Genomic DNA, 108,973 nt, shown 5'->3' on the forward strand with positions numbered 1-108,973 from the left:
ATAAGCATGGGATGCATCAACCCCTAAATGACGTCTTACCTCTTCAAACCAAATAGTTTTAATTCCCCGCAAATCATGACGTCTTACCTCTTCAAACCAAATAGTTTTAATTCCTCGCAAATCATCAAGCCAATTTTGAAACTTGAGATACCGCATTCCGCCACCTTCAAATCGCCCATTTTCGAACTTCACCACACCAGAGAATATTTGATCTGATTTGCGGACTGCAAAACCCATTTTAGAACCCAAATCTAAAGCCAATACACTCATCAACCACAAAATCCATTTTAAAGCCCACCAGTAATAATTTGTTGTATAGCATAGATAATCCCAAAGGCACACCCCTAAATATCAATTTTAAGATACTTTATGTTCGTTTTAAGGTAATTCACAAACCAATCCAAACCCCCAAATACACAAATCATCTCAAAATAATCCCTAAAAGACCAAAACCCAGCAAAGCGAAAAAATCCAAACGGCATTGTGGTAATTTTGTGGCGGTTTTTTGGACGACTGAAAAGGAAGGCGGGAAAAAAAGGGGAGGATTTATATATATAAACCCCCCTTTAGCCCCAAAACCACCATGCCTAGGGGGTTGTTTTACCAATTAGTATTATAGCACAAATAAACACCTAAGTCATTGATTTTACAATACTTTTTGACAATAAAAAAAACAAAAAAATATCACCCACTTAACCTAAAAAACAAAAACTCAATTTGATAGACAATTTGATAGACAAATGATAGACAAAATTATCCCTTAAATCAGTAACTTATGATTTTTTAGTTAATAGTCCGAACCGTATATGATAAACAATGATAGACAATTTGATAGACAATTTGATAGACAATATTTGATAGGCTTTAGACTAATCCTAAGACCTGAGTTATTGAACTGAAAAAAAATAGCTTTTGAAGTATTCAATTAGCTCACAAATGTGATTGTATTCTTTGATATTTTAGGGTAAAAATTGATCTATGAAGACCTACTGAATTGAGTTAATCGCTCAATATTTTCTGTCCTTGAATCGTTCTGAATAATCACTAATCTTAAGCTCCAGAGACTATGTTATTATGCCTTTGGGTTCATCTCAGTACTGAGAAAAAAGAATGATCCACCGCTGTTTGAAGAGACTATTGAGGCGTGGTTTCCTGGTTCAGTAATCCCAAAACTTTATGAGAGATTTAATAAATACGGGGATTCTGCCATTCCAGAAGAAGAGTGTTTATGCTCTGACGAATTCAATAAAATAGACAAATCCCCATAAGGGGTTTAAGGGGTGGGTTTAGGGCTGCATTATCCCCTCTCCGCCTACCCCCTTTTTTAAAGGATTATGAGATACTTGCGTTGAGAGCTTTTGAACATGGTTATATACCTTAACCTAAAAAGGGTGGGCGGTCATCCCCATCCTTAGTTCAAACAGTACTCCGCAAGTTACGGGGGTAGGTAAGCGTGGTTATTCCTTCCCGCACTTACCCCTACTAATACGAATAGATCAGGAAGGGTATTAAACCGTTTAATTTCGAAAGCAATACTGTTCGGACGTATAGATAAGGACAGGACGTATTGGTTTGTAGCTAAAGATGTAGCAGAAGCTTTGGGCTACTCATAGAGTGGCCACCTTTTAGATAGAGTACCCGAAGAGTGGAAGGGGTTGAAACTGTTTCACACCCTTTACTAGGTTTTAACGGCTCATCACAAATAACATAGTTAAGTATAACTAAGTATAGTATAGTATAGTATAAATAGATTACTTCAAATTTGAGATGGTCTTTAACAAACGCATATTTTGAAACTTTTAATTGAATAAGTGAGACCATTATTGTAACTTGTGGAAAAATGGGAAGAATAAATATGACAAATAGAACCAGAGAAACATACCCTGTTGAGCATAAAGATATACGAGAATACTTTATTAAAAATGCACTTAGAGAAAAAGAAGAACACATAAATTCTTATCGCCAACAGTGACTAATATAAAACCTTTTAACGCAGATATAATCCATACGGATCTGAACAAAATGGTGTCATAAAAACAGTTTTTATAGGATGGCTAAAAAATGACGCAAGAAATTTCCCATGATGGTTTCGGGATTGCTAACATCATATTAGAACAAGCACCCAACCATGGTATTAAAAAAATAACCCCAATGAAGCTTTTAAAACTTATCTATATCGCCCATGGATGGTCTTGTGCTTTTCATACTATACCACTTGTAAAAGAACTCCCTTACGCATGGAAATATGGACCAGTATATCCAAAAGTATACAACAAATTAGAGAAATATATAGGAGAACCTATACCAAACCTACTTTTTGATAAAAAAACTGGAGAAATATACACCCTGTCCCTTTCAGAATCCCAAAAAGAATTAATAGCATGTATACTAAAGTATTACGGAAAACTATACGCTTCTGAATTATCAAACCTTACCCATCAAGAGGGTTCGCCTTGGGATATAACAGTTAAAACAACAGGATATTATACACCGATACCACTTGAAATAATCAAGATGTACTATCAACAAAAGGTAAAAAATAATAATAGTGAGAAAATAAAATCCTATGTGTGAGAGAAATTACCTAGAAGAGAATATAAAACAAGATACCTACAATAATTATAACCCTCCCTCTAAAGAAGAATTACAACAAATATATGAAAAGATTGAGCAACTAGAAGAAAAAATACAAAAAAATGATTTCAAAAAAGACCTTTATGAACAAACAGGTACATATATAGAAAAAATGTCTAAAGATTTGAACCATAATTTATGGATAAAATATAGTACTTTGGTATGCTTAGCAGTCTACAGTGTAGTTTTACATGTATCCATCTTTTCACAATACAAAATATTATCCGAAATAAAAGAATTACCTATATATGCCCAATTCGCTTTTGTAAGCACAACTATATTTTCAACTTTTTTAGCTTTTTCCAAAATAATAGAAGGAACATTTCGAACACACAATGAAAGACATAAACATGATACCTTACCTCCAAATATACAACAAATAATACAAACACTAAAACCAAAAGATTAAGAACAAACCACAAGGAAAATCTATTTGTAGGATATAGAGAAGGAAGAATTTTCCATATTCTGTGCATTGATCACGATTATACAGCTTATAAACATGGACGTTAAAAAAGCCCCATTGAGAGAGCTTCTGCATAGATTTTTCAGATGAGTTGCTATTTATCCGTTTGAGACAGCATATGATTTGCATTCCAACGAATACGGACTTGTTTAGCTTCTTCAAGATTAGTTGAGCTGATAAAATCCCTTATGACACTTATATTCCCTAGATATTTTTCAACATCTTCAAGCGGTACATTACACGACAGAGGATCTATCCCGTAGGGTTTTAACACCTCTTCTATAAAGCCTATACCCTCTTTAATAACCTCTTCATCCAGATAGCTTCTTTTAGCCTTAAACACAGTGGAATAATAGAACGATTTCTTCAGCTTATCATGATATATGGTAACCTTATCCATATCCTGAAATCGCGTATCATTTTTCAACTTATTCAAGTCTTCTTGTTCCTTAGAAGCTGTTAAAATCGCCAATCCTAGTGATAAAAATAACCATGGAATAATTAGAAATATAATAATGCTATATGGTGGATATTCTCCACGATATAAACGATATAATACTACATATAAAAAACCAAAACCAGTGATACGTATAAACCAAGTCAAACCAGCAGGGACGAAATTGTTTATTACGCTTGCTTTCTTTTTATTGCCTCTCAAATGAGACACCATGCGAGACGTATTCTCGCCCTCTATGAATAGTTTTAATAGAGTTAGAGCCTCCTGTTTCCAATCCATCTCCTATCTCCTTAACCCGTTGATTAAAGGGGATGAAAAGCTTTCCAACCAGTTGTAGAAATCTGTGCACAACATCTACAACTTCCTTGACTTGCGTTTTGAGCCCACTGAGAGTTGAGTTGAGTTGAGTTGAGTTGAGTTGAGTTGAGTTGAGTTGAGTTGAGTTGCAGTCGCACGTTGCAGATACTTAGATCTCATCTTACCTTTTGGTATGATTGCTTCATCGCCAAAGTACAACCAGTCTAATGGCTTGTTTAAGGCTCTTTTAATCTTTAGTGCGGTCTTGAGTTCGGGTGTTCTGTGTCCGTTTTCTATATTGCTAACGGCGCCGTAGGATATACCTACCCATTCTCCAAATTCTTTTAAGGTCATTCCCTCTTCTTTTCTGACTTTTTTAAGTCTTTCGCCTATTTCCATAGGGCTTATAATTCTCTTCTCGAGCCTATCGGAACTTTTAATCTTGGTATCTATCCCGTCATACAACCAGTCGAAAGACGCACCAAATTCATTACGTAAAAACAAAGCGTAGTTGATGCTAGCGGGTTGCAAGCCTAGTTCAAGTCTCGACACTGCACTTCGCAATTGCTTAGACACTTCGCCTATTTGTGCTTGGGTGAGCTTGTTGCTCTCACGTAAAGTTTTAAAGCGTTGCCCTATTTCCTGCCAATTTAAGGTTTTTTTTGCATCTTCCTTCATACCACTATTTATACCCCAAATCAGAAACTTAGTAAAGGTTTGTAGAGGGCTTTATAGAAAATAATTTGTCAATATGTTACTTTTAAATGTTGACAATAGCGATTTATTGACAAATAATACCTCACAAGTAATAGCTTTCATTGGTATTCCAAACAGTGGCTTAGCTATTACTCTCGAGCCTTTTGAACCTTTAGGGTTTGCATATTTTTCCAAGGGTTCAATTGAGGTTTAAAAAGTGGAACGTAGCTTAATCTACGTCTGTCTTCCTTTTAAGGGGCAGTATAATTAAAGCACGGAGAATACAAATGGGACAATTAAAGCAACATTGCATGGAAGAGATTGAAGCCAACTACGAGTTTTCAAGCACTGTAAACCCTCGGATGAACGTTGAGCCTGACCCCGACTACGAAGTAGAGCTAGTCGAGAAGCTTGAAAGATCTTCGAAGACGGCTAAGAAACTAATTCAATTTCGGGATCGCTCAATTCGAACTTACGTATTAGCGGAGTTAATTGAGGAAGTTAAGCGGATTGTTATTTTAGCTGAGGCTCACAAACGGCGTTTAGAACTCAGGTTATCTGAAGTTGATGATCTTTGGAGTTTATTAGACGATAGCTGTGAAGACTGTGAGCATCCTGACGAGGAGCATAAACGGGATTATTACGCCAATTAGATTTAAGAGATACCCAAGCGATTGGGTTTTGGGGGTGGTTTTTTTATCTCCATATTTGTCCCACCCCCGTTTAAAAATCACTAGCATCTTTAGTGGTTTCTAGTCAGAAGGAGCATAGTAATGAAAGGGAAAAAGATAATGAACAACACTTATTTAGTAGCATCTGTAATGGTGGTCAGTGGTTTATTAGCAAGTTGTGATTTAAGTGATGAACCTAAGAAACTAACTCCTGAGCAACTTTGTGATGCGGTTTGCCAGCTATCCCACCAAGAACAGCAAGAGTTCCAAGCTAAGGTAGATCAGAAGTATGAAGAACACCTTAAAACGGGTTCGGAAGTATCAAAAGACTAAAGTTTTGTCTAGAAGGCCGCCCCCACTTCGGGGGCGTTCCTTTAACAACCAGAAGGAAACAACAATTATGACCACTATACCAGAAGTAATGCGGGGAATCAATAGGGTATCGGACGTGAAGACGATGAGCAGTAGAGAGATTGCCGAGTTAACGGGTAAAGAACATAAAAATGTTCTCCGTGATGTAGAAGTTATGCTCGAAAACTTAGAAGTTTCACAGCTCAAATTTGAGCTGTCAGATTTTAAAGGGAGCTATATAAAAAGGGGAAAAGAATATCCGTGCTATTATCTTCCTAAAAGGGAATGTCTCATTTTAGTTTCTGGTTACGATGTAAACTTGAGGGCTAGGATTATAGACCGTTGGGCGGAATTAGAAGTTGAGAAGAGGCAACGGGAGAAAGCACCAAAGCTTAGGTCCACTTCAGCGAGTACAGTTTTAAGGGTTCACAAGCATCTTGAATCATTAGCTAAGCAAGCGGGGCTTAAGGACAATCAGCTTTTACTGAGGGTTAACCGAGGTGTTACGAAGATAACGGGGGTTGACCAATTAGAGGCTATGGCTATTAAGCACCTACCCTCTGCGGGTAATGACGAGTATGTGTCTCCGACTGTAATAGGAGAAAAGCTTAATCCTGTAATGAGACCTAAATCATTAAACGTATGGCTGACTAGCTTAGGGCTTCAAATCAAAAGCATTAACCGTAAATTTGTGCCGACCCCTATGGGCGAGGATTTGGGGGGTCAAATGTGTGATGTGCAGATGCGACATGGTGATGGGTCAACTCAACATTTGAAGTGGAATTCGAGCATCCTCGTTCCGTATTTACAAGATCTTATAAATAGTGACCAATCAAAGAAAGGAGATACCGATGAGCGATAAACTGGATGAAGTACTAAGAGCCTCTAAATATTTCGAAAAGATCGTTGATGAAGCGGGCTTCGTTGGAATCCATAAGCTGGAAGCTATTAATAGAGGAGTAACGGCGCTTACAAATTTCAACCCGTTAAAATCTATGGGGATATATACAGGAACAAGCGGGGATGAAGACGGGGGTAGTGGCGACTTTATAACATATTTTGACCGTGGAGGAGTGTGGAAAGGAGATACTAATGCTTAATTTCATGTTCGGTTTCGTAGCGTGTTTCATACTGTTTTATGCGGGTTTCATTATTCTTGATGCTTTGTATAGGGAGGAGAAATAATGGATAGTGTTGATTATTTTATGTTTATATTTCCTATTCTTGTCTTTTTAGCTTGTGCGGGTTTGTTAATACACGAATATTTAAAAGCTAGACAGATCAAAAAAAAGCACCAAAAACTCCTTTAAAAACACCAAAAATCCAAGAAGTAAAAAGAGGAGGAGGTAGGAAATGACTTACAGACGATTAAGGCTTAAAGAGCGTTCCATATCATACGCTTGCATGACTCCTAAGTACGATATTCCTTGGGATATTAAAGACCCTACAACAATTCATGCGGAAGTAATCAAGGAGGGAAAATATTTCCCTTTAGAATATGGAGAAGATTTCACTGTTGACAGTTGTAAAAACAATCTCACTCTTTTGATTGAATATGATGAAGTTGATACTATACATATTTTTGAGGGAGAAGAGTTAAAGTATATCGCTCAATCCGTCAAAAAAAGCAATCCTGTACCCCCTACAAGGTTAATTGACGATTGCAAGCTGGAGTTAAACGAGATATCCCCTGTAGATACAATAGAAAAAGAACTTGCAGAAAAATTCAATAGTATCAAATCTTTAATAGATAAAGTAAAACAAGATCTTGAAGAAGGATTAAAAAGCACTGCGACTATCATACAAGCACATTCTTTATCTCTAATAGATAAGACCCAAACTCTAGAAGAACATGGAATAAGACTAACAGAGACAGCTACCAAAGATGATATTAGCAACCTAAAGGACATCTTTGTTACTCCAGATGAACTTCAGTCATTGCTTGAAAACACTATTACTCAAAACCAAGAAGCTATAAAGCGTTTAGAACAAGAGATCAAAGACCTAAAGAATGCGTCTCCTAGTGATATTGCATCACTCAAAAAAAAACTAGAGAATCTTGTAACGGCTCAAGAGAAACTGAAGAAGTTTGAAGCCGAGGTAGCTGAACAGATTACTCGTTTAGAAAACAAAACAGATAGTATAGAGACAGGGGCAAAAAATCTCACAGAAGTTGTTACAGCTCTGGGTAGCAAGGTTGATAACGTTGATGTTATCCAGCTGGATAAGGATGTTTCCTTCCTATCTGCTAAAATACTAGAATTAGATAAAGCTACACAGAAGATACAAGATCTAAACCAAAAGACAGATACTTTAGATGGGAATGTAAAAGATCTAAACCAAAAGACAAAGGATACTGTCGCTCAATTTGAGACTATTAATGGGGAAAACAAGTCCTTTGAAGACAAAATATCTTTATTGAAGCAGACTATTAATACACAAAAACTAGAAATAGCGGATTTGAAAAAATGCCTGTCTTCTTTTGTTGATTTAAAAACACTAGAAGCTCGCATAGAAGCATTACAACAACGCATAAAGAAAGAAAGCATAGAAGCATTACAACAACGCATAAAGAAAGAAATAAGCGGACGAACAGCGATACGATGTGCCCGGTTACAAGTGGATAGAAACTTCGGGGATGCACCACTTGGAACCGAGATTCAACGTTGGCAATACCCTTCTGAGAATTCTAGCGGATATTTGTCATTTTCGTGGGCTGACGGCGAATGCGATGCGCTTCCTAGTGCTGAAGATAAAGCCAAAAGATGGAGAGTTTTAGGGAGAACAATAGGCTATTACGGTAGATGGCACTATCTACAAGAGGTTATTGATTAATGGCTAGATAGCTTTAACAGTATCCCTATAGTAGACACTAGTACAGAGACTATTATACCCATAAACCACTTAGTTTGACTGTTAATAGCGTCTTTAAGTTCTGACTTAGTATTAGCTATATCTTCTTTAAGTTCTGTTCTAACGTTAGCTATATCTTCTTTAAGTTCTGTTCTAACGTTAGCAATATCAGCTCTAACGTTAGCTATTTCTTCTTTAAGTTCTGCCTTAGTCGCAAGATATGGTAGAGCCGTTTCTAACTTTGCGAAGCGGACATCGGTTCTATCTTTATGTGGCTTTTGTTTTACGGCTGTATTGGTCATGTCAGTAATTGTACATGTTTTTAGTTAATGAATCAATAGATTGTGATTTACTATTCCAATTTCTAATTAGTTTATTATCCGTATCATTTAGTGCTGATAGACGTTGCGACATAACAGCGTGGGAAGTGTTTTGATACATTTTACCTCTTAAAATCTATAACATTGTTAGGCTTGCCCTTAAGTACTTCAAAAGTGGATTTAAGCTTTAAGCCCATTCTGTGTACTGAGTTTAGCTTGTTCTTTCCAGCAGATATTCGGCATCACTTCCTCGCATAAAGGAGTTGTTCTTGGGGCATTGCTTTCAATCTTGCTATTTTAGCTTCTAGTGCCTCTTCTTCTTTTTTGCTTAGTTCTAGTGGCTCTAGGAGAGGTTCTATGTAATCTATGGAGCATGATTTACGCAGATACTCTTTTTGTTTTTCTTTGTTATTAAGACGGTATTGCCTTTGATACTCTGCTTCTTTTTCTCTGTTGTTTAGGCGATATCGCTTTTGTCTTTCTCTTCCTCTTTCCCGGTTGCTTAGGTAATATCGCTTTTGTCTTTCTGCTTCTTTTTCTTTGTTATTAAGACGGTATTGCCTTTGATACTCTTTGTTATTAAGACGGTATTGCCTTTGATACTCCGCTACTTTTTCTTTGTTATTAAGACGGTATTGCCTTTGATACTCGGCTGCTCCTTCTCTGTTATTAAGATAGTATTGCTTTCGTCTTTCTCTTAATTTTTCCCTGTTGTTTAGGTAATATTGCCTTTGTTTTTCTTTGTTATTAAGGTGGTATTGCCTTTGTTTTCCTTTGTTATTAAGACGGTATTGCCTTTGATACTCCGCTATTTCTTCTTTGTTATTAAGGCGGTATTGCCTTTGATACTCCGCTATTTCTTCTTTGTTATTAAGACAGTATTGCCTTTGATACTCTGCTATTTCTTCTTTATTGTTTAGGTAATATCGCTTTCGTTTTTCTCTTACTTCTTCTTTATTGTTTAGGTAATATCGCTTTTGTCTTTCCTTTTCCCTTTGCTTTAACTCTTCATCAGATGGAATTTCTCTTTTATTCATCGTCTTCATCCTTAAAAAACTCTCTGTAGATTAGCGTGTAACTCTCCATGACCTTACCCCTAATCTCCCGCTCTCTTTCCTTTGATATTTTCCCTTGTTCATCTAGTTTAACAAGGAGCTTCAAGCCATCATGCTTGCCAGTAGCCGTAATCGAGGTTATCAATCCTTTTTTCGTTTCATAAACATTAGAACTCACTTTAAATTTAGTCATTGACACGCCTCGCAAACGTCGTCCTCAGGATTGTAACTTCCATATCTCTGTTTATTTTCGTCTTTAGCCACAATCTCATCTATGATTTGTTTTAAGGGTGTCAAAAGCTCGTTAGCACTGTCTTTAGCCTCTAATTCAATATGTCTTAAGGTATCCTCCGACACTGTCCCCAGATTAAGACGGAGAATTAAGACGTTCTCTTTATCTGTAATACAGTGTGCTAAAACGCTGAATTTAGTTGTATCCAATAGTGGTTTTTCCATCAGTGGGTTTCCTTCTTCCACAGTGTTACGTTGATCCTCTTTATACCATAGGGTGTTGGGGGTGTCTAGAAAATAATTTGTCAATATGTTACTTTTAAATGTTGACAATAGCGATTTATTGACGAATAATACCCTCAAAGCAAACAGACATTCGCAGGAGATGACCATGTCGGAGAATAAGGAAAGCCACGAAAAGTTAATGGGGAAGAAATGTATTGGTAGGGATATGCTTCGGCACACATTACACACTTTATGGTCGGTTAGAAGTGAGATTAGAGCAGGAGTATTTTATCTAGTTTGCACTTGATCAAAAAACAAAGGTTACAAGGCAAGAAGATCCAGTAAATTTTTTAAATGAAAGAAGAAGCGGATAGAGGAGGAACATCATGCTGAATTTAATGGCAGGGACAGCCTTTGTTTTTGCGATCCTGTATCTGCTTTATCTCACTGTCTACGATGATCCAGACGATCAATTCCCCGCTTAATTTATAAGGATAACAATTATGAACCAAACAAAGAGCAATATTATTCCATTTCCAAACAAAAACGGTTTTCCAAATTTGGAATCACTCACCAATGAAGAATTGGCGGAAACCTACAAAGAATCCCTGGATCTTAAAGCCTGGTGTCTTGAGGTTGAAGAGGAAGTTAAAAGGAGACTTGCCAATGGCTCTAAAGTACAAAACTTGAAATTATCCATTAAAAGAAGAGGAGATAAACGGTGGGTTAAAGACACTACTTTATCTCGTAAAAAAATTCTTGGTGATCATTTCTATGAGAAAAAACCTATATCTCCAACAGGTATAGAAATGTTAGCGAAAAAAGGTCTTATCACAGCAGAACAGCTATTAGCTGTACAACAATATATCAAGAAATCCAACAAAGACATTTTAACTATAGAATTTGAGGAACAATCATCACCGACCACAACCCAAAAACCACTAGAAGAAGACTACGTATTTTAGGAGATGAAAGATGTTGCCGATCGTATCAATTGATCAAAGATTAAGTGAAAAAAAAGGAATAAAGGGGTGTATTTTTGGTGAAAGTGGTATCGGGAAAACCTCTCTTCTCTGGACACTTCCTGAGGAAAGTACACTCTTTGTTGATTTGGAAGCAGGAGATTTGCCTGTTAAGGAGTGGAAAGGAGATGTCTTGCGACCCACCACTTGGCAAGGCTTGCGAGATTTAGCCGTATTTTTTGCGGGAGCAAATCCATCTCTTGGAGACAAGGATGTCCCCTACTCCCAAAAACATTACGATGCGGTTTGTGCAAGATTTGGCGATGCAAAGCAATGCGAAAAGTACGAAACAATCTTCATTGATAGTATCACCTGTTCTGCAAGAATGTGTTTCCGTCATTGTGAACAACAGCCAGAAATGGTTTCTCGCGGTGGACAAATAGACATACGATCTGTTTATGGCTTGCATGCCAAAGAAATGCTCAATTGGATCTCTCATTTACAACGAGCAAGAACTAAAAATATTTGGCTTGTTGGTATCTTAGATCGCAAAACCGATGACTGCAATATTCCTTTCTATTCGTTCCAAATAGAGGGGCAAAAAACAAGTCTTGAATTGTCTGGTATCGTTGATGAAGTCTTGGTCATGGCAAAAGTTCCAGATCCTAAAGATCAATCAAAACAAACAAGGGCTTTTATTTGCCAAAACATTAATCATTATGGCTATCCCGCAAAAGATAGGTCGGGGGCATTGGATCTGCAAGAAATACCACACTTGGGTCAGATCATGGAAAAAATTAATAACTCTCCTCGCCCAACGGCCAGCAACTTTACACATAATTAATGAGGAAAATAAAAAATGCCAGTAATCGATCTTACAAATGATGAATATGTGGATAGCGGTAGTCCTATTCCAAACAAAACAATCGTTAAAGTCCAGCTCAATATTAAACAAGGGTCATGCAATCAATTAGACGACGGGACACGTTTAGATTTCTATGCCACAAAGTCAACAAACACAGGTGCTGTTTATTTAGACTGCGAATACACTGTAGTTGAAGGAGAATACTACAAGAGAAAAATCTTTGATATGATAGGTCTCTACAGCCCAAACAACGGCAACAAATGGGCAGATATGGGGCGTTCTCTCCTTAAAGGCATTTTGTCTTCAGCACGAAGAGTATCCCCTAAAGACAAATCTCCCCAAGCTCAAAAAGCTTTCATACTCAACAATTATCAAGAGCTTGAGGGTCTTGTATTCTTGGTTGAAGTGAAAGTTGAAGAACAAGGAAATTATGATCCACGCAACAAGATCGCAAAAATCATAACGCCAGATCACAAAGACTATCATAGGTTGATGGGGGATACACACAATCCCTACGGACACAGCTCTTCACCGCAATACCAACAACCGCAAGGATCGTATTCGAATGCGTTTGATAATACGTTAAATGATGATGTCCCATTTTAAACCATGTTATTACGAGAGAGACAAAAAGAACTGGTTGATAAAGCCATTGATGCCCTTAATACGCATGGGAACACCTTAGCGGTTGCTCCAACAGGAGCAGGAAAAACAATCATGTTATCTGCGGTGTTAGGGCATATGTTCCAGCGTGGATTAGTGAATAAGGCGTGTGTGATTGCTCATCGAGACGAATTAACAGATCAAAACGAAGCAAAGTTTAAAATGGTCAATCCAAATATTACCACATCACGATTTAATGCATCAGTGAAGAATTGGAACGGACAGGTATGTTTTGCTATGGTGCAAACTTTAAACAATCATTTTATGAGTATGCCGAAGATAGAGTTGTTGGTGATTGATGAGGCTCATCATGCAACGGCTAAAAGTTATCAGACAATTCTTAATCAGGTAAAAACAACCAATCCTCATTGTAAAATTCTTGGTATGACCGCTACTCCTAACAGGGGAGATGGCGAAGGGTTAAAAACAGCTTTTAGCAATGTTGCTGATCAAATTACCATGTCAGAATTAATTGCATCTGGTCATCTCGTTAAGCCCTGTTTCTTTGTCATTGATTTAGGCATCAAAGAAGAACTTTCTAAGATCCAACAAAAAGGTTCTGATTATGATATGGATCAAGTATCTCATATCATGAACACTGCCCCGATTAATTCTGAGATAATCCGTCATTGGCGAGAAAAAGCTGGTGATCGGCAAACTGTGGTATTTTGTTCCACTATTGAACATGCCTCTGATGTCACCGAAACTTTTACTGCAAGCGGTGTTAAGGCAAAAATGGTATGGGGAAATATGGGGGATGAGGAACGATTTAACGTTTTAAAAGATTTTGAACAAGGAAACATTCAAGTACTCGTCAATGTTGCTGTATTGACGGAAGGGTGGGATTGTCCCCCTGTCTCTTGTGTTGTTTTGCTTCGTCCTTCTTCTTACAAATCAACCGTTTTGCAAATGATCGGACGAGGATTACGTATTGTTGATCCAGAAATTTATCCGAACATTGTCAAAAAAGACTGTATTGTCATGGATTTTGGCATCTCCCTTATCAAACATGGTTTCTTAGAACAGAAAGTGAACTTAAAGGGAAGAAAAAAAGGAACAAGAAAAGAAGAAGAAGAAGGGATATTAATCCAAGAGGCAAAAAAAGATCCTATCGTTATTGCTGATTTCCAAATGAAGGAATGGGATGGGTTCAAAGGATCTCCGTTTGAATGGTACAACGTCTTAGGAAAAGGCGGAATATTTGTTGCAACGGGATTTGATGCGTGGGGATGTATCACCCATAAAAAAGGCATTTGGTTTTCTTTTGGGGGGAGTAAAGAAGACAAAAAAATTCGCCTTTTAATGAAAGGGGCAAAAGTTAATTGCTTAGCACGTGCTAATGATTGGATTAACATCAAAGAACTCACGGACAAAGCATATAAGAACAACAGATGGATTAACCAACCCGCTACCGTCAATCAACTCAATCTTTTACATCCCTCATTAGCTAAGGATTATAGTTTAACGAAGTACCAAGCATCCGCTTTAATCACTCTGCGAGCCAAACTTCCTGAAATTAAAAAAACTATTGAGGGAGCAAAATGATGGATTTAAATACGACATTGTCAAAGCAAATCAACACATTGATTGACGAGACAATACCCGAACGAGAGCCAAGAAAATATCTAGGGGCTTCCCTCATCGGGGATTCTTGTCCACGAAAACTTCAATACCATATGACAGGAACACCACCAGATCAAAAGCTCTCTGGGATAATCAGCCGTATATTTGATACGGGGCATGCATTGGAGAAGGTAGCGATAGAATGGATGCGACAAGCGGGATTTGAACTTCTCACTGAAGATGAGACGGGACAACAGTTTGGCTTTTCGCAAGGGGATGGGGCAATCCAAGGACATATCGACGGTATTATCACATCTGCTCCCGAAGAACTTAATTTGGCTACCCCTTGTCTTTGGGAATGCAAAACCATGAACAACAAATCATGGTTAACAACTTCTCAACAAGGTCTTGTCAAATCAAAACCAGTGTACGCTTCACAAATCGCTTTCTATCAAGCGTATATGGAATGCTACGAACACCCCGCCCTCTTCATGGCGATTAACAAGGATACTTCAGAACTCTATTTTGAACGTGTGCCGTTTGATGGCTTTCTTGCACAACAATTAACCGAAAGAGCCGTCAACATCATTGAAGACACAAAAGTAGATTACTCTTTACCCAGAATATCGGAAGATCCCGAATGTTTCTTTTGTCGTTTTTGTGAGTTCAAAAGGAAGTGTTGGAATGAACAGGCTTGATTTCAATGATGTTATCAGCGAAGAAACGCCTAAATTCACCAGAGAAGATGCTGAAAGACTATTGTTTGAACATCTTTATTCGGTTGTGCAACATTTGCTTCCTAACGGGACAAGGAAAAATGGCAAATACAGAACCGCTAATATTCAAGGGGGGAAAGGGAATAGTCTCAATGTTGAGTTGGACGGAAATAATCGTGGTCTTTGGCATGATTTTGCTACTGGAGATAAAGGAGATATTTTTGATCTTTGGGGAATATGCAACGGATTAGATACACGATCAGATTTTCCTAAGGTTTTGCAATCAATTGCTCGATGGTTTGGAAAAGATTTTAAACCTCCTCGCTCATCTGTCATCCATCGCAAAGAATGGATTTATACGGATAGACTCGGAAATTCTCTTGTCCGCATAACTCGTCAAGACATTAACGGCAAAAAAACGTATACTCCTTTCGATTTCACAACACAAACGACGAGCATGCCTCAAACGCATCGTCCTTTGTACAATCAGATAGGATTAGCAAAAGCAAAAAAGCTTGTTGTTGTTGAAGGGGAAAAGTGTGCTGAAGCTTTAATTCACAGTGGATTCACGGCCACAACAGCAATGCAAGGATCTTCTGCTGATCCTGCGAAAACCGATTGGACACCACTACGAGACAAACACATTTGTATTTGGGCGGATAACGATGAAGTAGGGTTAAAATACTCTCAAAGACTAACGCAGTTTCTCCTAGAGTCAAAACTCCCACAGTCAGTGACAACCCTCAACATCCCCAATGACAAACCTCCTAAATGGGATGCTTATGATGCCATCAACGAGGGGATTGATATCGTCGAATTCATTCGATCTTGTCCAAAGACAAGGAATGATTGCAAATCTGGCATTCCAGTTGCTCGACCGCGAGATGTTATTGCTGATGAAAGACCTGAACCCGCCGATATCATTTCTTCAGGTCTTTTGGTTCAAGGCGGTTTGATGGTGTTAGCGGGATCTCCCAAGGTCGGGAAAAGCCATGTTTTGCTTTCAATGTTAGTTCATTTGTCAGCAGGAATTCCTTTTTTAGGTTTGAACCCCACTCATCCTTTAAAAGTCTTTTATATCCAGTCGGAAAACAGCTTTCATACGATGCGTAATAGATTAAAACAAACCATCAAGAGCCTCACACCCGAGCAAAGAGATCTGAATGATGATAATATGATTTTTACCCCTAGCCGTCTTGAAGTTTCCCTTAACGAGCATGTCATCAATGATCTTTCTCAAAAAGCAAACGAACTTCAAAATGGACAAACAGAACTCATTGCTATTGATCCTTTATACGATGTCTTTGACACAGGCGATAAAAAAGGCGGAGAGAATGATAACGACGCCATGCGTTTTTTTCTTAAAGAACGTCTTGGATTGTTGAGAAGAAGCATTAACCCTAATGCAGGTTTAATCCTTGTCCACCACACAAAAAAGATGAGGAAAAAAGACGTTGAAGAAAACCCTTTTGAATCCTTAGCGGGTGCTAGTGGACTACGACGCTATTACAACTCATGCATGCTTTTGTTTAAGGAAGATGAAGATGTCAATGAAACGAAAATATTTTTTGAATCCAGAGACGGAGAAAAAATACCAACAAAACATGTCTACAGGGATGTGAACACGGGGGAATGGGAAGAAGAATCCGCTAACAGTATACGCCTAACAAATCATGATTACGGGAAATTGTTGGATGCCGAACGAGATCGCAAACGAGATGTAATTTTAAATATCATTCAATCGGAAGCATCCAAGGGGAACGTATACACTGCTAATCAATTTAGCAAAACTTTTGATAACAAAGCGAGTCTAGGCAGTGAGGCTTCTATTCAAAGAAGAGTGAGCGTTTTGATGTCTCAAGGACAAATCAAATTATTTAAAAACATCAAAGATTACGGGTTACCTGCTCGTCGTAATATCCAAAGAGGACTCATGTGTGTCAAGGACATGGAATTGCAGAGTTATAACGGAGAACTAAGGCGGGTTTTGCCAACGGATTACAAATGTCACAAAACAGGAGCGATTTTGCCCGTAGAAAATCCCAATGTTTGGGTGGAAATGTAAGAAAGGAGACACAAAAATGAACAGCACGTTAGATATTAAAAATGAATTTTTTGACTTAGAAGATTTAGAAAAAGGTGCAGAAGATCTTGAAAATTCAGCATCATTGTTTCTTGCAATTGGTCGTTATTATCACTCACGACATCAGGGTGATAAAGTTGCAAAGCGGAAAATTGCAAAGAAGTGGTTAGCTTATTCTGACTCATTGTGGGATCATGCTGTACTTTTACGTTTAACCCTCGCCCTATAAAATTGAATAGCGGAAAAGAAGAAATGGTAACCCTTACTAGTGCTGAAGAACTAAAAGACGCCCTTGGGTTGAAAAAGGAGGACAAATGAAAATTCCACAGCTAAAAGAAGAGCAAAAAGGATATCTAACGGTATTCACATTAACAGATTTTGAACGAAGCCACACGCATGAACAATTACGTGAGATTTTAGATTATGAGGCTCGATTCATCAGACCACCAGAACAATGGAAGTCCTTATTGGAATCGCTCACGCCGATTGAAGAGATAAGTAGAACAAAAGCAGAATTGGAATACCGCCATCTCTCTACGCTTTGGAGATTTGAGCGAATTCAAAGGCTTCTGTACGACTGGATGGTTTCAAAACGGAACGTATGGATCCCGAGAGAACACGCTATCGCCGTGGAAGAAAGACTCGCTGAATTGAAAACAAAATACCCAGATTTGAACCCGTAACAAGAAAGGACGAACGAAAATAGCGAGTTACAACAACATCATGGGAGATTTAGAGCTTGGTGGGCAAGAACTAGAAAAACTTCTAAATTATGAGGCTTTATTCCTCCCAAAGCCAAAGACACTCAGTGCCATACTCAAGAAACTAAGATCGATTGATGAAGTATCAGAGATTGAAGCTAGAATTGAATGCGAATATCTCATCAAGATCTGTCTCCATAATCAGAAGTGGTATTACCGTTTGAGCGATACTCCTATCGAAGATTGGCTATATGACCAAGTATTTGATAGAGTTGACGCTCTAATGCAGAAATACCCTCATATAGTTCCCAAGGACGATCCCATATATAAAGCAGGGTATTAAAAATGTCTCATATTTTTGTTCTCGTTGGTGCGTCAGGAGTGGGAAAAACCACTTTGGCAAAATCCGTCATACCATCTTCTAGAAAGCTCCTTATGCCCGTTGGTGTAACCACACGGAAACGCAGAAACGAGGAGAAAAACGGCATCGACTATCGCTTTATCTCCCACAAGACATTCCACCGGTGGGAAAAAGAAGGAAAGTTCATAGAAACTGCCATCTGCCGAAATGAGCATTATGGCTTGCTTAAAGGAGACATCCTTGATCCACTAGATAACGGATTTGATATATTAACTATCCTTACGCCAGAAGGACTAGAAGCGTTTGAGAAGTTGTTTAGTAAACAGGTAACCTCGATATTCATCATGCCTCCTTCAAAAGAAGTCTTAATCCAACGAAGACGCAAGCAGGATAACTGGAAAGTTATAACTCAAGAAGACGATATCTTCGGAATGAGGAGATCTTATGACTTCAAAATTACCAATGATCGGTTGAACACCGCTTGTCAGCAAATAGGTCGTATTAGAACTATAATTACGGAAGGGCAAGGGGGATGATCTTTAAGAAAAAAGAGCTGGATAAAATAGCGAATATATCTCGCAAAAGAAACGTGATGATTGAGTTAACAGAAGATGGAAAATGCATTCGGATATATCCCGAGTTTGATTCCAGAACAGATATAGAGCCACCTGAAGAATCTGAACCCTTTGATGATTTTGTGATTTAACTATGACAAAACACCGATACCCGTATTTATCCCATGAAACAACAAGGCATGGCAAAAAAGTATGGTATTTTAAAAAAGACGGCAAACGAATACGTCTACCTAACGTTTATGGGACTACAGAGTTCATGGAAGCGTACGCCGATGCTCTTGCGGGTCGCTTGCAACAAAAACACCTACAAGGAAATACAAAAACGTTCAAATGGCTTATTGAGCAGTACAGATTAAGCGGGCATTTCCAATCTTTAAATCCTACTACTAGAAGAGTAAGAGATAACCTTTTTTACCATATTATTAAAGACTCAGGTACTATTCCTTTTGCTAAAATAACACGCAGACATATACAAAATGCCGTGGATAGAAGATCAGAAAAACCCTCAGTAGCGATATCATTTTTAAAGGCGATTTCTCCAGTCTTTAAATGGGCAGAAACATGTGAATTAGTTACAAAGAATCCCATCATCGGGGTACGACGTCCACCTATCCGAACGATAGGAATGCATACATGGACAGTGGAGCAAGTAGAAATTTATCGTAAGCGTCATCCTATTAATACAATGGCAAGATTAGCATTAGAATTAATGTTGTTTCTAGGATTAAGACGATCCGATGTTATAAGAGTTGGGAAAAAACATGTGAAAGATAACGTTTTATCGATTCATACACAAAAAACAGGAAGACAAGTTCATGTTCCTATTTTTGAAGCTTTACAATCATGTTTAGAGGCGGTCGGAAAAGATGGTGAAACTTTTTTGATCACTGCTCATGGAAAACCTTTTTCCTCTTCAGGCTCTTTCGGGAACTGGTTTAGAGATAGATGTAAAGAATCAGGATTACCCGATGAATGTAGAGCTCACGGTTTAAGGAAAGCAGGAGCAACGATTGCAGCAAATGCAGGAGCTAGCCCTCATGAACTTATGGCTATGTACGGATGGTCAAAAACAGATATGGCTGACCTCTATACAAGAGAAGTTAATGCAAAGAAACTTGCTTATAAATCGGCTAAAATGATCGCAGATTGTATGTAAAAAAGGTAAGACTATACGGTTTGTAAGTCATTGATTCTTCATGATTCGGATTTGGTCTTACCTTTGCATAAGTTGTTGATTTTACTTCTCTCTGGCGAAACTGTCGGGTGCACCAGCAAACAAGTAACTATTCCATTTAACGGTATTTTTTTATTATTTGGTCTCATCTTTTATATAAAATATTGATTATACTATAGTTTGGCAGTACTGCAGTCACCAATAAAAATTTAACCATTTGATTTAACGGTTTTTTTATTATTTGGTCTTGCCTTCCGAAATACTGCGACCTGATTTTTGCTTTTCCACACCTTTTTTAGTTATAATAAACAAGGAGATCCTGCCATCGAATTTTCTCTCTTTAACAACTATTGACACAATCAAAAATATATTTTTATACGTATTACAACTTTTTTATTATGTTACTATAATAGATACAAGGGAGGGTTGCATTAGCCCTCTTTTTGCTTTAGACCTTATTTAAGTGAATGTTGTTGTAATATACAATCTTATGTTGAATTTACTGTATTGAGAATTGAGGATGAATAGTAAAAATATTAAATTAGTTGTATTGGGTACTGCTCTCACATCATCTGTATTCTTAGGTAGTTGTGATCTGCTTGGCGACAAGCCTGATACTAATGTAGATCTAACTGCTATTAATAATAAAAAAGCAGAAGATGCAAGACTAACTAAAATAGAAGCAGAACGTAAAGCTAAAGAAGCTGAAGATGCAAGACTAACTAAAATAGAAGCAGAACGTAAAGCTAAAGAAGCTGAAGATGCAAGACTAGCTGAAATAGAAGCAGAGCGTACAGCTAAAGAAGCTGAAGATATAAGGCTAGCCACAGAAAGAGAAAGAAAAAGAGAAGCAGAAATAAAAATATCTCTAGAACGCGGAAGCGGAGAAATGTATGGAGCATCGGAATGGGCGATGTATCGAAAAATGACGGCTAAAGAAAGAGAAGGAAGAGAATAGCGAGCTGAAAGAGCTGAAAGAGCTGAAAGAGATCACAACGCAAGAATGGAGCAATTTTACCGAGGAAGAGATGGAAAAATCTAAAATCGCCTACGCTTATGTTTACAAGGATGGTCAAGCATATTCGATTGAAATTCCAACTAAATGAAGTTCCCTGTTATAATTATATGATTAACTACACCGCCTCTTCTGCACTATTTGACGCTGTACCAAAAGCCACGAATACAAGCGATAATCTCTTGTTCAAACGGAGTAAGAACAGCAAGAGGACTTTGAATAACAAAGTTTTTTCCACGCTCCACCATACTAATAACGGATAAACAATAATCCAAAAAAACAGTTGTTAACGGTCTAATTAAAGCGTTAAAACCGTCTATCCACTTAATCCCACTTTTGTGTTTATGCTCATGAATCCTAGCTAATATCACTGGTTTATCTTTAATCCTTTCAAGAGCAACCAGGTTCTCGGCATTGATCTTCGCCAATTCAAGCTTCAACCTATCGTGTTCTATTGATTGCTTGTACTTCATATGTTCTACTATCGTTTCAAACACAGACGGAATAAAACGAAGCAAGAACCTAAATACCCCTCCAACAATAAAAGACTGTATCATGTTTGTAACTTGAAAATTATATACAATCGCTGCTAAGTCGCAGCAGTAGCCAATGGCCCCCAATAGTTTTGAAAAACGCACTCACTCCTTTGAGAGTAGTACGTATATTTAAAATCTCTCTAATATCCTATTGTTGTTTGATATATTGTTTTTCAAAATTCTCGAATCGTTTCTCAAAATTCTCGAATCTGGCACAAAGCTCATTAAATTTTTTCCTTGTAAATGCTTTCCTTGTGGTTGCTTTCTATGAGTTGGTTGGTCACTATTTTTTGTCATTTGGACATAACCTCTTGTACATAGTAATGGATTTCACCCATTTTAGAAGTTATTTTATCTGTAACTCTCCACCATGCACTTCTTTCAATCTCGGTTTCAATCTCGGTAGTAGAAGCTGAAGAACAAATCGTAGAAGAAAAACTAAGTAGCAGCAAATGTTGGGTCTTCCCAAGCTAGTATCTCATTTCATGATACAGCGTCTCCAACTGATTTTTCGGCCCCCTCTAATACTGCAACGCATTGCAGTACGACCTCTTATGAGTGATTTAACTCTAATGTCAACCGTGGAGGTGCACCATTAAAAAATGAGGTTGTTTGTTTTGCTAAATTTTTTCCTACAATTCAAAAAGTATAGTCATTAAAATCATAGCGGTATTGATTATACGATGTTTTTTATTATATACTTTATCTCGTCTCTGGGCTCAGATCTGCATAGATCACCAAAAACTGTACAAAGTATTTATTATGCGAATTATTTCTATCACAGATTCAAATGCACTCCAAAAAGCCTGTGAATTCTTGGATGCTGGACTACCCATAGCGATTCCAACCGAAACTGTTTATGGTTTAGCTGTAGATGCTAGGAATCCTTCGGCTATTCGTCGTCTTTATGAAATTAAAAAACGTCCAGCTATCAACCCTCTCATATGCCATGTAAGCAATATATCTATGGTAGATAAATATGCACATATCGACTGTCTATCTCTTCATTTAGCAAAATTATTCTGGCCAGGACCTCTAACTATTGTACTCAATCTTTTAGAAAAAAATGATATCCATCCATCAGCCACAGCAAACCTCAAAACAGCTTGTTTTCGTGTTCCTTGTGGATTTGCGCAAAAATTAATCAGTACTTATGGTTATCCTTTAGCAATGCCCTCTGCCAACATATCTGGACAAATAAGCATAACCAATATAGAACATCTTCTTTCTTCTCCTATTGCTCGAGAAATACCTCTTATAATTGATGGGGGAATCTCTACAATTGGCTTAGAATCAACCATTGTTAACGTGCAATTTGATAAAAAAATCCATATTTTACGTCCTGGAGGGCTAGAAATTGAAACAATCAAGAAAGCCATCTCCACGGAATTAGAGTATTCTATAGACGAAACGTCTAATCCTCAATCTCCAGGAACTTTAAAATCACACTATGCACCAAAAGCATGCGTAAGATTGGGAGCAACCCATGTCAATCATGGGGAAGCTTTGATACGTTTTGGCAATTGTCCTATTAAAAATATTGAAAACGCCATTATATCACTTAACTTAAGTAAAGACGGGAAGCTACAAGAAGCAGCATTTAATCTTTTCAATTACATGAAAATAGCCGATGATAGCGGGGCCACTTCTATTGCCTTTAGCCCTATACCAAACTATGGTTTAGGTATAGCTATTAATAATAGACTCGAGAAGGCATCTGCACCTCGCAATTAATCTATTAAGGATAGATCTATGAAAGCATTATCCCCTGATCTTGTCCAAAGATTTATATCAATAGTTGGATCCGAGGGAATATTAGATGATCAGGAGCTCATATATCCTTATCTTAAAGAAGAGCGAAATTTATATAACGGAACATCTCCTTTAGTTCTACTCCCATCTTGTACCAATGAAGTATCCCAAATTTTAAAGTTAGCTACAGAGACAAGTACATCTATTGTACCTCAAGGAGGGAATACAGGACTTGTCGGCGGACAAATACCACGTAAAGATAAAAAAGATGTCATTTTATCAATCAAGCGTATGAACAGCGTCCGAGATATCGATCTAATAAGCAATACCATTGCCGTTGACGCAGGCATCAATCTATTCAACGTTCGAAAAATCGCAGAAAAACATCATCGATTATTTCCTCTTTCTCTTCCATCAGAAAAATCATGTCAAATTGGGGGAAATCTTGCAACCAATGCAGGAGGAACTGCTGTATTATCCTATGGCAATATAAGAAATCTCTGTCTAGGAATAGAGGCCGTTCTTCCTAATGGCGATATTTGGAATGGCATGCATAAACTTATAAAAGATAATAGCTGTTATGATATACGTGATCTACTCATAGGATCAGAAGGTACGCTGGGTGTCATTACTGGTGCTGTACTTAAACTATTTGCTTATCCAACGGGAAAACAAATTGCGTTTATAGCAATAAGATCTCTTGAACAAGCTGTACAACTCTTACAAATCACTCAAAGAATTGCAGGCAGTATGCTCACGGCATTTGAATTAATGTCCGATTTCATCTTAGAATTAGTTATAAAACATATTCCGCATACTTACTGTCCTTTATCAAAGTCACATCCTTGGTATATATTATTAGAGATATCTTCCACAGAAACACACGAAAGAGCCAATCTTATAGCAGAGATCATATTAGAAGAAGGACTTAAAAAAAAGGTGATTACTCAAGGGAGTTTATCTGCTTCTGAAGAGGAAAGAAATGCACTCTGGCATCTAAGAAACAGTATCCCCTCAGCACAAAAAAAAGAAGCAAGATCTATCAAACATGATATTTCAGTTCCTGTAGGACAAATACCATCTTTTTTACAAGAAGTAAAAAAGTCTGTATTATCTATGTTCCCTAAAACACGTATAGGTTTATTTGGGCATATAGGAGATGGGAACATTCACTTTAATGTATTTCCTCCCTCTGATGAGGACCATGACGCATTCTTATCCCAGTATTGGTATGAAATAAATAATATCGTTTATTCCATCGTATTATCATATGGAGGATCAATCGCCTCTGAGCACGGTATTGGACAATTACATAAAAAAAGATTAGACACCATCCTCGAACCCACAAAAATAACGTTGATGAAAAAAATAAAAAAGACCTTTGATCCAGCTGGAATAATGAATCCAGGAAAGTTTCTATGAAACAAGATATGCCGTATTGTCAAAGGATAAGAGATGTTTACAAAGAAGTTCTAGAGCGAATAGCTTCAAAAATAGTCCCATCATCCAAATAATCTAATTCACTACCTATAGGAATACCATAAGCCAATCTGGTGATTTTAATATCTATTCCTTTAAGTTTATCCATAATATAATGAGCCGTTGTTTGCCCTTCAATTGTAGCACTAATAGCAAGAATCAATTCTCGAATTGCTTTATCTTTGACTCTCTCTATCAAAGAATTGATCCCAATATCTTCTGGACCAATTCTATCAAGTGGAGAAAGGGTTCCTCCAAGAACATGGTAAAAAGCACTCACTGCTTTAGAACGTTCTAAAGCCCATAAATCAGCAACATCTTCTACAACTATAATCACTGAAGAATCACGCCGCTCATCCGTGCAAATAATACAAGGATCTATAGTATCAATGTTCCCACAAATAGAACACACACAAACTTTGTCATATATTTTAACCATAGCTTCAGCTAATGGACCTAATAATTTATCCTTTTTTTTTACTAAATGTAAAGTCGCCCTCCTAGCAGAACGAGGACCAAGACCTGGAATACGTGCTAACATTTTAATGAGATTTTCAATTTCTATCCCCGTTATTTTTTTTGTCATATTGGATATCCATTTAAAAAATTTTTCTACATATGCTCTTTAAAACTTTTTACATCGCTTTTCCTATATCTTTTTAAAATCTATTTACATCACATTTAACACTAAAACATGCATACCATTAAATTGATTTACTATATAAATTTTAAAAATACTGATCATTAATATCTATTAAAAAGGGAATTTCATACCAGGAGGAATAGGCAATCCTGATGTTATTTCTTGAGTCTTTGCGGCAACCAGATCTTCTATTTTTTGGTGAGCATCACTATGCGCTGCGATGATTAGATCTTCTAACATTTCAGCGTTTTCCTGACATAACAACGAACTATCAATTTTCACCCCTGTAAGCATATGTTTCCCGTTCAAACGAACACTTATCAATCCACCTCCAGAATTGCCCTCTGCCTCTAAAAGAACGATGGATTCCTTCATTTCTTCTATTTTCCCTTGTATATCCTTAAATTGTCCCATCATTTTCAGTATATTATTCATTAGTACAATCCCTTTATTACTAATATATTTTATCTATTTTCTATCATTCTAAATGATCAATAGTGCGAATACAAACAACTTGAGCCTCTGGAAAAATAGCGCGAACAGATTGAATATTTGCATCAATTTCAAAATTTTCGCAGTATTCTCCTAAAGAAAATATTATTTCCCAATCTTTACCTGTCCAATTTTTAAGATTCACAACAAGATTCTCAATGAAATTCTCAGGAGATTCCTTGATAAAGGATACCTCTACTCTCCCTAGCTCCGGCTCAAAAGAAACAACATGCAGAAAATCCAGCAACATATCTTTCATTTTATAATCATTATTCTTCTCACATAATGCGATTAATCGACCTTTACAATCATTTGAAGCACAAGATCTATATTGTTTCGCCATAATATGATCCTCGGTTGTCGACAATTTTTTATCCGAGGATATATCCTTTTGAAGTAAGCTATCACCAATCGATAGCGAAGGATAATTCAATTCATCAAGTTTTTTTTTTTCTTTTCTGCCACAATATGGTGTGCAATCTCTTCTGGAGAAGGCAATTGAACAGAATGTGCTAAACGTATTAAAACCATTTCAACAGCTTCCATAGGATGCGAAAAACCTTCTATTTCAGCAATACCTTTCAAAATCATCTGCCAAAAACGAGAAAGAAAGGTAACTGATACTACCTTTGAATATTCCAACGCTCGTGAATTTTCCGCTTCACTATATAGCAAAGTATCTGCCATCTCTGGAATATATTTAATTCTCGTAACTAAATGAGTGAAATCAGCAAGATCATGAAGAACAACTGAAGGATTGACGCCAGAATCATATTGCGAAGAAAATTCTTGCAAAGCATTGACAACATCTCCTTTTATCAAATACTCGAACAAGTCCATTATTCTGTTGCGGTCAGCCAACGCAAGCATTAAACGAACGCTAGAAACAGCAATCTTATCCTCACATTGGGCAATAGCCTGATCCAACAAAGACAATCCATCACGTGCAGACCCCTCAGATGCTCGCGCTATCATGACAACAGCTTCATGATCGAATTTTATTGATTCCCTGTGCAAAATTTTTGTAAATAATTCAATAAGATCTTTGATAGATATACGATGCAAATCAAATCTCTGGCATCGCGAGAGTACTGTCATTGGAACTTTACGAATTTCTGTAGTAGCAAAAATGAATTTTACATGTGGAGGAGGCTCTTCAAGGGTTTTTAAAAGGCCATTAAAAGCAGATGTCGACAACATCTGTACTTCATCCATAATATAAACCTTAAAACGAGCCGAAAAAGGCTTATAATAAATTTGATCAATAATTTCACGAACATCATCTATACTTGTATGAGAAGCAGCATCCAATTCAACTACATCAACATGACTTCCCTGTATTATGGCCTGACAATGTTCTCCAAATCCACTAAATTTTACTGTAGGATAATCTATATGATCTGTTTTGTAATTCAAAGATCGCGCAATAATCCGAGCAGTAGTCGTTTTTCCAATACCTCTTGTACCAGACAGCATATAAGATTGCGCTATACGACCCAATTTAAAAGCATTGTTCAGAGTCTTAATCATGGGTTGCTGGCCCACCATATCCGCAAAACTCTGAGGACGGTATTTTCGCGCTAAAATACAATAATTATTTGCAAATGTAGACAGGGGGGAAATTCTCTCACATTTTTAACAAGCCAAAAACTTAATACGAGAGGCTGAAAAAAACAACCCACCATAACATTGCTAGAGCTGCTTCTTTCCAGACCTGACTCGATTCACAAAAATAGCGTCCATCTTCCAACCTCTCGACACAATTATCAGGGATATTAATATAAAAAACAAGTCAATATCTCCAACTATTGCATTAAATTTTTTAATTTTCATTCCCTGCGGGGGAAACATTCACTCTTTATATCTCACATTGATAATATCTCTGATTAAATATAATTTTTCTTGCTTTACATAATAACAAGAATAGATCATGATCCCTACTGATAAAAAAATACTCTGCAACTTAGATATGAGAAAATATATGCCTAAAATACTGCAAAATTTTCTTTTTTTTACACTAGCAATACATTTTTATTTAGCACTTACTCCTGATGTCTCCCATAGTGAACAAACATTTGATAAAAAAATCATACCACGTTTTGTAACAATTAAAGCTAACCGCGCTAATTCACGTATAGGACCTGGAATGATGTATTCTGTTGTTTGCACATACTTAACAAGAGGGCTTCCGGTTGAAGTTTTGAAAGAATATGAAAATTGGAGACAAATCCGTGATTTTGATGGCACCGTTGGTTGGATAAACAAAAGTTTACTTTCCAACAAACGTTCTGCTATCGTTTCTCCATGGGATCGTAAAACAAAAAATTTAATTTACGTTAATATATATAAAAACCCAGACATACAATCCTTGATCGTCGCTCAAGTAGAGCCTGGAGTTTTACTAACAATACGTGAGTGTTCGGGGGAATGGTGTTTCGGACACAATTCAGATATAGAGGGATGGATTAAGCAACAAAAGATTTGGGGAACATATCCCAGTGAAATATTTAAGTAGACAAAAAAATCCATGTAATGCAATCAATTTATTATTAATTATCATAATGTATGTGAGTAGATCATCTTAAGATTTCCCCCTATATCCTCATATTTAATATAATTCATTCTGAGGGAAAAAAGTACATGATAGATCCACAAGACAATAAAAACGTTCTTATTATCATTCCAGCTCGCATACAATCAACAAGACTTCCTAAAAAAATTCTTGCAGACATAAATGGGCTTCCTATGATATTGCATACTGCAATTCGTGCACGCAAAGCAAATATTGGACGTGTAATAATCGCTGTTGATGACAATAAGACAAATGAAATTGTATCACAGGCAGGATTCGAATCAGTGATGACAAATACATGTCATAAGTCAGGATCTGATCGCATATTTGAAGCATTAAATATTGTAGATCCAAAAAAAAACGCCCAAATTATTGTAAATATGCAAGCAGATATTCCAAATATAGAACCTGAAATTGTGGCGTCTGTACTCATTCCTCTACAAAATCCAACAGTTGATATAGGAACCATCGCGACAGAAATTCATGATGACAAAGATCAAGATGACCCTAATATTGTCAAAGTAGTATCTTCTCCTTCTGAAAATGAATGTTTGCGTGCGCTATATTTTACACGCACTAAAACTCCATATGGGATAGGACCGTTTTATCAACATATCGGCATGTATGCTTATAGACGTGAATCATTAGAACGTTTTACTAAACTCTCTCCTTCTATTCTAGAAAAAAGAGAATCCCTAGAACAATTACGTGCTTTAGAAGATAGTATGCGTATCGATGTGAAAATAGTGTGTTCGAATGCAATTAGTGTTGATACTGCAGATGATCTAGAAAAAGCACGTACTTTAATATCTTATGATTTTTACAAAGATTTTTTATAGAACAATATTTATAAAAATAGAACATCTACCATGAAACAGGCATTTCAACCATTAACACTCAAATATAAAATGCTTGATTATTATAAACACGCATAAATGTTGCTTTTTTATTGAGATAATCAAAACTGGATTTATCCGTTCCTGTCATGAAAATTTGACTTCCTATATCAGTAACAATGCGAAAAAGTGCGTTGCGCTTATCTTCATCAAGATGCGCAGAAATTTCATCTAACAATAAAATTGGAGCAAAACCAGTTGTATTAGATATTAAGCGTGCATGCGCTAAAAAAATACTTACTAAAACAACCTTTTGTTCTCCTGTTGAACCATGAACTATATTTATATCTTTACTACGATAATTAACAACCAAATCACTTCGGTGAGGCCCTATTAAAGTACGCCTCGCAATGGAATCCACCTTACGTCCATCAAAAAGTTTTTTTGCATACTCTTCCCTGAGTTCATCAAAAGATTGATTAAATGTTTTATCAAGAAATCCTGTTATATTTAATTCAATATGAGGAAATTGTTCTTTTTGTATATATTCCGTTATTAAAGAAGAAAGTGCATTGATCATTTTTACACGTGCAATATCTATTTCTACTCCTAATTCTGCCATTTTCGATTCAATACTACTACACCACGATGGATCAAAGCCCCCTTCAGATAACAAACTATTGCGTCCACGCATCAAATGCTCAAAATCAATCATACGACGCCTATGTCTTGGATCAATTGCAAAAACCATTCTATCAAGGAAACGACGTCTTTCTATAGAAACTCCACTAAAAATTCGATCCATTGAAGGAACAAGCCAACTAATCCTCAAGTGCTTATTTAATTCGTCTACAACACGTATTGTAACATCATTGATCTGCAAACATCGTATACTTCTATCATCTTTTGTCTCTAGTTTTATAGATATATCTGCTAACCCTTCCATCCCTTCTATACTTGAAAAAGTAGAAAACAGCGAAGAAGACCCCATCCGAGTTACATCTGAATACGATGCACGACGAAATCCTCGCCCAGGAGATAAGAATGATATCGCTTCTAAAATATTTGTTTTCCCCGCTCCATTATCTCCAATGAAAATAGTTTGTTGAGCATCAAATACTAAACGTAACGAAGCATAATTGCGGAATTCATTAATATTTAAACGCTTAATCTTAACTTGATTGGTCATAATTTAATTGTTGGATAAAATATGTCATAAAGTAAACAGCGATATAATAAAAAATCTATTTTCAGTGGTTGCCATTCAATGATAGGGAAACCTCTATTCCCTATCTAGCACCTGCAACACTACTTCTGCTGCCATATGACCAGCTGGTTTCGTTGTATTCATATAACTCCACAACTTTTCAAAACCATGCAACATAGCACGACGTTGCAAAGTATCATGGGATAACCTTTCAATCCAACGCACCAATGCTTCGGAACGAATCATATTATTAAAATACTCCGGGACTAGAGGATAATCAACAATAAGATTAGGTAAAGCCGCAGTCCATGTTTTTATATAAAAACTCAAAAGATTCACAATCCAATCTGATTTATAAATAGAAACAACAGGAATGCCACACAGTGCTAATTCCAAAATAACCGTTCCAGATGCCGCTATTGCAGCATCACATTTCATGAATACCTTTTCTTTTTTTTCTATATCAAAAATAATCTCGGGAGCTATATCCCATTTTGAAACTATCGTACGCACAAGATTTTCCTGCGAAGGTACTGTAACTAATGCAAATTTAATAGAGGGATTCCTCAAGACCAAAGAACGTACAGCCTGTTCAAAAACAGGCAAAATTTTAGAAATTTCCTTAGCACGCGATCCAGGCAATAAGAGTATTGTTTTCTGTTGAGAAGAATTATTATGTCTTTTACTTTGTTGATTATATATTTTTAATACCGAAGAGTTGCTGCTTAAAGGATGACCAACAAACGTAGTATAAGGACCTCCTAACCTCTGCATAGCCTCTTTTTCAAAAGGAAGAATAGATATAACCTGATTAATATATGCACACATCGCATGTGCACGCCCTTCACGCCATGCCCAAACACTTGGACAAACATAGTTAACAATCGGGATGTTCGGTAATTTTTTTCGAACACGCTTTGCAACACGATGTGTAAAATCAGGATTATCAACAATCAACAAAACATCTGGTTGAGAAGAAACAATTAATTCTACAGTTTGATTAATACGCAAAATAAACCGAGGCAAATGTCTGATAACTTGCATAATTCCCATCACTGATAATTCAGAAAAATCGAATAAAGACACAAGCCCTTCTTTTTTCAAAGAATCACCTCCAACACCTACTAAATCTACAGGGGAAGGTACCATTTCCTTAATTCGCTTTATCAAATCACCAGCAAGAAGATCTCCTGATATTTCACCAACAATAACAGCAATCTTCAGCGAATTCATATGGCAAATTCACGATCTATACCAAATATAAAAATACCTGCTTCATCTGCATGTTTTTTTACAAGTTCTTTTTCCAAAACAAGAGATTTCCCGGCTTCTAAAGCAATACCAGAAAGACCTGCTCTAATCACATTTTGCACTGTTTTTTCGCCAATAGAAGGTAAATCAGCACGCATATCTTGTTGAGATTTACATATCTTTACCAACACTCCAGAAGTTCCAGCGATAATCTTTCCATTATTTCTGCAATCCACAATGCGTTGTAACATAGAATCAGTCCCTTCAATACCTTCTAAAGCTACAACTCTACCTCCGATACTAATCACAGATTGTCCAATATCAAGCTCAGATAAAGCCTCTGCTGATTTCATAGCAACCAATATATCTCGTCTATTATCCTTACTAGGAATACAAGCACTCAAAGAACCTTTTTGCGCTAACAAATCAGGGACAATATCATGTGCTCCGATGACACTAACTCCATAACTCTCAAGAAAATCAATGATTGATTTAAGAAGAGCAGCATCTCCTCCAGAGACTACCTGCCATATCATCTTTGACACCCTAAACGAATCCTTAATGGAAAAACACAAATCTCGTACACTAGGACGAATACTGATCGCCCCCGCCAAAACAATCCGACCTATATTATACTTATCTAAAATTGATCGCAAAACACAAAAATCACCCAACGGCAATGTTTGACACTCAAAATCTTCCCAATCAAAAGAACACTCATTTAAAACTGATGCAATGACAGGCTCATCATTGTTCAATCTAGATGTTCTAGCAAGATAATAAGGCAACATACCAGAACCAGCGATGATAAGAAGACGTTTCACATATAAACCTATTTTCTTGAACGTTCCCAAATAGAAAGTGGACGCTTGCGATCAGAAACTATAAAATTAACTATATCTAATACCTCAGGATAATTACACTTCTGTTCGCGAATAATTTCTGCATTCTTATGGACACTATCACCTTGCTGAAAAATCATTTTGTATGTGTCTCTAATGAGATGGATTATTTCTTTACTAAAACCAGCACGTTTCATTGCTACGACATTAACACCTCTAATTGATCCTGGATTACCATTCAAAGCACCATATGGCGTAACATCGTAAGTAACACCTGACATTCCCCCAATAAAGGAATATTTCCCAACATGAACAAATTGATGCACAGCAGAACCACCTCCAAAAACCGCTCCATCGTCAACAGTAACATGTCCCGCAATCATCACATTATTAGATAGAACTATACCATTTCCAATCCTACAATCATGCCCAATATGCGAATTAGCCAAAAAGAAATTATTGTCTCCTATAATGGTTTTTCCACCATGTTCAACCGTTCCTCTATTAATGGTTACTCCTTCACGAATCACACATTTTTTCCCAATAATCAGCTCCGTACCAATAAAACTATCCCATATACTTTGTGTATCACCACCCAAAACAGCCATAGGAAAAACTCTTGTAAAATCCCCAATTTTAGTTTTTCCTGTTATGACACAATGCGATATCAACTCAACGCCATCACCAATCTCAACTTCCGATCCCACTATACAAAAAGGACCTATATAACTATTCGAACCAATAGAAGCACCTTCTTCTACTATAGCTAGGGGATGAATAGTATAATCTTTGCAAACGCGAATCATTCTTCTATTCTTTGCTCACGCATAACCATAGCAGAGATCTCAGCTTCAGCGACAACTTTATCTTCAACTTTTGCAAGACAATTAAATTTCCAAAGATCAACACGATTGCGAATTTTATGTACATGAAACTCCAAACGGTCTCCCGGGAAAACTGGTTTGCGAAAACGAGCCTTATCAATTGCAATTAAATATGCGGGTTCACGCTTATCAAAACCATTATGAATCGCACAAATAGCACCTGCCGTTTGTGCCATGCCTTCAACAATAAGAATCCCAGGCATCACAGGCCTTCCTGGAAAATGACCCATAAAATGAGGCTCATTAAACGTGACATTTTTGATTCCTATAGCGAATTCATCGTTATGAATATCAATTATTTTATCCACAAGTAAAAAAGGATACCTATGGGGCAAATATCTCATTAATTCAACTATATCCTTTGCATCTAAACATGCAGATTTATCAACCATTTTATCCCTTTACTTTACCATCAAAGTATTTACTCCGATTACTTAACATAACCATATGACGAAGATATTCTCTTATAGGGCGAGCTGGGATACCACCATACGCTTGTCCCGTAGGAATATCCTTAACGACACCACTCTTAGCAGCAATTTGCACGTTATCACCTACTTTGATGTGCCCTACAATACCAGTCTGCCCCGCTATCAATACATTATCACCAATATGCGAAGAACCAGCAATACCAACTTGACTAACAATAATACATCCAAAACCTATATGGACATTGTGTCCTATTTGTACCTGATTATCAATCTTCGTATTTTCTCCAATAATAGTATCATCCATTGTACCACGATCAATCGTACTATTAGCACCAATTTCCACATTATCCTGAATAATGACACGACCAATGTGAACTATTTTATGTATATCCGACTTATCCCGAGCGTATCCAAAACCGTCATTCCCGATTCTCACACCAGAATGCAAGATAACACTATTACCAATCAAGGATGAATAAACACTTGAGCCAGCACCAATACTACAATTGCGCCCAATTTTAACATTTGCACCTATAACAGATCCTGGCCCCACATACGTTCCGCGCCCAATCTCAACACCCGAACATATAACAGCCATTGGAGCAATCACAACTTCATCCTCAATCTTTACATCTTTTTCCAGAAACGCCTGTGGACTTATCCCTTCTAAAACAAAAGATGATTCCATACGCATTGCCCGTGGATATAAAATGGATCCAGCAATCGCAAAAGAAACTTCTGGATTATCTGACACCAAACACGGTATATGCTCGGGAACAAACTGCTTAATCTCTTCGCTACAAATTACCGCAGATGCCTTACACTTATCAATATTATCAAGAAAATTACGTGATTTAACGTAACAAATGTCTCCTGATAATGCACGCACAATCGGGGAAAGCGAATAGACAATCTTTTTGCCGAATTTTTCATCTGAAAGCGACGCTCTTATTCTCTTAGCCAAATCCATTAAGGAAATACCCTGATGAGACAAAAAAAACTTCAATCTCTGCACTCAAAAAATCCCTTTTATTCCTAAACCATTGATACAATCACCTAAAACGATTACCAATTTGAATACCCCAACGCATAGTCGTATCGTAAGATTGTTTGCGCAATGGTATCCCGTAATAAAGACTTATCGCCCCGATTGGAGAATCCCATGCTATTTCAGCCCCAGTAGCAACACGCCAGAAGGAATCATTCCCCTCTAACTTATTTTTACTTATATCCAAATGAAAATCATTCCCATAAAGAGTAGCCGAATCAACAAAAAACACACCCCGCAAACCAACCTGCGGATTAATAATTGGCATAGGGAAACTAACTGATGCACTTGCAGAAAAAGAGGTGTTACCTCCAATCGCATAGCCATTTACACGCGGACCTATGCCTCTGTCTGCGAATCCCCTCAAAACATCCGAACTTGTTGACAATTGATCAAAAACTTGCAAATTTTTATCAACAGGAATAACACGGCTATATCCAAATTTTAAAGAACCTACAATATCATAATTATCTGACAGAAGATTAAAATACGAGGCTCCATATTTGATTAGATGATACTTAGAGTCTCCTCTCAATCCTGCATAATCATACATAGATTTCATAAATATGCCTTCACGTGGAATCACCTGGCTATCTAAAGTATTGTAGACAATATCTTGAGATATGGAATGACCGCTGAATTCGCCATGATTCACTAACATTTTCTCTATCTCATGGATCTCTCCCATTGACGAACTACTATACTTGAGAGCTTTATAATTATAACTAGAAGTCGTTGATATTTTTTCAGTAATAGGAAACGTAAAATACACAGAACCATATTTACCTTCTGTTGCAAGAAAACCTTCCATAAAACTAGATCTTCTAATATCAAAACCAGAAGATATCCTACTTCCTAGAAAATAAGGATTCTCAAAACTAAAAACATAGTTTCTTAATCGATAATGTCCAACACCTAACGATATACGAGCTCTATACCCCCGTCCAAAAAAGTTATTGTCTGCAATAAACCCTTCTATACCTGTACCTTCGTTCACTGTATAATTAGTAGACAAACCTATAGAACCAGAACTCAATTGCTCTACAATCACCCTTAGAACAACACGATCTTCTACATTTGCTGGCAATTTTAAAATATTTACTTTAGAAAAATAACCCGTAGCCATAATCCGACGCTTAGCACGCTCAATCATAGCTAAACTAATTGGATCACCCTCACTAAAATCAAGCTCACGACGAATCACAGAATCATGCGATTGACTATTTCCCTCAATTTCTATCCGCTCTATGTATAAAGGAGAATCATAATTAATAATATATTCAATATCTACTATACCTTTTGCAAAATCCCGATTAATCCGCGAATTTGTACGAACAAAATATTTACCTTTAAAAAACAAATTCTTCGAAATATTCTCAGTGCTTTCTTCAATCTTCCGCGGATCATATACATCACCAGATCTAGTCTGAACCAACGAAAGTAACATATCCTTCGTAAAATCTTGTAGAGTAGATTTAATAGTAATATTACCAACTCTATAAATTCTACCTTCGTCAATATCAAAAAGAATACTATAACTATTTTTCGCTTTATCAAAAAAAGCCCGCGATGACACCTTAACTGCAGCATAACCTCTGTCATAATAGAATTTTCTAATAGATTCTTCGTCGTAACTCATTCGCTCTTTGCTGTAAACATCCTCCTCACCAAAGAGGAAAAACCCCGATGTTTTTAGCGAAATAACAGACTTTAATCTAGCCTGCGAATAACTGTTATTACCCTTGAATCTAATCGAATCTATTGTTGTTTTAAAACCCTCGTCAATAGCATAAGTAAGATTGATACGCGTCGGAGAAATAGAATATTTCTTCACATTTACCACAACATTCAAATACCCTCTAGACGCATATGCTTCCTTTATTATGCGCACATCATCCTTTACAGTATATTCATCATATCCAAAAGAATCTCGAGAATGAATTAAAAGCCTTAAATTATCGTCTTTTAAATTATCATTTCCACTTAAAAAAAGATGATTGATAATTTGCTTCTCTACTAAATTTATAATTAGAACAGAATTTACAACATTGATTTTTACATTAGAAAAATATCCTATAGCATACAGATTCTTCACAGAAGAATCTAAATCTTCCTCAGAAAAAGATTTTCCAACAGTTATAGGAATATGAGATAAAATTATCTGTTTACTTACATTTACAGCACCACGAATCTTAATATCATTAACAACAAATGAATCTGATCCATAAACTACTGAAACGGCGAAAAAAACATATGAAAAAACAAAAAAACCTACCAAAGGTCTTGAAAAAGATCGTTTCAATAACTTGTGAAATCCACAAAAATATTTTGTCTTTCTATACACTTATTTCCCCTTAATCTCCACAAAACTATTTTTCTCTATCCGTGATATTTCATTTATAAGAAAGATACGAATCACCATAATAAGCCATAAATGTCATTACTAATCCCTAGAAACAATAAAAATAAAATAAACGAACATCCAATTTTTGTAATAAACCTCACAGTAGAAACTTTAAGAGGCTTACCTCTTATCATCTCAAAAAGAAAAATCATAAAATTTCCACCATCTAGAATAGGAATAGGCAACAAATTCATAAAACCCGTGACCCAAGAAAAAATAGCCAAGAATTCTATATAAGAATTAAAGCCATATTCAGCAAATTTTTTTGCAACCTTTGCTATCCCCACCGGCCCATGTATTGAGTGTACTTTCACGTCTCCTGAAAAGATATGAATCAATCCACTAAAAGATTTTATTGTGATTGAAATAACCTCATTCAAAGACCTTGAAAAGGATTGCAAGACTGTTCTATAGTGTAAATTGCCAGAATCAAACAAAATTCCAATCGTTGGAATTTTATGTTTCACGTTAAATTGATCAATAAAATCTTGCAGACGAGGCGTTACCTTTAATGTAATAATTCCAACATGCTCGCGTTGCAATACGAACTCTACCTCTCGCAACTGATTTTTCCTTATATAAAATGCTACATCTTCCGATGTCGAGACAGCTGTTCCGTCAAGAGACACTATACGATCTTTAACCTTAATACCAAAAATAGAAGCAGGAGTGCCCGGAAAAACTTTAAATACAACTGGATCTATTACAGCAGTATTATAGAAAAAAAACGCAAAAAACAAAATAGCCATCACATAATTTATGAATGGACCAGCCAACACAGTTACACTTTTTTTCCATAATGCAGAACAAACAAAAGAGCGCGGGTCTTTCTCATCTTCTGAAAAAGAAACGTATCCTCCCAAAGGAATATAAGAAATCTTCCAACGCGTACCAGAACGATCAGTTATTCCAAAAATCTCTGGTCCAAATCCGATAGAAAAAGACATTACTCTTATATTACACAAACGTGCTACTATATAATGTCCAAATTCATGTGCAAAAACGATAATTGAAATAGATCCTATATATAACAATAAATAATCTAACCCAAACATATTTACCTCTTACACCTCCTTACCAATCAATCATCTAATTGCACATTACATACTGACCATATTATATTTTATAAGGCCACCTATAGTTGCAGCCTATCTTCCCATAAAAGAAAAGACCGACATAAGCAAACAAGCAAAAATCAATCCATCAAACCTGTCCATTATACCACCATGCCCTGGTAAAAACCATCCTGATTGTTTAACACCGAAGTGCCTTTTAATATAGGACTCAAAAAAATCGCCTAATTGGCATGATATAGAAAGAATTAAGGAGAGAATACATGCTAATTGAAAACAATTATCATCTAATAAAGAAAAGAAAACTATACCAACACCAACCGCTCCTATCCCTCCACCAATAGACCCGGACCACGTCTTTTTAGGAGATATCTTAGGTGCTATTTTAGGACCACCTATAAAACGCCCAATAATATATGCAAAAACATCAGTCGCCCACACTACAGAAAAAACAAAAAGTACTATAAAAAGCCCCTCATCATTATCCCCGCGAAGATACGAGAGTGCTATTGATGGTAATACTGAATATATAATACCTAGCGAATGCCAAAAATGTCGTTTCTTTATAATTGAAACCATCCAATCTATAAAAAAATATAAAACCAAAAGAACAAAAGACGCCTTGAAAAACCCCGCAACTACCATAAAAAATATAATAAAAAAAGCGATACATCCGATAATTTTTTCACACAAACTTAAAGAAATTGAACTGGTAATATGCTCCCATTCATAATAAATACACAGACTCATCATGATCGCCCAAAGACGAAACCATATGCCGCCTATCAAAGATATCAAGATAAAACTACATGCAATCACAAATCCAGTGACAATTCTCAATCTTAGTTCTTGTGACATTTAAACAACACTTATCCCTTTCTTAGACAAACCACCAAATCGTCTATCACGAAGATTATATTGATTCACTGCATAAAAAAACAATTCTTGAGAAAAATCAGGCCAATATTCTTGTAAAAAGACAAACTCAGAATAAGCAGCTTGCCAAAGAAGAAAATCCGACAAGCGTTTTTCACCACCTGTACGAATAATAAGATCTAGGTCTGGAACATCCGATGTGTCTAAATATTTAGCAATTAAAGAACTATTTATATCATGCGAACATATACGGCCAGATTCTATATCCTTAAAAATATTTTTGACGGCACGAGCAATCTCTTCCCGCGAACTATAATTAAAAGCAATAAATAATTTTAATCCTGTATTAAACTGTGTCCGATCTTCAACTTCTTTCAATAAAGATAAAATATCATCCTTGAGGCCTACTCGGCTCCCAATAACACGGACTCTTACATTGTTTTCTTTAAAAACATCTAGTCCTTTTTTAATAAAAATTTTAGTTAATTTGACTAATTCATCAGTCTCTGAATCGGGCCTATACCAATTGTTGGTTGAAAAAGCAAAAACTGTAAGATTTTTAACACCTATCTCAGAAGCAAAAACCACTATCTCAATACATACTTCCATGCCTTTACGGTGCCCAACAGAACGCGGAAGACCCCGAGACAACGCCCACCGCCCATTACCATCCATAATAATACCAATATGATCGGGAGTTGACAAGGACGCCATATGAATAATAACCTAAAAAATCAAAATATTTCTAAAAATTCAAAAACGCATAATCTCCTGTTTTTTATCCTCAAACAAAGAGTCAATGCTTTGTATTGAGCTATCTGTAAATTTCTGAATCTCATGCTCTAAACTCGTCGCCATATCTTCACTAACTTTCCCAGATTTTTTAGATTTCTTTAAATGGTCCATACCATCACGACGGATATTGCGCACAGAAATTTTGCCTTTCTCAGCATAAGTTTGCGCTACTTTGACAAGAGCAAGACGCCTCTCTTCCGTAGTTTCAGGAACAGGTATCCGCAATACTTGCCCTTCAATAATTGGGTTAAACCCAAGATTAGATTCATGAATTCCACGATCTACGGATGCAACCATCTCCTTATCCCAAACAGAAACTACAAGCATGCGAGGTTCCAATACTGTCACATTAGCAACCTGATTTAGCGGAACTTGTGAACCATATGCCTCAACTTTTACTAAATCAAGCATTGCCGGAGAAACTCTCCCAGTACGCAAAGTCATCATATCTTTTTTTAGAAAATTAATAGCCTCACCCATACGACTCTTTATGCTTTCTAAATCAACTACTTGATCCATGCTTGCCTTTCATACAAATTACTAAAATTGAATTGAGAGGAGATCACCCCCCAGATATAACAGTACGGCTCCCTAACCCATGCAAAGCTTTAAAAACCCCTCCTATCCCGTGAATAGAGAATATAATGATTGGGATAGAAAAATCACGAGCTAAAACGATAGAAGCAAAATCCATCACCTTTAAATCTTTTTCAATAACTTGATCATAAGTCAAATTATCGAAACGCGTAGAAGAAGGATCTACGCGAGGATCCGAAGAATACACACCATCTACTTGTGTGCCCTTTAAAATCACATCCGCCCCTATCTCACTTGCCCGTAACGCCGCAGCTGAATCAGTTGTCAAACAAGCATTCCCAGTCCCCCCAGAAAATATGACTACTTTACCTTGTGAAAGATACGACACCGCATTTCGACACGAAAAGGTCTCGCAAATCTGAGGAATAAATACAGAAGACAAAACTACAGTTGGTACGTTAATTTTACGTAAAGCAAGATCTAAAGCCAAACCATTGATAACTGTAGATAACATCCCCATAGAGTCAACTATCGATCGTTCACACAACTGATCATTTTTAGAAACAACCTTGTTTCCTCTAAATATATTACCACCACCTACAACAATTCCGATTTCAATACCCCGCGCATGTACCTCAGCTATATCCTTGCATATCCGACTAATAGAATCCATGTCGATCCCAAATCCTGAGTTCCCAGCCAGAGCTTCACCTGAAACCTTCAAAAGAATACGCTTGTAAGAAAAACCAGACAATTATTGCTCTCTAACTAAAATTATAAAAACACATAGGAAACTCATTTTCTCTCTTAAATTATTGCTTTTCTTTATCACTTAAAACAAAATGCAACATACCAACAACCTCAATAGGATAACCAACTGACTTCTCAGATTCTTTTAAAAAATCTGATACAGTCTTAGAAGGCTCAATTACAAAATCTTGATCTAAAAGAACACATTCCTTAAAGAAACCCTTCATTTTTCCATCGACTATCTTTTCAACAATATTGCCCGACTTACCAGAATCAAGCGCTTCTGCCATATACCCAGCACGCTTACTAGCAACAACAGAAGAATCGAGCATTTGCACTGAAACTACAGAAGGAGAAGCCAACGCTACATGCAAAGCAATCTGCTCCCCGACAGAAGAAAGAGCCTCTTTATTCTCTATGGAAGACCGTAATGCCACAAGAACAGCAATTGCCCCCATATTCTCGGAAGGACAAGGATGAACATAAGATGAGATAACGCCCCCTGGAACACACAGGAGCGAAACACGTCGCAACTTAATACATTCCCCAGTAATAGAAATATGATTCTTAATTTTGTCTTCTACAGTCGTCCCACTATCATCAAATGGCGCCGCAAGAACACTTTCTACAGATCCATCGGTGGAAAGAGCAACAGTTGCAATTTGAGAAACAAGATCTCTGAAACCAGCATTTCGTGCCAAGCTATCAGTCTCAACATTAACCTCTACTATTACAGCCTTTTCATGCCCCTCACGAGCAATCCCTATAAGCCCCTCTAACGGGTTTTTCCCTGCCCTTTTTTGAGCATCTACAGAGCCTTTAGCGCGCAAAATTTCACTCGCCAACTCACTGTTACCCTGAGCTTCCAACAGTGCATTCTTACAATCCATAACCCCAGCACCAGTTTTCTCACGCAACTGTTTTACAGCAATAGCAGATATTTTACTCATTAAAAACACTTCCTCCAACACATATTCAAAGTATCATTCCACTAATTCAGGAACAACCGCAACCCCTGAATCATCCCCAAATACTGCTTTTTCAGAATTATTTACATCTTCTTCTGAATTAACTGTTACATCTTCTTCTGAATTAACTGTAGCATTATCTGTAGCATTATCTGAAGGCTTAACATCCCCACTTACACTCATATAACTATGCTGTCGTGCAATACCATCAATAGCCGCAGATGCCACAAGATCGCAAAACAATGCAATGGTTCGGGAAGAATCATCATTTCCTGGAATAACATAATCCACCAAATCAGGATCACTATTAGTATCAACTACTGCCACTATAGGTATACGCAAACTACGAGCCTCTGCAATAGCCAACTTTTCCCGATTAGTGTCTATGACAAACATCAAATCAGGCAATCCCCCCATATCACGAATACCATCTAAAGCTCTTTTGAGCTTGTCACGTTTACGTTCAATATTTAAGCGCTCTTTTTTGGTAAACCCATGATTTTCCTTGCCGAGAATTTCATCTAAATCCCGCAATGTCTGGATAGATTGAGAAACAGTTTTCCAATTAGTCATCATGCCGCCCAACCACTTAGAATTCACACAATACTGTGCAGAACGCTTAGCAGCCTCCATGACACAATCAGAAGCCTGAGGTTTTGTAGCAACAAATAAAACACGACCACCCCGTGCAACAGTATCAGAGATAACTTGTAAAGCCTTATTAAGCATAGGAACAGTCTGAGAAAGGTCTATAATGTGCGTCCCATTCCGCTCGCAAAAAATATAAGGAGCCATCTTTGGATTCCATAAAAAATTTCGATGACCAAATTGTACCCCGCTCTCTAAGAGCTGCTGTATAGTAAACTGTGGAAGAGCCATAATTAAAAAAATCCTTGTATATCCGGTTTATCCTCCGCAAAACGTGAATCACAATGCTAAAAACACCGTGCCACCGGAAAAGCTAACAACTAAATCAAAGCTGTTAACTCCGTATTTTCTGCGTGTGAAATGTCATAATCTATCTAAAAGTACACTCGACTCAATATAAAATCAAGATAAGACGTTGATGATATTAGATAAATTATGCCTACCATGTCCAAGATAATAAGTTAATGATATATAGTAGGTTAATTATGTCGCACCATGGCAATAAGTTGATGATATATGGTAGGTTAATTATGTCGCGCCAGGCAATAAGTTGATGATATTAGATAAATTATGTCAAAAAATATCGTAAAACAAATAAAACCTTTTTCTTTTCAGAAAGGGAATAAACTGTTATGATATTGAAAATTATCTCCATTGAGAGGATAAATCAGCATAAAGATAATAAAAAAGCACTCAAAAGATATGATAATCAGTTCGTTAACATCACACTAATCAAGGAACATACGTTTATGATAGAAAAATCTACAGTTAGCTATGATGATCAAAATATCTTCATGAAAATTATACGCAAGGAAGCAAACGCATGCCGAGTTTACGAAGACGATTTATTACTTGCTATAATGGACATTATGCCCCAAAATCCAGGACATGTTTTAGTTATTCCAAAAGATCGTATAAAAGATATTTTTGAAGTCCCTCTAGAAGTTCTTTCTCAAATGATCCTCGCTGTCAAAAAAATTGCGATAGCTTGCAAAAATGCCTTGCAAGCAGATGGAATTCAGATTTTGCAATTCAATGGACATGCTGCAGGACAAACAATTCCCCATTTGCATTTTCATGTTATTCCCTGTAAAAACGGAGATGATACCCTGAATACAAGTATCCACGTAGCACAAAAAACAGAAACTTTTCAAAATTTAGAAATTAGTGCAAAAAAAATTCGTAAAGAGCTTCAAAATGCTATAAAAACAGAATAGCAACTGGAATAATCTTCTGCTTTTTTAAGGATACCATTCAACTAATATTTCATGTCTTACGATACTTTACTACTAATTATAGGTCCTTCATGAACAACATCACCTTGCGTGCCTTAGAAAAGATTATTGACTCTTTTTTTGACGAGCATGACCCTAAAAATTATTTAATTCCAAAAGATGTAGAAGATGCCGTCCACTCTACCTTAAATTTACTAGATAAAGGGCTTATACGGGTTGCAGTACGTGATAATAATGGCCATTGGGAAACACAACAATGGATAAAAAAAGCTATTCTATTATCATTCCAAATTTATCCTACAGAAATAATTTCAAGCGGCAATGGATATTCTATATGGTGGGATAAAATACCTGCAAAATTTGCACAATGGACAAAAAAAGATTTTGAAAAAAACAACTTCCGAACAGTTCCTGGAACGATAGCTCGTCATTCAGCATATATCGCTTCTAGAGCGGTCTTGATGCCATCTTTTATCAATGTAGGAGCTTATATTGATGAAGGGACTATGATAGATACTTGGTCAACAATAGGATCATGCGCTCAAATTGGGAAAAATGTCCATATTTCCGGAGGAGTAGGAATAGGTGGTGTACTTGAACCAATACAAACAGGACCGACCATTATAGAAGACAACTGTTTCATTGGAGCTCGTTCCGAAATAGTAGAAGGATGCATCGTCCGCGAAGGATCTGTGCTTGGCATGGGAGTATTTATTGGAAAATCTACTAAAATTATAGATCGTAATACCGGAACAATTACTTATGGTGAGGTTCCCCCGTATTCTGTGGTTGTTCCAGGAAGTTATCCAAGCACAAATTGCACAGATAATCTAGTAAAGCCAAACCTTTATTGTGCAGTGATAATTAAAAAAGTAGATAAGCAAACTAGATCTAAAACCAGTATCAATGCACTGTTGCGTGATTATTTGTAATATTGAAACATTTTGATAAAATGACCCAAAATAGCGTAACACATCTTATTAAATTAATAGAATGCCCTTCAATCACTCCACAAGATGGAGAAGCAATTTCTATATTAATCAACACGTTAAAACCACTTGGTTTTAACGTTGAAGCAAAATATTTTCAAACAGAAAACACACTACCGGTTAGGAATCTTTATGCTCGTTTTGGCACAAAGGAACCTAATTTAATGTTCGCCGGACATGTCGACGTTGTTCCTCCTGGAAATTTAAATCTTTGGAAATATCCGCCTTTTTCAGCTACCATTGTAGAAGATAAAATCTATGGTCGCGGAGCTGTTGATATGAAAGGAGGCATTGCTTGCTTCATAGCAGCTGTTTCTCGATTTATTTCAAAATATAAAAATTTTGGATCTATCTCCCTCTTAATCACCGGAGATGAAGAAGGGCCCGCAATAAATGGCACAAAAAAGATGCTACCATGGCTCGAAAAAAAAGGAGAAAAATGGAATGCATGTATAGTAGGAGAGCCAACATGTAACAATTTACTCGGCGATACAATAAAAATAGGACGCCGAGGAAGCCTTACAGGAGAAATAATACTTAATGGGAAACAAGGACATACAGCATATCCACATCTAGCAGAAAATCCCATAAGAGGACTTATACCAGTATTATATCAATTAACTAATATAGAGTTTGATTCTGGAAGCGATAATTTCCCTCCAACAAATTTAGAAGTAACAACAATAGATGTAGGAAATTCCGAAAAAAATGTTATCCCCGCACAACTAAAAATGTCTTTTAATATCCGATTTAACGATTTATGGAATGAACAAACACTAATAGAAGAAGTTAAATCGCGTTTAATAAAAGGCATCCAAAACGTACCAAAACTATCTCATAGTGTAAGTTTTTCATCACCAATTTCCCCTGTTTTTTTAACACATGATCGAAAATTAACATCTGTATTAAGCAAAATCATCTACAATATAACTGGTATAACACCCCTATTATCTACTTCTGGAGGGACATCTGATGCACGCTTCATAAAAGATTATTGTCCTGTAATAGAATTTGGACTTGTAGGAAAAACGATACATGCCCCGAATGAAAACACATCTCTTCAAGACCTTGAAGATCTAACTTGTATATATGAAAATTTTCTACAAAATTGGTTCATAAATCCAGAACAGTAAAATTATACATCGTTCCCATATAGAAATAGCCAAAAATACTTTTTATAATAGAAAAATAAAGATAATTTTTTTATGCTTTTCTTGCCACCTATAACGCAAACACTTCATTAATTAAAACTACATCTTAGAACTTAAAATACGCTTTTTACGCCCACGCCCAAGACCCATATTCTTAGCAAGTTTCGAACGAGTAGTAGCATATTCCCTAGAAACCATCGGATAATCACTGGATAAGTTCCATTTAACACGATATTCATCAGGTGTCATATTATGATGTGTTTTAAGATGACGCTTCAAAGATTTAAACTGCATCCCATCTTCTAGACAATATAAACAACCATTTTCTATAGATTTTCTTATTGGCACTGCCGGCTTAAGCCTTTCAGGCTGAACACTATCCTGACAAGGCATGCAGGAAATTATACCCCTCAGAGCAGAATGTACATCTGTAATAAGACTTCTGATCTCAGCTATAGGTACAACATGATTACCCACATACGCAGAAACTATATTAGAAGTCAGTTCAAGAAATTTTTCAGAACTATCAAAAGTAGCATCATCATCCATATATACAATTTCCCTATCTTTTTGTATAGCAAGTATCTTCTCTACGTATGAAACGGCACAACACAAATAAAGGAAGACACACAATACATACTTAAATAAAAAGAAAAATACTTATTATATAACTAAAATTGTGAACCTATTACATAATGTTTAAATTAAAAACTTATATTAACAAAATACTTTTAGGCAAACACCCTAAAAATACTTTATGTAATGGGAAATATAATAGAATTATTAGTCTATAATTAGGCAAAAAAATAGTAATTATAACAAAATATTTTTAAAAAATCACTTATATACTCTTAATTTCTATAATAACCTCTACTTAATATATGCTTTTACTTTTTACTTCACAACATAATAAAAAAGCAGAACACCTCTACTGTATTACAGTTATTAAAATACACTTATATATTAAATCAAGAATTAATAATAACAAAAATACTACATTAAAATCTCAATAATAATAAAATTTTCTTTACGCTGACATAGATGAGCCTAATGAAAATATCAAAATTAAAATATTACTAATAATCAAACAATCGGCTTTCCTGTATTTTGATCAACAGCTTTCATAGATAATTTAATTTTTCCATGATCATCAAAATTTACCAGCTTAACCCATACAACATCACCTTCCTTGACCACATCGCTTGTCTTGGAAACTCTGTGTGCAGAAAGCTGTGATATATGTACAAGCCCATCACGCGCACCACAAAAATGAACAAAAGCACCAAAATTCATAACTTTAACTACATGACCCTTATAAATCTTATTAACTTCTGGCACATCTATAATAGAGGAGATCATTTCACGAGCGGCCTCTATTGCTGCGGAAGACGAAGAGGCTATCTTGACAGTCCCGTCATCATCTATATCAACTTTTGCACCTGTCTGCTCAACTATACCACGGATAACTTTCCCCCCTATTCCAATAACATTACGTATTTGATCTTGGGGAACAGACATAATTTCAACACGTGGAGTAAATTCACCAAGTTGTAATCGGCTCTCTGACAAAACATCTGACATTTCATTAAGAATATGAAGACGTCCTGCCTTAGCCTGTTGCAAAGCCATCATCATGATTTTTTTAGGAACTCCCCCTATTTTTAAATCCATTTGCATTGCAGTAATACCAGAATCTGTTCCTGCAACTTTGAAATCCATATGACCAAAATGGTCTTCATCTCCAGATATATCAGATAAAATAACATACTGATCACCTTCTTTGACTAGCCCCATAGCTATTCCAGCAACTGGCTTGGACATAGGAACTCCAGCATCCATTAATGCTAATGATGCCCCACACACCGTTGCCATTGAAGAAGAACCATCTGATTCTGTTATTTCAGAGACTATCCGTAAAGTATAAGGAAACTGTGATGATTGTGGCAAAATAGGGTGAATAGCACGTCTTGCTAACCTACCATGACCAATTTCACGCCGATTAGGAGCTCCAACCCTTCCAACCTCTCCTACAGAAAAAGGGAAAAAGTTATAGTGCATCATAAAATCATTTTTCTTTGTTCCAGCCAAAGAATCGACATATTGCTCGTCCTCTTTGGTTCCAAGAGTAACAACCACTATTGCCTGAGTATGCCCACGAGAGAAACAAGACGAGCCATGTGTCCGCTGTAGAATACCTACCTGTGCACTAATATCACGAACCCTCTCGACATCACGACCATCCATACGAACTTTTGTTTTCAAAATTTCTGCACGAATAATCTTAGCCTGCGTATCTTCAAATACAGAAACAACTTCTCTTTCGCTCCAAGAAGAATTTTCACCACTAAAACAAGAAATCACTTTTTCTTTAAGGTTACTAATTGATTCAGAACGCACAGATTTATCAGAAGAAAAACAAGAAACCCGAAGATCTTTCTCAACCATCTGAAAAACTTCTCGTTCTAATTCCGAAAAATCTTTCGAATCTACAATTATCGGATCTTTTGCACACTTCTTTGCAAGATCGGAAATAGCTTCAATAACAGGTTTACACGCATCATGTCCAAACATGATGGCATCAAACACCACTTCTTCTGACAATTGGTTGGACTCTAATTCAACCATAAGAACAGCATCTTCGGTGCCAGAAAAAAAAAGATCAAGAGATCCCTTCTCTCCATCCAAAGGTGGATTCAAAACATATTTCTCATTGATATAATCCACTTGCGCACCTACCACAGGACCCGCAAATGGCAATCCAGACAACATTAATGCAGCAGATGCCGCAATCATACTCACAACATGAGAATCATTTTCCAAATCATGTTGCATAACATTAATTATTAGCTGCGTCTCGTTTTTATAATTTTTTGGAAACAATGGTCTAATAGAACGATCAATCATACGTGAAACCAAAATCTCGTGCTCAGTAGAGCGAGATTCACGCCTTAAATATCCTCCTGGAATTTTACCAACAGCATACGACCGTTCTTGATAATTAACAGTGAAAGGGAAAAAGTCTTGGTCCTCTTTAATAGATCTATCGAAAACAACAGTAGCTAAAACAACCGTTTCTCCATAGGTTGCCAGAACAGCTCCATCAGCATTTCGTGCAATCTTACCGGTTTCCAACTTAAGTGGACGCCCAGCCCACTCAATTTCAACTGTATGCACATCGCACATATTACACATCCCTAATTATAAAAAACCCATCAGAACAACATGCTTGTTAAAGCAAGATGGGGAAAAATCTAAATAATCTCATTGAGACATTAATACACATTAATAAGATGTATTAAATGCACTCATCCTTGATACAAAACACTATCCAAACCCGATACAATAACGAAAGGATATCAATTATCGCCGAAGCCCCAAACTGCTAACTAATTTTTTATATCTCTCTACATCTTTTCTTTCAAGATATTTTAAAAGAGAATTTCTTAAAGCAATTAATTTACTAAGCCCTATTTTAGAATTTACATCTTTTTTAGCATTTTTAAAATGCTTTGTAAGATTCGCTATTCTTTCGCAACAAACCGCAATCTGTACTTCTGGAGAACCAGTATCTTTCTCTGATGAAGCATACTCCTGTATAAGTTCTCTTTTGCGCTTCAAAGTTATTGACATAAACACCTCTTTTTTATTGAATTAAAATCTCTCTGCTTTCTGTAAAACAAAAATCAGAGACAAACTAATGAATCTTTCTGACATACATTTTAATTGAAAAAAAACATATCAAACACCAATCTTCAAGCCCCATTACATCCCATCGGCTATTTTTTGCGAACACATCAATGCATCAAGTTTCCAATAATTCTGCAACGACGTATCATATCGAAATCGAAATTCTGGAACATATCTTAGCGTCCTAAGAGATCGACTCACACGACATCGAATAAATTTAGTATTGCGATTTAAAGCAGAAATAGTCATATCAGAAGAAACATCTGGAGGCAAGGAAACATATACCGTAGCAACTTTCAAATCCGCCGACATACATACTTCTGAAATAGATATAACGTCCCTATTAATTAAAGGGTCTTGGAACTCATTTTTGAATATAACCCACATCAAGGCAGAGCGAACTTCCTCTCCAACACGTAACGCCCGCCTAGAAGGGCTTGAACCCCTATTTTTCAAAGCCAAAAATCCCCACAACACCCAAAATGCTATAAATACAACAAAAAATTATCATAAAGAACGCTTAACATGCTCTATACTAAAGCATTCAATTGTATCTCCAACTTGTATATTATCATAATTATCAAAAGCCATACCACAATCTTGCCCCATGTGAACTTCTGAAACTTCATCTTTAAAACGCTTAAGTGTTTTAAGCTTTCCCTCATACATTACATTACCATCACGTATAAGACGCACACCTGATCCACGTTCAACCTTACCTTCAACCACTTTACAACCAGCTACATTTCCTAACTTAGTTACAGAAAAAACTTCTAATACCTCAGCATTACCCAAGAACGTTTCTCTAATTTCTGGTGACAACAATCCTGACATAGAATCTTTTATTGAATCAATAAGATCATAAATGACATTATAATAAAGTATATTTATTCCATCCCTTGCAGCAAGAGCTCGCGCTTGAGAACTTGCGCGAATATTAAAACCAAAAATGACAGCACCAGACGCTTTGGCTAATGACACATCAGTTTCATTAATCGCCCCAACACTAGAATGCACAATTGAAACACAAACTTCACTGTTATTGAATCCACCTAAAGAATCAACAATAGCCTCCACAGAACCCTGAACATCACCCTTTATAATAACAGAAAATTCTTTTATTTTAGACGATATATTCGCATTTCTTACAAATTTCTCCAAAGGACTACGCGAACCCAATCTACGCGCCATAGACTTATTCCTTGCTATACGCTGCCTATACTGCGCAACCTCTCGTGCACGACTTTCACTATCAATAACTACAAATTTATCTCCAGCCATTGGCATACCTTGAAGACCAAGAACCTCAACCGGCATAGACGGCACAGCTTTCAAAACACTATGCCCCTTATCATCAAATAACGCTCTAATCTTTCCCCATTGATCCCCGACAACCAAGATATCACCTTTGTTTAATGTCCCTTTTTGAACTAAAACAGTAATAATTGGCCCTCTACCTCGATCAATCTTTCCTTCAACAACTATTCCTTCTGCCTTACGATTGATGCTAGTTCTAAGATTCAGCATTTCTGCCTGCAAAAGAATGGAGGAAAGCAATTTATCTAAATTAAGATTGTTTTTAGCAGAAATCTCAACATCCAGAACTTCTCCACCCATACTTTCAACAAAAACATCATATTTTAATAAATTCATCCGAACTTTTTGTACATCTGCACCTAGTTTATCAATCTTATTAATAGCAACAATAATCGAAACATCAGAGGCTTTAGCATGATTAATGGATTCAATTGCCTGAGGCATTATTTCCTCATCCGCAGCTAAGACAAGAACAGCAATATCTGTAACACGTGCACCACGAGCGCGCATTCCATGAAAAGCCGCATGCCCTGGGGTATCAAGAAAGGTAATGTTTTTTCCCTGATAATTAACTTGATACGCACCTATATGCTGAGTTATCCCTCCTATCTCACCTTTAGCAACACTAGCATTGCGTATAGCATCAAGAAGAGATGTCTTACCATGATCCACATGGCCCATAATTGCCACAACAGGAGGACGAATCTCTAAATCATCTGCACTATCCGAAATATCAAAAATACCTAATTCAACATCCGAATCCAAAACACGCTTAACAACATGCCCAAATTCACTGGCGATTATCTCAGCTAGATCAGCATCTATGACATCCCCAGGCTTCATGATCTGCCCTTCTTTCATCAAAAATTTTATCACATCCGCAGAACGTTCTGACATACGTTGAGACAATTCTTGTATTGTAATAGTTTCAGGAACGATGATATCCCGATAAATCTTTTCCCTCTTTTCTTGCTTTTGATTGCGACGGAATTTCTCTTGTCGACGACGCATTGCTGAAAGAGATCTTCCGCGAGACCCCCCCCTTTCTTCATCAACATCATCCACAGTGGCAATCTTAATTTTCTTGTATTTTTTATCTTCATCTCCAACTTTATTCCGCGAAGTAGGCTTGGATGAATGAACGGAAGCATGCTTATTGCTCGCTCCTCCTTTAGATTTACCACGACTACTACTTATATCATCTGAGGATTTTCGTGATTTGTTATTAACAAGAACGGAATCAATCGAATCCGAAGAATCACTGTCGATAACATCATGCAAAGGAACAACCGAAGACTTCTCCACATTGGCATCTACAACTTCAATACTTTGCTGATCTTCAGAAGAAACTTCTGTTTTACATAAAATATTTTCAGGAGATTGGTCATTATCACACTCTATAGGAGTCTCAAGGTTTTTTGAAAGCTGTTCAAGTGATTGTTGTTCCAACTTAATCCGCGTTTCTTCATCACGCACTTGTGCCTCATGAAGCGCACGACGACGACTTTCTAGCTCCTCTTGCGAAAGGCCCCCAAAAGAAGAATCACTTCTTTGCGCAGATTTCTTTTCAGAATTAGACGCCCCTAGAAAATTTTTTTTATCTTTTGCCTGCAATAAATCTTTCGAATTATCAGAAGAAGAATCTATAACCCGAGAATCCGTCCTAAAAACAGATACTTTTTCTTTACCCTGAAGATAGGAACGACGCTTCCGTGTCTCCACTACAACAGATCTAGCACGACCTTGATTCGCACCCTTATTTTGCAATGACGCATGACCAACGCCCAGCGATGATGTTTTGAGCGTTAAAGTCCTTTTCTCCACCACACTTGATTTCTTATCATCTTTATTATCTGTCATAAGCCTCTAATCCACCGCGGAGAAAAATAAAAATTAACCCCTTACACACACTGTAAACCTCTACTAATCAGCCTCAATATACAAACACCTTATCAATACTGAATAAAAAACATATGTATATTTCTATACCTTATACCATCAACTATCAAGCTCTCGGAATAACTGCAAGTAAGCTTTAAATACACAAACACATATTGATCTACTTCGCCCATTAAAAAAACAAAAAATTAATGAATGTTAATCAACATCTTGACTTTCCGCATTCAAAACCTCTTCTTTCTCAATCCAACCCATCCTATATCGAGCATAGAGAATCATGCTTTCAACTTGATCTTTTGAAAGACCTAAACTTGATAACAAACCATCAAATTTTTCAATATTACCATTCTTATTCTCAATCCAACCCAACAAATCATCCACAGAACAACCTGCCAAATCCTCCATAGTTTTAATTCCATTTTCTCCAAGAGCCAATTTTATTTTAGAGTCCATGCCAGGAACATCACATAATTCCTCCGAAACGCCCAGGTCTTTGATTTTATTTTGGAGAGTAGCATCTAAACCATCAAGATATTCTTGCGCTCTTCCCTGTATTTCAACGGCCGTTTCCTCGTCAAATCCCTCAATAGAAGCAATCTCTTTAACCTTCACACATACTAATTCTTCAATATCAGAAAAACCTTCCGCCACAAGAAGATTCGCTATCATTTCATCAACATTAATAGCTTTCATGAAAAACTGAGTACGTTCATTGAAATCTTTTTGACGATTAGCAGAATCTTCCTCTTCAGTGATAATATCTATTGCCCAACCTGTTAACTGTGAAGCCAGACGTACATTTTGTCCGCGACGACCAATCGCCAGAGAGAGCTGTTCTTTCGGAACAATGACTTCAATACGACCAACATCTTCATCCAATACTACTTTTGTCACGACAGCTGGACGCAACGAATTAATTACAAATGTTGCAGGATCCGGCGACCAAACAACTATATCAATTTTCTCATCTCTTAACTCTCCCACAACAGCCTGAACACGCGACCCACGCATTCCGACGCAAGCTCCAATAGGATCAATAGAAGAATCACTAGAAAAAACGGCTAATTTTGCACGAGAACCAGGATCACGTGAAACCGCCTTTACCTGAACAATTCCATTACAAATCTCCGGAACCTCCATATGGAATAACTTTACCATAAACTGCGGATGCGTACGAGATAATAGAACCTGGGGCCCCCTTTGTTCACGCCTTACATCGTATATATAACTTCTTACACGATCTCCTGGGCGCATGTTCTCCCGCGGAATTGTCTCCCCACGGCGAATTACACCATCTGAATTTCCAAGATCAACAATCACGTTACCATATTCAACACGCTTAACCGTACCGCTAACAATCCCCCCGACCTTATCTTTAAAATCAAGATATTGACGATCGCGCTCAGCTTCACGTACTTTTTGGATAATTACCTGTTTGGCAGATTGAACAGCAACACGACCAAAACCTACTGGCGGAAGAGGCTCAGAGATAGTTCCCCCTATATCAGCATCTGGATAGCGATCACGAGCTACCTGCAGTGAAATTTGACAGGCATAATTTTCAACTTCTTCTACTACTTCCAATATACGATACAAGGAAATATCCCCAGTTTCTGGATTAATTTCAACTCGAATATCAGAGGCTGTTCCATAAAGAGAGCGCGCAGCTTTCTGGATGGACTCCGCCATAACCGAAAGCACTACACCCCGATCTATTGATTTTTCACAAGCAACAGCATCTGCAATTTGCAAAAGCTCAAGTCTGTTTGTGGAAACCGTCATACAAATCTCCTTAATTCCTCACAATCCAGCATAACTCGCATCAGCTATTCAAGGAAGCACCTAGCAATTTATCAGTAACAACAAGTCTTGCAGAAAGAAGCGAATCAAATGGCACCGCAATCTGCAATTCATCTGTATTTTTCCCCTCTTTATCAAGGAAGAATACATCCTCATTAATCCCTACAATTTTCCCAATCAATTTTTTCTTTTCCCCGGAATCTGACATAATTTCACACGATACAACGTGATCATTCCACCGTAAAAAATCAGATTTCCTCACCATCGGACGATCAATCCCAGGAGAAGAAACCTCTAATTGATACTGCCCTTCTATTATATTCTCCACCTCAATAATAGGGGATAGAGCCCTAGACAATTCTTCACAATCGCGCAATGTCATACTCCCATCATCGCGCTCTACAAAAATCTGCAATGACAGCTTTTTTTCTCCTACAAGAGATACCTGTACAATCCTAAAGCCCATTTCTTCGACAATAGGCTGAATCAAAGCAGATATATCGCGACCTAATCCTACGTCTCCAAAAATCCTTGACTCATATTTGCTATAAAAAACATCTGCACTTTCCAAAGACTACCCTCACTATACCCACCCATAAAAAACAAAACGGCGAGTAATCATGCCGCCGCTGACTTATGAAATAACACTAAAATAGTAATGCTCTCATGTCTAAATTGTCAATACTAATTACTATATATATACCATGCTATAAAAACTTGCAAATCAGCATTTTACACAATAAATCACCAGTTTCAAAGACACCTACTTAATTCAAAAACATCCCAATAGCATTAATTGCTAAAAATATTATTTCTTGATATAATATACCCCTTTAATAACAAAACGAACATACAGAAAGAAAACAAATATCATTGATGAAATCGATGATAAAATAACCGCCAGCAACGGCTGCAAACCTTGAAAGGTTCGCAATAACTGCGTATACAAAGCGTAATTTAAAACAGAAAATATAAAATACATAATCACATAACGAATTGTCTCAAGAAAAGACTTGCGCCGTAATTTAAGCAATACAAATAAACGATTTGGCTTCCAAGACACCAAAAAGGCTATAGCGATAGAAAACAGACGATTGTAAAAAGGATCCATTCTACATTTAGTCAATATAATAAATCCAATTACATCTATAAAAAAAAAATAAAAATATTAAAAATAAAAGCAACACACTGTTTCATAACAATCTTTCAATGAACTTTGTCTAATTTAGACTTATATACTTTTAAATCTACTTAAAATCATTTACAATACTTATACACAAAATACAAATCCCCTAAAAATGAGATTAAGTGTATGTCAAAGCTATTTAATATGGCATCTATCACGCCTTTAAAGCAATGATCATTACTTTAACAATAGATTTTTAAAACAATTAAACCGCTAGAAAATTATGGATTATTTTTTAAAAAAAAGCATCTTACACCCCCAAGAATACTCTGTGTCAGAACTATCTTACCGTCTAAAGCACACAATTGAATCAAACTTTCCTTACATATCTGTGCGAGGAGAAATATCTGGCTATAGAGGAGTTCACTCATCAGGACATGCGTATTTTTCCCTAAAAGATAACCAGTCACGCATTGACGCTGTCATTTGGAAAAGAACACTCAATAAAATGGAGTTTTTACCAGAAGAGGGAATTGAGTTCCTTTCTTTAGGGAAGATAACTACTTTCCCAGGTTCCTCCAAGTATCAAATAATCATAGAATCCTTGACCCCATCTGGCTCAGGCGCATTTATGGCCACTTTAGAGAAAAGAAAGAAAAAACTCTCCGAAGAAGGGCTTTTCTCCGACAAACACAAAAAAACTATACCATCTATCCCTAAAGTAATCGCAGTAATAACATCTCCAACCGGAGCAGTAATCCGTGATATTTTACAAAGAATTTCCTGCAGATTTCCTTTGCGAGTGATTGTTTTTCCGGTTAAAGTACAAGGAGAAGAATGCCCTAAAGAAATTATCAATGCAATTATTCAACTAAACACTTTAAAAAATGGGGATAATTGCCCTAGACCAGACATTATCATCCTTGCCCGTGGCGGCGGTAGCATAGAGGATCTCTGGCACTTTAACGACGAAATGGTTGTCCGAACTATAGTAAATAGTTCTATTCCTATCATATCAGCTATTGGACATGAAACAGATTGGACATTAGCCGATTATGCCGCAGATTTACGAGCCCCCACCCCAACAGGAGCCGCAGAAATTGCCACCCCTGTAAAAGAGCATTTACTAACATCTCTAATGAAGATTGAAACGAGATTGGATAGCACAAGCACTCGATTCATAAAACAACAAATAAATACTCTAAATTCTTTGCTAAAAACTCTTTTAAATACTGACCAAATCCTTGCTTGTCCACGCTATAGAATAGATAGATTATCCCGTGAATTAGACCATAATCTTAAAAGTATAATTTTCCGCAAATATCGCAATTTTTATACTATGAACAACAGAATACACTCGGAATCTCCTACACAAATCATTCAAAAAAATCGTCATAACATCATAAAAAAACAACAATGCATCGAACATACAATTACACAAAACCTACGTTTTATCTCTCTGAAAAAAAAAGAAAAAATCGCAATCCTTCGTATGCTATTGGAGCAAACAATTAATCGTATATCATCCTTTCATATACACATACAAAAGATGATTAACCGTATTGAATTGGCGCTATCGTATAAAATAAAAAATTGCCAAACATCTGCTTCAATAACCACACAAATTTTGCAATCTCTCTCTTATAAAAATACCCTAAAACGAGGATACTCCTCCATTCGAGACCACAACAACAACTTTATTTCCAGAAAAAAACACCTATCCACCGACACAAGAATCCTTATTGATTTTTTTGATGGACAAGCAAATGCTATTATAATCAATAAAAACCATCCTATTACGAAGGAATCGCCCACAAAGAAATTTACTATCCTCAAAGACACAAAGGAACGTCAAGGAAAATTATTTTAAAAAATCCACTCTCCTCCCCTCATGACAGGCACAAGGGCACCATTTTTTGTAAAACCATCAACATCCATATCTCCAGAACCAATCATCCAGTCAACGTGAGCTATGCTTGAATTACCACCTTGTTCTTCCACCCAATTACCTGACGCATTCGCAGGTTTTTTTAAACATTTAGAATAACATTGTCCAAAAGCTATATGCGAAGCGGCATTCTCATCAAATAAAGTATCATAAAACAACGTATCCATCTTAGACAGGATGGAAGAGTGCGGAACTAAAGCCACTTCTCCGAGTCTACGCGCACCTTCATCAATATCAAAAATTTTATTCAACATCTCTTCCCCCTTTGAAGCAGAGGCTTCAACGACATGCCCTTTCTCAAAGCGCACCCTAATATCGTCAATCAAAACACCTTGATATACGAGCGGCTTAGTACTTGTTACATATCCATCTACTTTTTTTGCATGGGGAGTAGTGAATACTTCTTCTGTAGGAATATTAGGGTTACAAATGACCCCATTCTGCGCAACAGAAGATCCAGCTGACCACTGATGCCCATCCGCCAAACCAACCTTTAAAGACGTATTAGGTCCTGAAAAACGAATTTCCGCGAAATCCTTCTGGTTTAACCATTGAGCCTTTTGATGAAGAAAGTTATTGTGTTCCGCCCAAGCAGCTATAGGATCAACGCAATTAGCTCGGGAAACAGCAAAAATGGTGTTTGCAAGTTTTGCCACGGCTATTGGAACAGGATAATTCGGATACACAATTTTTGCCCATTCACAACTTGGATAAGGAACGATACTCCAATTAATATCAAAATTAGAAATCCTCTCTAAAGCCGGCTTGTACGCCTTTAAATACGCTTGATTAACTCGACTTATTTTGTCGGGATCTTCATTAATAAGCAACAAAGGATCATCCCCAGAAATACTCAACAAAGCAGTATTACTAGAATAAGCCTTTGCAAGCCCTTCACAAAACCAATCCGCCGCCGTATCGAAAACATAATCAGCTCCGTATTTATACCGCATAAGGGTAGATTCGTTATCCTTATAAAAAACACTCACCAAACCTGCTCCCAAGATATAAGCATGTTTAGTAATTAATCTCACTAGAGGTAATGCGCCAACCGGAGCCATCAATATGAGATGCTGTCCTTCTTGAATATGCACACCAACTTGTAATGCAACTTTTGCGAGTTTTTCTAGTTGTAATAATTCTACGTGCGTTACAGACGAAATCCCATTTTCCATAAAAGCCTCTTCACTTAATAATAAATGCACCATACCCAAAATAAACAATTTTACAGTAAGTTGCCTTGAAATCCAATATTGATCATAATATTACAAAACTAAAATAAATTGCAATGTTACATGGTCCAGTATATACACTAAGCAACAGAATGGCAGTTTCTTCCTGTGATTGAGAGATTTTTCTTCTTCATCAATCAGTGCGAGTGCGAATAAAATGTTGCGGAGTATTACATAAATGAAGGTTATGCGGAATTTTTTTACAGTATGCGCATCAACATTAGGAAGCCGTAGCCTTGGATTTATACGTGAAACCCTGATTGCCGCAACTCTTGGCATAGGAAGGGTGTCAGATGTTTTTTACATAGCGTTTCATCTCCCTTTTCTCTTTCGCCGGCTAGCCGCTGAAGGCGTTTTTCATAATTCTTTTATTCCAATGTTTTCTCACGAAAAAGAAAAACGTGGATCTGAAGGCGCTCAGCGCCTGTCATCTGAAGTTTTTAGCGTTTTAATCCTTGGCCTCGTAGTTTTTAGCATTTTCATAGAAATCATACTACCATTACTCGTCCGCTTTGTATTAGCTCCAGGATTTGCTTATCAATCAGACATGTACTTTTTAACAATAAAATTATCTAGGGTGATGTTTCCGAGCATAATTTTCATGTCACTTGCCTCATTAATTACAGGTATATTCTTTGCGTTGAAACACTATTTTATTGCGTCTATAAATCCGATAGTTCTTAATACAGGTCCAATTTTTATATTAATATACGCAAAGTGGTATAATTTTGCTCCACATGAGACGGCATACATGTTGGCTTGGGGAGTATTATTGACCTGTGTTGTTCACTTATGGATTGTTTTTGTTTATGCAAAAAAATATAAAGTTAGGCCATACCTTCAATACCCTCAATTGACGCACAATGTTAAAAAATTTTTAAAACTGACATTTCCTCTTATTATAACAGGTGGTATTATTCAAATAAACAATATCGTAGGACGGGCTATATCCTCTAGCAGCATAGGAATGGTTTCAGCCCTTCAATATGCAGAAAGAGTATATTTACTGCCAGTAGGAGTTATTGGCGGGGCTATGACGCTTGCAATATTGCCAGAACTATCTCGTTCTATGAAGTCAGGAAACAAAAAAGAAATCTTTGAAATTCAAAATCAAGCAATTGAATGTATTTCTTTTTTCACCATTCCTGCTGCTATTATTTTATTTATGTTCTCAAAAGAAATTATACAAATACTCTATGAAAGAGGATCGTTTTCTGTTCAAAACACCCTTCTTGTATCCTCAATTTTATCTATTTACAGCATAGGCATTCCAGGATTTATACTAGCGAGAAATCTTCAAACAGCATTTTATGCTCAAAGTGATATGACAAGCCCTATGAAATTCACTTTAATCGCAATTCTTATCAATTTTACAATAGCGATAACGTCATTTCCGTTTATTGGAGGATACGGGATTGCTTTTGCAGAAGTTTCTTCAGGATGGGTAAACACAGTTTGTTTAGCTGTCACTCTTTGGAAACGTCAGCAAATAAATTTATCCCCCAAAACCATTTATAGAATTTTATCAATTTTTCTATCATCTGGATTGATGGTAATATTTATCATGTTATTTAAGCCTTATTTCCATAACAATATTATGACAGAGCAAACGTTTTTTAATCAGTTTACAAAACTAATATTCATATTATCATGTGCATTTTCAGTCTATTTATGTGCAATTCTTCTCTTTATTGGAAAAGATTTTTTATCTTTATTAAGAAAAGCAATCAAAAAGTGATCCGAAAAATAACCTTGAATTGATCTTCAAATTTATTTGACGATAGATCATGCCGTGAAAACATAATTCTATTATTGGAGGAATATTATGAATCCGTCTTATAATTTACTAGTATCCGGGATTCAGCCAACTGGAGAATTACATCTTGGTAATTACTTAGGTATGACTCAAACAATAGTTAATAGACAGAAAATTTGCGATTGGAAAGGAATATACTTCGTAGCAGATCTACATGCGATTACCACTAAAGTCGCCCATGAAAACTTGGCATATCAGTCACATTTAGTCGCTGCTTCATTCTTAGCAGCAGGAATTGATCCGTCACGCAACATTATATTCAAACAATCTTCTGTTTCTGAACATAGTGAATTAGCTTGGATTTTGAGTTGTGTTGCACGCATGGGATGGATGAATAACATGATTCAATTCAAGGAAAAAAGTGGCGACAACAGTGAAACATCCTCACTTGGACTATACGCTTATCCCGCTTTGATGGCAGCAGATATATTGTTATATCGCGCCACTCACGTACCTGTAGGAGAAGATCAAAGACAACATCTTGAACTCACTCGTCTTATAGCGCAAAGGTTTAACACAGATTTTAAAGATAAAATAAAAAAAGTTTATAAAAAATATGATAAAGAAGAACAATTTAGCAATGGCTTCTTCCCTATTATTGAAGGTTTAATAGAAAGCTCTACATCTCGAATTAAATCTTTAAAGAATGCATCTAAAAAGATGTCTAAATCGGATTCTTCTGATTACTCACGTATTAACTTACTAGATAATGCAGATATCATTGCAAAAAAGATCCAAAAAGCTAAAACTGATTGTGATGTATTGCCCACAGAAGTTTGTGCACTAGAAAACAGACTCGAAGCAAAAAATCTTGTGAAAATTTTCGCAGCAGTTAGACACATCAAACAAGAAGATGTCCTCAAACAATTTGCAGGGAAATATTTTTCTCATTTCAAATTAGCATTAGCTGATGCCATCATAGAAGAAATTACACCTATATCTAAAAAAATTCATCATCTATTAGAAGAGAAAAATTATCTTGATACTATTTTAGTTGAAGGATCAAATCGTGCTCGTTGTATTGCTCAAGAAACCATGAAATATGTTCGTGAAATAGTTGGATTATCTCATTGAAAATTATATAATTCAACTACGAAGAAATATTGTACTCACATTTTATAAAAGTATAATCTTGCTCGAGAGATCTGATCTATATACTCATCATCAACTAAAATTTAATTTCCCTGAAAACACATTAAAAAAATTAAAATGCAACATTTAACTGTATTTTTTCGATACCTTGTAAAATAAACACTTTCGAATATAATCGATAAATATCGTTTTGTTTGTTTGAAAAACAAGGTTTGATAGGATCATCCAAATATGAAATTATTTCTTGATTTTTTAATAATATGATTCATATTTTATTGTGTTACCCTTTAAATCAAAAATTTTTTGTAATATACAAAAATATTTCCTATATGTAACGAGTTGAAATTGGCTGTTTATACCCATCCTCCTCAAAAAGAAATCAAGCGTTTCATAAAAGAATACGCAATAGGACAGTTAAGTTCAATTAAACCTATCCTTCATGGGATAGATAATTCTAATTTTATCATTCACACTTCTGTTGGAACTTATATTCTTACTATCTATGAAAAACGTATAAATGAAAAAGATCTACCTTTTTTTATTGAATTATTAAAATATATTTCTCGGAATAAATTACCGTGCCCTCTTCCTATCCCTCGAAATGATGGGAAAATTTATGGCTTTCTCTCTAACAAGCCAGCTAATATTTTTTCTTTTATCAAAGGCAACACATTAACCCATATTTCTGAAACACATTGTGAAGAAGTTGGAAGTATGCTCGCTTGCATGCATCAAAAAACGAAGGATTTTCATCTGTATAGAAAAAACAATCTATCTCTCCCTGATTTTAAAGTTTTATGGGAGAAATGTTCCCCTAAGGTAGATAAAGATTTAAAAAAGGAAATAGATCATGAATTATATTTTCTAAAAGAATCTTGGCCTCATAATTTACCAACTGGCATTATTCATGCAGATTTATTTCCAGACAACGTACTATTTTATAAAAATAAAATCATGGGATTGATTGATTTCTACTTCTCCTGCTATGATTCATTTATGTATGATCTTTCTGTTTGTATCAATGCTTGGTGTTTTAATGAAAACAATACTTATAATCCATCTAGAGGATTTTCTTTTTTGAACGGATACAATAAAATACGTAATATTTCAGAAAATGAACTACAATCACTTCCTACTCTTTTACGCGGAGCAGCATTACGTTTCTTTTTAACACGGCTTTATGATAGCCAAAATATGCCATTTAATGCTCTTGTAATTACAAAAGATCCCATGGAATATGTCCGCAAAATACGATTTCATAAAAAAATGTCCTCTATATCACAATATGGATTATAAAAATTTGAAAGAAATTAGAGCATATACTGATGGTGCTTGCTCTGGGAACCCAGGGCCTGGAGGGTGGGGGGTATTATTACAATACCAAGGAAAAGAAAAAACTCTTTCCGGTAGAGAACGAGAAACAACTAATAATCGAATGGAGCTAATGGCTGCAATTAAAGCACTAACCTCTCTTAAGTATCCTTGTAAAGTTTTTTTATATACAGACAGTTCTTATGTCCATAAAGGATTTTCGCAATGGATAGAGAAATGGGAGAAAAATGGTTGGAAAACTTCTGATAACAAACCTGTAAAAAATGCAGATCTCTGGATGGAATTGATAGAAGCCTCAAAAAAACACGTAGTTAATTTGTATTGGATAAAAGGTCATGCAGGAAATAAAGAAAATGAAAGGGTCGACCAAATAGCACGAACCGCTGCTCTTTCTCTTAAAAATAACATGTGATTTTCTCTTTTCATAAGAAAAAATATTGAAACATAGAAATTACAAGTGAACCTACCAAAAACCATGGCAATCCTATTCCTATGAAATCATCCTTTTACAAATATCTAACTACACAAACTTTAAAAAGAGCACACCGTAGAAATAAATGCGCCCCCAAAAGTATTTTTCTAACATTCTTCCATAGAAGATACTAATATTTCTCGTTTACCAGTGCTACTAGCAGGACCTATAACCCCTTTCTCCTCCATTATTTCGACAATAGATGCAGCACGATTATATCCAATTCCTAATCGACGCTGTATATAAGATATAGAGGCTTTATTGTCCCGCAATACAATATCTACAGCCTGTTTATATAAATCATCCGATGCAGAAGAGTTCTCCGAAAATCCTATCTCCTGCTTTAACACCATTTTTTCTTTTATATCAATATACTGAGCTTCTTCCTGTTTTTTAAGGTGTGACACAACTTTTTCAACTTCAATATCTGAAACAAAAGGACCATGTATCCGTTGAACACGTCCACCTCCTGTCATATAAAGCATATCACCTTGTCCTAAAAGCTGCTCTGCCCCTTGTTCCCCTAAAATAGTACGACTATCAATTTTTGAAGATACTTGAAAAGAAATTCTCGTAGGGAAATTAGCCTTAATAGTGCCAGTAATAACATCTACTGAAGGCCTTTGTGTCGCCATAATTACGTGAATTCCTGATGCACGAGCCATCTGAGCTAAACGTTGTACAGCGCTTTCTATATCTTTTCTCGCAACCATCATTAGATCAGCCATTTCGTCTATTACAACTACGATATATGGCATATGTTGCAAATCAAACTGTTCTGTTTCGTAAACAGCCTCACCTGTCTTTCGATCAAAACCCGTCTGCACTGTACGATTGAATTCTTTCCCTGCTTTACGATATCGCTCAACTTTGAGATTGAAACCATCAATATTTCGCACACCTATTTTAGACATTTTCTGATATCGTTCTTCCATCTCACAGACTAACCATTTAAGCGTAGTAACAGCTTTTTTGGGATCAGTAACCACTGGAGTAAGCAGGTTAGGTATCCCATCATAAACAGAAAGTTCCAACATCTTCGGATCAATCATAATCAAACGACACTGATCCGGCGTCATACGATACAGCAAAGATAAAATCATAGTGTTTATAGCTACAGATTTTCCTGATCCGGTAGTTCCTGCTATTAAAAGATGTGGCATTTTAGCAAGATCAGCAACTATAGGCTTTCCTTCTATATTTTTCCCAAGATTGATTGGTAAATTATATTGATTTTTTTCAAATACATGAGAAACAATCAAATCTCTTAGTGTAACGGTCTCGCGAATATCGTTTGGAAGCTCAATTCCTATCGCATTTCTCCCTGGTATTACTGCAACACGTGCTGAGACAGCACTCATAGACCTAGCAATATCATCGGAAAGGCCAATAATACGAGATGATTTTATTCCCGGAGCAGGTTCTAATTCATAAAGAGTTACAACAGGTCCAGGGCGAACATTCACAATTTCTCCTTGAACTCCAAAATCGCTGAGCACATTTTTCAATATACAGGCATTTTCCCGCATAACTTCTGGAGAAATAGTGGTCTCCTTTACACATGACTGCAATGTAGAAAGAATGTTCGTAGGAGGAAGAGCGAAAGTCCCGTCATCATGATTTATGAGATTTGATTTAGGAATATTATGAATTACACCAGCATTTAACATCTGATCTTCTTGCGTTTGAATCCCTATCGTTGAATCCGAATTAATGACTTCAGGAAAACTCACATCCAAAGTAGGCTCAATTTTTTCAAGACGATCTTGGGAAGATATATTCGAATAACCTGAATATTTTTGAATCAAAAAATTAAAAATGCCAAATTCGAAAAAGTAATTAATCCAATATCCGAATCTATTCCGAAGATATTTCAACATACTTGGTATCATAAAATTTTCTAATTGTTCCTTTTTTTCTAATTGTTCCTTTTTCTGATCAACATTAATAGGATGGATCACTATATTATGCGACACATTATTCATACCACGAAATATAGTTGCAGAAGAAAAAAGAAGTAGCCAAATCATGGTTAGAAACAATACTACCTGAAATAAAAAAAATCCCAGTTCTCTCTGATAACCTTCGAAAAACATAACAGGTAAACGTATGACTATATCACCAATTATACCGCCAAAACCATTTTGAATAGGCCATGATTCAGAGAGAGGGAAAGAGGAGAAAAAAGTTGTAGCAACTAAAACATTTGCTAACCATGCAATGAATCTTCGTGAAAAATGATAAATTTTTCTATCAAATAATAACGAAAAAGCCCATATTGTGGGAGATGGTAAAAAAACCACACTAGCAATGCCAAAAAACTGCATTACAATGTCAGAGAAAATAGCACCACTATATCCTAAAAAATTCCTAGGTGAACGAAGGGTTATATATGAAAAGCTCGGATCATATACATCCCACGTAGCTAGAGCTAGAATGATAGAAAATAATCCACAAAGCAATATCAGCCCAGCAAAAATCTTTATTTTCTTTTTACACCAATCTGATAACAAGAACTGCTTATTTTGATCTTCTATGATGCAAGATAGATTTTCAGACATTTATGATAAAACCATATTTCAAATTGAAAAAATATATTAGCTCCCGTGAACTACTTCACGTTTTTTAAACGAATATCTAAATCTATTAGTCATATATTAAGGTTAAAAATTAGTTCATCTTTTGTAATAAGAATCATCAAATGAATAATTTTACTGGAACAATAAATGTTTATTTAAAAATATATCTTCATTCTTGCTAAAGTATGTGAACAATAGAAATCTAAAATTAATATTGCCATTTTTATTTTTTCCCTGTTATGATGCACAAAAAAGAATGTGGCTTTGATTTTAGAAAAAGAAGAGTCGTACTTTTATGATTAAGGATATACATTATGTGTCAAAGACCTTTAATGCCTAAAGCTAGTGCTGTGTGGCTTATAGAGAATACATCTCTTTCTTTCGATCAAATAGCAGAATTTTGTGGTCTACATCCTTTGGAAATATTGACCATTGCTGATGGAGAGTCTGCACAAGGCATAAAAGGATTAAATCCCATCTCTTCTGGACAATTATCTGCTGAAGAAATACGCATTGGGGAACAAAATCCGAATCACAAATTACAAATATCCAGATCACGTCCTTATATTCTTGAAAATACGAAAAAGAAAAAGCGATATACTCCTATATCAAAGCGCCAAGATCGACCTAATGCAATACTATGGTTGATTCGCAATTATCCTAAGCTTAAAGATGCGCAAATATCTCATCTAGTGAGAACCACACGCGCAACTATTGAGCAAATACGTAACCGTACGCATTGGAATACACCGAGTCTAACACCTATCGATCCTGTAACATTAGGGCTTTGTTCTCAAATTGATCTAGATGCAGAAATAAAAAAGAGTTCTACAAACATAGAAGAGAATAATTCAAAAATAACCGGAGATATATATCCGTCCTCATCTTCGTGAAATAACAGATAATAATCTTACGATGTATCCAATATTTTAGTATAAAAAATTGTCTTTATTCACGTAATCTGAGTAAATCTTCTATTTTTACTATGTTGAAGATGGACGTTTCCCGAATATGCCAGAACCTATGCGAACACTAGTAGCACCGCATGCAATAGCTAGATCGTAGTCTTTTGTCATTCCCATAGATAATTTGGTTATTTCAGATTCTCTAGCAATGTTAGATAACAAAGAAAAATGAGACCTAGGATTAACCGTAGCAGGAGGAATACACATCAACCCTTCAACATTAAGCTGATATTTTTGTCGACATAAAACCACAAAATCTTTTGCTTCATTCGGATTTATACCATATTTTTGTATTTCGCATCCTGTATTTACTTGAATATAAACAGGTAAAAAGCGATTTTGCTTTACCATTTCAAGAGACAATAAAGAAGCTATTTTTTCTCGGTCAACTGTCTCAATGACATCAAAAAGTGATACAATATCTGATACTTTATTAGATTGCAAAGAACCAATAAATCTTAATTGTACTTCCCATTCTTTCCGTAAAGGAACCCACTTTCTTTTTGCTTCTTGCAACTTATTTTCAGCAAAAATTACTTGTCCACAAGACAAAGCAGACTGAATATTGTAACTATCAACCATTTTTGAAACAGCCACCAAAGAAACACTTCCCTTTGCACGTCCTGCAAGTAATTCATGATGCTCTATTTTCTTTTTAAAACTATGCAACTTATTTTCTATAGACATAATCTCATCTTTCTTAATATTATAATTGACAGCATGCAATCGAATCCAATAGAGTATTTCTCCGGTGTTTTTTTTTTAATGAATACTTTCTTTTATTAGATGATAGCATTTTTTACTTCAAAGGTATTAAGATGGGAAAAAAAAAGTATTCTCCCCAAGAGACGGATTATAAATGGCATAATGCCTGGCATGAAGCCGGTATTTTTAAAACCGAAAACCAAAATAAACAAAAAAAATATTTCGTACTTGAAATGTTTCCATATCCATCAGGGAACATCCATATGGGACATTTGCGAAATTATGTAATAGGTGATGTGATCGCTCGTTTTATGATGGCGCATGATTATTCTGTATTGCACCCTATGGGATGGGATGCTTTTGGAATGCCTGCAGAGAATGCTGCACGGGAACACAATATTAATCCTAAAAAATGGACATATGAAAATATTAAAGTTATGAGAAAACAACTCCAATCTATAGGGCTGTCTATAGATTGGAGCAAAGAATTTGCTACGTGTGATGTCGATTATTATCATTGTCAACAATTATTATTTTTAGATTTCATGAAACACAATTTAGTCGTTCGCAAAAACGCAAAAGTAAATTGGGATCCTGTAGAACAAACTGTCCTTGCTAATGAACAGGTAATCAATGGTCGCGGGTGGCGTTCTGACGCGTTAATTGAACAACGTGATTTGTCTCAATGGTTTTTTAAAATATCTGATTTTTCCCAAGAACTCCTTGAATCTATTGAAACTCTTTCTGGATGGCCAGAAAAAGTAAAAGTTATGCAAAAAAAATGGATTGGACGCTCCGAAGGAATAGAAATTAGATGGGAAATCGTCCCAAATGCAATAGATCAAGATGAAGAAATCCTAGTATACACAACAAGACCTGAAACAATTTTCGGAGCATCTTTCATAGCCATAGCTGTCGACCATCCACTTTCTAAAAGATTATCATGCAGTAAAACGGATATAAAAAATTTTTGCGATCAAGAACAAAAAAGAGGCACCTCTCTCTCTGAATTAGAGAAAAATGAAAAAAAAGGAATTAATACTGGTATCTATGTCAAACATCCTTTAAATCCTCAATTACGAATTCCTGTTTATATTGCAAACTTTGTTTTTATGAATTACGGAACTGGTGCAATTTTTGGATGTCCTTTTGCTGATCAACGCGATATGTATTTTGCACAGAAATATGACTTGCCTATCATTCCTATAATGGAGAACACTAATACTAAAAATAGTGATGATAAGGGCAAAGCATTCATTGGTAATGGTATTATGATTAACTCATCATTTCTTGATGGGATGACAAATACAGAAGCTTCGCAAGCTATAATGCTCCATTTAGAAAAGCAAAGCATTAAGGGATCTCCTATAGGGAAAAGAAAAGTTTATTTCCGTTTGCGCGATTGGGGTATATCACGTCAACGCTATTGGGGATGTCCTATTCCTATTATTCACTGTCCAAAATGTGGTGTTGTTGAAGTTCCTAAGCAAGATTTACCTGTAAGGTTGCCAGAAGACGTGGATTTCACCTTATCTGGCAATCCACTTGATCATCATCCAACATGGAAAAAAGTTTTTTGTCCAAAATGCAAAGCAAAAGCTTTACGTGAAACAGATACTATGGATACATTTGTTGATTCTTCATGGTATTATATGAGGTATATTACACCACATGCACAAGAACCTATTAATCAAGAATTAATTGATCCCTGGTTACCAGTAGATCAATATATTGGTGGTATTGAACACGCAATTTTGCATCTTCTTTACGCTCGATTCTTTTGTCGAGCAATAAAAAAAATAGGACGTGTTAAAACTGAAGAACCATTCAAACGCTTATTTACTCAAGGTATGGTTGTGCATGAGACATATTATCAGTTGGAAGGAATAAAGAAGAAATATTTCAAGCCCGAAGAAATATTCTTTAAAAACGTAGACGGGAAAAATTGTGCATTTAGTATTTATGACAATTCGGAAGTCATTATCGGTCCCTTAGAAAAAATGTCAAAATCAAAGAAAAATGTAATCGATCCTACTCAAATCATAACATCTTATGGTGCTGATACAGCTCGATTATTTGTGTTGTCAGATTCCCCCCCAGATCGTGATCTTATATGGTCTAATCAAGGAGTAAATGCTACTCACCAGTTTATACAGAAAATGTGGCGTTTAATTGATAATGCTAAAGATGAATTGCAAATATCATCAACAAAAAAAGACATGCTTCTTATAGGTCAATCTACGAAAATTTTGAAAAATATAGAAGAAAATTATCAGAAACTTTCTTTTAACAAAGCTATCGCTAATATTCATGAACTAATAAATATTATAAGCACGCCACTCGTAGAAATTTACGAAAAAAATAGTAACGAAATCACACGATTTACTGTGCGATATATTTTAGAAAAATTAATCATCGTAATGTCCCCTATGATTCCACATTTTGCGGAAGAGTGTTGGCAATTATTGGGGAATACAGGATTAGTAGCGCAACAAAAATGGCCAGAATTATATTGTATTACAGAAGTTAAATCAGATATTACTATTCCTATTCAAGTAAATGGTAAAAAGAGAGCTTATATTACAGTTCCCATGAATGCCGATGATGCTTTGATTAAAAAAAATACACTAAATTTGAATATAATAAAAAATATCTTGCAAGGGGAAAAACCCAAAAAGATAATTATTGTCTCAAGAAGGATCATCAATATTGTTATCTAAATCTATATATTCAATATTCATTTTTTTAACTTTTTGTTTTTTTATAAGTAGTTGTAAGGTTTATCCTTTATACTACTATAACAACAAAGATAGTGCACGGTATATTCATACTATAAAGATATCAGTTACTCCTAGTGAGGATGCACAAGCATTATCTAAAAGTCTAAATTTTGCTATATCATCTATCTTTACAAAAGAACAATTCCAACTGGATATAGTGGTAAAAAGGATTATAGATGATTCTATTAATAATAATTTTTTTAAAAACACAGGAAGAATTACTTTGCAAGCAAGTTATTCTTTAAAAAAAATCCCCAACGGAAATATCTTATATAAAAATCGCACGTATGTAACATTTCTATTTGATTTTTCAAATCAAAAATTTGCTAAAATGCGTACTATTCAAAGTTCTACGGAAGATGCTATTCAAGAATTAGCAGATAATATCTATCTTGATGTTATCAGTTTTATAAAAAACATTGAATAATCACATGACTATAATAAAATCACATGAATTCTTTAAAAAATCCACGCAAAAACATTGTCTTTCTCATTTTGTATTCATTTTTTATGGGAAAGATAAAGGATTAATATTTGAATTAATTGCTCAATTCAAAGAAAAAATATATCTTGAATATCCTCATTTATTTTCTCTTGTTGTCTTAGATTCTGTGGAAATTCAAAAAAAACCAACAATCTTATGGAATGAAATAAAGTCAGTAAGTTTATTCCACGAAAGAAAGATTCTTTTAATCGATAACTTTTCTAGTGAAAAGAACGTTATAGAATGTTTAAAAGAAATAGTTTCAAAAAGCATTAATACCCATATTATTATTATTAAATCTAATGAATTGAAAAAATATACTGCGTTACGGGAAATAGCAGAAAAATTTACAAATGTTCTTGCAATATCTTGTTATCCTGATAATGACGTTGATTTACTAAAATTAATAAAAGAAAATATTAAACTAAATAAAAAATCAATCTCTATAGAAGCAACCCAGACATTACTTGAACACTTAGGAGGAGATCGTGTCGCTTCTCGAAATGAAATACAAAAACTATTATCTTATTGTTCCGAAGATGATTTAATAACAGAACAACATGTAAAAGATATAATTTGCGATACTCATGTATTATATATTGAAGAAATTATTAATGCTACTTTACAAGGGAAAACGTATCACGCACTTATGCTAGCTGATTTTTTTTTCACATCAAAAATGTCGCCAAATGCTCTACTAAATGGCTTTTTACAAAAATTTCAATTGCTAGATAAAATTAATATAGAAAAAGAATGCTCTAAAATGTCTTTCGAACAAATAATCCAAAAAATTGAAAAAAACATCATTACTAAAAAGCGTTTATTTTTACAAGAAGCCTTGCAAAAATGGAATAAAATAATTGTAGAAAAAACTTTACATAAAATCGATCAAGTAATTCGTGTTGTCCGAAGGAAAAGATCACTAGAAAAAAATATTATTTTTCAAACTATATTATCAATCTCACAAATAGTTCATAAGAACTAAAAATAACTTATTATAGCAAATGACGTAATTAAATACTCAAGAATCATTTTGTCCTAATAAAGAACATATTAACTGTAATTGATCATTGGTTTCATATTTAATACAAAATTGACCTTTATTATTGCGATGTTTTATATAAACGCTTAAACCAATTTTAGAAGATATATTTTTTTCTAAATCAGCAAAGTAGTTTTTTTGACTAATATTTTTTTCAAATGTTTTATTTGTTTTTTCTTGCTTGTTTTTCCCTTTAACTAATTCTTCTGTATCACGCACTGACATTTTTTGAGAAATAATCATTTGTGCAAGAGACAAAGGATCATGGGTTGAGACTAAAGCACGAGCATGACCTAAAGAAATATCTTCTTTGCGTATCATTTCTTTAACAGAATTAGGTAATTTTAAAATTCTCAGTATATTTGCAATATGACTACGACTCTTTCCAATAATAGATCCGAGATCATTTTGTGTATATCCATACTCAGAAATTAATTGTTCATATCCCAAAGCTTCTTCTAAAGGATTTAAATCTTTACGTTGAACATTTTCTACAATCGCAATTTCAAGAGAAGATTTACTGTCTATATTACGAATAACAACAGGAACCTCTGATAGAGAAGCCATTTTAGCTGCTCGAAAACGTCTTTCTCCAGCAATTATTTTATATAATCCATCATCTATCGAACGGACAATAATTGGCTGTATTATCCCATGAGATTTTATTGATATACAAAGATTTTCTAGTTCTTCTGAATTAAAATAATCTCTTGGATTATTAGGATTAGGAACTATAGAGTTGATGGATATATAATTATTCGGTTCAAGGGAATTTACTTTTTTCTTTTCATTTGAATCTATAGGTTTACTAACTTCTCCTATAAGAGTAGCAAGTCCTCGACCAAGGCGACGTTTAGAATAATTATTTGACATTTTTCACCTTTAAATAAACTAAGCAGCTTCTTTTCTTTGTCGTTCTTGTTGTATTAATTCCGAAGCTAATTTTAAATATGCCTGACTTCCTGCACATTTTAAATCATATATAATAGCAGGTTTCCCATAAGAAGGGGCTTCAGAAATTCGAACATTTCTTGGTATAACGGTATTATATACTTTTGCTCCAAGATTATTCCTAACATCTGATACAACTTGTTGAGATAAACTATTTCTAGAATCAAACATAGTAAGAACAATACCTTGTATATCAAGAGCAGAATTAACTGTACAACGCACTTCTTCAACAGTTTCTAAAAGCTGACTTAATCCTTCTAGAGCAAAAAATTCACATTGTAGTGGAACTAATATTGAATCAGCAGCTGCCATAGCATTCATAGTCAACAAATTAAATGAGGGAGGACAATCTAAGAAAATATACGAAAAATTATTTTTTAATTGATCCGATAAAGCCTTCTGAAGACGAAATAATCGATCTTTCTCACCACCTAAATTCATTTCTATTCCTAACAAATCCATAGTAGAAGGAACAATTGATAGATTGGGAATAGATGTTTGAATCAAAATTTGATCAATATTTTTTTCTCCGATTAATAATTCATATGAAGAGTATTTTCTATCATGCAATTCAATTCCAAGACCAGTACTAGCATTGCCTTGAGGATCCAAATCAATTAATAAAACATTTTCTCCAATAGCCGCCAAAGCAGTAGAAAGATTAATCGCCGTTGTAGTTTTACCTACTCCTCCTTTTTGATTAGCTATAGTAATAATACGACTATTTTTCCCTTTCATGACATACCCCTTTAGTATTTAAGCTTTTAAAGTACGATTCACACGAGATATTTCTAAAACAACAGAATCATTATGAACAAGGCTATTATGTTTTATAAAAGAAAAATCCCATCGATGTTTTGCTTTATCTAACTCTAATCCGTAGTTACATCCTTTATAAAAAAAAGCTTTACTATTATCATTTTTAGAAAGCCACGGAAAACTATATTCTAAAAGAGTATCAATACTTGCTACAGCTCTGGCAGAGATTACATCACACTCCTTAATCATTTTAGGAGCTTCTTGAATACGACATGCAAAAACTTTACCTCGTGCTTCAGTCTTTTGAAGAACATATCGCAAAAAACTAGCTTTTTTGTTGTTAGATTCAATCAAATTAACTAATCCTCCTCCAATGCCAGCAAGTTGAATAGACGTAACTATCCCAGGAAAACCGCCCCCACTACCAAAATCAATCCAAACCGAAGGATACGGATGCAACTGAAACATTCGAAGGCTGTCTTCAACATGGCGTATCCAAAAATCTTTTACAGTAGACGATGATACTAAATTTATTTTAGCAGACCATTTTAAAAACAACGAATAAAAAAACTCCAATTTTTCTAATGTTTCACGTGAAACGTTATATTTATTTAAAAAATAATTATCTCTCAATATATCTCTCGAATTTTAATGTTTCAGATTATTCTATTTTCTTCTATAGCAACATTTTTTTTAAGATAAATCAACAATAAATTTAAAGCTGCAGGTGTCATACCCTCAATTTTTGATGCTTGCAATAAATTAAAAGGTTTTGTGCGAGATAATTTTTCTTTTAACTCATTCGAAAGAGCCGGAAGGGAAGAATAATCAAAATTATTTGGAATTAATCTTTTTTCTTCAAACCTAATTTCTTTTGCCTCTATCATTTGTCTATTTGTATACACGTTATATGAAGATTCAATCTGAATCCTTTCAAGAACAATTGAAGAAAATTTACATGCATCAGGACATATGGCGAAAAGATCCTTCTTAGAAAAATCAGGATATGCTAAAAAGTCATAAGCAGTACGGATTTTTCCATCATTTTTCAACGATATCGCAGCAGAAGACGTGTTTTTGGAAGTTAAAACCAAAGATTTCAACATATTGCGAAGAAAATTATATTCATGCATATACTTTTCAAAACGTTTTATTCTTTTACTTCCAATACATCCCCATTCAATACCAATAGGAGTTAATCTATTATCTGCATTGTCTGGACGAAGAGAAAGACGATATTCTGATCGTGACGTAAACATCCTATACGGCTCTAAAACACCTGTAGAAGTTAAATCATCTATCATGACCCCAATATAAGAATCGGTGCGACTAAAAAGAACACAATCTGATCCTTTAGATTTTCGAGCAGAATTTATGCCCGCAACTAACCCTTGCGCAGCTGCTTCTTCGTATCCTGTTGTACCATTAATTTGTCCAGCTAAAAACAAACCAGAAATTTTCTTGGTTTCTAAAGTTGGAAATAATTCTTTAGGATTTACATAATCATATTCAATTGCATATCCAGGATGAATAATATCCACTTTTTCCAAGCCTGGAATTGTCCGAATAAATTGATGTTGTATTTCTTCCGGCAAAGCAGTGGATATACCATTAGGATATACCACATTGGTATTCAGTCCTTCTGGCTCTAAAAAAATCTGATGTCCATTACGTTCACCAAATCTAATAATTTTATCCTCTATCGATGGACAATATCGTGGACCAGAAGATTTAATGTCCCCTGAATAAATCGCAGAATGCTTTATATTATCAATAATAATACGATGTGTATCTAAATTTGTTCTAGTAATTCCACACTCAATTTGTTTATTAGTTATTTTATCTGTCATAAAAGAAAAAGGAACTAAATTATCATCTGCATACTGTTTTTCCGTTTTTTCCCATATAATAGTTTTACCATCAAGTCGAGCAGGAGTTCCGGTTTTAAGACGACCCATATCAAAATTAAACTTCATAAAACTATCTAAAAGAGAATTTGATGGGAGATCACCCATCCTCCCTGCTGGAATTTTTAATTTTCCTATATGTATAATACCACCTAAGAATGTTCCCGTTGTTAAAACTAAAGTGGAACAGCGTATCACATTATTTTCTTGCATAGTTATGGAATCAATTTTATTATTTTTTACATTAAATCCAGTAACTTCTCCTTGTATTACATCTATATTTTCTTGTGATAAAATTTCTTTCTGCATTGCTGAACAATATAATTCTCGATCTGCTTGAGTACGGGGACCACGTACTGCCGGCCCTTTCTTAACATTCAATACACGAAATTGAATTCCAGCAGCATCAGCAACACGACCCATCAAACCATCTAGAGCATCTATTTCTCTAACAAGATGACCTTTACCAAGTCCCCCAATAGCAGGATTACACGACATAGATCCTATAGTAGAAATTTTATGTGTTATAAGGGCAGTAAAAGCCCCCAATCTCCCTGCTGCTGCTGCTGCTTCACAGCCAGCATGTCCTCCACCAATAACGATTACGTCATAAGATCTACTCGTCATAACTTACCTCATATCGTAAAAAATCACTTTCCTATACAAAAATTTGAAAAGATAATATCAAGCAACTGTTCTACATCAACGCTACCTGTTATTTTCCCTAAAGAAACTGATGCCAAACGTAAATTTTCTGCAATAATATCTAATCCATAATCTTTATCATTAAAAGAAACCATTTCTAAATATTGTACAGCTTGAGACAAATGCTCCAAATGTCTCTTATGGCTAGGAATAGAAAAGGAAACTTTATTAAGTTTCTTTAAAAGAATACTTTTTATCTTGTTTATTAATTCTTCTAAGCCTTCCCCTGTAGTGCTAGATATAAGATGATCATATTCATGAAAATTAGTGGTATAAAGATCACTTTTTGTCCCAATAAAAATAAAATCAATATTTTCCGGAAAATAAATTTCTGTTTTTGAGTTAATTTCCTGTAATAATAAAATCAAATCAGCATTTTCTACTTCAAGCAATGCTCTTTTAATGCCTTCTTTTTCAATAACATCATCTGTATCACGAATACCCGCAGTATCTGATATTTTTACAAGATATCCTTCTAAATCTAGATCTATAGTAAGAATATCACGCGTTGTACCAGGAATATCAGTAACAATCGCAATATCTCTTTTTGCTAATGCGTTAAATAAACTTGATTTACCTGCATTAGAATGACCTGAAATAACAATTTTATACCCATTACGAATAATTTCACCGAATCTTCCTTGTGATATATGAGAAGATATCTCATCTTTAAGAAAGATAATATCATTCCAAACTTCTTTAGAAGAAAAATTATGTACATCTTCTTCATCTGAAAAATCCAAATAAGCTTCTATAAAAGAACGTATATGTGTTAACTTATCTATCCATTCATTATATAAACTAGATAATTTTCCAAACATTCCTTCCATCGAGATACGACGTTGCATCTCAGTTTCAGAAGAAATTAAATCAGCTAAACTTTCTGCCTCAATCAAATCAATTTTACCATTTTCGAAAGCTCTACGAGAAAATTCACCAGGATTCGCATGGCGCAAATTTGGATTCTTTGCTAACTCCCCTAAAATAGAATTTACAACAGCAATACCACCATGTACATAAAACTCAGCAGAATCCTCGCCTGTAAAAGATCCTGGTGATGGAAAAATAATCAGTAATCCTTTATCTAGTATTATATTGTCTGAAGAAAAAAAACATCTCAAAGACGCTGTCCGTGGAAAAGGATTTTTCCTTCTACAAATAAATTCACAAACCTGAAAACAAGATTGGCCAGATAAACGAATCACAGAAATAGCAGATGGAGGAGATCCAGAGGATAAAGCAAAAATTGTATCTTTTTTATAATCCATAAGCAATTATAGCTTAAAAACCCATTATTATCAATTTTGTTTATTCATTGAATAAAAGAATTCTTTATTATCCTTTGTTTGTTTTATCTTATCAATCAAAAATTCTATAGCATCAGAGCTATTCATAGAAGAAACAATTCGACGTAACATAAAAACTTTTTGAAGATCTTGTTTTTCTATTAAAAGATCTTCTTTACGAGTTCCAGATTTAATAATATCCATAGCGGGGAAAATACGCTTATCCGCTATCTTTCTATCTAAAACTATTTCACAGTTACCAGTACCTTTAAATTCCTCGAAAATAACTTCATCCATACGGCTTCCAGTGTCTAACAATGCTGTAGCAATAATAGTAAGAGATCCTCCTTCTTTTATATTTCTCGCTGCACCAAAAAACCTTTTTGGACGCTGGAGTGCGTTTGCATCTACTCCTCCAGTTAAAATCTTTCCAGAAGATGGCATTAAAACATTATAAGCACGAGATAACCTAGTTATTGAATCTAACAGTATGACAACATCAAGCCCATATTCCACAAGACACTTAGCTTTTGCAATAACCATTTCAGCAACTTGTACATGACGAGATGCAGGTTCATCAAATGTTGAAGATATAACTTCTCCTTGCACAGATCTTTGCATATCAGTTACTTCTTCTGGTCTTTCATCAATAAGTAATACGATTAAGTAACATTCTGGATGATTTTTTTTAATTGAATGAGCAATACTTTGCAAAAGAATAGTCTTACCCGTACGTGGAGGGGCAACTATTAAACTTCTTTGTCCTTTTCCAATAGGAGATATTAAATCAATAATACGAGAAGATATGTCTTTGTTATCCGGATCATTTAACTCCATATTAAATCTTTTATCTGGATAAAGTGGAGTTAAATTATCAAAATGTATTTTATTTCTCACTCTTTCAATAACATCAAAATTGATAGAATTTACTTTCAAAAGAGCAAAATACCTTTCACCTTCTTTAGGTGCACGAATTGGTCCTTCAACTGTATCTCCTGTTTTTAAAGAAAAACTTCTAATTTGAGAAGGAGAAACATAAATATCATCTGGACCGGCTAAATAGTTAGCGTCAGGAGAACGTAAAAAACCAAAACCATCCTGAAGAACTTCAATAACACCTGCTCCTATAATTTCTACATCTCTACTAGATAAAACTTTTAATATAGAAAACATCAGTTCTTGCTTACGCATAACATTAGCGTTTTCTATATCAAGCGATTCAGCAAAAGAAAGAAGTTTAGTTGGAGATTTGTTTTTAAGCTCTTGAAGCTTCATTTCAGACATAGATTAGACCACCTAAATTATTTTAAGAATAAAATAAATAACGTATAAATGAGGGAAACATGAAAACATAGAAGAAATCTATGTTTAGAAAAATACCAATAAATCGATTAATTAGTCAATGAATCAATCAAATCATCCATCGATAACAACTATCACACAAAATACATGAAAATAAATATAAAATCAAAAAAAAAACTAAAAAGGTTTTATAACAGATAAAAAAACAATAATAATCATAATTAAAGTGGGTATTTCATTGATAATTTTAAAATATATTGGATCATAAGACGATTTTTTATCGTGGAATTTTTTCATTAAAAATGCCAAATAAAAATGATAAAATGATAAAATCAATACGAAAATTACCTTTAAACGCAACCATCCAACTTGGGTATAATAAGATTTCCATGCTAAATATAAACCACATACCCATGATAATACCATAGCAGGATTCATAATAACCTTTAAAAGTCTTTCTTCCATAATTTCAAAAGTTTTATATTGATCTGTATCTGGACGTGTTGAACTATGATAAACAAAAATTCTTGGCATGTAGAGTAATCCTGCCATCCAAGATATTATTGATATTATGTGTACACTTTTTATACACAAATAAAATTCAGATGTAAAAAAAAAAGATATAAGTAAGGAAAAAAACAAAAACAAAAACAATGCAAGAAAAGCTATAGATTGCACTTTTTGACCTTTTAAATCCGAAAGCAAAAATTTCATTACTTCCTCTCCAAACGTATATTTTTAACTAAATCCAAAACATTTTTAGGATCAACTTGCGGAGTAATACCATGACCAAGATTAAAAATAAACGGACCAGAACCTAATACATCTAAAATTGCATTTACCCCATCTATCATTACTTGATTACCAACAACCAAACGCATTGGGTCAAGATTTCCTTGAACAGGACCTTCTTTTTGAAGTTCAAAAGCAAATGATAATGGTACAGACCAGTCCAAACTTATAGCATCAGAATCAGTTAAACGCCGATAATTTTTAAGCATATAACCGGCTCCTTTAGCAAAGCTAATAAATTTAGCATTTGGACATTTATTGCGCACTGCCGATATTATACGACCAACTGACTTAGCAGCATAATTTTCAAATTCATACTCACCAAGAGAACCGGCATGTGTATCAAATATTTGAATTACATCGACTCCAGAACGAATCTGAGATATTAAATATTCTGCTGAAATGTCAGATAAAAAATCTAAAAGCCAATTAAATGCACGAGGATTTTGATATGCAAAAAGACGATTTTGTGCATGATCTTTTATAGAACCACCAGATATCATATACGATGCAACAGTCCATGGTGCACCACAAAAACCAATTAAAGTTTTATCAAAAGGTAATTTTTTTCGTAAAATGGAAATTGATTGAAATATTGGTGAAAGATGCTCAAGAATATAATCAATGTTTGGATTCAATAAATAAATTTCTTTATCTGTGATAGGATCCATTTTAGGACCTTCATTTTCTACAAAACGCACATTTCTTCCAAGAGCATCTGCTATTACAAGAATATCAGAAAACAAAATAGCAGCGTCTAAATCATATCGATGAATTGGTTGTAGTGCTAATTCTACCGTACATTCGGGTATATAACACATATCTAGAAAATTTTTAAAATTTTTACGTATTTTTCTATATTCAGGTAAATACCTTCCTGCTTGTCTCATAAGCCAAATAGGAGGAGGGTTAATTACATTACCTTCTAATACCTGAAGTATCTTTTGTTTCTGTTTATTCATAAATAATTAAATATTTTCATAAAGATTAATTATTATTTTTATAGGGTGTAAAAAATGGTTATTATTCACTTATTCACATTATATTAAACTTATAAATCAATTATTTACTATTAACAGAAAAAAAATCTTTTTTTAAATCTCAAAATTTTTTGTCATATATATAATGGTTAATCAAACACTTTAGTGTTTTTTGTTAACTAAAACTTGTTGGATAATATGTGAAAAAAGTAAAAACATCTAAATTTAAACGTTCTTTGGAAAAAGATATAAAATACTTTTATAAAGTGAACAATTCCTTTACTTTTTCACAGCAAAGAGTTTTAATTCCCTTAACAATTCGGGGAAAGAGTTAATACTGTGGAAAAATTCCATTCAAAATGTGAAAAAAGTGTATATCTATTTTATGAAAAAATTGTGAAGATATTTTTAATATTATGTCAAAACGTTTAATTTTAGCATCTTCTAGTTTGTCGCGAAAAACAATAATGGAAAATTCTGGTATTGATTTTTTCATTGTGAAGCCCAATGTTGATGAAAGAGAGATAGAAAAAACAATAGATTTATCTGAGAGAAAAAGAACTGAAAGAATTGCGCTTATATTGGCAGAGAAAAAGGCTTTAGAAGTAAGCAATAGATATCCTGAGCATGTTGTCATAGGATGTGATCAAACGATGTCTTTGGGAAATTATATCTATCATAAGCCTACAACTATGTTAGAAGCAGAAGAAAATTTATTAAAATTATCAGGGAAAAAACATCGTATTGGAAGTGCATATGTTATAGTAAAAAATGGAGAAGTTTTACGTTCTCATATTTCTGTATCACAACTAACTATGTATAAATTTTCTAAAGGATTTATTAAGGATTATTTAAAAAAAATTGGCGAAAAAGCTTTACTAAGTGTAGGATCTTATCAAATCGATAAAGAAGGTATCAAGTTGTTTAGTTCAATTAAGGGAAGTTATTTTTCTATAGTTGGATTGCCAATTGTAGAACTTATTAGTGATCTTAGAAGAGAAAAAGTAATAAATCATTTTTCAGGATAAATTATATATCAATAGTAGCTGATAATGAGTTTTCTTGTATAAATTCACGGCGTGGTTCCACTTCATCACCCATCAATCTAGAAAAAAGATCATCAGCTTGAGCAGCATCTGTTATCCTAACACGTAATAAAGAACGAGTTTCGGGATTTAATGTAGTATCCCAAAGCTGACTAGCATTCATTTCTCCAAGTCCTTTATAACGTTGCATAGAAATTCCTTTGCGTCCTATAGCAAATATCGTATCCAATAAAGAACAAGGGCCTGTTATTTTTATTTTATCTCCATTACAAATCAAATATGAAATTATTGAATAATTTTCTTCTATTCTTTTTGAAAAGATCCTCCTGTATTTAGATCCAAAAGAAAAAATAGAAGATCCTTCAAGAATAAATTGTTCTTGAACACCACGGGAAGTACGCTTAACAACTATATCAGAGCAATTTGTAATGCTACCAGACCATAAATTTTCAGATTTATCTATAATAAAATTTAGTCTATCTGCTAATTTATAAGCAAGATCTATATTAATTTCTTGATCACATTCGCAATTAAAAATACCAGAAATTACTGCCTGTTCAATAAATTTATTATCATGGTTTGGATAGAAATTTTTGATTAGTTTATATATTTTCAAAGCATCATTGATAAAATTGCGTAAATCATCTCCACTTATTACTTTTTTAGAATCATAAAAAAGTTCTATTTGTTCTGAAAGAGATTGATTTATAAGATAATCTTCAAGAGATTCTTCATCTTTAACATATTCTAAGGACTTTCCTCTTGTTATACCGTATAGGGGAGGCTTGATGATGTATAAAAATCCATTTTGGATTAAAGAAGGCATTTGTCTGAAAAAAAATGTTAAAAGAAGAGTTCTAATATGAGCTCCATCGACATCAGCATCAGTCATAATGATTATTTTATGATATCTTAGCTTATCAATATTAAAGCTTTCTTGTCCTATTCCTGTTCCAAGAGCAGTAATTAGGGTTCCTATTTCTTGACTTGATAACATTTTATCGAATCGAGCACGCTCTACATTCAAAATTTTACCACGCAACGGTAAAATAGCTTGGTTTTCTCGGGAACGGCCCTGCTTTGCAGAACCACCAGCAGAATCCCCTTCAACCAAGAACAATTCTGATTTTTTAGGATCTCTTTCTGAACAATCAGCTAATTTTCCTGGAAGAGAAGCTATGTCTAGGACACCCTTACGACGCGTAAGATCTCGGGCACGCCGAGCTGCATCTCTAACCATAGAAGATTCTAAAACTTTTTTAACTATAATTTTTGCTTCAACAGGGTGTTCTTCTAGCCAAGCAGAAAGACTATCATTAACAAGACCTTCTACTACAGAACGAACCTCTGAAGACACAAGCTTTTCTTTAGTCTGAGAAGAAAATCTTGGATCATGCATTTTTATAGAAAGAACGGATGTAAATCCCTCTCTACAATCATCACCAATAACGGATCTTTTATCTTTCTTAGAACCACAACTTTTTTCTACATAAGAGGTTATTTGACGAGTTAATGCGGAACGTAATCCGGATAAATGAGTTCCACCATCTTTTTGAGGAATATTATTTGTAAAACACAAAACATTTTCATGATATCCATCATTCCAATTCATTGCTAAATCAACAGTAATATTATCTTTTGATCCCTGGATTCTAATAGGATTTGGCATTAATGGCTTTTTATGTCTATCTAAATAAGAAACAAAAGATTCTATTCCTCCCTCATAACACATTTTCATTTCTCGACATTGAGGAGTACGTTTATCTATCAATGAAATTTGAATGCCGGAATTTAAAAATGAAAGCTCTCTTAACCTGTGTTGCAAAGTATCATAATCAAAATCTTGTGTGGAAAAAATATCACTACTAGGCAAAAAAGTAACTTCTGTACCAGTATCATTACAATCTTCACCTGTAACAACTAAAGGACTATCAACTACTCCATTGATAAATGAAATCTCGTATATTTTTCCTTCACGTTTAATTCGTAATTTCAACCATGAAGAAAGAGCGTTAACTACAGAGACACCAACCCCATGTAATCCTCCGGATACTTTATAAGATTTTTGATCAAATTTTCCTCCGGCATGCAATTTGGTCATAATGACTTCTACTGCAGATATACCTTCTTCTTTATGAATATCGGTTGGAATACCGCGTCCGTTATCAATTACTGTACAAGAACCATCCATGTTCAATGTAACAGTAATAATATCTGCGTATCCTTCGAGAGATTCATCGATCGCATTATCGAGAACCTCGTATATCATATGATGTAATCCTGATCCATCATCTGTATCCCCTATATACATAGAAGGTCTTTTTTTAACAGCATCTAATCCCTTTAAAACTTGGATTGAATCAGCACCATAATTAGAATTTTGGATATTATTACTCATATTTGTAGGAAACTTTCGAATTTGCCGATATAATCAAAGAGAATGTAAGAAAAAGCATTAGGGAGAATAACTTTTATTCTCCTGGTTTTGTAGAAATCAATATCCAATTAGGATTATTGGAAGAAATGTTTTTTGAAAAAGTCCATATATCAATAACTTTGCCGAAAATTTCAGGATCACTAGAAATTAATGCATTATCTTTATCATAGGAAGCAGAAATAAACTGTCCAACTATGCGTATTGTAATGTATAAAGTATTGTCCTCTATGCTTGCATTGATGATTTTAAAATCATCAATACCTACGAGACTTGATTTAACATTTTTTTCCTTGGTTTGTTGTTCTGCGAGAGAATCATTGAAGTCTTGATAAACTTTGCTATCAACCAATTTTTCAATTTTATTAATTTTCCGATCAAAAAAAGAATCCACGATCATTTCGTAAGAACCACGAGCATTATTCAAAAAATCTTTGGGATCGAAATCAGAATAAATCGCAACAATATCTCGCATAATTTTATTCAGTCGAGTGCCAATAGGGAATAATTCATTAATGGAATCCAAATGATCTTGTTTTTTTTCTTTTTTAAAGGACATGACATTCCATGAATCTTCTTTTGAAGGATTGGATTGTTTCTTTTTCCAAGGGTGAAAACCGGAGGAAGGTTTCTCACGTCCTGTTTTTTCCCCTAAAACACCACGTAACTGTAGGAAAACAACAATCGTTATAAAAGCAAAGAAAAGTATCAAAAAATCACCTGAATCCATTTTTATAAAACCATTTTGTTAAAGTATGAATACGCTAATTATAGTAATAAATTCCGAGTTTATTTGTATAAAGCAAGAGAACCCATCATAAAAATCATATTTTTCTTAAAGTGTGTTTTAAATTTCCCGAAATATATGGATATTTTTAAAGGAAAAGTATATTCAATCTCATTAAGACAAACAATGCTACAATACCTTTTTATATGTATATAGGCAAGGGTTGTGTAATTCAAATTAAAATATTAACGATGGGGAATAAGGAATAATAATGGAACAGCAACGGCAATTTACTCTTTTAAATCAATATATCAAAGATTTATCTTTTGAATCTCCTAATGCACCATACTGTTTTTCTGATATCCAAAAGAAGCAACCTACAATACAGATCAATGTACAGGTCAATGCGAGTTCCATGTCAGAAACTGATTTTGATGTTGTTCTTTCATTTGATATTGAAGCGAAAAACGATGAAAAAATAATTTTCCATTTAGAAATTGCATATAGTGGCATTATTCGGATTATTGATTGTCCGAAAGAATCTATTCCACACGTCTTATTTGTTGAATGTTCTCAACTCCTTTTTCCTTTTGTAAGACAAATAATTTCAAACACAATCAGAGATGGTGGTTTTCCCCCTTTTATAATTGATACAATTGATTTTTTAAAATTATTTCAACAAAAAAAATCTTCAATAAAAAACCATGAATAAATAATGGTATAAATTATTGATTGGAAGAAATATATTTATCCCAAATAGCATTGTTTCCGATCGATTGGATTGCTTTAGCATGCCTCTGGAGTTCTTCTTTTGTTATGCGCACAGCAAGAGGATGATCTCGTTTTAAACAAGAGATATCTTGAAGTGTTGTTTTTTTTTCTTGAGAAGAAAGGTTGTTTTTTGTTTTAAATCCAAAATCTATTTGTGATCCTCCGACCATCATTTGCACGTAAACATCTGCTAGAAGATGAGAATCGAGTAATGCCCCATGTTTTGATCGATGTGAAATAGTTATTCCATATCTTTTGCAAAGGGAATTTAAATCATTTTTAGAAGAAGGATGTTTACGTCTTGCAATAGACAAAGTGTCAGTGATCCTTGATGGATCTAAAGGATTTTTGTTTATTCGTTGTAACTCGGCGTTTATAAATCCGACATCGAATTTGGCATTATGAGCTATCCACTCTGCATTTTGATCATTAAAAAAAATCCAAAAGTCGGGGAAAATTGAAGCAAAAGACGGTTTATCTTTTAAAAAATCGTCTCCTATACCATGTAATCTGAAAGCTTCAGGGCTATTTTTTCTATTGCCAGGCGAAATAAATATTTGAAAAGTTCGGCCAGTTTTAGAATAATCAACCAGTTCAACAGCTCCTATTTCAATTATTCTATCGTTTTTTGGATCAAGCCCTGTGGTTTCTATATCAAATATTATTTTACGCATTATTTTTTTTTGAATTGTTCACTCTAACAATATGTCTAAGTATTTTCTGAATTTCTTTTTCTATTACCTCAACTTTTCCTTCTGTGTTTATAACATAATCAGCACGAGAAATTCTATCTTTTTCATTCATTTGTTTAGAAAGAATAAAAAAGAAATTTTCTTCTGTATGTTTTTTTCGGGATAAAACACGCTTACGTTGTGTTTCAAAACTACAAGTAACAACGATGATTGCATCGAACAAATACTCTTTTTTTTTCTCGAAGAGTAAAGGGATATCAAAAAAAACTATTTTTTCTCCTCTATAAAACATTTCATAAAGGATTTTTTTTTCATGCATTCTAACCATTGGATGCACAATTTTTTCAAGAATTTCCAATTTTTCAGGTGATTTATGTAGTATCTCCAGTAAATAAGCTTTATTTACTTTGTTATTTTGGATTGATCCAGGGAAAATATTACCAATCACATCTACGGCTTCATGATGATATAGATGATTGACTATATCATCAGAACTTATGACTGGAATTTTTTGTTTTTTCAAAAATTCTGCTACTGTTGTTTTGCCTGTTCCAATGGATCCAGTTAATCCTATAATCAACACGTATATACCTCAATATTAGTAAAGAACTATAAAATTTTTCTACAACAGACCTTCATTCAAACTTTTAGAACTTAGGTTAATTTGATATATAAAACTTATCCGAAGTTTTATATTTTTTAGAAGATTATAAATACATTCTTATTAAAATTTTTCTATCCACAATAGGAAAGTAAGTTTTAAAAAAAAATATCGATTTTAAAACGAATAGCTACCTAAAGTGTGACACAAAAATTATTTTTTTTTTACACAATGTTTTTATAAACGATAATTATGTTTTAAGGTGTATATTCATGTGTTAACTGATTGTTTTTTTTGCAATTTTAAAAAAAATTTGTATTATTATTCGGTTTTGGTAAGAGATGCTCAGTATAATTGGGAGTTTTTGATTTGAATTGGATCGCAAATTTTGTTCGACCACGTATAAATTCTGTATTCGGTCGTAGGGAAATTCCAGAGAATCTTTGGGTAAAGTGTCCAGAAACAGGAGAAATGGTATACCATCAAGATTTGAAAGATAACCAATGGGTTATACCTTCTTCTGATTTCCATATGAAAATACCTGCAAAAGAAAGATTAAACTTTCTATTTGATAATGCAGAATATTGTCTATTAGAACAACCTAAAGTATGCCAAGATCCCTTGAAATTCCGTGATAATAAAAAGTATATAGATCGTCTGAAAGAAAATCGCTCAAAAACAGGTTTGATTGATTCAATCGTATCGGCTTTTGGTAATGTACGCGGATTAAAATTAGTTGCGGTTGTTCACGAATTTTCCTTTATAGGGGGATCATTAGGTATTGCTGCAGGTGAAGCAATTGTAAAATCTTTTGAAAGGGCTATTGCTGAAAAATGTCCTCTTGTGATGTTTACTGCTTCTGGTGGTGCACGTATGCAAGAAGGGATTCTATCACTTATGCAATTGCCTCGCACTACGATTGCGGTAAATATGCTTAAAGATTCAGGACTTCCTTATATTGTAGTCTTGACTAATCCTACCACTGGAGGTGTTACAGCTTCTTATGCTATGCTTGGTGATATTCATTTAGCTGAACCTGGTGCTGAAATCGGTTTTGCTGGGAGGAGGGTCATTGAGCAAACAGTAAGAGAGAAGTTGCCAAGTGATTTCCAGAGATCCGAGTATTTAGAAGATCATGGAATGATAGATAAAATTGTCCATAGGCATGATATTCCAGAAGTTGTCTCTTCGTTGTGTAAAATATTGACTAACAGTACACAGTAGAAAGAACATAATCTTGTTTTTTTTAAAGTTGTTTATTTACACCATAGAGGGGTAAATGGGTGTTTTTTCACTAGAGAGAATGAATGTTCTTTTAGAAGATTTAAATAGACCACAAGATCGTCTCCCTCCAGTAATTCATATAGCAGGAACTAATGGTAAAGGGTCGACTGCTGCATTTTCGCAAAGATTACTTGAATCGTCAGGATTATCAGTTCATGTTCACACTTCTCCTCATCTTGTCAAGTGGAATGAACGTTTTCGTTTAGGTGTTAAGGGAGATAGAGGAAAGTTAGTAGAAGATGTTTTATTGCTTGATGTATTTAGTCGTGTCATGCAAGCAAAAAGCGCTCGGGATATTAGTGTTTTTGAGGCATCAGTTGCTGCCGCTTTTATTTTATTTTCAGAATATCCTGCGGATTGTGTTATTATTGAAACTGGTCTAGGCGGAAGGCTTGACGCTACTAATATAATTGAAAGAAATGCTGTTTCTGTGATTACGTCCATTTCTTTAGATCATACAGAACATTTGGGAAATACTGTTAGTGCGATTGCAAGAGAAAAATCTGCTATTATGAAAAGTAAAAATCCTGTAGTTATAGGTTATCAGTTATATGATGAAGCACGCGAAGTTCTCGTGGAAAAAGCAAAACAAATGGGATGTCCGTATCGTGTTTACGGAGACCACTTCTATTCTTTTGTAAAAAATAAAGGCTTTGTCTACCAAGATCATATTGCTCAAAAATATTTTAGCATGCCCAGCCTAGTAGGTGAATATCAGCATATTAATGCAGCAACTGCGATTTGTGCCGTTCAAATGGCTGGTTTTAAATTAGAAGAGAAATGCATTAATTTTGCACTACAGTCAACGCAATGGTTTGGGGTTCTTCAAAAAATTACGAAAGGTCCTTTGCTTGATAAATTGCCAGATTATTCTGAGATATGGACAGATGGTGGCCATAATCCAGGTGCTGGATTAGTCATTTCTCAAGAAATATGCAAATTAGAAGGATTCTATGACAAGAGATTCTATCTTGTCATAGGCATGCTAAAGGAAAAAAACTACAAAAAATATTTAGAGCCATTTGTCAGATTATCACCAATTGTATTGTCGGTTTCTGTTATGCACAACAAAGATGATATCCACTCGTCGATAAGTGTTGATACACAAGTTTTAATGCAAGAAGCAGTAACATTAGGGCTAAAAGCATTTGCCTGTTCTTCTGTCATAGAAGCGCTATTGAAAATAAGAGAAATTAACGGAAAACTACCTCCCCCATTTATTCTCATAGGGGGATCACTCCACCTTGTAGGAGAGGTTCTTTATAAAAACGGAGTGCAGATTCATTAAAATCAGTCTGGTTTACATCATTATTGTGCACATCTAATCTTGATGTTATTTTCCCAAAAATTGCACTTATAAACATTTATATTAGAGATAATATCCATTTAGTAATATCACTTTTGGAAGAGCCTCCAGGCATCATGGTACCTATTATTTGCCCATCTTTAAACAAAATAAGAGTAGGAATAGAAGCTATTTTATAACGTGTAGATATAGAGGAATTTTTTTCTATATCAAGTTTCGCTATTTTTACTTTATCTGCAAGTTCATCCGCAACATCGTCAATAATAGGAGATATAGCTATGCAAGGATTACACCAGCTTGCCCAAAAATCCACAACTACTGGCTTTGAGCTTTTCAAAACTTCTAAATCAAAATTATCCGCATCTACTTTTAACGTACTCATCAAACACTCCATATCAAACAATCATTAAACAATATTTTACTAATCTTAATCTACGTAAGAATCAAGAGATCGTAGTTTCTATTTCTGCAAACGCTTTATTTAATTTATCTTGTGGAATGATAAATATTTTTGGTTGTGAAACATAAATAAGCAAACAAGTTAAAGACTTATCAGGATATGAATCCTTAAGGATTTTTTCATATATGGAAAGTTGTGCAATATGAGAAGATGGAATACACTCAATTTCCTCTGGAACATGATGATGGGTTTTGTATTCAAAAATAAAAATATTTTTCTGCGAAATTGAGATTTGGTCAATCCGTCCAGAGACTAAAATATGTTTTTTTGTAGAAAATATTTTTCCAGAAATTGAAACTTCTGCATAAGAATCACAAGACATAGCTGTAGTCATGATAGGATGTTCTAAAAGACTTGTAGTAGATAGTACCAAATTTTTAAATTCTTTTACGGACCAGAACTTACTGTTCTTTTCATAGTATGATTCAATGAATTGTTTTCGTTTTTTTTCAGGAATTGTAAAAATTACTTGTAATAATTTATGAATAATCAGTCCACGTTTGAAAGTATGATTTTCAGGAAAGAAAGGTTCAAAACTTGGTTCGATTTTTTTATCTATCATCGAGGGATTGAGAATACACGGTTCATTTATCTTGTTTTTAATGGGAGAAAAGAGTTTCTCTGGGATTGTTTTTTGGTCAAAAAATTGTTTTGTAATTTCTTCCGTTTCGATTGGTATATTTTCAGGATGATGGACAGTCCATTCGTATGCTGTCCATTCATCGTTAGTGATAGAATTTTTTAATTTTACTTCTTTGACTCTTTTATCATCACAGAAAGAATCATAAACCATATCATACCAGGTCTTTTGATTCATTTCTGTCTCATTATCAGTTTTAGAAGTACTATTAGCATGCTTGCAAATTATCAATCTATCTGAAGCGCGCGTCATTCCAACATATAAAAGACGATTATATTCTTCTTTAGTAGATTTTTTGATATATTTTATAAGATCAGAAACTAGCTTATTGTGTGAATTCGATTGTGGAATCCACACTGGTGTTCCAGGATCATCGTTCAAAGAAGTATCGATATACAGTTTTTCCATATTATTATGAGAAAATACTTTTGCTCCTGTATCAACAAGGAAAACAACAGGAGATTCTAGTCCTTTAGCACCATGCACTGTCATAATACGAACTTCATTATGATTAGTACTGTTTTCTCTTTTTATGGTAGGTGGATAATGTTCTAATTCTAACATCAATTCTTGTAGGCTAAAACAATTTTTCTGTTCATTTTTTAATGTAAAGTTAAGTAATTCGTCCAGGACATCGATAACTTCATTTCCAAAACGGGCGATAAACTGTTGCCGGCCTTTCTTGGCTCCTAATATTAATGTGAAAAAATCATGAGGAGAGCAAAATTGAGCAACATCAGTAAGTTCATGTATGTATTGAATAACATACTGGTATTTGAATACGCCGTCGTTGGCTAGTTTTTGTATATATTCATAAACAGTTTCTGTTTTATGACGTTTTGTACATATTTCAAATATATCGTCTTCGGAAAAATTGAAGAGCGGACTTTTCAGAATAGAAACTAAAGATAAATCATCTTCTGTGGATAAAATAAAATATCCAAGAGACATCAAATCTTTTATAGCAAGATGATCCGTTAGAATAAATTTATCATCGCTAAAAACAGATATTTTGTAATCATTTTTAAGAAATCGTGTAAGCAATGTGATAAAAGGCGTAGATGTGCGCTTGCGTACTAATATTAGGATATCTTTTTCTTGAATCACTTTTTTTTACCATTACTGACAATAGTATCGGAACCAATCATATTCGAAATGGTATAGGCGATGCGTCGTGCTAAAATAGAAGAAGAAGACTCTTCTGGAAGAGAATCAAAACAAGATTCCCAACTTTCCTGTTTAGGATTTTTTTTTGAGATAACTTGTTCCCATAGCTGTACTTTTCCAACATGTCCAATTCGACTGGAACGATGCATAATGGTAGAGTCTTCATCTTCACGGAGTCCTTGTGCGTTTTCTGGTATAGAAAAGACTTTGTCTACAGCGGTAAGAATATCTGAAGTTGAACGAAAAGATACAGGAAGATCTATTATAGAAAATTTTTGTCCTGCATCAGTAGCACGTTGTTTATTAATTTCTTTTTCAAGTGAAATACGTTTAGGTTCTGCTCCATTAAAAGAATAAATAGTTTGTTTTTCATCACCTACTGCAAATAATGTACGGGGATTTGAGTGTTGATCCCCTCCAACAAAAAAATCTTCAGTGAGGGAGCGAATCACTTCCCATTGAAGAAGAGAGGTATCTTGGACTTCATCAATGAGTATATGATTAATTTCTTGGTCAATTTTATAGCGTATCCAAGCACTTACATCACGTTTTTTTAAAAGATCGTTGGTATAAGTAAGGAGATCTTCAAAATCAAGGACGTAGTTCTTTTTTTTTAACTCTTCGTAATGGGTATTGAGATGTTTAGCTAACGTTAATGATGCTAATGTGGGTTTAAACATTTGATATGTGTTAAAACGATCTCGTATTTTTATAAACTCTTCCTGTGACTTTTGGATTTTTTCTTTTAAACCAGGGTATTTTTTGGCAATCTTTTGTGAGATAATATATTTTTTAGGAAGGTATTCTTCTTTTGTTAGAAAAAAAGAAGATAAAATACTCAAACGTTCTTCCATACATTGAGTTTCAGATGCTTTTTCGAGCTTTTGAGCTTGCTTTAAGTATGTAGGTTGTCCAGTTTCTTTATATAAAGGAACATATTCCTTCATATCACTTTCTTGAAAATAGGGTAAAGTCCTTAAATCGTTATATATCAGTTCGTAACTTTCGTTAGGAAGTATACCAAAGCGCTTTTTCAATAATTGTTCTTCTCCACCGTTAGTATTAGCAAAAGAGGAAAATTGTTTGAGAACATTGCGATTACTAATGATATTAGACATCAATTTTTCTCGATCTTGATCATTAGATATTTCAAGTATTTCATAAAAAGATTGTTTGAGTTCTTTATTATTGTCTAACATGATAGACGTAAGCATTGATTTGTGGGCTTCTTCGATCAGTTTTTTAGATTGATCTTTCTCTGCGATAGAAAAATGACTTGTAATATTGGCTTCCAATGGAAATTGGTGCATAATCGCTTCACAAAAGGCATGGATAGTTTGAACTTTTAATCCTCCAGGAATGTCCAGTACTTTGACCAATAAGTTACGGGCATTGGAAATATCTCTTTTACTTGATTTTTTACCCTGGATTTTGGTGATTTCTACAGAAAGTTTTTCGTCTGATAAATGATACCATTCAGTAATGACGTTCAAGACACGATGCGACATTTCTGCTGCTCCGGCCTTTGTATGAGTAAGGCATAAAATAGTAGAAGGATGAGCATTAGCAAGGAGAAGACGCAAGACTCTTTGAACGATAATGTGAGTTTTCCCAGAACCAGCATTAGCAGAAACCCATGCAGAACAAGTAGGATCGGAAGCTAATAGTTGTTTTGATTTTGTTTGGGATATCAAATTTGTGGTTTCCAAATTATCTTGGAATTCATTATGATGTATCATATTTGTCTCTCCATTCTGCTATGCGGGCGAGGTGATCATATTCACTCCAAGTATTAGATTCTTTTGGAAGACGTAGATATGATATAAAGGGCTTCTTGCCACTTTGTAATAATGTTATCATCTCTATGAAGTTACTGAGAGATTTTTCTGCAAGTGCATCAGCAGAATAATTTTCTTTATTATTATCTGTAATACAATCTTCTTTAAATTTCTTTTTGAGTCTTATGTAAAAAAGATTATCGACTTTTTTACAATCAATTTGAGTAAAAGCCCCAGCTTGCAAAGCTGCAGCTTCTAACGAAAGTTGTGGATCAGTAAGTTCTCTAGCCATATTTTCAGTAGGATTATTACCAGTTTTATAATCTATGATATCAACAAATCCTGATTTTAAGAGATCAATGCGATCGGCATTGCCAGTTAAATGAATTCCAACAGATTCTATTTTCATTTTGGCGGGAACATTGACAAAGCTTTTTTCTATTAAATCTTGTCTCTTTTCTTCATGTTCTAAAAAAGAATGAGATATTTTATGAAAAAGATGACGCCAAATAATATCAATATGCGGAGGTAAGTTTTCTTGTTCAAAAGAAGAATCAACAATTTTTTGCATAAGACAATTGATTTCGGGTGTATTTTTATTGATTCCTTTTTTTATAAGTTCTGAAATAATATTATGAAAAAGCGTTCCACGATCCCTTGGATCAGGATCTTTTTTAAAGCGGGGGATAAAATCTAATTTGAGAATTTTCTTTGCATAAATAGCATATGGATCACTTATCAGCGTTTTGATCTCTGTAAAGGAATAAGTTTTAGGTTGTATTTCTAGGGGAGGGAAAGGTTTCGGACGTATGTGGGATGGTTGTTTTTTTGTATTATCTAAATTTCTCGCCCAATCTAGATAGCATTGACCTTTTTTTTTGAGATCATCAGCGAAAGCGTTTCCTCCAAAAACTAAAAGTCGTTGTAACCAACGTGATGCAATGGTTGGAATATTGTTTGCTCGTAAAGAGCGTGAATATATAAGATGGCGTGTTCCGCTGGCCATTTCAAAATCATGGGATGCTTGACCTATGTATTTTTCATCTATTTCTAATCCTAGATCAGATTGCATCATGCGTGATAAAAACGGATTTTTAGGAGGATGTTTCGGCCAAATTCCTTCGTTAAGTCCTCCGAGTATTACTGTGTCAAAACTCAATAACCTAGATTCTAACGTCCCTAGTATGAAGATATTGGATGATTTGTCATTTATAGGAGCAACCGTTTCTCCGGCGATAAGTGCTGTAATAATATCAATCCACTCAATAGCATTTGCTTTTATAGAAGAACTAGTTTCAACGATTTTTTGGAATAACGAAGAGATAGCCTTTCCTTCTTCTGCCCGCCACAAATTAGGTAGTTTCGCATGCTCATCAAAGCATATATTTTGCAAGCAATTCGCTGTTAATTTTGTCCAATCGGATATACTTAAAGTATCATTCTTATGTGTAACTAAAGGTATTATGGATTGTGTAATGTGATCCGCTAGTGAGCTCGCGAGATCTTTATCTTCGTCAGATAATCGTGATTGCCAAAGAGGAACGTGTGAACTATGTTGTTGCGTAGCAATTCTCTCAAGAACTAGAGATTTTAAACGTACTATATCATAAGAATTTGTATTTTTCCGCAACGCAATTAATTCAAGTGCATTTTTTGCTTTATATAAATGTTTTTCAGAAAATCCAAATTTTGCCAGAGGATGTTTGATTAAGTTAGCAATAGCGATGGTATCACTGGGTTTAAAGACTGCATTTAAAAGTGATGTAAGAATGGAGTTTTGTAGTGTGTTTGATAATGGTATACCAGCAGAAATATCAACATCTATTCCAAAGCGTATAAGTTCTAGTTTTACACGACGAGATAGGTTGCGATCGGCTGTTATCAGTGCGGATTTTGTTTTTTTATTTTCGTCAAGAGACATTCGTAATGCAACGGCTATAGCTGTGGCTTCCTCGCGTTCGTTATCTGCTTCAACTAATGATACATCAGAAAAATATTTTTGGATATTTTGTAGTATATTATTGTCTAATATACTTGTATTTTCTGTTTCAGAAGTATCCGATGGCAAAAATGATTTTGAAATAACCACTGAGCGCATATACATTTCTTCATCAATTTTTCCTAAATTTTTGACATCCTCACGTTTAATTTTCAAAAATTGCAAAAGATTGGCTAAAGAATATTGCGGATGCATTGAATATGTTGCATTTGAGTTAGAAATTCTAGGAGATTTGTCTGTAATTTTATCCCATATTTTATTTGAGATGGAAAAATCTAGTCCTGGCAAAACTATTGCGCCGTTTGGATTGTTTGCTACAGTTGACATTAATCTAGCTGTCGCAGGGATGGATCCAGTTGATCCTGCAATAATTACAGGCCATTTTTTCTCGTTCAAAAGAGATTTTTCTTCAGCGTGCATGAGATCTATTTGGTACTTGGCAGGAGAAGAAGCATTAAGCTCAGAAAGTCTGTCTGTCCAATATTGATTGGCAATTTTTAAAAAGCCTAAAGCGAGTAACCCCCACATACCATATTGCTCGTTTTGAAGCGCGTACAAGCCGTCCCATGTTTTTTCTTCTGTTTCAATTGTATCAATAATATCTGCTAAATTTTTTGCGAGCCAAATGGCATTAGCAGGACTTATTGGAAGGCTTAATGGTGATTCAGGATAGAGATCTTTGATGCTATTCGGCAACTTGTTTCTCCACATGAGAATTAAATGTGCTAGTTCCAAAAGTCGCTGTATATTAGAGACAGGAGGATTTAGATCACATGATAACAAAAGATCCGCAGTGAAGTTTCCTTCTGTAATATCTCCCAATGATTTTATAGTTGGTAGGATGATAGATTTCTTGCCTGTGATTTCAATAAATTCTGAACGTAATTCCTGGATTGCACGTTTTGTTGGCACATAAATTGTAACTGAAGCTAAGGATAGAGGGTCAGATGGATCATATTGAAAATTTTCCACTAACTTTCCATCTAAGAGAGCAATGATCATCTCTTTAAAAAAAGGAGAAGATGGTGCAATAGTAAAAATATTGGGTTGTTTATGTTGCATTTTTCCAATGATAATAGTCTATTTTATGTGAATTATTCTATTTTTGATATTATTCGATTCCTATGTAGCAATATAATTAAAAAGTTGTTTTTATATACAAAACTATATTAGGAGTTGTGTCAATACACCCAAAGGAAAAAAACAAAGCGCTAATCCCCCCCAAAAAGGTACGACAAAAAAATAAAAAACATATTGTTAAATAAATTAGTTGCATATTTTATTACTATATTAATATGTAGGCGATTTTATTTTATTAAGATGAGATATGATCCATTTTTCAGCTGAAACAGTAGCTTTTCTACCATTTTTATCCTGACTTAGTTGAATATCAATAGTTTTTTGTGGAAGAATTTTTCTCCCGATTTCAGGCCATTCAATAATGCAGATTCTTTCGTTTAAGATTTCATCAAGCCCCAATTCAAACACTTCTTGATGGCCAGACAGTCGATAGAAGTCGAAATGAGCTATTGGTATGCTAGCGTCATATAATTGGACTAATGTAAAAGTAGGGCTTAAAACTTCTAATTCAGGATTCTTCGTTAAGAATCGTATGATAGAGCGAGCTAAGAAAGTTTTCCCTGCCCCTAAATCTCCGGATAGAGTTAGGCAATCGCCTAGCTTGAGTATAGATGCTAAATGATTACCAAGGCAAACAGTATTTTTTTCATGTAGGAGAGGAATAATTGTTAAATTTTTTTCAGAAAAATTCATTGTCATATTCATTTTATTCTTTGGAAGGAATGCGGCAATTGATTTTGGTAATTCCTTCATGACAACTATTAATCGATACATTCCCACCATGAAGATTTACAAAACTTTCAACTATAGACAATCCTAAGCCGACTCTTTTGCGTTGTCCATGATGTGCATTTGAAACGAATCTATTAAATATGTTTTTACACATATCTTCAGGAATGCTTGATCCATTGTTTGTAATAGAGAAAACAAAATCTCCATTATCGCGGGAAGCTTCTAAAATGACGGTATAATTTTTAGAAGAAAAATCTGTAGCATTGCTGAGAATTTTAGCAAAAATTTGAAATAATCTTTGCCGATCAGCAACGAGGGTTCCCAGATTTCCATTAGAAACAACTGTTAACCTTATATTATTTTCATTCATTTTGCTGGAAATAGATTGTTTTACTTCATCTAAAAAATCACTAAGAACAATCGTACTATAATTTAATTTCATAATACCTGCATCAACTGTAGCAAGATCAAGAATATCATTGACTAAATTTAACAAAATTTCTGATGAGGTGGATATATAATCTACATATTGAGATTGCTTAGGATTTAAACTTCCTGATGTAGTTGTTTTAAGTAAATCAGTAAATCCAATAATATTTGTTAAAGGAGAACGCAATTCATATGACACATGTTGGACAAAATTATTTTTAATTTCATCTGCTTTTCGTAATGCTTCATTTTTTTCTGTTAAAGCTCGTTCTGCTCTTACTGAATCTGTCACATTTACAAATGTTAACATAGTTTGTGCATTTGGTAAAGGAAGTAAAGAATATTCAAGAACTGAACCTGATAAAAGTTCAAGTGTGCCATGTAATGATTTTCTTTCATCATCAAAGCTCGTGATAATTGCAGCAAATATATCCCATCCATCTGATTTATTGTAATATCTTGAACATGTAGCCGCAATGTTTCGGATATGTGTTCCGGGAGACACTCGCTCCTCGTCTGTTTGCCAAAGAGATCTAAAGGCAGGATTTGATAACTTAATTTTACCATCTGGGCCGAAAACAGCGACACCTTCAGATAGATGGTCGATAGTTTCTCCCTGTACTTTTACAAGGGTATTATATTTCGTTTCTAAATTTACTTGGACTGTCAAATTTTCAAACAACCAAATTGTTCCGCCTAGGGGGCTATAAGAAACTATAACATGTAGTGTTTGTCCATTAGGCAAATGCCAATTATCTTCATGCGTTCCCAAGGATTTATAACTAGAAAAAATATTTTCTTTCCAAGTTTTCCAATTGAGCTGCTCTGGTAATTTATTAGAAGATCTTAAAAATTCAAGAAGTTCATCATTACTTGGATTAGATTCTAGAAATTTCGGATCTATTCCCCATAATTTTACAAAAGATTGATTGTAAAATTGTAAATATCCATTTTTATCAAATATAGCTATGGCAAATGCTAAATTATGTAATATTTCATATGTATAGGTAAGTTGATTAGTAACAGTGATTTCTTTGGTAAAATCTATGGCGATTCCCGCTTCTCCAAAAGAATTTAATACTCGAATTATCTTATAAGATTCGTTTTCTCCATGTTCGAACGTTGAGATAGTTTCGCAGAATTCTTCTTCTGATTTACCAGAAGACAGCATTTTATTTTTAAGTTCTTCTGCGAATAATTTATGATTGTCAACAATGGTTTTTTGGATATGACTTTCTTCTATTCTTGTATTGATTTTATAGCTAGAATTAGTCCAAATGACATTCCCCCTCTGATCAAGTTGCCATACTAAAAAATCAAGAGAATCAAACAATGATTTGAAAATTGACATATGGCTACTAAGTTTTTTGCATTGCAAAATCGTTTCTGCTAACTCTGAATATATTCCGTTAAGAGTTAAAATACGAAGAAAAGCACAACTTCCAGATACTCCTCCTTCTATTTTAATGGCGCAATCATTTTTGGTCTCCGCCACGAGATTAAAGCACTCGCCATTTTGGCGGAGTTTTTCTATTGCCTTTGACAGCTTTATATAGTGATGAAATTTTAACCAATTTTCAAAAGACAAAATATCAATGTCTGTTTGAATATTATCTATTTCATGATTCAATTGTCCGATTATTTCAGGTTTTTCATCTTTTCCATCCCAAATAATGATAAGACAATCACTTTTAGTTAACAAGGAATGGTATTTTGATAATTGGTAATATACCTTGGAAAGAAACGAATATGTTTCATTGATCTTTTTGGCGAGATGATTTCGTTGTTGGATAAGCAATATTATCGCGATGATGGTGGCTGATAGTATTCCAATTAGCGTTCCAAATATTGCCATTTTACAAGAGAAAATTGTCCAAACTCCTAATTCATTTCCAGTGCCGATTGTCGCTGTGTTGTTCATCATTTGTATGGTTATACCTACTTTAAAGGAGCTATTATAGAGGAATATATTATCTTTTTTGAGTAGATTGTAGATTATTTTGAAGAGGAATTTTTATAGATGTCAATATGGCGGTCCGTTAACTATGTTATTTTCGAGTTCTAGCGGTAATTTTTACAACTATATTATTCTTTGCCACCATGTTAAGTGCATTACAAACCAAAATAAGTGTTTTTTGAATACTAGTCCGTATTAACATGAGATAGTCTCTTTCAAATAATTGTATTTTTGACCGTTTCCTCTAGCTTAAGTGTAGATCACTTCTTATTCAAGGATAAGATGATAATTTGACATTAAGTATATCAGTGATTTCTATAAATAAATAAGGATAATTTACATTTATTTGAGTATAAATAGCTGAAATTATTTGAAAATAAATGGTTTTATAAAAAAAGCACTTGAGAAAAGGTGTTTATTTAAATTACCATTTGATTGGATAGTTAAATGTTGATCATACCAGCTAATATTTTGTTGTCATGATAAGTATTGTGGAGGGAAATATTGGTTAGATGGGTCAGAAGCATTTTGGGTACATATAAAAGAAAGCATAATAGTTGGTTGCTATAAGAATCCTCATTGAGAGGGGTGGAAATATTTCGTAATGGTATATTTTATCAGATAGGAGGGGGTTTTAATGGTGAAATTTGATTGCGGGGGATCTTCTCGTGTATATCATAATTTGAGCGTAAGTAGGTTATACGAGGAATCGATTCGCCGAGAAAAAACCATTCTCACCTGCGATGGGGCGTTGAGAGCATTAACTGGACAGCATACAGGTCGTTCTGCACTTGATAAATTCATTGTTCGCGATGATTATACTGAAAAAAATGTATTTTGGGAGAATAACAAGCACATTTCTCCTGCTAATTTCGCTGCGTTGAAAGCAGATATGTTAGATTACATCAAGGATAAAGAATTATTCGTACAGGATTTAGTTGCTTGCCCTTATACAAAAAACTCGCTTTCCGTACGTGTCGTTACGCAATATGCATGGCATTCCCTGTTCATACGCAACTTGTTGAAGCATCAAGATGATCTTGATGCTATCCCTGATACAATGAATTTGCAGGTTATAGTATTGCCTGATTTTACTGCTGATCCGAAAAGACATGGATGTCGTTCAGGGACAATAATCGCGATCGATTTGAATATGGGCTTGGTATTAATAGGAGGAACTTCCTATGCTGGAGAAATAAAAAAATCAATATTTACCTATCTGAATCATGTTTTTCCAGAACGTTGGATTATGCCAATGCATTGCTCTATTAACATGGGCAAAGAAGAGGATATTGCATTGTTTTTTGGACTTTCTGGAACAGGGAAAACGACTTTATCAGCAAGTGTTGAAAGATCTCTTATAGGAGATGATGAGCACGGTTGGGATGAGGAAGGGGTGTTTAATTTTGAGGCTGGTTGTTATGCGAAGTCCATTAATCTTTCGAAAGAAATGGAACCAGAGATTTTTTCTTCTTCCTGTCGTTTTGGAACGGTGCTTGAAAATGTAGCGGTTAATGAGCATGGAATTCCTGACTTTAAAGATTCCTCTTTTACAGAAAACACTCGCGCCGCCTATCCTCTTAATTTTGTTCCTAATCATGCGTTAAAATCTGTAGGAGGGCATCCCAAACATGTGATTATGCTTACTGCTGATGCATTTGGAGTTTTGCCTCCAGTGGCATATTTGAATCCTGAGCAAGCTGTATATTATTTTCTTTCTGGGTATACTGCTAAGTTGGCCGGCACAGAAAAAAGTGTCTTAAGACCTGAAGCAACCTTTTCGGCGTGTTTTGGCGCTCCATTTATGTCTAGAGATCCTGCTGAATATGGTGAAATTCTCAAGGATTATATTACTAAGTATTGCGTTGATTGTTGGCTGGTAAATACTGGATGGACCGCAGGTCCATATGGCCAAGGTTATCGTATGCCATTAAGTATAACGCGTGCGTTGTTGAAGGCAATTTTTGACCGTTCTATTAAAGAAATGCCATATCGTATTGATGAAAATTTTGGTTTTTCTGTTCCGATGGAAGTTAAAGGAGTAGATAAAAAAATTTTGAATCCACGGGATTCGTGGGGAGACGTTGAAGCATATGATAGAAAAATGAGAGAATTGGTATTAATGTTTGAGGATAATGCCAAAAAGAAAAAGTTAAAAAAGATAATTTAGAACGGTATTCTATTCTCTTTTAATACAATGTGAAAACTTGAAAAGAATTCAGGTATTGTATGGATGTAGATGGCTTTTTTGAATAATTTTTATGAAAATCAAAAGTCAGAAAATACTTTTTTGCAAAGGATAGGAAGGTTATAACTTTCTTATCGCAATGGTTTCTATCAAGTGATTTTCTCCTTTGGATAGAATGATGTTTGCGCTTTTGCGTGTGGGTAAAATATTCTGTTGTAAATTGGGGAGATTTATATCGGCCCAAGATGTTTCGGCGATTTGTAAAGACTGACTTTCGCTTATTTCTGTAAAGCGATGAAAATAAGAATTTGGATTGAGGAATCCTTCTTTCCGTAGCCCTAAAAAGCGATTTAAATACCATTGATGGATAGCTTGTTCTGTGGCGTCTATGTAAATTGAAAAATCTAAGAAATCTGAAACCAGAGGCATGGTTTTGTGATTATCTGACCAAATATTTGATTGTAATATATTAATTCCTTCTAATAAAAGTATATCAGGTTGGATTATTTTATCGTATTCTTCTTCTAAAATGTCATATTGCGAGTGTGAATAACGTGGCGCAAAAACTTCTGTTCTCCCAGATTTTATCTCAGAGAGGAACTCTAACAGCTTGTTTAAATCATAGCTTTCTGGGAATCCTTTGCGTTTCAGCAGCTTCTTTTTTTCGAGAATAGCATTAGGGAAAAGAAAGCCATCCGTGGTAACAAGGGAAACTTTGAAATTAGAAATTTGTTGCAATAAAGTGCATAAAACACGGGAAATAGTAGATTTTCCTGAGGATACAGATCCCGTAATTCCAATAATAAAGGGTGTTTTAGTCCTTTTTTTAATATTTAAAAATTTATTGTATTGCTGATAAGTTCTTTTGGTAGATTTTACATTTATCAATAAAAAATGTGATAGGGGGAGGTATGCGCTGAGTATTTCATTTGGGTCAATTGGAGCATTAGAAGAGAGTAATGAATTGTCTATTTCTTTATTTAAGATAGACGTATTTTTTAAATGCGCAGCCCATTCATGCGATGTAAAAAAATGATAAAGGGAATGATTTTGTATATTCACGATAATTTATTCTCTAGTACTAAAAACAATATAGATATTGTGTTTCCTGATCTTTAAATTAATATAAGTAATATATTATAAATTTTTTCGTTATTGTGTATTATTTGCAAAAGTTAGTCGCATAGATAACATCTGTAATAGGTAAAGTAACTTATCTTCATTAAGATGGTTTGTGATGATATATGCATAAAAATTTTACTGGATTGCATTTAAACTGATAATTCTATAAGTATTTCTTCTGGAATGGTGGATGTTTTTTAGTCAAGCAATGGAATGATGGAACGATTATGATAGCAATGAGTGAGGGGGATTCTTCTTCTATTAAAATGCATGCTACAACGATTTTGACAGTACGTAAGGACGGAGTTGTCGTGGTTGCTGGCGATGGGCAAGTAAGTCTCGGGAATACTGTGATGAAGGGCAATGCTCGGAAAGTTCGCCGTTTAGGTAAAGGGAATATCATTGCGGGATTTGCGGGTTCTTCTGCAGATGCGTTTACCCTTTTAGAAAGATTAGAAAAAAAACTTGAACAATATCCAAACCAACTTTTGCGTGCAGCTGTTGAATTGGCTAAAGATTGGCGTACGGATAAATATTTGCGTAATCTTGAGGCGATGATACTGATAGCCGACAAAACGACAACGTTAGTTATTACGGGAGTGGGAGATGTTCTCGAGCCAGAGCATGGGGTTATGGCAATTGGATCTGGAGGATCTTATGCTCTTGCTGCAGCTCGTGCTTTGATGAATACGCAGAAGAGCGCAGAAGAAATCACTCGTGAGGCTATGTCTATTGCGGCTGATATTTGTGTTTATACTAATCATGAAATTGTATTAGAAACATTGGAAGTCGGAGGACAATAGATAAGATGATGCTTACATTTAATTTTTCTCCGCGTGAAATTGTCTCTGAACTTGATCGCCATATTATTGGTCAAAACGACGCCAAACGTGCGGTAGCGATAGCTCTGAGGAATCGTTGGAGAAGACAGCAATTATCTGAGGATTTGCGTGATGAAGTAATGCCTAAGAACATATTGCTTGTTGGCCCTACTGGTGTTGGAAAGACAGCAATTTCTCGTCGCTTAGCAAAATTGGCAGGGGCTCCTTTTATTAAAGTTGAAGTGACCAAATTTACTGAGATTGGATATGTTGGGCGTAACGTTGAGCAGATTATACGAGATTTAGTTGACGTTGCAATCAATCTCGTGCGGGAGAAGAGGCGTGATGAGGCGCGAGAACAAGCTGCTATTAACGCGGAGGAAAGGATATTAGATGCTCTCGTGGGCAAGGCTACTACATCTAATACACGGGAAGTTTTTCGTCAGAAATTACGTAATGGGGAGATGTCTGACAAAGAAATTGATATAGAAATAGCCGATACATCTGCTGATATTTCAAGCTTCGATATGCCGGGATCAGGGGCTAGTATAGGAGTTCTAAACCTTTCAGAGTTGTTTTCCAAGGTTATGGGTAGTGGGCGTAAGAAAAAGATACATACGTCTGTGCAAAAGTGTTATCCGGAACTTGTGCGTGATGAGTGTGATCAATTGATTGATATGGATGCGGTGCACAGAGATAGCATACAAATGGTTGAAAATTATGGAATTGTTTTTCTAGACGAAATTGATAAAATAGTTGCGCGAGAATCGGGTGGCGGAATAGGTGTTTCTCGTGAAGGAGTGCAACGTGACCTTTTGCCGTTAGTAGAAGGGTGTTCTGTATCGACGAAATATGGATCTGTTAATACGGAGCATATTCTTTTTATTGCATCAGGGGCTTTCCATGTCTCTAGGCCGGCAGATCTTTTGCCTGAAATGCAGGGGAGGTTCCCGGTTCGTGTGCATTTAAAATCCTTAAGTAGAGATGATTTTAGATTGATTTTAACGGACACGGAGTCAAATCTCATACTCCAGTATAAGGAATTGATGAAAACAGAGGGTGTTATCTTAGACTTTACAGAGGATTCAATAGATGCCCTCGCTGATGTGGCTGTGAATTTGAATAGTACTGTTGGTGATATAGGAGCTCGGCGGTTGCAGACAGTGATGGAGCGAGTTTTAGAGGATATATCCTTTTCTGCTTCGGAGCTTCAGGAAAAAACCGTTGTGATTGATGCTGAATACGTGCGGTTACACATGGGAGACTTTTCATCTGAAATGGATGTATATCGCTATATTCTATAAGCCCTTACAAGAGTCAAATATTGTATATTTGTTGCATGTTTATTGTTGTATGATGTTATTTTTTATGAGTAATTTTTGTTGACTTAGTTATTTGATGTGTATTAGTATTGGTATCGTTATTTGAGAAGAGAATATAGAGAAGTAAGGGAGACATGGACGGCGATTTTTTATTTTTGTAATTATATTTTAATTACGATGTTAGAGGCGTTGTTTTTTTTTTCATGTTTTTCTTTTGTTATGACGTTGGAAGATGTTTTATAGCATTGGATTTTTTACATGTTAGATGCCTTTGGCAAGAACATGAGAGTTTGATCCTGGCTCAGAACGAACGCTGGCGGCAGGCCTAACACATGCAAGTCGAGCGCGTATTTTATACGAGCGGCAGACGGGTGAGTAACGCGTAGGAATCTACCTTTTTCTACGGGATAACGCATGGAAACGTGTGCTAATACCGTATACGCCCTATTGGGGGAAAGATTTTATTGGAGAGAGATGAGCCTGCGTTGGATTAGCTAGTTGGTAGGGTAAAGGCCTACCAAGGCTACGATCTATAGCTGGTCTGAGAGGACGATCAGCCACACTGGGACTGAGACACGGCCCAGACTCCTACGGGAGGCAGCAGTGGGGAATATTGGACAATGGGGGCAACCCTGATCCAGCCATGCCGCGTGAGTGAAGAAGGCCTTAGGGTTGTAAAGCTCTTTCGCCGGAGAAGATAATGACGGTATTCGGAGAAGAAGCCCCGGCTAACTTCGTGCCAGCAGCCGCGGTAATACGAAGGGGGCGAGCGTTGTTCGGAATAACTGGGCGTAAAGGGCGCGTAGGCGGGCGATTAAGTTAGAGGTGAAATCCCAGGGCTCAACCTTGGAACTGCCTTTAATACTGATTGTCTAGAGTTCAGGAGAGGTGAGTGGAATTCCGAGTGTAGAGGTGAAATTCGTAGATATTCGGAGGAACACCGGTGGCGAAGGCGGCTCACTGGCCTGATACTGACGCTGAGGCGCGAAAGCGTGGGGAGCAAACAGGATTAGATACCCTGGTAGTCCACGCTGTAAACGATGAGTGCTAGCTGTTGGGTGGTTTACCATTCAGTGGCGCAGCTAACGCATTAAGCACTCCGCCTGGGGAGTACGGTCGCAAGATTAAAACTCAAAGGAATTGACGGGGGCCCGCACAAGCGGTGGAGCATGTGGTTTAATTCGATGCAACGCGCAGAACCTTACCAGCCCTTGACATATGTTGGACGATATCAGAGATGATATTTTCTTTTCGGAGACTTTCATACAGGTGCTGCATGGCTGTCGTCAGCTCGTGTCGTGAGATGTTGGGTTAAGTCCCGCAACGAGCGCAACCCCTACCTCTAGTTGCCATCAAGTTTAGATTTTATCTAGATGTTGGGTACTTTATAGGGACTGCCGGTGATAAGCCGGAGGAAGGTGGGGATGACGTCAAGTCCTCATGGCCCTTATGGGCTGGGCTACACACGTGCTACAATGGTGGTTACAATGGGTTGCGAAGTCGCGAGGCGGAGCTAATCCCCAAAGTCCATCTCAGTTCGGATTGCACTCTGCAACTCGAGTGCATGAAGTTGGAGTCGCTAGTAATCGCGGATCAGCATGCCGCGGTGAATACGTTCTCGGGCCTTGTACACACCGCCCGTCACACCATGGGAGTTGGTTTTGCCTGAAGACGGTGTGCTAACCGCAAGGGGGCAGCCGGCCACGGTAAGGTCAGCGACTGGGGTGAAGTCGTAACAAGGTAGCCGTAGGGGAACCTGTGGCTGGATCACCTCCTTTCTAAGGAAGACATTGAGTATTATTAGATTTATTTAATGATCTGAATATTTTTTAAAGATTATTTGATACAATATGGCTGCTATTATAGCGGTTTTAGAGGATCGCCGTCCAAGTGTCTCTTTCTTTTCTATGATATTTTGCGATGATGGGTTCATTACTATGTTTTTATTTAGGGCCCGTAGCTCAGGCGGTTAGAGCGCACCCCTGATAAGGGTGAGGTCGGTAGTTCAAGTCTACCTGGGCCCACCATTTCAGTTTTAGGGGGCCGTAGCTCAGCTGGTAGAGCGCCTGCTTTGCAAGCAGGATGTCAGCGGTTCGACTCCGCTCGGCTCCACCATATTCGCATATATAGGGTTTTGTTCTATTATATTATTGGAGCAATAGTTTTTTGAAAATTGAATAGAAGATATATTTTTTTGTATTTTTTATGTTTGCATTGTATGCGACATATAGATACCGACGTTGTTAACCGCACGTTGAAGATTTATCTCAGGAAATTGGTCTATCAAGGAATCATAATGATATTTTTGTTATGTTTTTTTGATTAATAAAGAGTTTGTAAGAGAACTTTGTGACGATTGACAATGAGAGTGATCAAGCGCGACAAGGGCATTTGGTGGATGCCTTGGCATGCACAGGCGATGAAGGACGTGATATGCTGCGATAAGCTATGGGGAGCTGCAAATAAGCATTGATCCGTAGATTTCCGAATGGGGGAACCCACCTTAGACGTCTAGGAAAGTGTACATTACGGTTTAATTTTCTAGGTGTTTATAGGTATCATTATCTGAATAAAATAGGATAAAAGAAGCGAACGCAGGGAACTGAAACATCTAAGTACCTGTAGGAAAGGACATCAATTGAGACTCCGTTAGTAGTGGCGAGCGAACGCGGATCAGGCCAGTGTTAAGATAGATTAAAGTAGAATTACCTGGGAAGGTAAGCCATAGTGTGCGATAGCCCCGTATACGTAATGATCTTTTTTAACCTTGAGTAGGGCGGGACACGTGAAATCCTGTCTGAACATGGGGCGACCACGCTCCAAGCCTAAGTACTCGTGCATGACCGATAGTGAACTAGTACCGTGAGGGAAAGGCGAAAAGAACCCCTACTAGGGGAGTGAAATAGACCCTGAAACCGAATGCCTACAAACAGTCGAAGGCCGCGAGGCTGACGGCGTACCTTTTGTATAATGGGTCAACGACTTAGTGTGACAAGCGAGCTTAAGCCGATAGGTGTAGGCGCAGCGAAAGCGAGTCTGAATAGGGCGTTTAGTTTGTTGCATTAGACCCGAAACCGAGTGATCTAGCCATGAGCAGGTTGAAGGTTGGGTAACACCAATTGGAGG

98 protein-coding genes, 2 tRNA genes, 2 rRNA genes, 1 other RNA gene and 2 pseudogenes (2 of these 105 only partly in view) are annotated in these 108,973 nt (G+C 35.3%); 47 read left to right on the forward strand and 58 right to left on the reverse strand.

Annotated features, from left to right (window positions below; translation table 11 throughout):
* Nucleotides 1–270, reverse strand: the 5' portion of a protein-coding gene (locus tag G293_RS02150) for a crossover junction endodeoxyribonuclease RuvC (protein WP_047264113.1). The gene continues 216 nt to the left of window position 1, outside the view; only the first 270 of its 486 coding nucleotides appear in the window; its start codon is at nt 268–270; its stop codon lies off the left edge, out of view.
* Nucleotides 271–2,061: 1,791 nt separating this feature from the next.
* Between G293_RS02150 and G293_RS05425 the strand changes: the two genes are divergently transcribed.
* The gene (locus G293_RS05425) at nt 2,062–2,574 is read left to right on the forward strand and encodes a Panacea domain-containing protein (protein ID WP_052775013.1); all 513 of its coding nucleotides are present in this window, start codon (nt 2,062–2,064) and stop codon (nt 2,572–2,574) included.
* Nucleotides 2,567–3,043 carry a hypothetical protein gene (locus G293_RS02165; protein WP_047264115.1) on the forward strand — a complete coding sequence of 159 codons (477 nt, stop codon included), beginning with the start codon at nt 2,567–2,569 and terminating at the stop codon, nt 3,041–3,043. Before G293_RS05425 ends, G293_RS02165 begins: the two co-directional genes overlap by 8 nt.
* 151 nt (nt 3,044–3,194) lie before the next feature.
* On the opposite strand, the gene G293_RS02170 is transcribed toward G293_RS02165, so the two are convergent.
* Both G293_RS02170 and G293_RS02175 read right to left on the reverse strand, forming a co-directional pair.
* A complete protein-coding gene (locus G293_RS02170; RefSeq protein ID WP_047264116.1) occupies nt 3,195–3,836 on the reverse strand; it encodes a hypothetical protein in 642 nt (213 codons plus the stop codon).
* Nucleotides 3,837–3,911: 75 nt separating this feature from the next.
* Nucleotides 3,912–4,406, reverse strand: a complete 495-nt coding sequence (locus G293_RS02175) for a helix-turn-helix transcriptional regulator (RefSeq protein ID WP_244464447.1) — start codon at nt 4,404–4,406, stop codon at nt 3,912–3,914.
* Between the two features lie 506 nt (nt 4,407–4,912).
* Here G293_RS02175 and G293_RS02180 point away from each other — a divergent pair.
* The 5 genes from G293_RS02180 (at nt 4,913) to G293_RS05430 (ending at nt 8,407) form a co-directional block, all read left to right on the forward strand.
* Nucleotides 4,913–5,203: a hypothetical protein gene (locus G293_RS02180; protein WP_244464448.1), complete on the forward strand. Its 291-nt coding sequence runs from the start codon at nt 4,913–4,915 to the stop codon at nt 5,201–5,203.
* A gap of 120 nt (nt 5,204–5,323) precedes the next feature.
* Nucleotides 5,324–5,554, forward strand: coding sequence for an SEC-dependent effector SDE5640 (locus G293_RS02185; RefSeq protein ID WP_200897315.1), 231 nt, complete (start codon nt 5,324–5,326; stop codon nt 5,552–5,554).
* Between the two features lie 124 nt (nt 5,555–5,678).
* Nucleotides 5,679–6,434 carry a Rha family transcriptional regulator gene (locus G293_RS05920; protein WP_244464449.1) on the forward strand — a complete coding sequence of 252 codons (756 nt, stop codon included), beginning with the start codon at nt 5,679–5,681 and terminating at the stop codon, nt 6,432–6,434.
* A complete protein-coding gene (locus G293_RS02195) occupies nt 6,424–6,672 on the forward strand; it encodes a hypothetical protein (RefSeq protein ID WP_047264120.1) in 249 nt (82 codons plus the stop codon). The genes G293_RS05920 and G293_RS02195 overlap by 11 nt, the downstream gene beginning before the upstream one ends.
* A 253-nt stretch (nt 6,673–6,925) precedes the next feature.
* Nucleotides 6,926–8,407, forward strand: a complete 1,482-nt coding sequence (locus G293_RS05430) for a hypothetical protein (protein ID WP_083965945.1) — start codon at nt 6,926–6,928, stop codon at nt 8,405–8,407.
* Here G293_RS05430 and G293_RS02205 read toward each other — a convergent pair.
* The 4 genes from G293_RS02205 to G293_RS02220 all read right to left on the reverse strand — a co-directional run bounded on the left by G293_RS02205 (nt 8,404) and on the right by G293_RS02220 (nt 10,277).
* A complete protein-coding gene (locus G293_RS02205; protein WP_047264121.1) occupies nt 8,404–8,727 on the reverse strand; it encodes a CCDC90 family protein in 324 nt (107 codons plus the stop codon). The two genes, G293_RS05430 and G293_RS02205, sit on opposite strands and share 4 nt — an antisense overlap.
* 260 nt (nt 8,728–8,987) lie before the next feature.
* Nucleotides 8,988–9,782, reverse strand: coding sequence for a coiled-coil domain-containing protein (locus tag G293_RS02210; protein ID WP_047264122.1), 795 nt, complete (start codon nt 9,780–9,782; stop codon nt 8,988–8,990).
* On the reverse strand, nt 9,775–9,993 hold the full coding sequence (locus G293_RS02215; RefSeq protein WP_047264123.1) for a hypothetical protein: 219 nt from the start codon (nt 9,991–9,993) through the stop codon (nt 9,775–9,777). The genes G293_RS02210 and G293_RS02215 overlap by 8 nt, the downstream gene beginning before the upstream one ends.
* Nucleotides 9,990–10,277: a hypothetical protein gene (locus G293_RS02220; protein ID WP_244464450.1), complete on the reverse strand. Its 288-nt coding sequence runs from the start codon at nt 10,275–10,277 to the stop codon at nt 9,990–9,992. The genes G293_RS02215 and G293_RS02220 overlap by 4 nt, the downstream gene beginning before the upstream one ends.
* Before the next feature lie 482 nt (nt 10,278–10,759).
* On the opposite strand from G293_RS02220, the gene G293_RS02225 reads away from it, so the two are divergent.
* From G293_RS02225 to G293_RS02280, 13 genes are all read left to right on the forward strand, one after another.
* Nucleotides 10,760–11,221 (forward strand): DUF2800 domain-containing protein, encoded by a 462-nt coding sequence (locus tag G293_RS02225; protein ID WP_047264125.1) that lies wholly within the window; start codon nt 10,760–10,762, stop codon nt 11,219–11,221.
* Nucleotides 11,222–11,231: 10 nt separating this feature from the next.
* Nucleotides 11,232–12,062: an ATP-binding protein gene (locus G293_RS02230; protein ID WP_047264126.1), complete on the forward strand. Its 831-nt coding sequence runs from the start codon at nt 11,232–11,234 to the stop codon at nt 12,060–12,062.
* A 15-nt stretch (nt 12,063–12,077) separates the two neighbouring features.
* Entirely contained in the window at nt 12,078–12,689 is a 612-nt protein-coding gene (locus G293_RS02235) for a hypothetical protein (protein ID WP_047264127.1), read from the forward strand.
* Nucleotides 12,690–12,692: 3 nt separating this feature from the next.
* Nucleotides 12,693–14,291 carry a DEAD/DEAH box helicase gene (locus G293_RS02240; RefSeq protein WP_047264128.1) on the forward strand — a complete coding sequence of 533 codons (1,599 nt, stop codon included), beginning with the start codon at nt 12,693–12,695 and terminating at the stop codon, nt 14,289–14,291.
* Complete coding sequence (locus tag G293_RS02245; RefSeq protein WP_047264129.1) at nt 14,288–15,007, forward strand: hypothetical protein; 720 nt, start codon at nt 14,288–14,290, stop codon at nt 15,005–15,007. Before G293_RS02240 ends, G293_RS02245 begins: the two co-directional genes overlap by 4 nt.
* A complete protein-coding gene (locus G293_RS02250; RefSeq protein WP_052775015.1) occupies nt 14,994–17,090 on the forward strand; it encodes an AAA family ATPase in 2,097 nt (698 codons plus the stop codon). The genes G293_RS02245 and G293_RS02250 overlap by 14 nt, the downstream gene beginning before the upstream one ends.
* A gap of 16 nt (nt 17,091–17,106) precedes the next feature.
* A complete protein-coding gene (locus G293_RS02255; RefSeq protein WP_047264130.1) occupies nt 17,107–17,337 on the forward strand; it encodes a hypothetical protein in 231 nt (76 codons plus the stop codon).
* Nucleotides 17,338–17,422: 85 nt separating this feature from the next.
* Nucleotides 17,423–17,791, forward strand: coding sequence for a hypothetical protein (locus G293_RS02260; RefSeq protein WP_047264131.1), 369 nt, complete (start codon nt 17,423–17,425; stop codon nt 17,789–17,791).
* A gap of 40 nt (nt 17,792–17,831) precedes the next feature.
* On the forward strand, nt 17,832–18,152 hold the full coding sequence (locus G293_RS02265; RefSeq protein ID WP_047264132.1) for a hypothetical protein: 321 nt from the start codon (nt 17,832–17,834) through the stop codon (nt 18,150–18,152).
* Nucleotides 18,153–18,154: 2 nt separating this feature from the next.
* On the forward strand, nt 18,155–18,706 hold the full coding sequence (locus tag G293_RS02270) for a guanylate kinase (RefSeq protein WP_047264133.1): 552 nt from the start codon (nt 18,155–18,157) through the stop codon (nt 18,704–18,706).
* Nucleotides 18,703–18,876 carry a hypothetical protein gene (locus G293_RS05805; protein WP_200897316.1) on the forward strand — a complete coding sequence of 58 codons (174 nt, stop codon included), beginning with the start codon at nt 18,703–18,705 and terminating at the stop codon, nt 18,874–18,876. Before G293_RS02270 ends, G293_RS05805 begins: the two co-directional genes overlap by 4 nt.
* 2 nt (nt 18,877–18,878) lie before the next feature.
* On the forward strand, nt 18,879–19,901 hold the full coding sequence (locus G293_RS02275) for a tyrosine-type recombinase/integrase (RefSeq protein ID WP_047264134.1): 1,023 nt from the start codon (nt 18,879–18,881) through the stop codon (nt 19,899–19,901).
* Between the two features lie 532 nt (nt 19,902–20,433).
* The gene (locus G293_RS02280) at nt 20,434–20,877 is read left to right on the forward strand and encodes a hypothetical protein (RefSeq protein ID WP_148407338.1); all 444 of its coding nucleotides are present in this window, start codon (nt 20,434–20,436) and stop codon (nt 20,875–20,877) included.
* A gap of 171 nt (nt 20,878–21,048) precedes the next feature.
* Here the strand turns inward: G293_RS02280 and G293_RS02285 are convergent.
* Both G293_RS02285 and G293_RS05720 read right to left on the reverse strand, forming a co-directional pair.
* Nucleotides 21,049–21,491 (reverse strand): annotated as a pseudogene (locus tag G293_RS02285) (hypothetical protein).
* A 272-nt stretch (nt 21,492–21,763) separates the two neighbouring features.
* A complete protein-coding gene (locus G293_RS05720) occupies nt 21,764–21,922 on the reverse strand; it encodes a hypothetical protein (protein WP_158402205.1) in 159 nt (52 codons plus the stop codon).
* A 307-nt stretch (nt 21,923–22,229) separates the two neighbouring features.
* Here G293_RS05720 and G293_RS02290 point away from each other — a divergent pair, with 307 nt between their 5' ends.
* Together G293_RS02290 and G293_RS02295 are read left to right on the forward strand one after the other, a co-directional pair.
* The gene (locus G293_RS02290; protein WP_404990504.1) at nt 22,230–23,204 is read left to right on the forward strand and encodes an L-threonylcarbamoyladenylate synthase; all 975 of its coding nucleotides are present in this window, start codon (nt 22,230–22,232) and stop codon (nt 23,202–23,204) included.
* Nucleotides 23,205–23,222: 18 nt separating this feature from the next.
* Entirely contained in the window at nt 23,223–24,644 is a 1,422-nt protein-coding gene (locus G293_RS02295) for an FAD-binding oxidoreductase (RefSeq protein WP_047264137.1), read from the forward strand.
* Between the two features lie 37 nt (nt 24,645–24,681).
* On the opposite strand, the gene recR is transcribed toward G293_RS02295, so the two are convergent.
* The 5 genes and pseudogenes from recR to ffs all read right to left on the reverse strand — a co-directional run bounded on the left by recR (nt 24,682) and on the right by ffs (nt 27,590).
* Nucleotides 24,682–25,287 (reverse strand): recombination mediator RecR, encoded by a 606-nt coding sequence (gene recR / locus G293_RS02300; protein ID WP_047264138.1) that lies wholly within the window; start codon nt 25,285–25,287, stop codon nt 24,682–24,684.
* Nucleotides 25,288–25,455: 168 nt separating this feature from the next.
* On the reverse strand, nt 25,456–25,779 hold the full coding sequence (locus G293_RS02305; RefSeq protein ID WP_047264139.1) for a YbaB/EbfC family nucleoid-associated protein: 324 nt from the start codon (nt 25,777–25,779) through the stop codon (nt 25,456–25,458).
* A 43-nt stretch (nt 25,780–25,822) separates the two neighbouring features.
* Nucleotides 25,823–26,179 (reverse strand): hypothetical protein, encoded by a 357-nt coding sequence (locus G293_RS02310; RefSeq protein ID WP_047264140.1) that lies wholly within the window; start codon nt 26,177–26,179, stop codon nt 25,823–25,825.
* Nucleotides 26,180–26,298: 119 nt separating this feature from the next.
* Nucleotides 26,299–27,459, reverse strand: a pseudogene (locus G293_RS02315) (DNA polymerase III subunit gamma/tau); the annotation flags it as partial.
* A 34-nt stretch (nt 27,460–27,493) separates the two neighbouring features.
* Nucleotides 27,494–27,590, reverse strand: an RNA gene (ffs, locus tag G293_RS05525) — signal recognition particle sRNA small type.
* Nucleotides 27,591–27,817: 227 nt separating this feature from the next.
* Here ffs and G293_RS02320 point away from each other — a divergent pair.
* Both G293_RS02320 and G293_RS02325 read left to right on the forward strand, forming a co-directional pair.
* The gene (locus tag G293_RS02320) at nt 27,818–28,351 is read left to right on the forward strand and encodes an SH3 domain-containing protein (RefSeq protein ID WP_047264684.1); all 534 of its coding nucleotides are present in this window, start codon (nt 27,818–27,820) and stop codon (nt 28,349–28,351) included.
* Between the two features lie 128 nt (nt 28,352–28,479).
* Nucleotides 28,480–29,247, forward strand: a complete 768-nt coding sequence (locus G293_RS02325) for a 3-deoxy-manno-octulosonate cytidylyltransferase (protein ID WP_404990503.1) — start codon at nt 28,480–28,482, stop codon at nt 29,245–29,247.
* 58 nt (nt 29,248–29,305) lie between these two features.
* On the opposite strand, the gene recF is transcribed toward G293_RS02325, so the two are convergent.
* The 14 genes from recF to rpsB all read right to left on the reverse strand — a co-directional run bounded on the left by recF (nt 29,306) and on the right by rpsB (nt 43,189).
* Nucleotides 29,306–30,433 (reverse strand): DNA replication/repair protein RecF, encoded by a 1,128-nt coding sequence (gene recF, locus G293_RS02330; protein WP_047264143.1) that lies wholly within the window; start codon nt 30,431–30,433, stop codon nt 29,306–29,308.
* A 93-nt stretch (nt 30,434–30,526) separates the two neighbouring features.
* A complete protein-coding gene (lpxB, locus tag G293_RS02335) occupies nt 30,527–31,684 on the reverse strand; it encodes a lipid-A-disaccharide synthase (protein WP_047264144.1) in 1,158 nt (385 codons plus the stop codon).
* The gene (locus G293_RS02340) at nt 31,681–32,526 is read right to left on the reverse strand and encodes an LpxI family protein (RefSeq protein WP_052775017.1); all 846 of its coding nucleotides are present in this window, start codon (nt 32,524–32,526) and stop codon (nt 31,681–31,683) included. The genes lpxB and G293_RS02340 overlap by 4 nt, the downstream gene beginning before the upstream one ends.
* A gap of 8 nt (nt 32,527–32,534) precedes the next feature.
* On the reverse strand, nt 32,535–33,350 hold the full coding sequence (gene lpxA, locus G293_RS02345) for an acyl-ACP--UDP-N-acetylglucosamine O-acyltransferase (protein WP_047264145.1): 816 nt from the start codon (nt 33,348–33,350) through the stop codon (nt 32,535–32,537).
* Entirely contained in the window at nt 33,347–33,820 is a 474-nt protein-coding gene (gene fabZ, locus G293_RS02350) for a 3-hydroxyacyl-ACP dehydratase FabZ (protein ID WP_047264146.1), read from the reverse strand. The genes lpxA and fabZ overlap by 4 nt, the downstream gene beginning before the upstream one ends.
* Before the next feature lies 1 nt (nt 33,821).
* Nucleotides 33,822–34,874: a UDP-3-O-(3-hydroxymyristoyl)glucosamine N-acyltransferase gene (gene lpxD, locus G293_RS02355; RefSeq protein WP_047264147.1), complete on the reverse strand. Its 1,053-nt coding sequence runs from the start codon at nt 34,872–34,874 to the stop codon at nt 33,822–33,824.
* Nucleotides 34,875–34,911: 37 nt separating this feature from the next.
* Nucleotides 34,912–37,251, reverse strand: a complete 2,340-nt coding sequence (bamA, locus tag G293_RS02360; RefSeq protein WP_047264148.1) for an outer membrane protein assembly factor BamA — start codon at nt 37,249–37,251, stop codon at nt 34,912–34,914.
* Nucleotides 37,252–37,322: 71 nt separating this feature from the next.
* Nucleotides 37,323–38,366: a M50 family metallopeptidase gene (locus G293_RS02365; RefSeq protein WP_047264149.1), complete on the reverse strand. Its 1,044-nt coding sequence runs from the start codon at nt 38,364–38,366 to the stop codon at nt 37,323–37,325.
* Nucleotides 38,367–38,459: 93 nt separating this feature from the next.
* Complete coding sequence (locus G293_RS02370; protein WP_047264150.1) at nt 38,460–39,242, reverse strand: phosphatidate cytidylyltransferase; 783 nt, start codon at nt 39,240–39,242, stop codon at nt 38,460–38,462.
* Nucleotides 39,243–39,974 carry a polyprenyl diphosphate synthase gene (gene uppS, locus G293_RS02375; RefSeq protein ID WP_047264151.1) on the reverse strand — a complete coding sequence of 244 codons (732 nt, stop codon included), beginning with the start codon at nt 39,972–39,974 and terminating at the stop codon, nt 39,243–39,245.
* A gap of 39 nt (nt 39,975–40,013) precedes the next feature.
* A complete protein-coding gene (gene frr / locus G293_RS02380; RefSeq protein WP_047264152.1) occupies nt 40,014–40,574 on the reverse strand; it encodes a ribosome recycling factor in 561 nt (186 codons plus the stop codon).
* Between the two features lie 43 nt (nt 40,575–40,617).
* Nucleotides 40,618–41,346 carry a UMP kinase gene (gene pyrH, locus G293_RS02385; protein ID WP_047264153.1) on the reverse strand — a complete coding sequence of 243 codons (729 nt, stop codon included), beginning with the start codon at nt 41,344–41,346 and terminating at the stop codon, nt 40,618–40,620.
* Between the two features lie 58 nt (nt 41,347–41,404).
* Entirely contained in the window at nt 41,405–42,292 is an 888-nt protein-coding gene (gene tsf, locus G293_RS02390) for a translation elongation factor Ts (protein WP_047264154.1), read from the reverse strand.
* Nucleotides 42,293–42,325: 33 nt separating this feature from the next.
* A complete protein-coding gene (gene rpsB, locus G293_RS02395) occupies nt 42,326–43,189 on the reverse strand; it encodes a 30S ribosomal protein S2 (RefSeq protein WP_047264155.1) in 864 nt (287 codons plus the stop codon).
* 518 nt (nt 43,190–43,707) lie between these two features.
* Between rpsB and G293_RS02400 the strand changes: the two genes are divergently transcribed.
* The 3 genes from G293_RS02400 (at nt 43,708) to dapE (ending at nt 46,315) form a co-directional block, all read left to right on the forward strand.
* The gene (locus G293_RS02400; RefSeq protein ID WP_047264686.1) at nt 43,708–44,175 is read left to right on the forward strand and encodes an HIT family protein; all 468 of its coding nucleotides are present in this window, start codon (nt 43,708–43,710) and stop codon (nt 44,173–44,175) included.
* An 89-nt stretch (nt 44,176–44,264) separates the two neighbouring features.
* Nucleotides 44,265–45,125 carry a 2,3,4,5-tetrahydropyridine-2,6-dicarboxylate N-succinyltransferase gene (gene dapD, locus G293_RS02405; protein ID WP_047264156.1) on the forward strand — a complete coding sequence of 287 codons (861 nt, stop codon included), beginning with the start codon at nt 44,265–44,267 and terminating at the stop codon, nt 45,123–45,125.
* Nucleotides 45,126–45,145: 20 nt separating this feature from the next.
* A complete protein-coding gene (dapE, locus tag G293_RS02410; RefSeq protein WP_047264157.1) occupies nt 45,146–46,315 on the forward strand; it encodes a succinyl-diaminopimelate desuccinylase in 1,170 nt (389 codons plus the stop codon).
* 117 nt (nt 46,316–46,432) lie between these two features.
* Here dapE and G293_RS02415 read toward each other — a convergent pair whose 3' ends face one another.
* The 8 genes from G293_RS02415 to G293_RS02450 form a co-directional block, all read right to left on the reverse strand.
* Complete coding sequence (locus G293_RS02415) at nt 46,433–46,882, reverse strand: Ros/MucR family transcriptional regulator (protein ID WP_047264158.1); 450 nt, start codon at nt 46,880–46,882, stop codon at nt 46,433–46,435.
* Nucleotides 46,883–47,416: 534 nt separating this feature from the next.
* Complete coding sequence (pnp, locus tag G293_RS02420) at nt 47,417–49,516, reverse strand: polyribonucleotide nucleotidyltransferase (protein WP_047264159.1); 2,100 nt, start codon at nt 49,514–49,516, stop codon at nt 47,417–47,419.
* 177 nt (nt 49,517–49,693) lie between these two features.
* On the reverse strand, nt 49,694–49,963 hold the full coding sequence (rpsO, locus tag G293_RS02425) for a 30S ribosomal protein S15 (protein WP_047264160.1): 270 nt from the start codon (nt 49,961–49,963) through the stop codon (nt 49,694–49,696).
* A 132-nt stretch (nt 49,964–50,095) separates the two neighbouring features.
* Nucleotides 50,096–50,476, reverse strand: coding sequence for a 30S ribosome-binding factor RbfA (gene rbfA / locus G293_RS02430; protein WP_047264687.1), 381 nt, complete (start codon nt 50,474–50,476; stop codon nt 50,096–50,098).
* Between the two features lie 51 nt (nt 50,477–50,527).
* Nucleotides 50,528–53,197, reverse strand: a complete 2,670-nt coding sequence (infB, locus tag G293_RS02435) for a translation initiation factor IF-2 (protein ID WP_047264161.1) — start codon at nt 53,195–53,197, stop codon at nt 50,528–50,530.
* Nucleotides 53,198–53,434: 237 nt separating this feature from the next.
* The gene (gene nusA, locus G293_RS02440) at nt 53,435–55,018 is read right to left on the reverse strand and encodes a transcription termination factor NusA (RefSeq protein WP_047264162.1); all 1,584 of its coding nucleotides are present in this window, start codon (nt 55,016–55,018) and stop codon (nt 53,435–53,437) included.
* A gap of 40 nt (nt 55,019–55,058) precedes the next feature.
* Nucleotides 55,059–55,607, reverse strand: coding sequence for a ribosome maturation factor RimP (gene rimP / locus G293_RS02445; RefSeq protein WP_047264163.1), 549 nt, complete (start codon nt 55,605–55,607; stop codon nt 55,059–55,061).
* 237 nt (nt 55,608–55,844) lie between these two features.
* Nucleotides 55,845–56,162: a GtrA family protein gene (locus G293_RS02450; RefSeq protein WP_244464452.1), complete on the reverse strand. Its 318-nt coding sequence runs from the start codon at nt 56,160–56,162 to the stop codon at nt 55,845–55,847.
* Between the two features lie 283 nt (nt 56,163–56,445).
* Here G293_RS02450 and xseA point away from each other — a divergent pair, with 283 nt between their 5' ends.
* Nucleotides 56,446–58,032 carry an exodeoxyribonuclease VII large subunit gene (gene xseA / locus G293_RS02455; RefSeq protein WP_047264164.1) on the forward strand — a complete coding sequence of 529 codons (1,587 nt, stop codon included), beginning with the start codon at nt 56,446–56,448 and terminating at the stop codon, nt 58,030–58,032.
* On the opposite strand, the gene G293_RS02460 is transcribed toward xseA, so the two are convergent.
* Nucleotides 58,029–59,285 (reverse strand): aminopeptidase, encoded by a 1,257-nt coding sequence (locus G293_RS02460; RefSeq protein ID WP_047264165.1) that lies wholly within the window; start codon nt 59,283–59,285, stop codon nt 58,029–58,031. The two genes, xseA and G293_RS02460, sit on opposite strands and share 4 nt — an antisense overlap.
* A 235-nt stretch (nt 59,286–59,520) precedes the next feature.
* On the opposite strand from G293_RS02460, the gene murJ reads away from it, so the two are divergent.
* From murJ to rnhA, 4 genes are all read left to right on the forward strand, one after another.
* A complete protein-coding gene (gene murJ, locus G293_RS02465) occupies nt 59,521–61,080 on the forward strand; it encodes a murein biosynthesis integral membrane protein MurJ (RefSeq protein ID WP_047264166.1) in 1,560 nt (519 codons plus the stop codon).
* Between the two features lie 87 nt (nt 61,081–61,167).
* Nucleotides 61,168–62,232: a tryptophan--tRNA ligase gene (gene trpS, locus G293_RS02470; protein ID WP_047264167.1), complete on the forward strand. Its 1,065-nt coding sequence runs from the start codon at nt 61,168–61,170 to the stop codon at nt 62,230–62,232.
* A 363-nt stretch (nt 62,233–62,595) separates the two neighbouring features.
* Nucleotides 62,596–63,546: a homoserine kinase gene (locus G293_RS02475; protein WP_047264168.1), complete on the forward strand. Its 951-nt coding sequence runs from the start codon at nt 62,596–62,598 to the stop codon at nt 63,544–63,546.
* 4 nt (nt 63,547–63,550) lie between these two features.
* The gene (gene rnhA / locus G293_RS02480) at nt 63,551–63,994 is read left to right on the forward strand and encodes a ribonuclease HI (RefSeq protein WP_047264688.1); all 444 of its coding nucleotides are present in this window, start codon (nt 63,551–63,553) and stop codon (nt 63,992–63,994) included.
* A 167-nt stretch (nt 63,995–64,161) separates the two neighbouring features.
* On the opposite strand, the gene G293_RS02485 is transcribed toward rnhA, so the two are convergent.
* Nucleotides 64,162–66,615 carry a DNA translocase FtsK gene (locus G293_RS02485; protein ID WP_047264169.1) on the reverse strand — a complete coding sequence of 818 codons (2,454 nt, stop codon included), beginning with the start codon at nt 66,613–66,615 and terminating at the stop codon, nt 64,162–64,164.
* A 332-nt stretch (nt 66,616–66,947) separates the two neighbouring features.
* On the opposite strand from G293_RS02485, the gene G293_RS02490 reads away from it, so the two are divergent.
* Entirely contained in the window at nt 66,948–67,526 is a 579-nt protein-coding gene (locus tag G293_RS02490; RefSeq protein ID WP_047264170.1) for a cell cycle transcriptional regulator TrcR, read from the forward strand.
* A 90-nt stretch (nt 67,527–67,616) separates the two neighbouring features.
* Here G293_RS02490 and G293_RS02495 read toward each other — a convergent pair whose 3' ends face one another.
* The gene (locus G293_RS02495) at nt 67,617–68,288 is read right to left on the reverse strand and encodes a YggS family pyridoxal phosphate-dependent enzyme (RefSeq protein ID WP_404990502.1); all 672 of its coding nucleotides are present in this window, start codon (nt 68,286–68,288) and stop codon (nt 67,617–67,619) included.
* 128 nt (nt 68,289–68,416) lie between these two features.
* On the opposite strand from G293_RS02495, the gene leuS reads away from it, so the two are divergent.
* Genes leuS through holA form a run of 3 tightly spaced genes read left to right on the forward strand, consistent with a single transcriptional unit; the run spans nt 68,417 to nt 72,552 of the window.
* Nucleotides 68,417–71,023 (forward strand): leucine--tRNA ligase, encoded by a 2,607-nt coding sequence (gene leuS, locus G293_RS02500; RefSeq protein ID WP_047264172.1) that lies wholly within the window; start codon nt 68,417–68,419, stop codon nt 71,021–71,023.
* Nucleotides 71,013–71,510, forward strand: coding sequence for a hypothetical protein (locus tag G293_RS02505; protein ID WP_047264689.1), 498 nt, complete (start codon nt 71,013–71,015; stop codon nt 71,508–71,510). Before leuS ends, G293_RS02505 begins: the two co-directional genes overlap by 11 nt.
* A 4-nt stretch (nt 71,511–71,514) precedes the next feature.
* Entirely contained in the window at nt 71,515–72,552 is a 1,038-nt protein-coding gene (gene holA, locus G293_RS02510; protein WP_047264173.1) for a DNA polymerase III subunit delta, read from the forward strand.
* Between the two features lie 36 nt (nt 72,553–72,588).
* On the opposite strand, the gene G293_RS02515 is transcribed toward holA, so the two are convergent.
* From G293_RS02515 to hemE, 8 genes are all read right to left on the reverse strand, one after another.
* Nucleotides 72,589–73,482: a ParB/RepB/Spo0J family partition protein gene (locus G293_RS02515; RefSeq protein ID WP_047264174.1), complete on the reverse strand. Its 894-nt coding sequence runs from the start codon at nt 73,480–73,482 to the stop codon at nt 72,589–72,591.
* A gap of 18 nt (nt 73,483–73,500) precedes the next feature.
* A complete protein-coding gene (locus G293_RS02520; protein ID WP_047264175.1) occupies nt 73,501–74,298 on the reverse strand; it encodes a ParA family protein in 798 nt (265 codons plus the stop codon).
* Nucleotides 74,299–74,316: 18 nt separating this feature from the next.
* On the reverse strand, nt 74,317–74,952 hold the full coding sequence (gene rsmG, locus G293_RS02525) for a 16S rRNA (guanine(527)-N(7))-methyltransferase RsmG (RefSeq protein ID WP_047264176.1): 636 nt from the start codon (nt 74,950–74,952) through the stop codon (nt 74,317–74,319).
* Between the two features lie 23 nt (nt 74,953–74,975).
* Nucleotides 74,976–76,853, reverse strand: a complete 1,878-nt coding sequence (gene mnmG / locus G293_RS02530; protein WP_047264177.1) for a tRNA uridine-5-carboxymethylaminomethyl(34) synthesis enzyme MnmG — start codon at nt 76,851–76,853, stop codon at nt 74,976–74,978.
* A gap of 23 nt (nt 76,854–76,876) precedes the next feature.
* The gene (mnmE, locus tag G293_RS02535) at nt 76,877–78,199 is read right to left on the reverse strand and encodes a tRNA uridine-5-carboxymethylaminomethyl(34) synthesis GTPase MnmE (protein WP_047264178.1); all 1,323 of its coding nucleotides are present in this window, start codon (nt 78,197–78,199) and stop codon (nt 76,877–76,879) included.
* A gap of 30 nt (nt 78,200–78,229) precedes the next feature.
* The gene (gene rho / locus G293_RS02540) at nt 78,230–79,501 is read right to left on the reverse strand and encodes a transcription termination factor Rho (protein ID WP_047264179.1); all 1,272 of its coding nucleotides are present in this window, start codon (nt 79,499–79,501) and stop codon (nt 78,230–78,232) included.
* A gap of 195 nt (nt 79,502–79,696) precedes the next feature.
* On the reverse strand, nt 79,697–80,233 hold the full coding sequence (gene hemJ, locus G293_RS02545; RefSeq protein WP_047264180.1) for a protoporphyrinogen oxidase HemJ: 537 nt from the start codon (nt 80,231–80,233) through the stop codon (nt 79,697–79,699).
* Nucleotides 80,233–81,273: a uroporphyrinogen decarboxylase gene (gene hemE / locus G293_RS02550; RefSeq protein ID WP_047264181.1), complete on the reverse strand. Its 1,041-nt coding sequence runs from the start codon at nt 81,271–81,273 to the stop codon at nt 80,233–80,235. The genes hemJ and hemE overlap by 1 nt, the downstream gene beginning before the upstream one ends.
* Before the next feature lie 434 nt (nt 81,274–81,707).
* Here hemE and G293_RS02555 point away from each other — a divergent pair, with 434 nt between their 5' ends.
* Nucleotides 81,708–82,319, forward strand: coding sequence for a Maf family protein (locus G293_RS02555; RefSeq protein WP_047264182.1), 612 nt, complete (start codon nt 81,708–81,710; stop codon nt 82,317–82,319).
* Between the two features lies 1 nt (nt 82,320).
* Here the strand turns inward: G293_RS02555 and gyrB are convergent, their stop codons facing one another.
* Both gyrB and G293_RS02565 read right to left on the reverse strand, forming a co-directional pair.
* Nucleotides 82,321–84,735, reverse strand: a complete 2,415-nt coding sequence (gene gyrB / locus G293_RS02560) for a DNA topoisomerase (ATP-hydrolyzing) subunit B (protein WP_047264183.1) — start codon at nt 84,733–84,735, stop codon at nt 82,321–82,323.
* Between the two features lie 73 nt (nt 84,736–84,808).
* Nucleotides 84,809–85,501 (reverse strand): Tim44/TimA family putative adaptor protein, encoded by a 693-nt coding sequence (locus G293_RS02565; RefSeq protein WP_047264184.1) that lies wholly within the window; start codon nt 85,499–85,501, stop codon nt 84,809–84,811.
* Between the two features lie 268 nt (nt 85,502–85,769).
* Between G293_RS02565 and secB the strand changes: the two genes are divergently transcribed.
* Nucleotides 85,770–86,210, forward strand: a complete 441-nt coding sequence (secB, locus tag G293_RS02570; RefSeq protein ID WP_047264185.1) for a protein-export chaperone SecB — start codon at nt 85,770–85,772, stop codon at nt 86,208–86,210.
* 13 nt (nt 86,211–86,223) lie between these two features.
* On the opposite strand, the gene dnaQ is transcribed toward secB, so the two are convergent.
* Together dnaQ and coaE are read right to left on the reverse strand one after the other, a co-directional pair.
* Nucleotides 86,224–86,943: a DNA polymerase III subunit epsilon gene (dnaQ, locus tag G293_RS02575; RefSeq protein WP_047264186.1), complete on the reverse strand. Its 720-nt coding sequence runs from the start codon at nt 86,941–86,943 to the stop codon at nt 86,224–86,226.
* A complete protein-coding gene (gene coaE, locus G293_RS02580; protein WP_047264187.1) occupies nt 86,936–87,544 on the reverse strand; it encodes a dephospho-CoA kinase in 609 nt (202 codons plus the stop codon). Before coaE ends, dnaQ begins: the two co-directional genes overlap by 8 nt.
* A 387-nt stretch (nt 87,545–87,931) precedes the next feature.
* Here coaE and accD point away from each other — a divergent pair, with 387 nt between their 5' ends.
* Nucleotides 87,932–88,786, forward strand: coding sequence for an acetyl-CoA carboxylase, carboxyltransferase subunit beta (gene accD, locus G293_RS02585; RefSeq protein ID WP_047264690.1), 855 nt, complete (start codon nt 87,932–87,934; stop codon nt 88,784–88,786).
* Nucleotides 88,787–88,841: 55 nt separating this feature from the next.
* Nucleotides 88,842–90,134, forward strand: a complete 1,293-nt coding sequence (locus G293_RS02590) for a bifunctional folylpolyglutamate synthase/dihydrofolate synthase (RefSeq protein ID WP_047264188.1) — start codon at nt 88,842–88,844, stop codon at nt 90,132–90,134.
* A gap of 76 nt (nt 90,135–90,210) precedes the next feature.
* Here G293_RS02590 and trxA read toward each other — a convergent pair whose 3' ends face one another.
* The 6 genes from trxA to G293_RS02615 all read right to left on the reverse strand — a co-directional run bounded on the left by trxA (nt 90,211) and on the right by G293_RS02615 (nt 100,361).
* On the reverse strand, nt 90,211–90,534 hold the full coding sequence (gene trxA / locus G293_RS02595) for a thioredoxin (RefSeq protein ID WP_047264189.1): 324 nt from the start codon (nt 90,532–90,534) through the stop codon (nt 90,211–90,213).
* A 61-nt stretch (nt 90,535–90,595) separates the two neighbouring features.
* Nucleotides 90,596–92,359, reverse strand: coding sequence for a 3'-5' exonuclease (locus G293_RS05925; RefSeq protein ID WP_244464456.1), 1,764 nt, complete (start codon nt 92,357–92,359; stop codon nt 90,596–90,598).
* Nucleotides 92,356–94,158 (reverse strand): UvrD-helicase domain-containing protein, encoded by a 1,803-nt coding sequence (locus G293_RS05930; RefSeq protein ID WP_244464457.1) that lies wholly within the window; start codon nt 94,156–94,158, stop codon nt 92,356–92,358. Before G293_RS05930 ends, G293_RS05925 begins: the two co-directional genes overlap by 4 nt.
* Nucleotides 94,145–97,258 (reverse strand): double-strand break repair protein AddB, encoded by a 3,114-nt coding sequence (gene addB, locus G293_RS02605; RefSeq protein ID WP_047264190.1) that lies wholly within the window; start codon nt 97,256–97,258, stop codon nt 94,145–94,147. Before addB ends, G293_RS05930 begins: the two co-directional genes overlap by 14 nt.
* Before the next feature lie 228 nt (nt 97,259–97,486).
* Nucleotides 97,487–97,975 (reverse strand): tRNA (adenosine(37)-N6)-threonylcarbamoyltransferase complex ATPase subunit type 1 TsaE, encoded by a 489-nt coding sequence (gene tsaE / locus G293_RS02610; RefSeq protein ID WP_244464458.1) that lies wholly within the window; start codon nt 97,973–97,975, stop codon nt 97,487–97,489.
* Nucleotides 97,976–97,982: 7 nt separating this feature from the next.
* Nucleotides 97,983–100,361: a sensor histidine kinase gene (locus G293_RS02615; protein WP_047264191.1), complete on the reverse strand. Its 2,379-nt coding sequence runs from the start codon at nt 100,359–100,361 to the stop codon at nt 97,983–97,985.
* Between the two features lie 670 nt (nt 100,362–101,031).
* Here G293_RS02615 and G293_RS02620 point away from each other — a divergent pair.
* Nucleotides 101,032–102,564 carry a phosphoenolpyruvate carboxykinase (ATP) gene (locus G293_RS02620; protein ID WP_047264192.1) on the forward strand — a complete coding sequence of 511 codons (1,533 nt, stop codon included), beginning with the start codon at nt 101,032–101,034 and terminating at the stop codon, nt 102,562–102,564.
* A gap of 138 nt (nt 102,565–102,702) precedes the next feature.
* On the opposite strand, the gene coaA is transcribed toward G293_RS02620, so the two are convergent.
* Nucleotides 102,703–103,638, reverse strand: a complete 936-nt coding sequence (gene coaA, locus G293_RS02625) for a type I pantothenate kinase (protein WP_047264692.1) — start codon at nt 103,636–103,638, stop codon at nt 102,703–102,705.
* Nucleotides 103,639–103,931: 293 nt separating this feature from the next.
* Between coaA and hslV the strand changes: the two genes are divergently transcribed.
* From hslV to G293_RS02655, 6 genes are all read left to right on the forward strand, one after another.
* Nucleotides 103,932–104,507 (forward strand): ATP-dependent protease subunit HslV, encoded by a 576-nt coding sequence (gene hslV / locus G293_RS02630; protein ID WP_047264193.1) that lies wholly within the window; start codon nt 103,932–103,934, stop codon nt 104,505–104,507.
* A 5-nt stretch (nt 104,508–104,512) separates the two neighbouring features.
* Nucleotides 104,513–105,829 (forward strand): ATP-dependent protease ATPase subunit HslU, encoded by a 1,317-nt coding sequence (gene hslU / locus G293_RS02635; protein WP_047264194.1) that lies wholly within the window; start codon nt 104,513–104,515, stop codon nt 105,827–105,829.
* 296 nt (nt 105,830–106,125) lie between these two features.
* Nucleotides 106,126–107,625: ribosomal RNA gene (locus tag G293_RS02640) — 16S ribosomal RNA — on the forward strand.
* A gap of 172 nt (nt 107,626–107,797) precedes the next feature.
* Nucleotides 107,798–107,874, forward strand: a tRNA-Ile gene (locus G293_RS02645).
* Nucleotides 107,875–107,886: 12 nt separating this feature from the next.
* A tRNA-Ala gene (locus G293_RS02650) sits at nt 107,887–107,962 on the forward strand.
* A 255-nt stretch (nt 107,963–108,217) separates the two neighbouring features.
* Nucleotides 108,218–108,973 (forward strand): 23S ribosomal RNA (locus tag G293_RS02655) (it continues 2,042 nt past the right edge of the window).
* Together the 16S and 23S rRNA genes with 2 tRNA genes alongside form the textbook arrangement of a ribosomal RNA operon.

This window comes from Candidatus Liberibacter africanus PTSAPSY (assembly GCF_001021085.1).
GTDB classification, from domain to species: domain Bacteria; phylum Pseudomonadota; class Alphaproteobacteria; order Rhizobiales; family Rhizobiaceae; genus Liberibacter; species Liberibacter africanus.

Bases quoted from the DNA above. Each gene is read 5' to 3' on its own strand.
- recF (WP_047264143.1), bottom strand. From the start codon at position 30,433: ATGACCAATCAAGTTAAGATTAAGCGTTTAAATATTAATGAATTCCGC.
- G293_RS05430 (WP_083965945.1), top strand. From the start codon at position 6,926: ATGACTTACAGACGATTAAGGCTTAAAGAGCGTTCCATATCATACGCT.
- hslU (WP_047264194.1), top strand. From the start codon at position 104,513: ATGATGCTTACATTTAATTTTTCTCCGCGTGAAATTGTCTCTGAACTT.
- G293_RS02205 (WP_047264121.1), bottom strand. From the start codon at position 8,727: ATGACCAATACAGCCGTAAAACAAAAGCCACATAAAGATAGAACCGAT.
- G293_RS02370 (WP_047264150.1), bottom strand. From the start codon at position 39,242: ATGTCACAAGAACTAAGATTGAGAATTGTCACTGGATTTGTGATTGCA.
- G293_RS05920 (WP_244464449.1), top strand. From the start codon at position 5,679: ATGAGCAGTAGAGAGATTGCCGAGTTAACGGGTAAAGAACATAAAAAT.
- G293_RS02520 (WP_047264175.1), bottom strand. From the start codon at position 74,298: ATGAAAGGGAAAAATAGTCGTATTATTACTATAGCTAATCAAAAAGGA.
- tsf (WP_047264154.1), bottom strand. From the start codon at position 42,292: ATGAGTAAAATATCTGCTATTGCTGTAAAACAGTTGCGTGAGAAAACT.
- G293_RS02460 (WP_047264165.1), bottom strand. From the start codon at position 59,285: ATGGAAAATGGGATTTCGTCTGTAACGCACGTAGAATTATTACAACTA.
- G293_RS02260 (WP_047264131.1), top strand. From the start codon at position 17,423: ATGAAAATTCCACAGCTAAAAGAAGAGCAAAAAGGATATCTAACGGTA.
- fabZ (WP_047264146.1), bottom strand. From the start codon at position 33,820: ATGGTTGATAAATCTGCATGTTTAGATGCAAAGGATATAGTTGAATTA.
- G293_RS02565 (WP_047264184.1), bottom strand. From the start codon at position 85,501: ATGGATTCAGGTGATTTTTTGATACTTTTCTTTGCTTTTATAACGATT.
- G293_RS02230 (WP_047264126.1), top strand. From the start codon at position 11,232: ATGTTGCCGATCGTATCAATTGATCAAAGATTAAGTGAAAAAAAAGGA.
- pnp (WP_047264159.1), bottom strand. From the start codon at position 49,516: ATGTGCGATGTGCATACAGTTGAAATTGAGTGGGCTGGGCGTCCACTT.
- xseA (WP_047264164.1), top strand. From the start codon at position 56,446: ATGGATTATTTTTTAAAAAAAAGCATCTTACACCCCCAAGAATACTCT.
- addB (WP_047264190.1), bottom strand. From the start codon at position 97,258: ATGCAACATAAACAACCCAATATTTTTACTATTGCACCATCTTCTCCT.
- G293_RS02270 (WP_047264133.1), top strand. From the start codon at position 18,155: ATGTCTCATATTTTTGTTCTCGTTGGTGCGTCAGGAGTGGGAAAAACC.
- lpxA (WP_047264145.1), bottom strand. From the start codon at position 33,350: ATGATTCGCGTTTGCAAAGATTATACTATTCATCCCCTAGCTATAGTA.
- G293_RS02180 (WP_244464448.1), top strand. From the start codon at position 4,913: ATGAACGTTGAGCCTGACCCCGACTACGAAGTAGAGCTAGTCGAGAAG.
- G293_RS02485 (WP_047264169.1), bottom strand. From the start codon at position 66,615: ATGTCTGAAAATCTATCTTGCATCATAGAAGATCAAAATAAGCAGTTC.
- G293_RS02165 (WP_047264115.1), top strand. From the start codon at position 2,567: ATGTGTGAGAGAAATTACCTAGAAGAGAATATAAAACAAGATACCTAC.
- G293_RS02415 (WP_047264158.1), bottom strand. From the start codon at position 46,882: ATGGATGATGATGCTACTTTTGATAGTTCTGAAAAATTTCTTGAACTG.
- G293_RS05805 (WP_200897316.1), top strand. From the start codon at position 18,703: ATGATCTTTAAGAAAAAAGAGCTGGATAAAATAGCGAATATATCTCGC.
- secB (WP_047264185.1), top strand. From the start codon at position 85,770: ATGGAACAGCAACGGCAATTTACTCTTTTAAATCAATATATCAAAGAT.
- G293_RS02555 (WP_047264182.1), top strand. From the start codon at position 81,708: ATGTCAAAACGTTTAATTTTAGCATCTTCTAGTTTGTCGCGAAAAACA.
- G293_RS02515 (WP_047264174.1), bottom strand. From the start codon at position 73,482: ATGTCAAATAATTATTCTAAACGTCGCCTTGGTCGAGGACTTGCTACT.
- infB (WP_047264161.1), bottom strand. From the start codon at position 53,197: ATGACAGATAATAAAGATGATAAGAAATCAAGTGTGGTGGAGAAAAGG.
- G293_RS02295 (WP_047264137.1), top strand. From the start codon at position 23,223: ATGAAAGCATTATCCCCTGATCTTGTCCAAAGATTTATATCAATAGTT.
- G293_RS05930 (WP_244464457.1), bottom strand. From the start codon at position 94,158: ATGATACATCATAATGAATTCCAAGATAATTTGGAAACCACAAATTTG.
- G293_RS02240 (WP_047264128.1), top strand. From the start codon at position 12,693: ATGTTATTACGAGAGAGACAAAAAGAACTGGTTGATAAAGCCATTGAT.
- G293_RS02615 (WP_047264191.1), bottom strand. From the start codon at position 100,361: ATGATGAACAACACAGCGACAATCGGCACTGGAAATGAATTAGGAGTT.
- rpsO (WP_047264160.1), bottom strand. From the start codon at position 49,963: ATGTCAATAACTTTGAAGCGCAAAAGAGAACTTATACAGGAGTATGCT.
- frr (WP_047264152.1), bottom strand. From the start codon at position 40,574: ATGGATCAAGTAGTTGATTTAGAAAGCATAAAGAGTCGTATGGGTGAG.
- dapE (WP_047264157.1), top strand. From the start codon at position 45,146: ATGACCCAAAATAGCGTAACACATCTTATTAAATTAATAGAATGCCCT.
- gyrB (WP_047264183.1), bottom strand. From the start codon at position 84,735: ATGAGTAATAATATCCAAAATTCTAATTATGGTGCTGATTCAATCCAA.
- G293_RS02400 (WP_047264686.1), top strand. From the start codon at position 43,708: ATGATAGAAAAATCTACAGTTAGCTATGATGATCAAAATATCTTCATG.
- G293_RS02255 (WP_047264130.1), top strand. From the start codon at position 17,107: ATGAACAGCACGTTAGATATTAAAAATGAATTTTTTGACTTAGAAGAT.
- G293_RS05425 (WP_052775013.1), top strand. From the start codon at position 2,062: ATGACGCAAGAAATTTCCCATGATGGTTTCGGGATTGCTAACATCATA.
- G293_RS02170 (WP_047264116.1), bottom strand. From the start codon at position 3,836: ATGGATTGGAAACAGGAGGCTCTAACTCTATTAAAACTATTCATAGAG.
- uppS (WP_047264151.1), bottom strand. From the start codon at position 39,974: ATGGCGTCCTTGTCAACTCCCGATCATATTGGTATTATTATGGATGGT.
- G293_RS02275 (WP_047264134.1), top strand. From the start codon at position 18,879: ATGACAAAACACCGATACCCGTATTTATCCCATGAAACAACAAGGCAT.
- recR (WP_047264138.1), bottom strand. From the start codon at position 25,287: ATGACAAAAAAAATAACGGGGATAGAAATTGAAAATCTCATTAAAATG.
- G293_RS02195 (WP_047264120.1), top strand. From the start codon at position 6,424: ATGAGCGATAAACTGGATGAAGTACTAAGAGCCTCTAAATATTTCGAA.
- rpsB (WP_047264155.1), bottom strand. From the start codon at position 43,189: ATGGCTCTTCCACAGTTTACTATACAGCAGCTCTTAGAGAGCGGGGTA.
- nusA (WP_047264162.1), bottom strand. From the start codon at position 55,018: ATGACGGTTTCCACAAACAGACTTGAGCTTTTGCAAATTGCAGATGCT.
- G293_RS02215 (WP_047264123.1), bottom strand. From the start codon at position 9,993: ATGACTAAATTTAAAGTGAGTTCTAATGTTTATGAAACGAAAAAAGGA.
- tsaE (WP_244464458.1), bottom strand. From the start codon at position 97,975: ATGACAATGAATTTTTCTGAAAAAAATTTAACAATTATTCCTCTCCTA.
- hemE (WP_047264181.1), bottom strand. From the start codon at position 81,273: ATGAATAAACAGAAACAAAAGATACTTCAGGTATTAGAAGGTAATGTA.
- G293_RS02620 (WP_047264192.1), top strand. From the start codon at position 101,032: ATGGTGAAATTTGATTGCGGGGGATCTTCTCGTGTATATCATAATTTG.
- mnmE (WP_047264178.1), bottom strand. From the start codon at position 78,199: ATGGATTATAAAAAAGATACAATTTTTGCTTTATCCTCTGGATCTCCT.
- G293_RS02590 (WP_047264188.1), top strand. From the start codon at position 88,842: ATGGGTGTTTTTTCACTAGAGAGAATGAATGTTCTTTTAGAAGATTTA.
- G293_RS02320 (WP_047264684.1), top strand. From the start codon at position 27,818: ATGCCTAAAATACTGCAAAATTTTCTTTTTTTTACACTAGCAATACAT.
- murJ (WP_047264166.1), top strand. From the start codon at position 59,521: ATGAAGGTTATGCGGAATTTTTTTACAGTATGCGCATCAACATTAGGA.
- dapD (WP_047264156.1), top strand. From the start codon at position 44,265: ATGAACAACATCACCTTGCGTGCCTTAGAAAAGATTATTGACTCTTTT.
- G293_RS02305 (WP_047264139.1), bottom strand. From the start codon at position 25,779: ATGAATAATATACTGAAAATGATGGGACAATTTAAGGATATACAAGGG.
- G293_RS02250 (WP_052775015.1), top strand. From the start codon at position 14,994: ATGAACAGGCTTGATTTCAATGATGTTATCAGCGAAGAAACGCCTAAA.
- lpxB (WP_047264144.1), bottom strand. From the start codon at position 31,684: ATGAATTCGCTGAAGATTGCTGTTATTGTTGGTGAAATATCAGGAGAT.
- trpS (WP_047264167.1), top strand. From the start codon at position 61,168: ATGAATCCGTCTTATAATTTACTAGTATCCGGGATTCAGCCAACTGGA.
- G293_RS02235 (WP_047264127.1), top strand. From the start codon at position 12,078: ATGCCAGTAATCGATCTTACAAATGATGAATATGTGGATAGCGGTAGT.
- holA (WP_047264173.1), top strand. From the start codon at position 71,515: ATGACTATAATAAAATCACATGAATTCTTTAAAAAATCCACGCAAAAA.
- leuS (WP_047264172.1), top strand. From the start codon at position 68,417: ATGGGAAAAAAAAAGTATTCTCCCCAAGAGACGGATTATAAATGGCAT.
- hslV (WP_047264193.1), top strand. From the start codon at position 103,932: ATGATAGCAATGAGTGAGGGGGATTCTTCTTCTATTAAAATGCATGCT.
- G293_RS02225 (WP_047264125.1), top strand. From the start codon at position 10,760: ATGAACCAAACAAAGAGCAATATTATTCCATTTCCAAACAAAAACGGT.
- trxA (WP_047264189.1), bottom strand. From the start codon at position 90,534: ATGAGTACGTTAAAAGTAGATGCGGATAATTTTGATTTAGAAGTTTTG.
- G293_RS02310 (WP_047264140.1), bottom strand. From the start codon at position 26,179: ATGGCGAAACAATATAGATCTTGTGCTTCAAATGATTGTAAAGGTCGA.
- G293_RS02490 (WP_047264170.1), top strand. From the start codon at position 66,948: ATGTGTCAAAGACCTTTAATGCCTAAAGCTAGTGCTGTGTGGCTTATA.
- mnmG (WP_047264177.1), bottom strand. From the start codon at position 76,853: ATGACGAGTAGATCTTATGACGTAATCGTTATTGGTGGAGGACATGCT.
- G293_RS02185 (WP_200897315.1), top strand. From the start codon at position 5,324: ATGAAAGGGAAAAAGATAATGAACAACACTTATTTAGTAGCATCTGTA.
- dnaQ (WP_047264186.1), bottom strand. From the start codon at position 86,943: ATGCGTAAAATAATATTTGATATAGAAACCACAGGGCTTGATCCAAAA.
- rho (WP_047264179.1), bottom strand. From the start codon at position 79,501: ATGTCTGAAATGAAGCTTCAAGAGCTTAAAAACAAATCTCCAACTAAA.
- G293_RS02265 (WP_047264132.1), top strand. From the start codon at position 17,832: ATGGGAGATTTAGAGCTTGGTGGGCAAGAACTAGAAAAACTTCTAAAT.
- G293_RS02365 (WP_047264149.1), bottom strand. From the start codon at position 38,366: ATGTTTGGGTTAGATTATTTATTGTTATATATAGGATCTATTTCAATT.
- G293_RS02245 (WP_047264129.1), top strand. From the start codon at position 14,288: ATGATGGATTTAAATACGACATTGTCAAAGCAAATCAACACATTGATT.
- hemJ (WP_047264180.1), bottom strand. From the start codon at position 80,233: ATGAAATTTTTGCTTTCGGATTTAAAAGGTCAAAAAGTGCAATCTATA.
- G293_RS02210 (WP_047264122.1), bottom strand. From the start codon at position 9,782: ATGAATAAAAGAGAAATTCCATCTGATGAAGAGTTAAAGCAAAGGGAA.